The organism is Nocardia brevicatena NBRC 12119, assembly GCF_000308495.1.
GTDB classification, from domain to species: domain Bacteria; phylum Actinomycetota; class Actinomycetes; order Mycobacteriales; family Mycobacteriaceae; genus Nocardia; species Nocardia brevicatena.
Window position 1 is genome coordinate 1 of sequence record NZ_BAFU01000247.1, and the last position, 115,343, is coordinate 115,343.

At 67.3% G+C, this 115,343-nt stretch carries 101 protein-coding genes and 7 pseudogenes; 61 read left to right on the forward strand and 47 right to left on the reverse strand.

What is annotated here, in order from left to right; genetic code table 11:
* Positions 1–68: 68 nt before the first annotated feature.
* The 3 genes from ON20_RS40825 to ON20_RS31410 form a co-directional block, all read right to left on the reverse strand.
* A complete protein-coding gene (locus tag ON20_RS40825; RefSeq protein ID WP_083865563.1) occupies positions 69–824 on the reverse strand; it encodes a polyprenyl synthetase family protein in 756 nt (251 codons plus the stop codon).
* Positions 767–1,093, reverse strand: a complete 327-nt coding sequence (locus ON20_RS33775; protein WP_051163702.1) for a polyprenyl synthetase family protein — start codon at positions 1,091–1,093, stop codon at positions 767–769. The genes ON20_RS40825 and ON20_RS33775 overlap by 58 nt, the downstream gene beginning before the upstream one ends.
* Before the next feature lie 136 nt (positions 1,094–1,229).
* Entirely contained in the window at positions 1,230–1,772 is a 543-nt protein-coding gene (locus ON20_RS31410; protein ID WP_245547598.1) for a nuclear transport factor 2 family protein, read from the reverse strand.
* Positions 1,773–1,876: 104 nt separating this feature from the next.
* Here ON20_RS31410 and ON20_RS31415 point away from each other — a divergent pair, with 104 nt between their 5' ends.
* The 3 genes from ON20_RS31415 (at position 1,877) to ligD (ending at position 4,721) form a co-directional block, all read left to right on the forward strand.
* The gene (locus ON20_RS31415) at positions 1,877–2,317 is read left to right on the forward strand and encodes a MarR family winged helix-turn-helix transcriptional regulator (RefSeq protein WP_040841738.1); all 441 of its coding nucleotides are present in this window, start codon (positions 1,877–1,879) and stop codon (positions 2,315–2,317) included.
* 807 nt (positions 2,318–3,124) lie between these two features.
* A complete protein-coding gene (locus tag ON20_RS39605) occupies positions 3,125–3,364 on the forward strand; it encodes a DNA ligase-like domain-containing protein (protein ID WP_245547599.1) in 240 nt (79 codons plus the stop codon).
* Complete coding sequence (gene ligD, locus ON20_RS39610; RefSeq protein WP_245547600.1) at positions 3,306–4,721, forward strand: DNA ligase D; 1,416 nt, start codon at positions 3,306–3,308, stop codon at positions 4,719–4,721. The genes ON20_RS39605 and ligD overlap by 59 nt, the downstream gene beginning before the upstream one ends.
* A 259-nt stretch (positions 4,722–4,980) precedes the next feature.
* Here the strand turns inward: ligD and ON20_RS31435 are convergent, their stop codons facing one another.
* The 3 genes from ON20_RS31435 to car form a co-directional block, all read right to left on the reverse strand.
* The gene (locus ON20_RS31435) at positions 4,981–5,454 is read right to left on the reverse strand and encodes an RDD family protein (protein ID WP_040841743.1); all 474 of its coding nucleotides are present in this window, start codon (positions 5,452–5,454) and stop codon (positions 4,981–4,983) included.
* Between the two features lie 78 nt (positions 5,455–5,532).
* Entirely contained in the window at positions 5,533–5,781 is a 249-nt protein-coding gene (locus ON20_RS37185; RefSeq protein ID WP_157229164.1) for a hypothetical protein, read from the reverse strand.
* Positions 5,782–6,829: 1,048 nt separating this feature from the next.
* The gene (gene car / locus ON20_RS31445; RefSeq protein WP_040841905.1) at positions 6,830–10,294 is read right to left on the reverse strand and encodes a carboxylic acid reductase; all 3,465 of its coding nucleotides are present in this window, start codon (positions 10,292–10,294) and stop codon (positions 6,830–6,832) included.
* Between the two features lie 760 nt (positions 10,295–11,054).
* On the opposite strand from car, the gene ON20_RS31450 reads away from it, so the two are divergent.
* Positions 11,055–12,626, forward strand: coding sequence for an FAD-dependent oxidoreductase (locus tag ON20_RS31450; RefSeq protein ID WP_040841748.1), 1,572 nt, complete (start codon positions 11,055–11,057; stop codon positions 12,624–12,626).
* Complete coding sequence (locus ON20_RS31455) at positions 12,617–13,681, forward strand: DUF5914 domain-containing protein (RefSeq protein ID WP_051163721.1); 1,065 nt, start codon at positions 12,617–12,619, stop codon at positions 13,679–13,681. Before ON20_RS31450 ends, ON20_RS31455 begins: the two co-directional genes overlap by 10 nt.
* A 377-nt stretch (positions 13,682–14,058) precedes the next feature.
* Here the strand turns inward: ON20_RS31455 and ON20_RS31460 are convergent, their stop codons facing one another.
* The 7 genes and pseudogenes from ON20_RS31460 to ON20_RS39615 form a co-directional block, all read right to left on the reverse strand.
* Complete coding sequence (locus ON20_RS31460; RefSeq protein ID WP_040841751.1) at positions 14,059–14,847, reverse strand: crotonase/enoyl-CoA hydratase family protein; 789 nt, start codon at positions 14,845–14,847, stop codon at positions 14,059–14,061.
* Entirely contained in the window at positions 14,844–15,602 is a 759-nt protein-coding gene (locus ON20_RS31465; protein WP_040841753.1) for an SDR family NAD(P)-dependent oxidoreductase, read from the reverse strand. The genes ON20_RS31460 and ON20_RS31465 overlap by 4 nt, the downstream gene beginning before the upstream one ends.
* 19 nt (positions 15,603–15,621) lie before the next feature.
* A complete protein-coding gene (locus ON20_RS31470) occupies positions 15,622–16,818 on the reverse strand; it encodes a thiolase family protein (RefSeq protein WP_040841755.1) in 1,197 nt (398 codons plus the stop codon).
* A 79-nt stretch (positions 16,819–16,897) separates the two neighbouring features.
* Positions 16,898–17,635 (reverse strand): FadR/GntR family transcriptional regulator, encoded by a 738-nt coding sequence (locus ON20_RS31475; RefSeq protein WP_040841758.1) that lies wholly within the window; start codon positions 17,633–17,635, stop codon positions 16,898–16,900.
* Between the two features lie 188 nt (positions 17,636–17,823).
* A complete protein-coding gene (locus ON20_RS40830; RefSeq protein WP_083865565.1) occupies positions 17,824–17,982 on the reverse strand; it encodes a PEP-utilizing enzyme in 159 nt (52 codons plus the stop codon).
* Between the two features lie 493 nt (positions 17,983–18,475).
* A pseudogene (locus ON20_RS41335) lies at positions 18,476–19,039 on the reverse strand (hypothetical protein); the annotation flags it as partial.
* Between the two features lie 41 nt (positions 19,040–19,080).
* Positions 19,081–20,337 (reverse strand): PEP/pyruvate-binding domain-containing protein, encoded by a 1,257-nt coding sequence (locus ON20_RS39615; RefSeq protein WP_245547601.1) that lies wholly within the window; start codon positions 20,335–20,337, stop codon positions 19,081–19,083.
* Between ON20_RS39615 and ON20_RS31490 the strand changes: the two genes are divergently transcribed.
* Together ON20_RS31490 and ON20_RS31495 are read left to right on the forward strand one after the other, a co-directional pair.
* Positions 20,237–20,617 carry an aldehyde dehydrogenase family protein gene (locus ON20_RS31490; RefSeq protein WP_245547615.1) on the forward strand — a complete coding sequence of 127 codons (381 nt, stop codon included), beginning with the start codon at positions 20,237–20,239 and terminating at the stop codon, positions 20,615–20,617. The genes ON20_RS39615 and ON20_RS31490 overlap by 101 nt on opposite strands.
* Positions 20,618–20,633: 16 nt before the next feature.
* Positions 20,634–21,257, forward strand: a complete 624-nt coding sequence (locus ON20_RS31495; RefSeq protein ID WP_040841767.1) for a histidine phosphatase family protein — start codon at positions 20,634–20,636, stop codon at positions 21,255–21,257.
* Between the two features lie 61 nt (positions 21,258–21,318).
* Here the strand turns inward: ON20_RS31495 and ON20_RS31500 are convergent, their stop codons facing one another.
* Genes ON20_RS31500 through ON20_RS31510 form a run of 3 tightly spaced genes read right to left on the reverse strand, consistent with a single transcriptional unit; the run spans position 21,319 to position 23,836 of the window.
* Positions 21,319–22,413: an AMP-binding protein gene (locus tag ON20_RS31500; RefSeq protein ID WP_306306887.1), complete on the reverse strand. Its 1,095-nt coding sequence runs from the start codon at positions 22,411–22,413 to the stop codon at positions 21,319–21,321.
* Between the two features lie 18 nt (positions 22,414–22,431).
* Entirely contained in the window at positions 22,432–22,629 is a 198-nt protein-coding gene (locus tag ON20_RS31505; protein ID WP_157229167.1) for a hypothetical protein, read from the reverse strand.
* Between the two features lie 16 nt (positions 22,630–22,645).
* Entirely contained in the window at positions 22,646–23,836 is a 1,191-nt protein-coding gene (locus ON20_RS31510) for an acetyl-CoA C-acetyltransferase (RefSeq protein ID WP_245547602.1), read from the reverse strand.
* An 84-nt stretch (positions 23,837–23,920) separates the two neighbouring features.
* Between ON20_RS31510 and ON20_RS31515 the strand changes: the two genes are divergently transcribed.
* From ON20_RS31515 to ON20_RS31550, 8 genes are all read left to right on the forward strand, one after another.
* Positions 23,921–24,697 carry an aspartate/glutamate racemase family protein gene (locus ON20_RS31515; RefSeq protein ID WP_218002727.1) on the forward strand — a complete coding sequence of 259 codons (777 nt, stop codon included), beginning with the start codon at positions 23,921–23,923 and terminating at the stop codon, positions 24,695–24,697.
* Entirely contained in the window at positions 24,694–25,482 is a 789-nt protein-coding gene (locus ON20_RS31520; protein ID WP_051163706.1) for an SDR family NAD(P)-dependent oxidoreductase, read from the forward strand. The genes ON20_RS31515 and ON20_RS31520 overlap by 4 nt, the downstream gene beginning before the upstream one ends.
* Positions 25,479–26,264, forward strand: coding sequence for an SDR family NAD(P)-dependent oxidoreductase (locus ON20_RS31525; protein ID WP_040841773.1), 786 nt, complete (start codon positions 25,479–25,481; stop codon positions 26,262–26,264). The genes ON20_RS31520 and ON20_RS31525 overlap by 4 nt, the downstream gene beginning before the upstream one ends.
* Before the next feature lie 64 nt (positions 26,265–26,328).
* Positions 26,329–27,051 (forward strand): SDR family NAD(P)-dependent oxidoreductase, encoded by a 723-nt coding sequence (locus ON20_RS31530; protein ID WP_051163707.1) that lies wholly within the window; start codon positions 26,329–26,331, stop codon positions 27,049–27,051.
* 40 nt (positions 27,052–27,091) lie between these two features.
* A complete protein-coding gene (locus tag ON20_RS31535) occupies positions 27,092–28,261 on the forward strand; it encodes an acyl-CoA dehydrogenase family protein (RefSeq protein ID WP_218002728.1) in 1,170 nt (389 codons plus the stop codon).
* A gap of 80 nt (positions 28,262–28,341) precedes the next feature.
* Positions 28,342–29,142 (forward strand): enoyl-CoA hydratase-related protein, encoded by an 801-nt coding sequence (locus ON20_RS31540; protein ID WP_040841778.1) that lies wholly within the window; start codon positions 28,342–28,344, stop codon positions 29,140–29,142.
* On the forward strand, positions 29,139–30,302 hold the full coding sequence (locus ON20_RS31545) for an acyl-CoA dehydrogenase family protein (RefSeq protein ID WP_040841780.1): 1,164 nt from the start codon (positions 29,139–29,141) through the stop codon (positions 30,300–30,302). Before ON20_RS31540 ends, ON20_RS31545 begins: the two co-directional genes overlap by 4 nt.
* On the forward strand, positions 30,299–31,408 hold the full coding sequence (locus ON20_RS31550; protein WP_040841782.1) for an acyl-CoA dehydrogenase family protein: 1,110 nt from the start codon (positions 30,299–30,301) through the stop codon (positions 31,406–31,408). Before ON20_RS31545 ends, ON20_RS31550 begins: the two co-directional genes overlap by 4 nt.
* Here the strand turns inward: ON20_RS31550 and ON20_RS31555 are convergent.
* Complete coding sequence (locus ON20_RS31555; RefSeq protein WP_157229168.1) at positions 31,405–31,650, reverse strand: hypothetical protein; 246 nt, start codon at positions 31,648–31,650, stop codon at positions 31,405–31,407. The two genes, ON20_RS31550 and ON20_RS31555, sit on opposite strands and share 4 nt — an antisense overlap.
* 214 nt (positions 31,651–31,864) lie before the next feature.
* Here ON20_RS31555 and ON20_RS31560 point away from each other — a divergent pair.
* The 4 genes and pseudogenes from ON20_RS31560 to ON20_RS31575 form a co-directional block, all read left to right on the forward strand.
* Positions 31,865–32,268, forward strand: a pseudogene (locus ON20_RS31560) (amino acid permease); the annotation flags it as partial.
* Positions 32,269–32,560: 292 nt separating this feature from the next.
* Positions 32,561–34,096, forward strand: coding sequence for a PucR family transcriptional regulator (locus tag ON20_RS31565; RefSeq protein ID WP_040841788.1), 1,536 nt, complete (start codon positions 32,561–32,563; stop codon positions 34,094–34,096).
* Between the two features lie 340 nt (positions 34,097–34,436).
* Positions 34,437–34,928 (forward strand): GreA/GreB family elongation factor, encoded by a 492-nt coding sequence (locus ON20_RS31570; RefSeq protein WP_040841913.1) that lies wholly within the window; start codon positions 34,437–34,439, stop codon positions 34,926–34,928.
* 226 nt (positions 34,929–35,154) lie between these two features.
* On the forward strand, positions 35,155–35,733 hold the full coding sequence (locus ON20_RS31575) for a hypothetical protein (protein ID WP_157229169.1): 579 nt from the start codon (positions 35,155–35,157) through the stop codon (positions 35,731–35,733).
* Between the two features lie 90 nt (positions 35,734–35,823).
* Here the strand turns inward: ON20_RS31575 and ON20_RS31580 are convergent, their stop codons facing one another.
* A complete protein-coding gene (locus tag ON20_RS31580; RefSeq protein WP_040841794.1) occupies positions 35,824–36,648 on the reverse strand; it encodes an alpha/beta fold hydrolase in 825 nt (274 codons plus the stop codon).
* A gap of 1,284 nt (positions 36,649–37,932) precedes the next feature.
* On the opposite strand from ON20_RS31580, the gene ON20_RS31585 reads away from it, so the two are divergent.
* The 8 genes from ON20_RS31585 to ON20_RS31610 all read left to right on the forward strand — a co-directional run bounded on the left by ON20_RS31585 (position 37,933) and on the right by ON20_RS31610 (position 46,912).
* Positions 37,933–39,186, forward strand: a complete 1,254-nt coding sequence (locus ON20_RS31585; RefSeq protein WP_157229170.1) for a PucR family transcriptional regulator — start codon at positions 37,933–37,935, stop codon at positions 39,184–39,186.
* Between the two features lie 107 nt (positions 39,187–39,293).
* Positions 39,294–39,611 carry a globin family protein gene (locus ON20_RS40115; protein ID WP_218002729.1) on the forward strand — a complete coding sequence of 106 codons (318 nt, stop codon included), beginning with the start codon at positions 39,294–39,296 and terminating at the stop codon, positions 39,609–39,611.
* A 186-nt stretch (positions 39,612–39,797) separates the two neighbouring features.
* The gene (locus ON20_RS38355; protein WP_218002730.1) at positions 39,798–40,004 is read left to right on the forward strand and encodes a hypothetical protein; all 207 of its coding nucleotides are present in this window, start codon (positions 39,798–39,800) and stop codon (positions 40,002–40,004) included.
* Positions 40,005–41,048: 1,044 nt separating this feature from the next.
* The gene (locus ON20_RS31595) at positions 41,049–41,564 is read left to right on the forward strand and encodes a transglycosylase SLT domain-containing protein (RefSeq protein ID WP_245547603.1); all 516 of its coding nucleotides are present in this window, start codon (positions 41,049–41,051) and stop codon (positions 41,562–41,564) included.
* Between the two features lie 348 nt (positions 41,565–41,912).
* Positions 41,913–42,368: a helix-turn-helix domain-containing protein gene (locus ON20_RS41210; RefSeq protein ID WP_438803463.1), complete on the forward strand. Its 456-nt coding sequence runs from the start codon at positions 41,913–41,915 to the stop codon at positions 42,366–42,368.
* Positions 42,369–42,509: 141 nt separating this feature from the next.
* Positions 42,510–42,908: an MmyB family transcriptional regulator gene (locus ON20_RS38365; protein ID WP_281032945.1), complete on the forward strand. Its 399-nt coding sequence runs from the start codon at positions 42,510–42,512 to the stop codon at positions 42,906–42,908.
* Between the two features lie 189 nt (positions 42,909–43,097).
* On the forward strand, positions 43,098–44,429 hold the full coding sequence (locus ON20_RS31605; protein ID WP_040841799.1) for an alpha/beta hydrolase: 1,332 nt from the start codon (positions 43,098–43,100) through the stop codon (positions 44,427–44,429).
* Complete coding sequence (locus ON20_RS31610) at positions 44,426–46,912, forward strand: DUF2156 domain-containing protein (protein ID WP_040841800.1); 2,487 nt, start codon at positions 44,426–44,428, stop codon at positions 46,910–46,912. Before ON20_RS31605 ends, ON20_RS31610 begins: the two co-directional genes overlap by 4 nt.
* A gap of 132 nt (positions 46,913–47,044) precedes the next feature.
* Here the strand turns inward: ON20_RS31610 and ON20_RS31615 are convergent, their stop codons facing one another.
* Entirely contained in the window at positions 47,045–47,311 is a 267-nt protein-coding gene (locus ON20_RS31615) for a hypothetical protein (RefSeq protein WP_040841802.1), read from the reverse strand.
* An 84-nt stretch (positions 47,312–47,395) separates the two neighbouring features.
* Here ON20_RS31615 and ON20_RS39635 point away from each other — a divergent pair, with 84 nt between their 5' ends.
* Complete coding sequence (locus ON20_RS39635; RefSeq protein WP_245547617.1) at positions 47,396–47,503, forward strand: Rv1535 domain-containing protein; 108 nt, start codon at positions 47,396–47,398, stop codon at positions 47,501–47,503.
* Here ON20_RS39635 and ON20_RS40355 read toward each other — a convergent pair.
* The 5 genes and pseudogenes from ON20_RS40355 to ON20_RS31635 all read right to left on the reverse strand — a co-directional run.
* Positions 47,500–51,687: pseudogene (locus ON20_RS40355) on the reverse strand (cation-translocating P-type ATPase); the annotation flags it as partial. The gene ON20_RS39635 and the pseudogene ON20_RS40355 sit on opposite strands and share 4 nt — an antisense overlap.
* Before the next feature lie 129 nt (positions 51,688–51,816).
* Positions 51,817–52,251, reverse strand: coding sequence for a hypothetical protein (locus tag ON20_RS31625; RefSeq protein WP_051163722.1), 435 nt, complete (start codon positions 52,249–52,251; stop codon positions 51,817–51,819).
* 365 nt (positions 52,252–52,616) lie between these two features.
* Complete coding sequence (locus ON20_RS38370; RefSeq protein WP_218002733.1) at positions 52,617–53,081, reverse strand: ZIP family metal transporter; 465 nt, start codon at positions 53,079–53,081, stop codon at positions 52,617–52,619.
* On the reverse strand, positions 53,057–53,464 hold the full coding sequence (locus tag ON20_RS38375) for a ZIP family metal transporter (protein ID WP_218002734.1): 408 nt from the start codon (positions 53,462–53,464) through the stop codon (positions 53,057–53,059). Before ON20_RS38375 ends, ON20_RS38370 begins: the two co-directional genes overlap by 25 nt.
* A 96-nt stretch (positions 53,465–53,560) precedes the next feature.
* Positions 53,561–54,952, reverse strand: a complete 1,392-nt coding sequence (locus tag ON20_RS31635) for an FAD-binding oxidoreductase (protein WP_083865568.1) — start codon at positions 54,950–54,952, stop codon at positions 53,561–53,563.
* Positions 54,953–55,023: 71 nt separating this feature from the next.
* On the opposite strand from ON20_RS31635, the gene ON20_RS31640 reads away from it, so the two are divergent.
* Entirely contained in the window at positions 55,024–55,938 is a 915-nt protein-coding gene (locus tag ON20_RS31640) for a LysR family transcriptional regulator (RefSeq protein ID WP_040841808.1), read from the forward strand.
* Between the two features lie 82 nt (positions 55,939–56,020).
* Here ON20_RS31640 and ON20_RS31645 read toward each other — a convergent pair whose 3' ends face one another.
* Positions 56,021–57,091 (reverse strand): DNA glycosylase AlkZ-like family protein, encoded by a 1,071-nt coding sequence (locus ON20_RS31645; RefSeq protein WP_040841812.1) that lies wholly within the window; start codon positions 57,089–57,091, stop codon positions 56,021–56,023.
* Positions 57,092–57,388: 297 nt separating this feature from the next.
* The gene (locus ON20_RS31650) at positions 57,389–58,192 is read right to left on the reverse strand and encodes a hypothetical protein (protein ID WP_040841925.1); all 804 of its coding nucleotides are present in this window, start codon (positions 58,190–58,192) and stop codon (positions 57,389–57,391) included.
* A gap of 531 nt (positions 58,193–58,723) precedes the next feature.
* Between ON20_RS31650 and ON20_RS31655 the strand changes: the two genes are divergently transcribed.
* The 7 genes from ON20_RS31655 (at position 58,724) to ON20_RS31685 (ending at position 65,129) form a co-directional block, all read left to right on the forward strand.
* Positions 58,724–59,815 carry an alpha/beta fold hydrolase gene (locus ON20_RS31655; RefSeq protein WP_051163709.1) on the forward strand — a complete coding sequence of 364 codons (1,092 nt, stop codon included), beginning with the start codon at positions 58,724–58,726 and terminating at the stop codon, positions 59,813–59,815.
* A gap of 308 nt (positions 59,816–60,123) precedes the next feature.
* Complete coding sequence (locus ON20_RS31660) at positions 60,124–61,254, forward strand: 4Fe-4S dicluster domain-containing protein (RefSeq protein WP_040841815.1); 1,131 nt, start codon at positions 60,124–60,126, stop codon at positions 61,252–61,254.
* Positions 61,241–61,759, forward strand: coding sequence for a Crp/Fnr family transcriptional regulator (locus tag ON20_RS31665; protein WP_083865570.1), 519 nt, complete (start codon positions 61,241–61,243; stop codon positions 61,757–61,759). The genes ON20_RS31660 and ON20_RS31665 overlap by 14 nt, the downstream gene beginning before the upstream one ends.
* Positions 61,756–62,613 carry an FAD/NAD(P)-binding protein gene (locus ON20_RS31670; protein ID WP_083865579.1) on the forward strand — a complete coding sequence of 286 codons (858 nt, stop codon included), beginning with the start codon at positions 61,756–61,758 and terminating at the stop codon, positions 62,611–62,613. The genes ON20_RS31665 and ON20_RS31670 overlap by 4 nt, the downstream gene beginning before the upstream one ends.
* On the forward strand, positions 62,613–63,386 hold the full coding sequence (locus ON20_RS31675; protein WP_040841818.1) for an NADH-quinone oxidoreductase subunit B family protein: 774 nt from the start codon (positions 62,613–62,615) through the stop codon (positions 63,384–63,386). Before ON20_RS31670 ends, ON20_RS31675 begins: the two co-directional genes overlap by 1 nt.
* The gene (locus ON20_RS31680) at positions 63,370–64,662 is read left to right on the forward strand and encodes a Ni/Fe hydrogenase subunit alpha (protein WP_040841822.1); all 1,293 of its coding nucleotides are present in this window, start codon (positions 63,370–63,372) and stop codon (positions 64,660–64,662) included. The genes ON20_RS31675 and ON20_RS31680 overlap by 17 nt, the downstream gene beginning before the upstream one ends.
* A complete protein-coding gene (locus ON20_RS31685; RefSeq protein ID WP_040841824.1) occupies positions 64,659–65,129 on the forward strand; it encodes a hydrogenase maturation protease in 471 nt (156 codons plus the stop codon). Before ON20_RS31680 ends, ON20_RS31685 begins: the two co-directional genes overlap by 4 nt.
* 106 nt (positions 65,130–65,235) lie before the next feature.
* On the opposite strand, the gene ON20_RS31690 is transcribed toward ON20_RS31685, so the two are convergent.
* Positions 65,236–66,438, reverse strand: a complete 1,203-nt coding sequence (locus tag ON20_RS31690) for a site-2 protease family protein (RefSeq protein WP_083865571.1) — start codon at positions 66,436–66,438, stop codon at positions 65,236–65,238.
* Positions 66,439–66,911: 473 nt separating this feature from the next.
* Between ON20_RS31690 and ON20_RS31695 the strand changes: the two genes are divergently transcribed.
* Both ON20_RS31695 and ON20_RS31700 read left to right on the forward strand, forming a co-directional pair.
* Positions 66,912–67,847, forward strand: a complete 936-nt coding sequence (locus tag ON20_RS31695; protein ID WP_245547606.1) for a universal stress protein — start codon at positions 66,912–66,914, stop codon at positions 67,845–67,847.
* A gap of 3 nt (positions 67,848–67,850) precedes the next feature.
* On the forward strand, positions 67,851–68,429 hold the full coding sequence (locus ON20_RS31700; RefSeq protein ID WP_040841826.1) for a CBS domain-containing protein: 579 nt from the start codon (positions 67,851–67,853) through the stop codon (positions 68,427–68,429).
* 79 nt (positions 68,430–68,508) lie between these two features.
* Here ON20_RS31700 and ON20_RS31705 read toward each other — a convergent pair.
* Positions 68,509–69,848: pseudogene (locus ON20_RS31705) on the reverse strand (phosphoribosyltransferase family protein).
* 372 nt (positions 69,849–70,220) lie between these two features.
* Between ON20_RS31705 and ON20_RS31710 the strand changes: the two are divergent.
* The 3 genes and pseudogenes from ON20_RS31710 to ON20_RS33785 all read left to right on the forward strand — a co-directional run bounded on the left by ON20_RS31710 (position 70,221) and on the right by ON20_RS33785 (position 73,202).
* Positions 70,221–71,082 (forward strand): annotated as a pseudogene (locus ON20_RS31710) (universal stress protein).
* Between the two features lie 106 nt (positions 71,083–71,188).
* Complete coding sequence (locus ON20_RS31715) at positions 71,189–72,154, forward strand: hypothetical protein (RefSeq protein WP_157229171.1); 966 nt, start codon at positions 71,189–71,191, stop codon at positions 72,152–72,154.
* Positions 72,155–72,227: 73 nt separating this feature from the next.
* Entirely contained in the window at positions 72,228–73,202 is a 975-nt protein-coding gene (locus ON20_RS33785; RefSeq protein ID WP_051163710.1) for a hypothetical protein, read from the forward strand.
* Here the strand turns inward: ON20_RS33785 and ON20_RS31725 are convergent, their stop codons facing one another.
* Complete coding sequence (locus tag ON20_RS31725; RefSeq protein ID WP_040841831.1) at positions 73,203–73,997, reverse strand: ABC transporter permease; 795 nt, start codon at positions 73,995–73,997, stop codon at positions 73,203–73,205.
* Positions 73,998–74,002: 5 nt separating this feature from the next.
* Positions 74,003–74,884, reverse strand: a complete 882-nt coding sequence (locus ON20_RS31730) for an ABC transporter ATP-binding protein (RefSeq protein WP_040841937.1) — start codon at positions 74,882–74,884, stop codon at positions 74,003–74,005.
* Positions 74,885–75,524: 640 nt separating this feature from the next.
* Here ON20_RS31730 and ON20_RS38380 point away from each other — a divergent pair.
* Genes ON20_RS38380 through ON20_RS38390 form a run of 3 tightly spaced genes read left to right on the forward strand, consistent with a single transcriptional unit; the run spans position 75,525 to position 77,200 of the window.
* The gene (locus ON20_RS38380) at positions 75,525–76,445 is read left to right on the forward strand and encodes a P-type ATPase actuator domain-containing protein (protein ID WP_368853950.1); all 921 of its coding nucleotides are present in this window, start codon (positions 75,525–75,527) and stop codon (positions 76,443–76,445) included.
* Positions 76,445–76,606 (forward strand): hypothetical protein, encoded by a 162-nt coding sequence (locus ON20_RS38385; protein WP_218002736.1) that lies wholly within the window; start codon positions 76,445–76,447, stop codon positions 76,604–76,606. The genes ON20_RS38380 and ON20_RS38385 overlap by 1 nt, the downstream gene beginning before the upstream one ends.
* Positions 76,607–76,648: 42 nt before the next feature.
* Positions 76,649–77,200, forward strand: a complete 552-nt coding sequence (locus ON20_RS38390; RefSeq protein WP_051163713.1) for a cation transporting ATPase C-terminal domain-containing protein — start codon at positions 76,649–76,651, stop codon at positions 77,198–77,200.
* An 81-nt stretch (positions 77,201–77,281) separates the two neighbouring features.
* On the opposite strand, the gene ON20_RS31740 is transcribed toward ON20_RS38390, so the two are convergent.
* The 5 genes from ON20_RS31740 to ON20_RS31760 form a co-directional block, all read right to left on the reverse strand.
* Entirely contained in the window at positions 77,282–77,734 is a 453-nt protein-coding gene (locus ON20_RS31740) for a CBS domain-containing protein (RefSeq protein WP_040841833.1), read from the reverse strand.
* Positions 77,735–77,809: 75 nt separating this feature from the next.
* Positions 77,810–78,784, reverse strand: coding sequence for a universal stress protein (locus ON20_RS31745; RefSeq protein ID WP_051163714.1), 975 nt, complete (start codon positions 78,782–78,784; stop codon positions 77,810–77,812).
* On the reverse strand, positions 78,781–79,383 hold the full coding sequence (locus ON20_RS31750) for an Rv1733c family protein (RefSeq protein ID WP_157229172.1): 603 nt from the start codon (positions 79,381–79,383) through the stop codon (positions 78,781–78,783). The genes ON20_RS31745 and ON20_RS31750 overlap by 4 nt, the downstream gene beginning before the upstream one ends.
* An 83-nt stretch (positions 79,384–79,466) precedes the next feature.
* A complete protein-coding gene (locus ON20_RS31755) occupies positions 79,467–79,988 on the reverse strand; it encodes a 2-oxo acid dehydrogenase subunit E2 (RefSeq protein ID WP_040841838.1) in 522 nt (173 codons plus the stop codon).
* Between the two features lie 83 nt (positions 79,989–80,071).
* Positions 80,072–80,344, reverse strand: coding sequence for a DUF1918 domain-containing protein (locus ON20_RS31760; protein ID WP_040841840.1), 273 nt, complete (start codon positions 80,342–80,344; stop codon positions 80,072–80,074).
* A 478-nt stretch (positions 80,345–80,822) separates the two neighbouring features.
* Between ON20_RS31760 and ON20_RS31765 the strand changes: the two genes are divergently transcribed.
* The gene (locus tag ON20_RS31765; protein WP_040841842.1) at positions 80,823–82,214 is read left to right on the forward strand and encodes a wax ester/triacylglycerol synthase domain-containing protein; all 1,392 of its coding nucleotides are present in this window, start codon (positions 80,823–80,825) and stop codon (positions 82,212–82,214) included.
* 12 nt (positions 82,215–82,226) lie between these two features.
* On the opposite strand, the gene otsB is transcribed toward ON20_RS31765, so the two are convergent.
* Entirely contained in the window at positions 82,227–86,195 is a 3,969-nt protein-coding gene (gene otsB, locus ON20_RS31770; RefSeq protein ID WP_281032943.1) for a trehalose-phosphatase, read from the reverse strand.
* Between the two features lie 389 nt (positions 86,196–86,584).
* On the opposite strand from otsB, the gene ON20_RS31775 reads away from it, so the two are divergent.
* A complete protein-coding gene (locus tag ON20_RS31775) occupies positions 86,585–87,286 on the forward strand; it encodes a cupin domain-containing protein (protein WP_040841843.1) in 702 nt (233 codons plus the stop codon).
* Positions 87,287–87,361: 75 nt separating this feature from the next.
* On the opposite strand, the gene ON20_RS31780 is transcribed toward ON20_RS31775, so the two are convergent.
* The 3 genes and pseudogenes from ON20_RS31780 to ON20_RS31790 all read right to left on the reverse strand — a co-directional run bounded on the left by ON20_RS31780 (position 87,362) and on the right by ON20_RS31790 (position 90,828).
* A complete protein-coding gene (locus tag ON20_RS31780; RefSeq protein WP_040841941.1) occupies positions 87,362–88,258 on the reverse strand; it encodes a class I SAM-dependent methyltransferase in 897 nt (298 codons plus the stop codon).
* Positions 88,259–88,706: 448 nt separating this feature from the next.
* A pseudogene (locus ON20_RS31785) lies at positions 88,707–90,157 on the reverse strand (MFS transporter).
* A gap of 167 nt (positions 90,158–90,324) precedes the next feature.
* Complete coding sequence (locus ON20_RS31790; protein ID WP_040841942.1) at positions 90,325–90,828, reverse strand: cupin domain-containing protein; 504 nt, start codon at positions 90,826–90,828, stop codon at positions 90,325–90,327.
* Between the two features lie 71 nt (positions 90,829–90,899).
* On the opposite strand from ON20_RS31790, the gene ON20_RS31795 reads away from it, so the two are divergent.
* Positions 90,900–91,406 (forward strand): MarR family winged helix-turn-helix transcriptional regulator, encoded by a 507-nt coding sequence (locus ON20_RS31795; RefSeq protein WP_174361959.1) that lies wholly within the window; start codon positions 90,900–90,902, stop codon positions 91,404–91,406.
* A gap of 120 nt (positions 91,407–91,526) precedes the next feature.
* Positions 91,527–92,360 (forward strand): hypothetical protein, encoded by an 834-nt coding sequence (locus ON20_RS31800; protein WP_245547610.1) that lies wholly within the window; start codon positions 91,527–91,529, stop codon positions 92,358–92,360.
* A 247-nt stretch (positions 92,361–92,607) separates the two neighbouring features.
* Here the strand turns inward: ON20_RS31800 and ON20_RS31805 are convergent, their stop codons facing one another.
* Positions 92,608–93,561: a DNA polymerase domain-containing protein gene (locus ON20_RS31805; protein ID WP_040841846.1), complete on the reverse strand. Its 954-nt coding sequence runs from the start codon at positions 93,559–93,561 to the stop codon at positions 92,608–92,610.
* A gap of 1,128 nt (positions 93,562–94,689) precedes the next feature.
* On the opposite strand from ON20_RS31805, the gene ON20_RS31815 reads away from it, so the two are divergent.
* From ON20_RS31815 to ON20_RS31830, 4 genes are all read left to right on the forward strand, one after another.
* The gene (locus ON20_RS31815; protein WP_174361961.1) at positions 94,690–95,094 is read left to right on the forward strand and encodes a Fur family transcriptional regulator; all 405 of its coding nucleotides are present in this window, start codon (positions 94,690–94,692) and stop codon (positions 95,092–95,094) included.
* Between the two features lie 35 nt (positions 95,095–95,129).
* Positions 95,130–97,361, forward strand: a complete 2,232-nt coding sequence (gene katG / locus ON20_RS31820; RefSeq protein ID WP_040841944.1) for a catalase/peroxidase HPI — start codon at positions 95,130–95,132, stop codon at positions 97,359–97,361.
* Positions 97,362–97,659: 298 nt separating this feature from the next.
* The gene (locus tag ON20_RS31825) at positions 97,660–98,193 is read left to right on the forward strand and encodes a PadR family transcriptional regulator (RefSeq protein WP_040841852.1); all 534 of its coding nucleotides are present in this window, start codon (positions 97,660–97,662) and stop codon (positions 98,191–98,193) included.
* Positions 98,177–98,833 (forward strand): GyrI-like domain-containing protein, encoded by a 657-nt coding sequence (locus ON20_RS31830; protein ID WP_040841855.1) that lies wholly within the window; start codon positions 98,177–98,179, stop codon positions 98,831–98,833. The genes ON20_RS31825 and ON20_RS31830 overlap by 17 nt, the downstream gene beginning before the upstream one ends.
* A gap of 83 nt (positions 98,834–98,916) precedes the next feature.
* Here the strand turns inward: ON20_RS31830 and ON20_RS31835 are convergent, their stop codons facing one another.
* Positions 98,917–100,359 carry an MFS transporter gene (locus ON20_RS31835; protein ID WP_051163715.1) on the reverse strand — a complete coding sequence of 481 codons (1,443 nt, stop codon included), beginning with the start codon at positions 100,357–100,359 and terminating at the stop codon, positions 98,917–98,919.
* Between the two features lie 99 nt (positions 100,360–100,458).
* Between ON20_RS31835 and ON20_RS31840 the strand changes: the two genes are divergently transcribed.
* Positions 100,459–100,848 carry a MarR family winged helix-turn-helix transcriptional regulator gene (locus ON20_RS31840; RefSeq protein WP_040841858.1) on the forward strand — a complete coding sequence of 130 codons (390 nt, stop codon included), beginning with the start codon at positions 100,459–100,461 and terminating at the stop codon, positions 100,846–100,848.
* Between the two features lie 183 nt (positions 100,849–101,031).
* Here the strand turns inward: ON20_RS31840 and ON20_RS31845 are convergent, their stop codons facing one another.
* Positions 101,032–101,235 (reverse strand): SAM-dependent methyltransferase, encoded by a 204-nt coding sequence (locus tag ON20_RS31845; protein ID WP_157229174.1) that lies wholly within the window; start codon positions 101,233–101,235, stop codon positions 101,032–101,034.
* Between the two features lie 275 nt (positions 101,236–101,510).
* On the opposite strand from ON20_RS31845, the gene ON20_RS31850 reads away from it, so the two are divergent.
* Entirely contained in the window at positions 101,511–102,866 is a 1,356-nt protein-coding gene (locus ON20_RS31850; protein WP_040841863.1) for a family 1 glycosylhydrolase, read from the forward strand.
* Between the two features lie 56 nt (positions 102,867–102,922).
* Here the strand turns inward: ON20_RS31850 and ON20_RS40400 are convergent, their stop codons facing one another.
* A complete protein-coding gene (locus tag ON20_RS40400) occupies positions 102,923–103,117 on the reverse strand; it encodes a hypothetical protein (RefSeq protein ID WP_040841865.1) in 195 nt (64 codons plus the stop codon).
* A 129-nt stretch (positions 103,118–103,246) separates the two neighbouring features.
* On the opposite strand from ON20_RS40400, the gene ON20_RS37195 reads away from it, so the two are divergent.
* Positions 103,247–103,384 (forward strand): hypothetical protein, encoded by a 138-nt coding sequence (locus tag ON20_RS37195; protein WP_174361960.1) that lies wholly within the window; start codon positions 103,247–103,249, stop codon positions 103,382–103,384.
* Positions 103,385–103,394: 10 nt separating this feature from the next.
* Here the strand turns inward: ON20_RS37195 and ON20_RS31860 are convergent, their stop codons facing one another.
* Positions 103,395–104,642 (reverse strand): hypothetical protein, encoded by a 1,248-nt coding sequence (locus ON20_RS31860; RefSeq protein ID WP_040841868.1) that lies wholly within the window; start codon positions 104,640–104,642, stop codon positions 103,395–103,397.
* A 778-nt stretch (positions 104,643–105,420) separates the two neighbouring features.
* On the opposite strand from ON20_RS31860, the gene ON20_RS37200 reads away from it, so the two are divergent.
* Complete coding sequence (locus ON20_RS37200; protein WP_157229175.1) at positions 105,421–105,573, forward strand: hypothetical protein; 153 nt, start codon at positions 105,421–105,423, stop codon at positions 105,571–105,573.
* Positions 105,574–105,749: 176 nt separating this feature from the next.
* Here the strand turns inward: ON20_RS37200 and ON20_RS31865 are convergent, their stop codons facing one another.
* On the reverse strand, positions 105,750–106,451 hold the full coding sequence (locus ON20_RS31865; protein ID WP_040841871.1) for a class I SAM-dependent methyltransferase: 702 nt from the start codon (positions 106,449–106,451) through the stop codon (positions 105,750–105,752).
* A 752-nt stretch (positions 106,452–107,203) separates the two neighbouring features.
* Here ON20_RS31865 and ON20_RS31870 point away from each other — a divergent pair.
* From ON20_RS31870 to ON20_RS31880, 3 genes are read left to right on the forward strand one after another with little or no spacing between them, the layout of a single operon-like run.
* The gene (locus ON20_RS31870) at positions 107,204–109,543 is read left to right on the forward strand and encodes a sensor histidine kinase (RefSeq protein WP_040841874.1); all 2,340 of its coding nucleotides are present in this window, start codon (positions 107,204–107,206) and stop codon (positions 109,541–109,543) included.
* Positions 109,518–109,937, forward strand: a complete 420-nt coding sequence (locus tag ON20_RS31875; RefSeq protein ID WP_438803464.1) for a roadblock/LC7 domain-containing protein — start codon at positions 109,518–109,520, stop codon at positions 109,935–109,937. Before ON20_RS31870 ends, ON20_RS31875 begins: the two co-directional genes overlap by 26 nt.
* Positions 109,934–110,311, forward strand: coding sequence for a DUF742 domain-containing protein (locus tag ON20_RS31880; RefSeq protein ID WP_040841879.1), 378 nt, complete (start codon positions 109,934–109,936; stop codon positions 110,309–110,311). Before ON20_RS31875 ends, ON20_RS31880 begins: the two co-directional genes overlap by 4 nt.
* A gap of 96 nt (positions 110,312–110,407) precedes the next feature.
* Here ON20_RS31880 and ON20_RS31885 read toward each other — a convergent pair whose 3' ends face one another.
* Both ON20_RS31885 and ON20_RS31890 read right to left on the reverse strand, forming a co-directional pair.
* Entirely contained in the window at positions 110,408–111,655 is a 1,248-nt protein-coding gene (locus tag ON20_RS31885) for a PP2C family protein-serine/threonine phosphatase (RefSeq protein WP_040841946.1), read from the reverse strand.
* 5 nt (positions 111,656–111,660) lie between these two features.
* A pseudogene (locus ON20_RS31890) lies at positions 111,661–112,480 on the reverse strand (alpha/beta fold hydrolase).
* Positions 112,481–112,582: 102 nt separating this feature from the next.
* Between ON20_RS31890 and ON20_RS33800 the strand changes: the two are divergent.
* Both ON20_RS33800 and ON20_RS31900 read left to right on the forward strand, forming a co-directional pair.
* Positions 112,583–113,764: a Tle-like phospholipase domain-containing protein gene (locus ON20_RS33800; protein WP_051163716.1), complete on the forward strand. Its 1,182-nt coding sequence runs from the start codon at positions 112,583–112,585 to the stop codon at positions 113,762–113,764.
* A gap of 43 nt (positions 113,765–113,807) precedes the next feature.
* Positions 113,808–114,455 (forward strand): ankyrin repeat domain-containing protein, encoded by a 648-nt coding sequence (locus ON20_RS31900; protein WP_040841881.1) that lies wholly within the window; start codon positions 113,808–113,810, stop codon positions 114,453–114,455.
* Positions 114,456–115,343 lie beyond the last annotated feature (888 nt).

Below are 115,343 nucleotides of genomic sequence, written 5' to 3' on the forward strand. Positions count from 1 at the left end.
AACCGGCACACCTACCCGGTAGCAACCCACCGCCGATGTCTACCTGGGGGTATTCCAAAACGACAGGCTCATTTGCCTTGGGCGGCGACAAGGGTCGGTGATGGTTGCCAGGCGCACACATAAACCAACGGCCGAGGCCTGGCGCAGCATTGCCACCACGCCACGCCTCGGCGCGGTAACCGCTTCCGGGTCCCGCAGCTGCGGATCCTCCAACAGGTCGTCGAACACAGGACAGGATGGCCATGCCCGCGGTGGACCGTTCCCGGGCCACGTCCGCTACCGGGGACAAGGCCTGTGCCGCCTGCAACCGCAATCGGTGGTGGTCGGCCTCGGCCGGAGTGAGGACGAGGCCGGGTGTCGACCGGCCGGCTCCTCGCCCATCGCATGAGCTCCTGCGGGAGCGCGGCGCTGTGGTCCTCGAATGACCGTGTCGCCTGCGAGGGGACCGCGGGACCCGGAGTTCGCCGATCGAGGATGGACCGGACATAGGTAATCATCGCGTGGCGGGCGCTCGGGTCGACGGGCAGAGTGGCAAGCCGACCGGCGGCCTGGTCCAGGAATTCATCGGCCCCCGCCTGCGTTTCGTCCACGGCACCGGAGGCGATGACGAGCTCGCGGGCGTGGACGGCTTGCTCACTTGCCATTGCTCGGCGCAGCAGCCGGGCAAGACCTTGGTCGCGGACAGCCGCGCGGATGACGGGGAGGGTGTAGATGCCCTCGGGCAAATCCGCGTTGACAGGCTTGCCCATTTCTTCAGCGGTCGAGGTCAGATCGAGGATGTCATCATACAGCTGGTAGGCCGGCCCGAAGTATCGGCCGAACAGGGCAACGCCTCTTTTTCATCTTCGGAGCGGCCGGCCTGCATCGCGCCGACCCGGCACGCCACCGAGAGCATCACCGCCGTTTTGCCGTGGATCGCGTCCAGGTAGGACTGCTCGCTGCGGGAGGCCACATACTGGTCGACGGCCTCGATCACCATGCCCGCGCACATCTGCTCACCTGCGATCGTTCCCGCGAGGACTTCGCGCCGGCCGAGTTCGGCCGGTATGCGTATGCCCGAGAATGTCACGCAGTCGCCACCCAGGACGGCCATATGCGATTGCTTCGTTGTTGGTGCAGGTTGGCATTTCGACGCAGCGCGAAGGCGATCGAATGTTCGACGTACGAGACCTCCCATTCGGGCCAACCCTCGAGGTGACAGGGAAGGGTGCTGGTCCGCGCGGGAACGATCAGTCCTTACGGATCCAGGCGGGCATGATTCGTGTCTCGCTGAGTCGCCAGCCTTCCGGCGTACGTACTGCGGTGCAGGCCTGTCGCAGGCCGCCTGTCTGGTGAGGTGGTTGACCGTCGCGGTAGTAGTACACGATCGAGTTCGACGAGACAGCGGCCCGGTCGCCGTCGACTTCTACCAGCAGATCGGTGGTCGTGTGCTGGGTGTGTTCCCCTTCGACCTCGCTTTGTCGCATGAAGTCGACAACCTTGTCGAGGCCGCGGACCTGGATTCGTGGCGAGTGGACCTCCACATCCTCGGTGAAGACAGTGCCGGCATCGTCCCATCGCCTTTCGTCGAGCAGGCGGGCGAAGCGGGTGAACAGGTCAGCGATCTCGATACGGTCGGTGATCGGAGAGGTGGTGGACATGGCATCCTCATTCGCTGACAGGGTGGATGGGCGACTGTTGGGCGAGGCGGTGCTGTCGGCGCCGCAAGCGGTGGCGGTGAGCGTAAGGGCGAGGGCGGCGCAGGTTACGACGGCCCGGAGCGTTCGCTGCATACCTTCCTCGTTACTGTTGACGCCAAATCATTGGCGGCTCCAATATTAGCCGCTCCGACTATACAGATATCTGTTGGCAGCGCCAATAAAGTTGGGTGGCTGTCGTGGACCAGACCCCTGCACGCCTTTCCGCGAAGCCGAGTTGGCTGCTCACCCGGTTGGCAGTGCACGCGCCCAAGGTGGCGTCCAACAGGTTCGGTGAGATCGGTGCACGTGGGTACCACTACCGCATCATGGCCGCGCTGGACGAGTTCGGGGCCGCCGGCCAGACCGAGCTCGGTCGCCGCTGCGACATGGACCGTAGCGACGTGGTGGCAGCGATCAACGAGCCGGCCGAACAGGGTTTCGTCGTGTGGACGCCGGACCCGCAGGACCGACGACGCCACATGACGATCCTCGCAGAAGCCGGCAATCGGCAACTGCGGCGCTTGGACCGAGCGCTCGACCAGGTGCAGGACGAGCTACTCGGCCCCCTTCCCGCCGAGGACAGGCAAACGCTGACCCGTCTGCTCGCCCGATTGCTCACCCACCACCAACAGGGATGACAGGGCCGAGCACAAAGAACAGTGCGGTTTCGGTTCAGTGTGGTCCGAGTAACTGTCAATTCCTGTGGATCTCGTGGGGCTCGGATTGCTCGCAGCCAGTGATCGAGGGCTGTGAAGTCCTCGTCACCGAGCCCTCGGAACGACTCGACGCGCCGCAGGAGTGCAGGGCCGCGATGACGGGTGACGACCCAGGTGTGGTCGGCGTCGGTGATCTCGTCGTCGACCCAGGCGAATGGGCGTCCGTCGGCCCCAGTCCACCAGGGTCCGGGGCTTCCAGCACAGCCCGAACCATCGGTCCTCGCGTTCGTGCTCAGCGCAGGGTTCCGACCGGCAGTCGTGGCAGCCCGAGCCGGGGCGCGATCTCGGTATTGGCCTCGTCTTCCCATGTCGTGGCCCAGACCGGCCGGTATGGCAGCTCCGCCGGCCGGCAATCTCCCTCGAGGCCGAGCCACGAGAAGTGCGAGTCCGACACGATACTGCGCGGCTCGCGCTCGGGTCGCTCGACTTCTGACCGACGACAGCCCCGCGCGGGCTGGTGATCGTCGGTTTCCGGCCCTCCTCGGCGGGTAGGCCCCGGATATGTCCCTGAAGGAGACCCGGACAGGCACGGACACGGCATGGCTGCCGGTCGAGCGTTGCGACGAACGCGCCGACATGTGCGACCCGGTAGGCAGTCGGGCGGAGTCGATGTTGTCCGAGCGCCTTGTGGGCGGGTCGGGGTGATGGTGCGCCTACCCGAGGAGCTGCGGTCGATGCTCCGCGAGGAGGCGGTGCCCCAGTGGCCGGTTCGTGGTCGACGGTGAGATCGTGGCATTTCAGGGACGGCGTACCAGCTTCGCCCGGTTGCAGGGCCGCCTCGGGATCACCGACACCGAGCAGACTCGGGCATCCGACATCGCGGTCTTCTTCTATCTGTTCGACTTGCTGCACCTCGACGGATACGACACCACCGTGCTGCCGCTGCTATGGCGTAAACGGCTGCTGCGCAATGCCCTGTCGTTCGACGGTCCGCTGCCGCTACACCACACACCGCGTCGAGGACGGTGAGGCCGCATATCGGGCGGCGTGCGAACGCGGTGACGAGGGGGTGATCGCCAAACGCGCCGACGCCTCCTATGCGGGGCGCCGTTCGACGGACTGGCCGAAGTCCGAGTGTGTCCGCGACCAGGAGTTCGTGATCGGCGGCTACACTGTCCCGCGCGGCAGCCGGATCGGGTTGGGTGCACTGCTGGTGGGCTATTACCAGGGCCGTGATCTGGTGTATGCGGGCAAGGTCGGCACCGGCTTCGACAACGCCACCCTGCGTGCCCTGCACAGTCGGATGTCGCGGATCGAGCAGGACACGTCTCCGTTCATCCGAGGGGAGGTTCGCGAGGCCGCCACTCGGTGGGTGCACCCGGAGCTGGGGGCTCAGGTGGCGTTCACCGAGTGGACCCGCGACGGCAGGCTACACTGGCCTGCGCACCGACAAGAATGCCCACGAGGTCGTGCGGGAGACACACTGATGGCTCGCATCGATGTCGAGATCACCCACGCCGACCGGATACTGTTCCCGGCCGACGCCATCACCAAAGGCGACCTCGTCGACTACTACGGCCAGGTGGCCGCGGTAATGGTGCCGCATCTGAAGGATCGTCCGCTGATGCTGCAGCGGTACCCGCGCGGTATCGACGAGCCCGGCTTCGTCCAGAAGGATTTCGCCGATTCCCTGCCGGACTGGATGCACCGAGCCCAGGTCGCCAAAGAGGGCGGCACCGTCGTGCACGCCATCGCCGACACCCCTCGGGCGCTGAAGTGGCTGGTCAACCAGGACGGCATCACCCCGCATGCCTGGCTGTCGCGGCAGGACCGACTCGACACTCCGGATCGGATCGTATTCGACCTCGACCCCTCCGTCGGGGACTTCGCCGCGGTGCGAGCGACGGCCCACACCCTCCGTGACGTACTGAACGATCTGGGCCTGGTCCCCTACGTGCAGACCACGGGATCGCGGGGACTGCACGTCGTGGTCCCGGTCGGAGGCGATGCCGACTTCGACACCGCCCGACAGTTCGCTCGCGAGGTCGCCGAGCTGGTCGCCGCCGACGACCCCGCCCATCGCACCGTCGAAGCCCGCAAGGACAAACGCGGCGACCGGATCTATCTCGACATCATGCGCAACACCTACGCACAGACCGCGGTCACCCCGTACGCCGTGCGAGCCCGCCGCGGTGCACCGGTGGCCACCCCCCTCGAGTGGGACGAACTCGACGGCCACGACATGCGACCGGACCGATTCGCCATCCGTGACATACCCAAACGCGTAGCCGGCCAACGCGACCCATGGGCCGACCTGAACCGTCACGGCCGCTCCCTGATCCGCCCCATACAGCGCCTGTCCCGGCTACGGGGCAAATCCTCCTGAACCGAACACCGACGAAGCCGGCCGGCGGACCCGTCCGCGAATACCGACGTCACAGGGTCGCCACGGTCTTCGCCGAAACCGGGCGGGTTGCCGACCCCCGACACGACTCGACGTTCGAACCGGCGCCTCGACCTCGTCTGCGATCCGGAACAGCTCCGGCGACCCCACGCAACCGCGTGTGTGATCGGTCCCGCCCGATATCCCGGCATTGCTGCCGTTGTAGCGATGATCGGAAGGCACCGCTACAGCGGTGTGAAACCTAGGGGGTTTCGACTACCTGGGTGCCGTCGGCGAACCGGTCGTGCCAGCCCTGTTTGGTCGGGCTGGAACCAACTGTGACGGCAATGGCGAGGGCGGCGAAGAACCACAGCACCCCACCGATGCACGGAACCAGGTTGAGCAACATATACGCGTTACGCAGGGCAGAGTCCTTGATGCCGGGCTTGGGAGTACCGCCGGATCCGTTGACGTGCAGGCCGAGAAGCTTCTTACCGGGGGTTGATCCGGTGGCCACTTCGAAACCGAGGAAGTACAGGAAGCCGAATCCGGCGCCGGGCAGGATCGATACCCATCCGGGCGTGTGGGCCGATTTGTTCAGCAACCAGAAGAAGATCCCGCCGACAATGCCCGCAACGATCCAGTCGATGAAGCGGGCGGCAGCGCGTTTGCCCAGCCCGCCCGGGGTCACCCCCGTGACCGGTCCGAAGTGGGGCTCGTATCCACCTGTACTCACTTTGTTCCTCCTCATGAGAAGCGGCCCCACCTGCCGGTTGGTGATCGCGCCGCCTGTCGGGCATAGGGTTCCACGATCTCACATGCCGATGAGACCATCAGCGTGGTCGATCGGTGTGCGGTTGCGGCTCCGGCCGCTTGGCTCACCGGCACGAAGAAGTGAGCCGCGGAGTTCGCCCGGCCATGCCGGGCAGCTCAGGAGTTCGATGAGCGCGGTAGCGGAGATCATCCCGAGCGTGGCGACGGCGATATCGCCCGACCAGATGCGCCCGCCCTCGGCATCCGCGATCCTGCCGGGCTCGGTCCCGGCGGCCCGCTCCGGTCGCATCCCCGGCTCCGGGTTCACGCCGTCGCGGCGAAGACACCGCCCGGCCAAAGCGACGTCACCCGGCCGCCGGCACCCGGCGAACTCCAGAACGGTCGCCTCGAGCCGGGCGACCGGCCCGTGGTCGCCGCCTCCACGCCGATCAGCTCGCACCGACTACCAGCCCGCCATTCCGCCGGTCGGGTGGAGATTCCCGACCGGACTGGCTTTTATTTTTTTCTCGTATATGGTTGAGGTCAGTCGGTTTCGAAACAGGAGCGACAATGGCTGACAAATCACGTGGAAAGACACTGAAGAAACCCTCGTCGACCATCAAGGAGCGCCGGGCCGCAAAGCGCGAACGAGAAGACGATTCGACGACGGTCGTGCGGAAGCGGAAGCGCTGAAACGACTCTCGTACGCGAAGCCCGTCTCGCCATTATCCGGTAACAGTGACATTCCGAGGAAGATTTTCGATTCGGTCCTATCCGACAATAATTTGGAATGATCCGGTGCCGGCTGTCGTCCAGATCGGAATACCTGATCGTTATCGGCGGCGTTTGCTGCAACCGTCCCCAATCGCCATCGATCGCGGAAAATGGCCAGTAGATGATTTTTGGTTTCCGGAGCAGCCCATGACTTCGAAGAGCGTCTCTCGTGTGGGGAGTTCCTTGTAGCAAAAGATCGCGCCCCTGCCGTTCGGCCGGGAAAATAAACGCTGCAGAGTTGGCGTGAGCACTGTTCATCAGGTCGCCGAGAGCTCTATCGCATTTGACGATCAGACCACCCGCAGCATCTCGATATCATAGTCCGGAGACGGGGTGAACTCGTTCCAGGAGTTCACCCCGATCGCGCGATCGCCGGATACTGTCCGCACCATGTCTCGGTGGACTCCACGAAGCATTCTCCGGCGGCGACCTCGGTCGGGGCGGTCATTGCCGGCCCGGGTTGACCGTGGTCATGCTCCGGTGGTTGTCGACACGTCCGGACAGCATCCCGGCCGACGGTTCGAGAGCGGCGCAGCAACCGCCACCAGCGTGTCGCACCCGCACCGGCATCCGGGCTCGGACGTTCAGAGCAGGTTTCGCAATGCCAGGTCGGTGCCGTATTTCTCGATGAGTTCGCGGGAGATATGCGGGATATCGTGGTAGACGCCGATACCCGCGGCCCAGACGGCGGAGCGGAATCTCTCGGCGGGCAGCACGGAGCCTCGGACCGCAGGCGCCGGCTGCCGGTAAGCGTGCAGCAGCGGCAGCACGGAGACCTGGCGCTGTCGTTCGGGCAGCGCGCGCAGTGCGGTTTCGAACCGGGCGAACCACTCGTCGTAGTCGGCGATCCTCTCGATCCGGTGACCGGCGGCGACGAGCCAGTCCACGAACTCGTCGAGTGAGCGGCCGTCGTCGTGCGGGTTGAGTACGTCGTAACTCCGGAAACCTGTGCCGTCCGCTACGCCGAGAGCGGTGATCGCCGCAGCGGTGAAATCGGCGGGCAGGCCGTCGTAGTGGGCGCGGGCGCGGGTGCCGTCGGCAGCGGTGCGGTAGAAGGAGAACGGCGCGATCCCCGTCGCGATCAAGCTCAGCAGCAGCCGGGTGAACATATCCGGCACGTTGAGCTGACCGGCGTAGCGACTGTTGGCCAGGATCATGTCCGAGCGGAACACCGTGACGGGCAGACCGCACAGGTCGTTGGCTTCGCGCAGCAGCACCTCCCCCGCCCATTTGCTGTTGCCGTAGCCGTTGGCGTAACTGTCGTCGACCGTACGGACCGGACTCATCTCACGGATGTCCCCGTCCTCGGCGAAGGCGGTCGGATCGATCTGCGCGGCCACCGCGACGGTCGACAGGTAGGTGAACGGCTTCAGTCGGGTGGTGAGCGCCAAGCGGACCAGTTCGGCGGTGCCAACCACGTTCGGCCCGAACAACTGCCGGTACGGCAGCACATGGTTGACCAGGGCGGCCGCGTGCACGATCAGGTCCACCCGGTCGGCCAGCCGCTGCCGGCTCGCCGAGCCGAGGCCGAGGTCCGGTTCGCCGATATCGCCTGTGATCACTTCGAGGTGCGCGTCGGCCAACTGCCGATAGTGCGCGAGCAAGGCAGGGTCGCCACTGTCGAAGGCGACGTCGAGGCGCTTGCGCGCGGCCGCCTCGTCACCACCACGCACGAGGCAGATCAGCGTGCCACCGGATGCGTGCAACCGCTCCAGCCACTCCAGGCACAGGAAGCGGCCGAGATAGCCGTTCGCACCGGTGAGCAAGACGGTCTGTGCCGGACCGTCCGCGCGCGATAGCGTCGGCGCCTCGGCCAGGGTAGGGGCGTCGAGGAACCTGTCCAAGGTGAGGTCGGCGGCGCGAACCTGCGGCCCCGCACCGTGCACGGTGGCGAAGGTCGCCCGCAGGCCTCCTGTGGTGCGTTCGGCCACAATGTAGTCCGCGATCTCGCGTAGGCCGTTGGTCGGGCTGATCAGCACCGACACCGGCACCTCCACGCCGAGGATTTCGTGCAGCAGGTTCGACAGCGACAACGCCGAGAGCGAATCGCCGCCGAGATCGGTGTAGCGCGCATCGGGGCGCAGATCGGTGTCGGCACATCCGAGCAGGGCTTTCGTTGCCCGGCTCACTGTGTCCAGCACCGACCGCTCGCCCGCCGTGCGGCGCAGGTCGACGAGTTCGTTCGCCTGCCCCTCGGCCAGTTCCGAGTACAGCTGCTCCAGCCGTTGGCCATAGCGCTCTTTCAGCTTGGGCCGCAACAACTTACCGATACCGGACAACAATCCGTTCGCCCTGGTGAACGGCTCGGTCTCGACCAGGAAGTCGCGCGGGATCTCGTAGCTGTGCAGGCCGGCTTCCTTGGCGAGCTGTTGTAGCGACTCGCTGAGCGCTGTTTTCACCCTGTGGGGATCCCCCTGGGTCAACGCGGCGTCGGTGGGCACGATCACGGCAAGCGGATACGCGCGTTCGCTGCTGCCGTACACGAAGATCTGCCGGACCAGCGGACTGGTCGAATACACCGTCTCCAGGTGCGTGACCGCGACGAATTCGCCCTGGGACAGTTTCAACACATTGTTGCGCCGGTCGAGGTAGACCAGCCGATCCGGCGCGGTCTCGGCGACGATGTCGCCGGTTTTGTAGAAACCCTCCTCGTCGAAGACCTGGGCGGTGACCTCCGGTCGCTTGTAATAGCCCGGGATCATGGTGGTGCTCTTCAACAGCAGCTCACCGCGCGGGTACGGCTTGTCGGTCCGGAAGTAGCCCAATTCGGGGACGTCGGCCGGCTTGTAGTCGATTACCGGCGGACGCTGCAGCTGGTTGTCGGCCATGACGTTGCCACCCGTCTCGGTGGACCCGTAGCCGTCGCGCAGCGGCAGATCCAACACCAACTCCATGAATGATTTCATCTCCGCCGACACCGGAGCGCTGCCGCAGGCGGCCGTGATGAGGCGCCCACCGAGAAAGTGTTCGCGCAGTTCGTCTTTCACCTGCGCTTCCAGCGCATCGCGGTCGATGTCGTGGCCGCGCCGCTCGATCTCGCTCTGGAAGCGCTGGAACACCATGTCGCATACACGCGGAACGAAGAAGAACTCGGTCGGCCGGGCCAGCGCGATATCGTCGAAGAGCGTCGACATATCGCTTTTGGCAGCAAAGTATGCGGTACCGCCGCGCGCCAGCGCACCCGCCAGCGACAAATGGCCCGCGATATGGCTCAGCGGCAGGTAGTTGAGGTTGATCGCGGCGACATCCGGCCGGTTCAGCCATCCCGCGGCGACCAGTCGTTCGGTGTACATCGCGCCTTTGGGCGTTCCCGTGCTGCCCGAGGTGTAAAGCAGCAGCGCCAGCGGGTCGTCGTCCGGCCCCGACAGATGCAGCGGCGCCGACGGCAGGTTCCTGCCACGCGCGAGAGCCTCGTCGAGCGATTCGACCACGACCGGACTGCCCGCGTCGGCCAGGCGCACGCGGGCGGCCTCGAATGCCTCCCGCTGGTCGTCGTCGCCCGGGTGGTAATCGAAGACCAGCAGTCGCCGCAGCGCGGGGCCGGTCAGGGCGCATGTCACGGCCGTGTCCAGGAGTTCGGGCGTCGCGGCGAGTACCCGCGGCGCGGTCTCCTCAACGATGGCGGTCAGCCCCGCGACGGACGCGCTGGGTTGCAATGGAACGGCCACCAGGCCCAAGGAGGCGGCCGCCAGGTCGAGAGTGGTGTAGTCGCTGCTGGTGAAACCGATCATGGCCACGAAATCGCCTTTGCGCAGCGGGTTTTCGGTGTCACCGTGCCATGCGGCCGCTACCGCGCGCACCTGCTCCCACAACTCGCCGTAGGTGATCGTGCGGTAGCGCGGCAGCAGTGTCAGCGATGCGCGGCCGGTGGCCTCGTCGGTGCGTATCTCGGTCGCCCGCCGGCCGAGGGCCGGTCGGTCCGCATAGCCCACCATGACCGTCTCGATGATCTGCGTGAGCCCTTTCCCGGGTTCGTGGATCTCCTGGGCGACCTCTGCGCGCGGCACAGCATGACGGACGTCGTCGTACTCGGCGCACAGCTGCGTCATACGTCGCCTGACCAATTCCTCGCGTGTCTCCGCTTTCACAGTCCGGCCCTCCTCGATTCGGTGGCCTTCCCTCATCGAAATTCGTTAGCCTAGCTAAATAACGCTCCGGAATAACGGTCCTATCAGCATTTGTGACGCCTTGAACAACGCCTAGGACGTCCCGAATATGCCGGGAATTCCTTCCGGACCGACGGTCCCGACCATGCGTCGCCACAAATGCCGCCTCTGTCGGGGCCGGCAGGAAGTACCGAAACGACACCTCGCGACCCGATCTCCGGGTCTGTCGCAGGCGCCGCAACTCCGCGTCCGTGAACACCTGCACGGCCACGAACCGGCGGCCGAGTCCGAGCACGAGGAGATGGCCGCTGCCGTGAGCCCACACCGGCGGTCTGCGGTGACATGGGACGGGCTTCGGCGATCTCGTCGGGTCGATCCCGGCATCGCGGCACCGAAGGTTCTCCCATGACCTGGCCGAGGCGGTGCAGGCGCCCTATCCTCACAGACGGGGATCCGCTCATGTTCCATCCCCCGCTTCGACAAGGTGGCACTTGCCGCCACCGGCGAGGCTGCACCCTGATCTCCGGTGCCCCGGCTACAGTGTGCCGCCGAAGTGGTCGAGCCGAACGCCGGGGCGATGGCCGGTCGGTTCCGCAGTTGACGGCGGCATCGGGATTCGCCGCGAAAGACAGGAGATGAGCGTGCACCACACTTTCACCGCCACCGTCGAGCTGCCAGGCCTCGGCACGGGAAGGACGACGTAGTGCGTCCCGGGCTCGGCCGTGATCGACGCATCGTTCACCATCGCGCCCCGCGCGCGGGTGAGCGCAGTCACCTCGACCACCGCCCGCACGTGGTGATCGTCGGCGCCGGCATCGCCGGGCTCACCGCGGCGACGGCACTGGCCGAACGCGGAATCGGCGTGGAAATCGTCGAGCGCCGACACTACTTGGGCGGCCGGGTCGGTGGCTGGACCGACACCCTGCCCGACGGCACTCCGATCGCGGTCAACCGCGGCTTCCACGCCTTTTTCCGCCAGTATTACAACCTGCGTCAACTCCTGCGCCGCACCGATCCGCAGCTGCGCCGGCTCGAAGGTGTCGACGACTATCCACTCGTCGACGCGCATGGACGCCGCGACACCTTCCGGCACCTGCCCCGTCACCCGCCGTGGAACGCGCTGGCGTTCGCCGTCCGAAGCCGCACCTTCCCACTCCGAGACCTACACCGCATCGACGGGCGGGCCGCGGCACCGCTCGCCGATGTATCGGTGCCCGCGATCTATGAGCTCCTCGACCACGTCGATGCCGAAACCTTCCTGCAACGGATCAACTTTCCCGAGACCGCTCGCCATCTTGCTTTCGATGTGTTCTCCCGCAGCTTCTTCTCTTCGCCCACCCAGCTGTCGGCCGCGGAGCTGGCGACCATGTTCCACATCTACTTTCTCGGCTCCAGCGAAGGCCTGCTCTTCGACGTCCCCACCTCGAACTACGACACCGCACTGTGGTCGCCGCTGCAGAATTACCTCCATTCGCGCGGCGCCCGGATTCGTACCGATACGACGGTGACCGCGGTGCACCCCGACGGCACCGGCTTCCGGGTGTGTGAGCACGACGGCGGCGCGGCCACGGCCGACGCCGTGGTACTGGCCACCGATATCACCGGGTTGCGCCGCATAGTCGAACACTCCCCACGGATCGGTGACACCGCGTGGCGCTCATCGATCCAACGGCTGCGCAACGCGCCACCATTTCTGGTGCACCGGTTATGGCTGGACCGGCCGGTGGCACGACACCGGCCCGCATTCCTGGCTACCGGCGGCCTGCCCCCACTCGACAACATCAGCGTGGTCAACCGCTACGAAAACCAGGCCCGCACGTGGGCCGACCGCCGCCACGGCGCCGTAGTGGAACTACACGCCTACGCGATTCCGCGGCAGCGCACACCGGCGCAGGCACGTGACATCCGCGCCCGGCTCCTCGCCCGGCTGAACAGCCTCTACCCCGAGACCGCAGCCGCCCGGATCCTCGGCGAACACCTGCAATGGCACGAAGACTGTCCGTTGTTCGGGGTCGGCGACCACGCCCACCGACCCACGGTCCACACGCCACACAACCACCTCGTGCTGGCCGGTGACGGCATCCGCATCGACCTGCCGGTCGCATTGATGGAACGTGCCGCCACCACTGGATGGGCAGCGGCGAACTCGCTGCTCACCGGATGGGGGCTGCCCGGTCACGATCTGCACACCGTCCCCACCGGCGGCCGCCACGCCCTCCTGCGCCGGCTCGCCGCCCGCTACCGATCAGCAGCAGCGAAAGAGGAATTCCCGTGAAGAATCCCGGGTTTCGGCGATGGCCCGGTCGATGGCCACTGCAGCCTGTCGAACCGAGCCGCTGGGAGTCCCAACAGCCCACCTACCGTGCCGCGGCTCCCGCCGTCATCACCGCCGCACTCGGCCGCGCTCGGCAACGCCGGTCCGGGAACTGGTACGTTTTCGCGGCCGGCTCCGAGGTTGGCGCCGACCGCCCATTCGGATTCACCGTCGCCGGAATCGAGCTCGTGGCATGGCGCGACCAACAGCGCCGGCTCGTCGTGGGCCCCGGAGCGTGTCCGCATTTGGGTGCACCGTTGGCGCAAGCACGCATCGACCGCGGAGCACTCGTGTGCCGATGGCATGGCCTGCGCGTCGACGCCGATGGCGCGCTGGGCTGGGCACCGCTGCCGTGCCACGACGACGGGGTGCTGGCCTGGGTCCGCCTCGACCTTCTCGACGGTGACAGCCCGCTCGACACTCCGGTCATCGGCGCGCGCCCGCCCACGCACCGGGCGATCGCCGCGGTGGCGACGGTCAGCGGGGTGTGCGAGCCGGTCGATATCGTCGCCAACCGACTCGACCCCTGGCACGGCGCCTGGTTTCACCCGTATTCGTTCGCTCACCTGGACGTAATCGAAACCCCTGCGGTGCATCATGTCCCGGCCGATACCGAGGACCGGTTCCTTGTCGCGGTCACCTTCCGACTCGGCCGTCGGCTCGGCGTCCCCGTCCTGGCCGAGTTCACCAGCCCGGAACCGCGGACGGTCACCATGCGCATCGTCGAAGGCGAGGGAGCCGGCAGTGTCGTCGAAACCCACGCCACGCCACTGGGTACCGGACCGGACGGGCGCCCACGCACCGCGGTCATCGAAGCCGTCATCGCCGACTCCGCTCGACCCGGATTCATCCGCGCCCGCCATGCGGCGCGCCTACTGCGGCCGCTGATGACGCGCGCCGCCGTCCGGCTGTGGCGCGACGACCTCGCCTACGCCGAACGCCGCTACCGGCTGCGGACACAATGCCCAGAACCAACCGACCGAACCGGGGGGCGGAAATCCGATACAGATCGGTGACGAAAGGTCATGGCGGTGATCGTGGTCATCGGCACCACGGGTTCGGCGTCCGCGTCCGGGCCGTGCCGGACCGACGGTGGCTTCTTCGCTCGATCGCGCACCCGTGCCGGGGTGGTGGCCGCAGTAGGTTGTCATCGTCAGGCAGGTCTTCGTGCGGGCATCCAAGGCGCAGGGCGGCCGGGACCGGGACGAACGGTTCTCGGCGGGACGCCGGCGCGCGGCGCCGCCTTCGCCGGATCAACACGATGGCCACGCCCTGATCCACGTGTCGTACTCGCCGAACCACGGTGGCGGAGTGCGTTCGACCCGACCCCTCCGCCGCATCGGGCGTCAACCCTGTGGAACGAAAGTGCCACCGGCGCAGCCAGGTCAGGCGATCAGCGGCCTGTCCACCGGGGCGTACGCTTCTCGATGAAGGCAGCAGCTCCCTCTTGGGCATCCGCCGACCTACGCACCGGGTCGACGTAGGCCTCCTGCCTGGCGAACATTTCGTCCAGCGTCCAATCGTCGGACTCGATCAGCACTCGTTTCGAGGCTGCCGGCGCCAAGGGCGCGTTCTCGGCGATCCGCTCGGCGAGCGCGAGCGCCCGCGCCAGCGCCTGTCCCGGTTCGGCGAGTTCGGTCACCAAGCGCACCGCCGCAGCGTCGGTCGCGGGCCACATACGGCCGGTCAACACCAGTTCCATGGCAAGGTGATAGGGAATGCGCCGCGACAGCCGCAGCAGCCCGCCCGCGGCGGCGGTCAGCCCGCGGCGCACTTCGGGAAGACCGAAGGTGGCGTTGTTCGCGGCTACGATGAGGTCGCAGGCGAGCGCGATCTCGAAACCGCCCGCCAGCGCGTAGCCCTCGACCGCGGCGATGAGAGGTTTGCGAGGCGGGCGCTGCACCAGACCCGCGAAGCCTCGACCGTCCACCACAGGTCGTTCACCTCGGGCGAAACCCTTCAGGTCCATGCCCGCGCAGAATGTCCCACCCGTTCCGGTCAGCACCGCGACGCTCAGTTCGTCGGTCCGATCGAAGGCGTCCATGGCGGCGGCGATGTCGTGCGCGAGGCCCGCGCTCATCGCGTTCTTCGCGTCAGGCCGGTTCATGGTGAGAACCAGCACCCGGCCCCGGGTTTCGGTCAGCAGTTCAGGCGCGAACCTCGTCTCGGCGGGCCTCGTCATCGCGCCGCCATCCGGACTGCGCCGTCGAGCCGCACTGTCTCGCCGTTGAACATCGGATTCTCGATGATGTGGGCGGCCAGCGACGCGTACTCGTCGGGGTGACCGAGCCGGCTCGGATGCGGGACAGAGCCGCCGAGCGATTCGCGGACGTTCTCGGGCAGCCGCGCCAGGATCGGGGTGTCGAACAGACCGGGCGCGATCGTGCTGACCCGGATGAGTTTCGATGCCAGGTCACGCGCCGCGACCAGTGTCATACCGACGATGCCCGACTTCGCCGACGCGTACGGCAGCTGACCGATCTGCCCTTCGAAGGCCGCGACCGATGCGGTCAGCACACACACTCCACGTTCACCGTTCACCGGTTCGTTGCGCGCCATCTCGGCAGCGGTGAATCGCAGCGCGTTGAAGGTGCCGAACAGGTTGACCCGCACGACTTCCTCGAACATCTCCAGCGAGCCCGGGCTGCCGTCGCGATTCACCAGCCGGACGGCACCGCCCCGGCCCGCGCAGTGCACCAGCGCCCGCAGCGGGGCCTCGCGGGTGGCGGCCTCGATGGCCGCGGCCACCGCGTCGGAGTCGGTGACGTCGGCGGGGGCGAAGACGCCGCCGATTTCGTCGGCCACCGCCTTGCCGTTCGACTGCGGCAAATCCAGCACGCAGACCTTCGCGCCCGCGGCGGCGAGTCTGCGGGCGGTCGCGGCGCCGAGACCCGACGCCGCGCCGGTCACGAGTGCCGATGATCCCTTGATATCCACAGATTTCTCCTTATCGATGTCACAACGGCTGTCTGTCGGAAAGGCGTTCGAGGATCGTCGCGTTCGCCATCCCGCCCGCCTCGCACATCAGCTGTAGCCCGAAACGCTGGTCGTTGTCCTCGAGTGCGTGCAGCATCGTGGTCATCAGGCGCGCCCCGGACGCCCCGAGCGGGTGGCCGAGCGCGATGGCGCCGCCGCGCGGGTTGACCCGCACGAGGTCGATGTCGAATTCACGCATCCATGCCAGCGGCACCGACGCGAACGCCTCGTTGATCTCGACATGGTCGATATCGGCCATCGACAATCCCGATCGTCGGAGGATGCCATGTGTGGCCGGAATGGGTGCGGTGAGCATCAGCAGCGGGTCGTCGCCGACGGCGAGCATCGTGTGGAGGCGGGCGCGGGGGGTCAGTCCGAGACGCTCGGCCGTCTCCAGGCTCATCAGCAGCAGAGCGCCGGCGCTATCGGCCAGTTGCGACGAATTCCCGGCGGTAGTGCCCCAGCTCATCTCGGAGAACCGGGCCGCCATCTCATCGGAGCGGAAGGCCGAAGGCAGTTGCGCCAAAGCGGTTTCGGTGGTGTCCGGTCGTACGGTCTCGTCGCGCTCGAAGAGACCGGTGGGGGTCGGGACCCCGATGATCTCTCGCCGCATCGCGGCCGAGGCCGCCGCCAGACGGTGTGAACGCACTGCGTAGCCGTCGAGTTCGGCACGGGTGATTCCCCAGCGATGGGCGACGAGGTCGGCGGCTACTCCTTGTGGGACGAGACCGGGCGCGAACCGCTCGGCCACCCCGACCCCGTCCGGATCGGCTCCGGCGCGCGCGGACCCCATCCGGACTCTGCTCATGGACTCGACGCCGCCCGCGATGACCATGTCGTAGACGCCCGCGGCGATGCCCTGGGCGGCGAAGTGGATTGCCTGCTGACCGGAACCGCATTTGCGGTCGACGGTGGTGGCGGGGACGTGCGCCGGCAGGCCGGCCGCCAGCCACGCCATCCGCCCCGGTGTGGCGGACTGTTCACCGACCTGCGAGACGCATCCGATGACGACATCGTCCACGGAGCCCGGATCGATCCCATTGCGGCGGATCAGCGCGCTGAATACCTCGCTCAACAGGTCGACAGGGTGGACTTCGGCCAATGCCCCACCCGGCTTGCCACGCCCCGTACCGGTGCGGACCGCATCGACAATGACTGCATCACGTCGCCAAGACACTACTAATTATTATCATCATTATTAGGTAGGCACAAGGCTGTGACCCGGCCCGGGGCGGACCGGGTTCGAAAAATCCGGATCAGCCGCCGACGCTCCAGACGATCGGCGCGGCGAGGGCATCGGAATACTTCTTCTCGGTATAGGTGGCGTACTGGCCGACGTGATCGGCCATGGCCTGCGCCGCCGCCTCGGGATCGCGACCGGCCAGCGCCTCGTAGACGAGCTTGTGCGCCTTCGCCACCGCCGAGCGCCGCGCCATCGGGTACTCCATACCGATCGGCGAGCCGTCCAGGATGTCGATCATGGAATCGATGAGATAGCCGAAGATGGCATTGCCGGACCCGTACGCGATGAGTTTGTGGAAGCGTTTGTTCTCCGCGATAAAAGCGGCCTCGTCGTTGCGCACCCGCTCCATATTGGCGACACTGTCGCCGACCTCGGCCAGCTGCTCCTCGGTCATCCGCTCGGTGGCCAGGCGCGCCATGACCGGCTCGAGCGCCGAACGCGCCTCGGTCACCGAGCGATACGGCGCCTGCTCGAACTGCAACAGCAGCATCAGGGTCGTCGACAGCGCCGCCGAATCCGGTTGCTGGACGATCGGGCCACCGCCCGGCCCGGGGCGCAACGAGATGACGCCCTGCAGTTCGAGGAACCGCAGCGACTCGCGCAGAGTGCCGCGCCCGACGTTGTACTCGGCCAGCATGTCCTTCTCCGCGGGTAGCCGGTCGCCGACCTTGTTACCTCGGGCGTTGATATCGGCGACGATGCGTTGCGCGACGAGTATCGCCGTCTTCTTGGGTCGTACACTGAGCGTCACGCGAAGCCTCCTGATTGCGACATACCCCTACCGATCATGGTAATAATACGCACAGTTACATCCATCCCGGCTTCGCGAACCGGCTGTGCGGGACGACGGATGCCCTGGCGTGCAGGCCCTTCACACGACGAATCGCCGCCGCGCCCCTCGGCGCGGCGGCGATCGGGCCACTCATTCCGGACGGATTCTCACTCCACCGCTACCAGCTCTTCCTCATGGATGCGCACGATGCCGTTCGTGCCGTCCACGGTGATCGTCGCGCCATCGGGGATGCGGCCGATGGCGTCGCGGATCGTCACCGCGGGTAGGTTGTACTCGCGCGAGAGGCAGGCGCCGTGCGCGAGCATGCCGCCGGTCTCGAGCACCAGACCCTTTGATGACCAGGAAGACGGGGGTCCAGGCGGGATCGGTGCTATTGGTGATGAGAATGTCACCCTTCTGCACCCGGCCGATCTCCTTGAGCTCACGCACGACTCGCGCGGTGCCGGTGATCTCGCCGCGGCTGGTGCCCGCGCCGGCCAGCACCCCACTGGAATTGTCGAGCTGCTCGTCCGGACCGTCGACGTACTCGGCGTTACCCTTCAGGAAGTATGGCGGCACCTGCTCCTTGCGGTTCATCCGGTCGAAGGCCGCCCGCCTGCCCTCGATCTTGGCCCGGATCAGGCGCATCGGGGCGCGGTCCTTCAGCACGTCGTACAGCTCGGCCTGGCTGAGGAAGTAGAAGTCCTCGTGATTGTCGAACCGACCGCGCTCGACCAGTCGCCGCGAGACCTCGTTGAAGGCGCGCTTCTTGGTGTAGGTGATGCGGTCCATGAAGTGCCGCTCGTCGTCGCGGGCCACCAGGAAGCGATGCACATAGCCGAGCAGCGCCTTGAACGCCTCGACCCGCAGGTTGCCGAACGGCAGCTCACGCATGGACGCGATCACATCCTCGGTCGCCCGCAGCCGCTTCTCCACCAGTCGCTCCTCGGCCTCCAGCGGATCGGCGGTGGATTCCGATCTCAGCAGCGAGATGAGCACCTGATGGTCGATGGTCGAGTCGTCGAGCCGGCGCGGGAACCAGAAATCGCGGTCGGCGTGGCCTCGGTGACCGTGCTCGCGACGCATGGTCTCGTACATCTCGGCGGCGGTCGCGCCGTCGGGATGTGCCCGCAGGGCGCTCAGCAGCTTGGTCGGCTCGCAGGCGAGAATGTGCTCGCGCAGACTCTCGCGGCTGCGGATCTCGTTGGCCAGTTCCCACATGGCGTGGTTTTCCTTGACCGTGGTGGTGCGCTGCGGCAGGCCGGTGATCAGGTCGGTGAACACCGCCTCGTTGGTGCCGCGGTACCACTTCCCCACCATGAGCCCGAGCAGGCTCATCGCGTTCGCGGCATGGATGAAGAAACCGCTCCACATCGCGTACATCAGGGAGTCCGCATAGTCGCAGTAACGGTCGATCTCCTTGATCAGCTCGTCGTCGGTGAGCTTGGCCAGTTCCGCGTTGCCGAGCCCCTCGGCGTCGGCGACGTGGTCGGACAGCAGGTCGTCGACCTCGTCGAGCCACTTGACCAGGCCCTGCTTCGGCGCGAGCGCCATGATGCGGGCATGCATCCGCAGATAGGAGCCGAGGGAGAACGGCCACGACTCGGCGGCCTCGCGGTCGGCGGCGGGCAGGTAGCCGACCTGCCCGGCACGGAACTGCTTGGGCACGATCTTGGTGACCAGCGTCTTCTGGTAGTCGACGCTGATGTACGCCTCGGCCTTGTGGTAACGGTGCCTACGCAGCTGCGCCAGGTCGTCGAATCCCCACACTCCTTGGAAATCCGGATATGTCCCTGGGTCTGCTCCCTGGCGCGCACGGAGTAGAACAGCGGGGTGATCGCGCCGGTCCAGAACTCGTCGGCGAAGCCGCGCGACCAGACCACCTCGGGGTCTTCGGGCTGGGTCTGCCAGGCGTCGACGTCCTCGTCCCAGGTCATCTCGACGCCGGTGACGTCGCGTGACTGCAGCAGGTAGAACGCGCCGTCGGTATAGGCCCACTCGATATCCTGCGGCATACCCTCGTAGTAGGCCTCGACACGACGGCCGAGTTCGGCGAGCCGGCCCGCCTCCTCGTCGGACAGGCAGAACCGCGACTGCTGCTCGGCCGTCGTCGACTCGGTGACGGTGCCGATGCCGGTCTGCGGGTCGCGGACGACACGAACCTTCTTCTCGCCCATTACCTTCTCCGCCACGCGCAGCGTGCGCTTGGCGACGGTGAACTGTTCGGGGGTCAGGATGCCGGAGACGATGCCCTCGCCCAAGCCCCAGCCGGCGTTGACGACGATTTCATCGGTGGCGCCGGTGAGCGGGTTGGCGGTGAACATCACGCCGGAGGCCTCGGACTCGACCATGCGCTGCACGACCACGGCCAGGCGGGCCTCGGCGTGATCGTTGCCGGTGCGGTGCCGGTAGGCGACCGCGCGGGTGGACCACAACGATGCCCAGCAGTTGCGGATAGCGCGTAGCACCTCGTCGAGACCGCGCATGTCGAGGTAGGTGTCGTGCTGGCCGGCGAAGGAGGCGTCCTCCAGATCCTCGGCGGGTGCGTCCGTGGTGACCGGCGGCGGTATACCCGCCGGACTGGACCGCGGCTGGTTCGTCGGCCCGACACTGCTCGACGGCGTCGACAACACCTCTCGGGTCGCGCAGGAGGAGATCTTCGGTCCGGTGATCTCACTCATCGCCTATGACGACGAGGCCGAAGCCGTTCGGATGGCCAATGATTCGATCTACGGACTGTCCGGTTCGGTGTGGTCTCCGGACACCGACCGGGCACTGGCGGTGGCGCGACAGGTGCGCACCGGCATGGTCAGCATCAACGGGTTCCCCCAGGCCAAGGGCACACCGTTCGGCGGCTTCAAGCAGTCCGGCATCGGCCGCGAGATGGGACCGGAGGGTCTGCAGGCGTATCTGGAGACCAAGTCCATCGCGATCGGCCCGGTGGCCGACGCGGCCGAATGAGAACGGAGTACCGACCATGCGTTTGCTCCTGATCCGGCACGGTGAGTCGCAGGCCAATGTGGTCGGCGGCATGGACACCTCCGCTCCCGGTCCCGATCTGACCGACAAGGGCCGCGCCCAAGCCGTGTCCCTGGTCGAGCGGCTGGCCGACGAGGCGGTCGAGGCGATCTATACCTCCACCCTGGTGCGCACGCAACAGACGGCGCGGCCGCCGGCCGAGGCGCTCGGCCTGCCGGTGCATGTCCGCGACGGTCTGCGCGAGGTCCGGGTGGGTAAGCTGGAGGCGAAATCGGACCCGGCGGCGGTGGCCACCTATCGGTCGGTCTACCGGGAATGGGTCGAGGGCAACCCCGATCGGGTGCTGCCGGGCGGCGGCGAGTCCGCGCGGCAGGCGGTCGCGCGCTTCGACGTGGTGGTGCGCGAGATCGAGGCCACGCACCCGAACAGCACCGTCGCGGTGTTCACCCACGGCTCCGCGCTGCGGCTGTGGGCGGTCTTCGCCTCCGACAACGTCACTCCCGAGTTCGGCCTCGCCTACATCGACAATGTCTCCGTCGTCGTCGTGGCGGGCACGGCGCAGACAGGTAGGCGCATTATCGGCTGGGACGGCGCCGCCCTACCCACGCCGAGCCGGAGCTGACCCACGGAAAGGCCCGTGGCATCCTGAACCCCCTGATGCCGCGGGCCTTCTCGTCTCCGGCTCAGCGCACCGACGATTCGGCGTCCCACAGCCCCGGGCTCCGCCCGCCGTCGCGCAACTCGTTCTTGACCACCTTCTGGCCGGCGTTCTTCGGCAGTTCCTGCCGGACCTCGACATAGCGCGGCACCATGTACCTCGGCAGCCGCTGCGCGCAGTGCGTGTGCACCCGCGCCGGATCGAGGGTCACGCCGTCGATCGCGGTGACCGCGAGCAGCACCTCGTCCTCGCCCACCTCCGAGGGCACCCCGACCACCGCGGCCTCCGCGACACCGGGACATTGCAGCGCCTCGCGCTCGACCTCGAAGGCCGAGATGTTCTCCCCCCGCCGCCGGATCGTGTCCTTGAGCCTGCCGAGGAACCACAGGTCGCCGTTGCGGTCGCGACGGACCGAGTCGCCGGTGTGGAACCACAGGTTGCGCCAGGCCTCCACGGTGGCGTCGGGACGGTTCAGGTAGCCGCGGAACATGATGTCCGGGATGCGCGGTCGGACGACGAGTTCACCCGGCGTGCCATCGGGAACCGGTTGGTCGTGCTCGTTCACGACCGCGACATCGTGGTAGGGATGGCGCGAACCGATCAGCCCCGGTCGGTGCGTGCCGTCGATGCCGGGGATCACCACCATGCCTTCGGTCATGCCGTAGGTCGCGTACATGACCGGAACGCCGAAACGCTGCTCGAATTCCGGGTGTTCGTGCGGAGCGGGCACCAGATGGCAGACGCGCAGGCAATGGTCGGGCCGGAACTCTGTGGGCGAGCGGCGCATGAGCACATTGCCCATCGATCCCATGCCGGCGAAGTGGGTCGCGCGGCTGTCGGCGATCTGATGCCAGAACCGGCCCGCGCTGAACCGCGACACCACCACCGCCCGCGCGCCGACCATGACCGCGGGGAAGATGGTGACCGCCAAGGCGTTCGCGTGGAACATCGGCAGCGGCGTGAACAGCACGTCGGCGGGACCGTGCCCCATACCGTGCGTGAAGGCCCAGGAGTAGAAGACGAAATAGGTGTGCGAAACCAGCGCGCCCTTCGACGGGCCGGTCGTACCGCTGGTATAGAGGACCGCCGCGTCGTCGTACTCGCCCGGGGTCAGGCCCAGGTCGGTGAAGGCCGCCGACTACCGGCACACTTCGGTGTCGACCTGGCCCAGGGTCAGCCGCGGGCCGTCGTCGAACCGGATGAAATCGCGGGCGGCGTCGGCCGCGACCGCGCGACTCCACAGCGCGGGCAGCGTGCGCTGGTACGCCGGGATGAATTCGAAGTCGCCACGCGCGGGGCCGACTCCGTCGGTCCACCAGTTCGCCGTTTTCGTCATAGTTTCGGTCATCCCGTCACACCCGTTCGATGATCGTGGCGTTGGCCATGCCGCCGCCTTCGCACATGGTCTGCAGTCCGTAGCGATGACCTTCGCGGTGCAGTCGGTGCACCAGGGAAGTCATCAGGCGCGCGCCGGTCGCGCCGAGCGGATGTCCGAGTGCGATCGCTCCGCCGTCGGGATTCGTCCGCGCCGGGTCGGCGGCGGTGTCGTGCAGCCAGGCCATGGCCACCGAGGCGAACGCCTCGTTCACCTCGAAGGTGTCGATGTCGGAGATGGTCAGCCCGGCGCGCTTCAGCGCGGCCGCGGTCGCCGGAATAGGGCCGGTGAGCATGACCACCGGATCGCTGCCGACGACCGCCATGGTGTGGATGCGGGCCAGTGGCCGCAGGCCGTACTGCCGCACCGCCGTCTCGGAGGCGATGACCAGCGCGGCCGCGCCGTCGGAGATCTGACTGGCCAGTGCGGCGGTCAACCGGCCGCCGGGGGCGAGGGTCTTCAGTCCGGCCATCTTCTCGAGCGATACGTCGGCGCGCGGCCCCTCGTCGATGCCGAGACCGTCGACGGCGACGATCTCGACGTCGAAGTGGCCCGCCTCCTGGGCGGCGGCGGCCCGGGCGTGGCTGGTCGCGGCGTAGGACTCCATGGCCTCGCGGCCGAACTCCCACTGCTGCGCGATCAACTCCGCGCCCCGGAACTGGCTGACCTCCTGGTCGCCGTAGCGGGCGCGGAAGCGCTCGCCGCCGAAGGGGTGGCCCAGCTCGTGGTGGAGACCGAGCCGGATGGCCGAATCCATCGGCACCCGGCTCATCACCTCGACACCGCCCGCGACGACCACGTCCTGTGCTCCCGACATCACCGCCTGGGCCGCGAAATGCAGGGCCTGCTGCGACGATCCGCACTGGCGGTCGACGGTCGCGCCGGGCACGCTCTCGGGCAATCCGGCCGAGAGCGCCGCAGTGCGCGCGATATTCGTCGACTGCGCGCCGATCTGGACGACACAACCCCACAGCACGTCATCGATCGACTCGGAAGGGACTCCGGCCCGGTCGACAGCGGCCTCGATGGCCACCGCGGACAGGTCGGCGGGGTGCAGGTGGGACAGTCCGCCGTTGCGCTTGCCGACCGGCGTCCGGACCGCGCTGACGATATACGCGCCATGGGCATCCACCGCGTCGTTCGCATTCACTGCATTGTTCAAAGCCACTCCGATAGTCTAGGCTATTCATTATCACAATTTCAATGAATCGCCTGATCCGATGGGAGTGCCATGCAGGTCGGTGTCGTACACATGACAACCCGGGAGTCCTCGGGTGCATACTCGGCGATGGTGTGCGCCGCGATGGAACGCGCCGCACAGGACGGCACCGAGCTCGTCCACCGGTGGGTTCGACACCTACGCCGGGCCACCGATTCCGCGACCGCCTACCCGATGCTGTTGAACGGCCCCGACATCGTCGACGAGGTCGTCGAACTCGCCGACAGCGGTGTGGACGCCGTACTGATCGCCTGTTCCGGTGATCCGGCCCTGGCCGAGGCGCGCAGCCTGGTCGACATCCCGGTGATCGGCCCCATGGAGACCGCACTCGGATTGGCCACCGGATACGGCTGGAAGTTCGGCCTCGTCACCGTCGACGACCGCACCTGGTCCACGCATCTGGACCAGCTCGTGCACGCCTACCGCTTCGAGCCCCGCTACGTCGGAATGCGCAAACTGCGCACGCCCACCGCGCAGGTCTTCACCGAAGGCTTCCACGATCCCGCCGTGGTCGTCACCGACATCGTCGACCGCAGCCGCGAACTCGCCGACGACGGCGCGGACGTGGTGCTGATCGGCAGCGGCGGCCTGTGCGCGTTCGCCGCCGAGCACGGCGTCACCCGGGTCGACGGCCTCGACGTGCCCATCATCGACATGCTCACCGTCGGTGTGAAGTTCGCCGAGATGCGCGCGGAGCTGACCGCCAAGACCGGGCTGCCCGCGACGAGCCGGTCCGGCTGGTACGGCCGATTCCCCGATACCGATCGGGTCCGGGTGGCCGGCGTGTTCGAGCGGAGGGCCCGCGCATGACCGGAACCATCGCGGCGGAACCGAAAAATGCCTCGGTGATCGTCACCGGCGCGGCCCGCGGGCTCGGTGCGGCGATCGCGACCCGGTTCCTGACCGACGGATACCGGGTGTTCGGCATCGACCTCGACGAGACCGCGCTGCGGGAACTCGCGGATCGGCACCACGGCTTGGACTTCCACCCGGTGACCGGCGACGCGAGCAGCGAGATCCTGCTCACCGAGGTGTGCGCGGCAGCCGCGGACGGCGCGCACCACATGCACGCCTTCGTGGCCAACGCCGGGATCGGGATGGTCGGCGATTCGCTGTCCTACTCGGTGGCCGACTGGAACCGAACGGTCGAGGTGAACGTGACCGCCGCGTTCCTGGGCGCGCGCCTCGCGGTCGCGCGTATGAGCGGGCCGGGCAGCATCGTGATGATGTCCTCGGTCAGCGGACACACCGGCTTCGGCGGACGCGCCGCCTACAGCATGACCAAGGCGGGGATTCACGGACTGGTGCGGTCGCTGGCGGTGGAATGGGCACCGCGCGGTATTCGCGTCAACGCCGTCTCCCCCGGCATCGTCCGCACCGATCTGCTCGACCGGATGATCGCACAGGGCGTGTCCTCCGAGGAGCGCTACCTGCGCCGGATTCCGATGGGGCGCCTGGGCGCGGACACCGAGATCGCCGACGCCGTGCACTTCCTGGCCTCGAAGCGGGCGAGCTACATCACCGGGGTGGTACTGCCCGTCGACGGTGGCTGGGTCGCCGACGGCCTGCCCGCGCCGGGAGGTGACCGATCATGACCGCGCGACTGGCCGGCAGGACCGCGATCGTCACCGGAGCCGGGTCGGGCATCGGCCGGGCCTGCGCGCTGCGCTTCGCCGCCGAAGGCGCGGCGGTGGTCTGCGTCGGGCGGCGCACGCAGCCGCTCGACGAGGTCGTCGCCCTGATCCGGGATACGGGTGAACAGGCGCTGGCGGTCTCGGCCGACCTCACCGACGACACCGATGCGCGGCGGATGGCCGACGCGGCGCACGAGCGTTTCGGGGCCGTCGACGCGGTGCTGTGTTGCGCCGGGATGTCCGGTCCCGGCACGGCGGCCGACACCCCGCTGGAGCAGTTCGACCGCGTCCTGGCAACCAACCTGACGAGCAAATGGCTCGCCTTCAAGTACGTGCTGCCCGGGATGGTCGAACGACGACGCGGCTCGATCATCGTGGTGAACAGCATCGGGGCGTTGATCGGCGTCGCGAACTCGTTCGCCTACGCGGCGTCCAAGGGCGCCTGTGTGGCGATGACCCGGCAGGCGGCAATGGACTACGCGGCGCACAACGTCCGGGTCAACGGCATCGCGCCCGGCACCATCCCCACTCCCCTGGTCCACGACGCCTACCGCGCCGGCACAGGCCTGGGTGGCGGGCTCGACATCGACTCCGCCCTGGAGCAGGTGGCCCACCGCTATCCGCTCGGACGGCTGGGCCATCCGGACGATGTCGCGCACCTCGCGGTGTATCTGGCCTCGGACGAGTCGGCGTGGACCACCGGACAGAACTTCGTCGTCGATGGCGGTATCACCGCATGCTGAAAGGAGAGTCATCAATGCGCAGGTTTGCGGACCGGGTCGCGGTCGTGGTGGGCGGCGGCTCGGAATGGGGCGTGCGACATGCCTGCGCCTGGCCGAGGAGGGCGCGCAAGTCTACGTGGCGGACCTGCAGCAGGACGCCGCCGCGACCGTCGCCGCGGAGATCACCGACAACGGCGGCAAGGCGGTCGCCCACGCCGTCGACGCCACTTCCGTCGCCGAACTCGAGGAACTCTACGCGCGTGTGGAGCGCGAGTCCGGCGCTCTGCACGTCGTGCACGCCCAGGTCGGCCTGCCCGGTCCGCGCGGGCTGGCGATCCCCGAATCGGAGTTCGACCGGATCGTCGAACTCAATGTCAAGACCGCCTATTACACGGCCACGGTGCCGATGCCGTTGCTCGAGCAGGCAGGCGGGCACGGCTCGGTGACTCTGACGTCGTCCACCTCCGGCCTGGTCGGTTCCCCGTTCAGCCCGATGTACTCGCTGACCAAGTCGGCGCTGGTCGGCGTCACCCGCTCGCTCGCCCTGGCCGCCGCCGAACGCGGCGTCCGGGTGAACTGCCTGTGCCCGGGCTCGGTCGACACCCCGTGGCAGGCGACGCTCTACAGCGACCAGCCCCCCGAACAGGTCAAGGCGAACCTGACGAACTTCGCCGCCGAGAACGTTCCCATGGGCCGCGCCGTGCGGCCTGAGGAGATCGCCTCGGTCGTGGCCTTCCTGGCCAGCGACGACGCCAGTTACCTGACCGGCACGATCATCCCGGTCGACGGCGGTGTCACCGCCCGATAGCCCCGACCGAACCCCCGCCCCCAAGACTGAGGAGACCCCGTTGTCCGCGCCAACGACGTCCACATCTGCCTCGTTGTTCGATCTGACCCCCGAATACCGCGACATCCAGCGCCGAGCCAGGGAACTGGCCGAATCGGTGTCCGGCTACGCCGTCGAAGCCGACGAATGCCGCCGGGTGCACGAGAAGACCGCCGCTGCGCTACGCGAGAGCGGTGTGGTCCGCTACGCCGTGCCCGCCCGGTTCGGCGGTGTGAACGATATGCCCGATCCACTGGCGATCGTGCTCATCCGCGAAGCGCTGATGTATGCCGGCGCGCACCTCGATTCCCTGTTCGGCATGCAGGGCGTCGGCAGTTACGCGCTCGCGGTCGGCGGTCGCGAGGCCGTGCAGAACGACTGGCTGCCGAAAGTGGCCGCCTTCGAGGCCATCGCGGCGATCGCGCTGACCGAGCCCGGCATCGGATCGGATCTGCGCGGCGTGACCACCACCATCGAGTCGACCCCGGCGGGCCTGCGTGTGAACGGCCGCAAGTCGTTCATCACCAACGGCGGCGCGGCCGACTTCTACTGCGTCCTCGGCCGGGAGGGCGACGGCTACTCGATGGCCCTGGTACCCGCCGACGCCGAGGGTCTGACCGTCACGCCGGGCGCCGACATCATCGCTCCACACATCCTCGGTGAACTCACCTTCGACAACGTCGTGGTTCCCCAGTCGCATCGCCTCGGTAACACCGGTGAGGCGTTCACCCTTATGTTGCAGACCCTCGCGGTGTTCCGGGTGACCGTGGCGGGTTCGGCGGTCGGCCTGGCGCAGGCCGCCTTCGACGAGGCCGTCCGTCACACCGGCACCAGGGAGCAGTTCGGCAGGCCGCTGATCGGCCTCGGCGCGGTGTCCCAGCAACTGGCCCTCTCGTGGGCGGAGATCGAGTCCGCCCGGGCGATGACCTACCGCGCGGCGGCGCCGGCGAAGAGCGATCCGCTCGCCCACCTGGCTATGACCTCGATCGCGAAGGTCGTAGCCACCGAGGCCGCGGGGCGGGTGGTGGACCGTTCCATGCAGTCCATGGGCCGTTTCGGCATGGTCCGCGGCTCGAAGATCGAACGGCTCTACCGGGCGGCCGGACCGCTGCGGATCTACGAGGGCGCGACCGAGGTTCTACTCGACTCGTTGGGTCGTCAGATCGCCAAACGAGCCAAGGCCTCGGCCTGACCCGGTGCGCTGTCGGTCGAAACCACCACCGGTCACCACTATCAGGAGAAATATGTCCCCCGAGTATTACGGTCGTGCTCATGGCACCCGATGATCCCGCCGGCGCCGCGCCCGACTCGCCGGTGCTCGTCCACATCGGCGAGGGTGTCGCGCAGCTGACCCTGAACAATCCCCGGCGCAAGAACGCCATCGGCCTGGAGATGGCCGCGCTCATCGACGACTTCTGCGACCGTGTCCACGCGGACGGCGCCATCGGCGCGGTCGTGGTGCGCTCGGCCGGGGCGTACTTCTGCAGCGGGGCCGACACCCGCGATCTCGCCGATTCCTCCTCCGACCCCGCATCCCCCGAGTCCGTGGCCCGCACCTCGGCGGTGTACAGCGCGTTCGTGCGGGTGGGCACGCTTCCGGTGCCCACCATCGCCCGCGTGGTTGGCGGCGCGGTCGGTGCGGGCCTGAATCTGGCCCTCGCCGCCGACCTGATGGTCGTGACCCCGGACGCAGTGCTCGACAGCGGTTTCCTTGCTCGGCGCATCCATCCCGGCGGCGGGCATCTGGCCCTGCTCGGCCGTCGGGTCGGATGGTCGGACACCATCGCCCTGGCCGCGTGCGGACAGTCCTTCACCGGGGCCGAAGCGGTCGATCGCGGTCTCGCCTACGCCGCCGCGCCCGAGGACGAACTCGACGGGCTCATCGCCGGGCTCACCGCGCCCGCGGCCGCCGATCCGGAGCTCACCCGACGGATCATGACCAGTGCCCGGCTCGAACTCGGTCCCCCCGCGGTGAGCTGGTCCTCGGCGCTCGAGATCGAGCGCGGCGTGCAGATGTGGTCGATGTCGCGCAAGGGACAGTCCACCTGGTCGTCGCGAGGGCCAGGGCGATGACGGATACGGAATCGGAAACCGATGCGGCAGCGAATGTTACGCGACTGCGGGAACTGCGCGGCCGGGTCCGCGCCTTCCTGCGCGCCGAACTCGACGCCGGGGCGTTCGAACCGGCGGCCGACAGCTGGATGACCGGCTTCGATCCCGGATTCAGCCGCCGCCTCGGGGACAACGGCTGGCTCGGCATGACGATCCCCACCCGCTACGGCGGCCACGGGCACAGCCCTGTCGAACGCTTCGTGGTGACCGAGGAACTGCTGGCCCACGGCGCCCCGGTCGCCGCACACTGGATCGCCGACCGGCAGATGGCCCCCTCCATCCTCGCCAACGGCACCGAGGAGCAGAAACAGCGCTACCTGCCCGGCATCGCCAGGGGCGAACTGGTCTTCGCGATCGGCATGAGTGAACCGGATGCAGGTTCGGACCTGGCCGCGGTGCGTACCAGGGCCGTTGAACAGGCCGACGGCTCGTGGGCCCTCACCGGCACCAAGGTCTGGACCACCGGGGCCCACCTGGCCCACGCGATGATCGTGCTGGCCCGCACCGACGGACAGCCGGGCGACCGACAGTCCGGACTGTCGCAGTTCATCGTCGACCTACCGCACCCCGACGTCGAGATCCGGCCGCTGCGCAGCATCGACGGCGACGCCCACTTCAACGAGGTGATCTTCCACGACGCCCGCCTCGCGGCCACAGCCCTGCTGGGGCAGCGCGGCAACGGCTGGGCGCAGGTGATGGGCGAGCTCGCCTTCGAACGCTCCGGCCCGGAGCGCTACCTGTCGACGATGCCGCTGCTGCGGGCCTGGGCGCAGGTACTGCGCGAGACCGGCGCCACTCCGCAGCAGCGGGTCACGCTGGGCATGCTCACCGCACGCGCCTGGGCGCTGCGACGGATGTCGCTGGCGGTCGCCGCCGAACTCACCCGCGGCGGCAAGCCCGACATCATGGCGGCCATGGTGAAGGACCTCGGCTCGACCTTCGAAGGCGACGTGGTCGAGGCCGTGCGGTCGTCGACGAACGTCGAGCCCCGGATCGGCGGCAGCGACCCGTTCGCCCGACTGCTGGCGGCGAGCATCCTGCACACGCCGGCGTTCACGCTGCGCGGGGGTACCAACGAGATCTTGCGCGGAATAGTCGCTCGCGGAATGGGATTACGATGACACTTTTCGCCTCCGAACCGGCCGCGGTCACCGCGTCGATAATCGACCGGATCGGCATCGACACCGACACCCCGGCGGCGTCCTCGGATACCGCGGTGTGGGCGGCGCTGGCCGAGACCGGGTTCACCGCCATCGGCGTACCCGAGGACAAGGGCGGCAGCGGCGGCACATCCGCCGACGCACTGGCGGTGCTCGCCGCAGCCGCCGAAGCGGGCGCGCTGACGCCGCTGGCCGAGCATATGATCCTGGCCTCGCGACTGGCCGCCGAATGCGGATTCGCCGTCGGCGAGCGCACCGCCACCGTGGCGATCGCCGACCGGCGCTGCCTGCTGCGCGCCGAAGGCGACAACTTCGTGCTGGATGGGCCGGTGTCCGGCGTCGTCCACGGCCGCACGGCCGACCTGCTGATCGTGGTGTGCGAGCCCGACACCGACGACCGGGCGCGACGGCCGGACGAGGCCGCGACCTCCCACGGGGCCGAGGCCGGCGGCCGGGCGATCGCGGTCGTCGCCGGCGACGCTCCCGGCATCTCGGTGACGGAGGGAACCGATCTGGTCGGCGCGCCCGTCGACGATCTCGTCTTCACCGCCACGCCGGTCGAGTTCCGCGGCGAATCCCCGCTCGGCAGTGCGGAACTGTGGCAGCGCGGCGCGCTGGCCTACAGCGTGGCGCTGGCCGGCGCGGCCCGCGCCGTGCGCGACCAGACGCTGCGCCACGCGGCCGAACGCACCCAGTTCGGGCGACCGCTGACGAAGTTCCAGGCGGTTCAGCAACGGCTGGCGACCCTCGGCGCGCTCACTGCCATGATGGAGACCGCGACCGATGCGGCCGTGGCCACGCCCGGCGAATCGACCGCTGTCGCCGCGGCGAAAGCGGTGACCTCCGCGGCGGCCGGAGAGGTCGCGGCCATCGGCCACCAGATCCATGGCGCGATCGGATTCACCTCCGAACACCGGCTCGGCCGGTTCACCACATCGCTGTGGTCCTGGCGCGAGCGATACGGTGACGAGCGCTACTGGGCCGACTCGCTGGCCGAACGGATTCTCGAGGGTGGCGCCGACGTCTGGGACATCGTCGCGGGGGGTGTGGAGTACGGCGATATCTAGTGTCGGTGCCGGCTGCGCCGGTGTGGTGGGTCGAATACCGGCTGCCACAGTGCGGGAATCGAGACGGCATCGCCGATCAAACTTTCGCCTTGCTTGTGCGCCCCGGCCGGCACACCGATACCGAACTCGTCGATATCGCCGAATACCTCTCCCACAGCGGTGAGCTCTTCCCTGAGCCGATAGACCCGCAGCAGGGTCGGAACCCGATTGATTTCCGAACGCCCGGCGGTAACGGAGCCCACCGACCCCATTCGCAAAGACCGCAACGGGCTTGTTCGACGATCTCTCCGAGCGCGATATCCGACAGATGGGCGGCCGTATCCCCGTGCCCGGCCTGTGGCGAACCGCCCTGGGTCGGGCGGAGGCTCTCGAGTCAGAGGATGCCTCGTGTGGCGGCAGAACCGACCGCCCAACCATGGGGAAGGCCCCGCGCGATCGTCGGCGTGCTCGGGGTGGGGTGTTGCCGCGATAATCACGGGACTCGCGACTCTCGTCGGCTTCGACTCCGCAGCGAACATGGCCGAGGAAGCCAAGGACCCCTTTCGCAGTGTTCCACGCGTTATCGTGGGATCGGTTACGGCAGCGGCGGTATCGGGACCGTGTTCCTCATCGCGATCGAAGACTTCGCCCAGGCCGGCACTGGCGACACACCGGTTGCGGCGATCCTGCGCGACCAACTCGGTCCGGTGATTGAGCGCTTCCTCCTGGCCGCAATCGTGTTCGCGTTCTTCGGCGCCGGAATGGTTACCCTGGCCACCTGCTCACGCAGGGTGTTCGCGATGTCGCGCGACGCGCGCTTCCCGGTCCACCAGCTGACGCAGCAGGTCAATCCGCGCACCCGGACGCCGATCCCGGCGACCCGCAGAGAATCCCACACCGCTGGGAATTCGGCACCGCGGTCCCAGCAGTGAGGCGGCACCCGCTGCCATCACGGGCGTAGCCGCGGTGTTCGGATCCCGGGCCTCGGCTCTCGCGAATACGACCACATACAAGCGTCGGTGCGCACCACCCGGGATGCGGTAGACGGTCCTACTGTCGGACGGGTACCCGCCGCACCGGGGTCCGGGCAGGAGGCGTGCGACTCGACTGTGCCCTCTCGACGCACCGGGTCGGCGGCTACGGTGGCTGAACCGGTGTGGACAGGAGTGGCTCATGGTGCGGTTGGACCATCTCGTGAACATATTGGGCGGATACGGAGTGCGGTTGCGCTGCTGCCCGGTATCGCGGGCGATAACGATCCGCAGCGTAGCGATGTTCGACGCGACCGCCCCGGAGAGCACGGCAGGCGATATCTTCCTCGCCGTGGGGGCCCGGTCCGTGAGCGAAGCGGTGACCGGCGCGCGGGCGGCGCGGGCGGTCGCGGTGCTGGTCCGCGGTGGCACCGACGCCGAGCGGGAGGCTGCCGTGATCGGTCCGGGCGGCGGGGTCGCGGTGCTGATGGTCGATCCGGCGGTGTCGTGGAGTCAGGTCGCGGGGGTGGTGTACGGGCTGGTACTGGAAGGGCGCGAAACCGCGTCCGGGCGTGGCCCCACGGATCTTTTCGCTTTGGCGGATAGTCTGGCGACCGCGGTGGGCGCCGCGGTGACCATCGAGGATCGGCTGTCGCGGGTGGTGGCCTACTCCGCTTCACAGTGGGAAGCCGACCGGGCTCGGTCGGAGACGGTACTGGGACGGCAGGTGCCCGATACCCTGCGGGCACTCTTCGAAACCCGAGGTGTCTACGCGCACCTGGCCGACTCCGATGAACCCTTGTTCGTCGAGCCCGCGGAGGCGCACGGCCTCATCGGGCGGATGGCGGTCGCAGTGCGTGTGGGTCGGGAACTACTCGGTTCCGTATGGGTGACCTGTTCGGCTCCATTGACGAACACACGGCGGACCGCGCTGGCCGAGGGCGCACAGACGGTGGCATTGCATCTGCTGAGGTCCCGGGCGAGTGCGGATCTGGAGCGTCAGGTGGAGTCCGAGCTGGTGCTCCGGCTGCTGGAGGGCACTCCCGATGCCACGACCGCGGTCGGTCGGCTCGGGTTGGCACCGGAACCGTTGCGGGTCGTCGCGGTACGCGCGCAGATCGCAGGTGAACGGCATACCGGATTACTGCTCGCCTTCGAACAGGCCACCATCGGCTTCGGCTGGTCACGCCCGGGACGCAGCGCTCTGTCGGACAACACCGTCTACACGATCCTGCCCGGCGAGCAGGTCCGCGCGGCACGGGAGTGGGTGACAGCTCTGCGGGCCGCGCTACCCCCGCGGATGGCGGTATCGGCCGGGATCGGCGGACCGGCTTCGGCCACCGACCTCCCCGCCTCCCGGCAGGAGGCAGACGAGTGCCTGGCTCTGGGCGAGCGACAGTCAGCGGATATCGCATCCCCGGCGTACGACGAATCCTGGGATGAAATATTGCTGCAACGGTTGCGGACAGCGGCGAGTACCGGGCGTGTGCCGGCGCGCGGACCGGTCGCCGAGCTACGCCGATACGACCGCACGCACGCCACGGCGTTTGTCGCGACATTGCGAGCCTGGCTCGACGCGCAGGGTGATCTCGCTGTGGCCGCCGACCGGCTCGGCGTGCACCCGAACACTGTCCGCAACCGGATGCGAAGGATGCGCGAAGTAACCACGCTTGATGTGGACGATGTCCGCAAGCGTCTGGCGATGACGATCGATATGGCGATCCACGAGAGCGATTGAGCATCAGTTGTAGAAGGTGAACAGTCGACGGGGGGAAACTGTGCTGAACGGACAAGCGCGGCGTAATCCCCCGGGCCATCATGGCTGGGACAGCGCATCGTTCGACGGTGGAGGTGACCATGACACGCGCAGCGCGTCGACTCGGCCGCGAACGTGCAGCGGGGTATCCGGCGAAGAGCGCGATACCCGGCTGAATCCGAAACCATTCCCCTGATTCGTGGAGCCGGTGTCGTCGGTCCCGGCTCCACGAAGTTCTGCCGTCAGGGCGGCCTTCCTCTCCTCCCCGACCGCCCTGACGGCAGACATCTCCCTTTCCCGATCGAGCCCCTGGAGGATGGATATGACCAGCAGCACGCCCGTATGGCTGACCCCACAGGCCCGCGAACAACTCCAGGCCGAGCTCACCGAACTGCTCGCTTCCGATACCGCCGACAGCGACGGAGCCACCGATCAGGAATACGAGGTCGCCGCTCGGCATCAGCGCAAAGCGCGTATCCACCAGATCCGGGATCTGCTGAGCAACGCGGTGTTCGGGCAAGATCCCCCCGACGACGGCATTGCCGAACCCGGCATGGTACTCACCGTCCGCTACGACGGCACCGACGACACCGAAACCTTCCTCCTCGGCGCCCGTGACGTCGAATACGGCGGCCTGGAGGTCTACTCCCCGGACTCACCACTCGGAGCCGCCCTGACCGGAGCCCGCTGCGGCGAACAACGCACCTACCAGGTCCCCAACGGCGCCACGATCCGGGTCACACTCCTCGAGGCCGTCCCCTACGGCCGCATTACGGCAACCGCGGCGGACCGGGCCTCGGCTCCGGCCTCATGATGCCGCCATACCGCCTCGTACACCGGCATGACACGAACACCCGGCCGTACACCCGCTCGGGTTCGACGCCATCGGCACCTACCGCCCCGCCGAGACATCGGCGGGGCGGATGGCGGAACGCAACGAATCCGGCGACATCGGTGTTCTCGACGGTGCGCGATCGCGTGCGGGCTGCCTGCCTGTAACCACAACGACCGCCGACAACGGCCCACCCCGAGGATCGCTCATGCCTGATGTCGAAATAACCCTGGTAGATATCGCTACCCCGGCGATCAGGCGTGACAACCGGACGATCGCACTGCCGGTCGCCTCGTGGCTGTCCGCAGGATTTTGGGACCTCTTCGGTCTTCCCGCTGTCGACAGCGTCCTGAGCGCGCTCTCCTTCGGCACCGAGCGCTCACCTCGCACCTATATCGCCGGGGTCCTCGACGATCCCCCCGCATGGACCTCGGCTCCGCTGGCCGTGCATGTACCCGCGACCATCGGCGCCGGTCCGGGGGTGCTGCGGGTTTCCGGTGCGATGACCGATGAGCTACGCCGCGTGGCCGAATGCACCGGACTGGTGATAACTCTCGCCGCACCCGGCCGACGCCGGCTGCACCGAAGCCGGCCGGTGAAGGTGTGGGAACCACACCGGTGGCACACAGCCATCCTGGTCCCCCGCGACGAACCCGAGACACCGTCTCCCCCGCACGAGTCGGAATCCGTACTCCCTCGCCGTATGGGCGAGACGCCGCGGCGCGCTCGCCGCGGCGTCGACGCGCGGCCCACCACGACGAACCGAGGAAGCACGCGGACGCGGTAGGTGCCGTCCACGCCCGGGGCCGCATTCGGAAGAGACCGATCGCCCCGGTTCCCCGATCACCGCTGCGTCGAACCCGCATCCGAGTAGGGGTCACGGCATCGATTCGTGCTGTCGGAGAAAGTCATCGATCAGCGTGTTCACGAAGTCCGGTACCTCGAGGGCGAGTAGATGAGCGGCGTTCTCCACGAATACCAGCTGTGCCTCGGGAATAGCGCGGGCCATGTCTTCGACTTCGGCGGGAGGGAAGGTCGCGTCTTGCCTGCCGCCGATAACCAGTATGGGGTTTCGGATCCGCGCCAAGAGGTCTCGTTGGTCGGGCCGGCGGACGACAACGCTCCGTACCGCGGGCGCCACCGACCTGATGTCGTTGGATCGCACCGTACGCCGCACCTGCTCGACCACGGCCGGGCGGGTTTCGATCGACGTCGGGCCGAGGAAGGCGGAGAGCGCAGCGCGGATGAGAGGCGGACGGAATCCGCCGAGCACGCGGGCGAAAGCGAGAAGGGCGCCGTACTCCAGGCGTTGTCTCGTTCGGACCGGCGAGGCGGTGCCGTTCATCAGGATGCCGGTCCGTACTCGCTCGGGGTAGCAGGCGCAGAAGGTCGCACCGACCATGGCACCCCACGAATTGCCCATGATATGCGCGCGATCGATATCGAACGCGTCGATGACCTGGAGCAGGCATCGTGCGCATTCGTCGAAGGTGAACGGCCGATCGAGCGGAGCGCTCGCCCCATGGCCTGGTGGGTCGACCGCGATCGTGGTGAATCGGGGCGAGAAATGGGCGACCTGGGCATCCCAGAGGGCGTGGTCCATCAGCAGGCTCGGCCACATGAGGATCGCTGGTCCTGTACCGGCGATCCGGACCCTGAGCGTGCCCAGTTCGGTGGAAATATCCCGGTCCATTACATTCATCGCGATTCTCCTGTTCGATCGATGTCTCGGCGCGCGATACAAGCGAACCGGCATTCGTGGACGCATTTTCTCGACTGATTTGTCCGGGACGAAATATCCGAGCGACAGCAGCGAGGAGCGCGGGCGGTCCTCGCCGGGAGGCATTTTTCTACCTCATCACACCTCGAACTCGGATCGGCATTGAAATCCTTGCCGCGGCATCGCGCGAACAAAGGAGGTTCGACCTCTCGCCCGGCCGGGCGGGCAAATGCCATCGTAGGAGGCGCCGAGCGCGTCGACAATGTATCCACGCCATGGAATATCGGATTGTTTTGGTGCTCCGCGCACAAATGGGATCGCGGACATGTCGGAACTACCGCGGGTGGGCCGGCCGGTTCACCGACCAAGGCGCGAGCGGCGCTACTCCCATGGTGAACAGCGCTTCTCTCTCGTCGGGCCCACATATGACCGCGCCAACCGGAACCGTGACGGGAGTACATGAGGCCCCCGTACCGACGGACCCATTTATGGTGTGGCAGCAGCGACGAGCACTTGAATCACATAGCGTTATCGATATAGCCGACCCTCATTGGACCGCGCTCTCGGCGCGAAGAAACGATTCCTTTCGGAATGTCGGTGAAAACTCGTGTCACATAGACCTGGCAACGAAATTGTTCCAGAGATCACCCGGTTCCGAGTAGCCCGTCGAATAACCACGAGAAACGACTCGGATATTACGCGATTTTCGATCATTGAAGCGGTACTCGGTCATGCCCGGGTATCCCCATGGTGTTCGTCAAACGGTGGCGGGCTCCGGCGACCGGTATGGCTGCCTGGTTTCGAGTATGCCGTGAAAGATGCCGCAGGATGGTCGGACCGGTAATACGAGGGCGGCGTCGCGTTTCTCACCTCGGCGCGTTTCGGGCGTGACAGCCACGGTCGGGTGGGTCGTGTAGGGCCGCGAACGCCGAGAGGAACAAGGCCCGTGCGGGTTCGCGGTAACCCGACCGGGACACCGCGTTCGGGCCGGCGCCTCGTCCCCGATACCGGCCCGCCGCAGCGCGTGCGGCAGGACCAACGACAGCGAGGAGGGGTCCCGCCCCGCTATACGGGGCGCCCGGGATGGCATCGTGTCGTGACATACTGTCGCCGAGCCGGCCTATAGGGCCTTCGACCATGACCCGCCGTGCCGACTTGGTGCCTGTACCGCACCCGGCCATCGGCCGGAAGGCCCGAGAGGGACCACCTCGGCCTTCGGCTGCGGGGGTGTTCGTCCTCCGCGGCGACCGGAGACGAGGTGACATCGTGTCGGAGCACGAGGAACCGTTGCGGCGCGTGGTTCAGCGGATCCTGCGCGATCACGAATCGCTGATTCGATCCATCTCGCTGGATATGCGCACCCAGGTGCCGGAACTGGACTCCGACCCGCGGCTGCGGGAACTCATAGAGGCGGGCACCACCGACAACCTGCTGGCGGCGTTGGACTTCTTACAGAGCGAGGCCGGCCCCGAACAGGTGCGGGTGCCCGCGCGGGCGGTGGTGTTCGCCAAAGTGCTGGCCCAGCGTGATATCCCCCTGTCGGCTCTTACCCGTTCCTACCGGATCGGGCATGCCGCGTTTCTCGACTTCGCCATGAACTTTGCGGTCGAACTGGCCGGGGAGGCGAGTTCGACCGTCATCATCCGAATGGTGCACCGGACCGCGCAGTACATCGACCAGGTGTCCGAGCAGATCATCCGCGCTTATGAAGACGAACACGTGCGATGGGTGGATACCCGCAGCGGCACTCTCCGCGAGTGGGTGAGGCGAGTGCTGCACGACCCGGGTACCGATATCGCCGCGGCCCAGCACGCACTGCGATATCCCCTGACCGGGAGGCACCTTGCGGTAACCGTCTGGTCCGATCCCGGCGTATCCACCGAACAGGCGGCCGCAGCGCTCGGCGGCCTCCGCGATATCCTGGCTCCCGTTGTCGAGGCTTCCGGAATGCTGATGGTGCCGACGGACGAGCACGAAGCACGCGTGTGGTTCGCGGTCACCGCCGACAGCGTCCTCGATCCGGCCGCGGTCGAAGCTGCTATGACGAAGCGGGCATCGCCCCTACGTCTGGCCATCGGCGGTTACGGCCACGGACCAACCGGTTTCCGCGAGGCAGCTCACCGAGCCGATCGCGTACGTGGGGTAGCCCTGATTCCCGGCACTCCTGTTCGCCCGGTGACCAGTTATGACCAAGTCGCAGCGCTGATCCTGCTCAGCGCGGACCTCGAGACCCTGCGCAAGTTCGTGGCCGATTGCCTCCGTGGCCTGGCCACGGATGACGAACGCAGCACCCGGCTGCGGCAGACACTGCGCACGTTCCTGGCGACCAACGGCAGCTTCGCCGCAACGGCCCACGAACTCGGCCTACATCGGAATACCGTCCACTACCGCGTGCAGCAAGCGATGGAGCTTCTCGGATCCTCGACCGAAGATCCGCACCGGGACCTGCATCTGCGCCTGGCGCTCCATGCCGCGCACTGGATGGGACCGGCCGTACTGCGGACGGCTCCCTCGGAGTAGGCGATCGGGTCAGTATACCGGGGTGCGGTGCCCGGCCTTCCCGGTGACGCCCGAGAATTTACCGCTGAGTCACCAACGGACCAATCCATACACTGCCCCCGCTGGACGTGGTGCTGTCACAGCTGAGCCACCGGCACGCTTCGCTCGGTGTCACCGCCGACCAGTACCACGCCGTACACGACAACCTGTTCGCCGCAATGGAATCCACACTCGGGCCGGACGTGTTCAGCGAGCAGGTCGCCGCGTATCCCCTCCCTCCGGAGCATGGGCAGCCCACTGCGGAAGGCTCGGCCCGAGGGGGAGTCCTCGGGGCGCGGTCGTCGCGAATGGCTGCTCCGACCGCAGGGCTGGGGCTCGGCCACACCGGCGAACCGGCCGGTAACGGCGTATCGGCCATACCAGGTGGTCGGCATCATCACCCCTGAGATTTCTCACCGGGAATGCCGGTTGCCGACCTCGTTCCGGCTTTGATGGCCGGCGCCTCGGTGGTGGCGAAACACCAGATCAAAGGACAACGACATCTTTGCCGCCACCGGCACGGTCGGCGGCCGTCGGCGGCCGAGCGATCCGACGCCCGGATCAGGAGGCGTTGATGGCGGGCTCGGAGCGGAGTGCGGCCACCACGAGCCGGGCGTAGCGGCGCCGAGCAGGCCACCCTCGCGGTGCACATTGTCAGGCTCGGCATGCTCGATCCGTATGTCGAACTCCGACCCACCCTTGCGCTTTCCCGAGTCCAGATGTCGGAAGAACAGAAGGACATGAGCCGGTCGGTGTCCTTCGGCTGCTGGGCATCGGTGCGGTTTTCCAAGGATGCCTGACTTCGGAACCGTTGGTGGTCAACGTATCTTCCCTTCGAGGAGTCCGACCGCAACCAGCTTTTCTGGCAACGGCCCCCTGTGGTTCCGTCAATCCGACGGCGCAGCCCCCTTGGAATGTGAGGTCTTATGGCGGCCTCGCCGGAGCTCTGTGCCGGATCGGGCGGCGCGACCGGGCCCACTGCACCGCACCCTGGCCGAACTCCCGACCGCCTTCCAGCCCTCGCCACCGCTGCCGATGTTCTGACATCGGCGGCGCCGCCCGATCGGCGGCTCGTCGGGATCTTCACCCTTCACCGCGCACAGCGCCGCTACCTTCTGCCCGGTTCCGTGGCGGCGAGAAGGCCGAGACCGAGATGCCGCCGGAAAGCTGTCTGCGGCAATAATTTCCGCTTTATCGATGAATCCCGAGAGCAGCCGAACCACGCTCGACCAAGACGTTCCGTTCAATATCCCCGAATAAGATCAACTTTTGCTCCGATCGGGCATAAATTGGTCGCCGAAGTCGTCTCGCCCCTCGCGCTCATCCCATAGACGATCCCGGACAAAGCGTTATCCATCCGCTCGCCAGAGCTCTTACCGAGAATTCTTCGTTCGGCCTCCACCCACCCACTCATGCCGATATTTCGGCTATCGACCCGTGATCAAACGGTAACGCCACCGATCCGCCGTAATTTGTGATGCAAATCACGTTTGACATGAATTTGCCTGCTCATGGGCCTTTCAGAAGACCCGAAAAGAGCCGTTCAAGATCTTCTATTTCATTTGTTAAGCGTTTGTTTACCTAAAATTAATCTACCGTGATCAAGCTGCAATCTGGTCCGGAGAAATCCGGGAGAAACCGATAACCAACCGTGACCGGATTCTTTCCGGACACGACAGCGGTACGCGAGGAGCGCCGACCCCGAATCGTTCCCGCATCGCCCGCCAGGAATTCAACCCCTGGCATCACAACGAAATCCGAAAACAGAACATGAGCCGATTCGGGCGGGCTCCAACCGGATGTCCGCTGTTGATCCGCGCTTCCTTCTCGGGCCGGATCGCCGCATGATCAAGGAACAGATTTCGCAAATGCCTGCCTCACACCCCTCTCCTTTCCGCCACCTGTCGCTTCGTAACTGCGCAGCCCTGGCGGCCGCCATCGGCGTAATCGCCATAGGCCCCTCCACTGCGGTAGCGGTCGCCGACGCCACGCCGGTCTCGGCGGCACAGGAATCCCTACCCGCACAGTCCTCGGCCTACGGGAACAACCTCGACGGCTGGATTCGCCACTCCCTCCAAATCATGCGCGCCCATAACATCCCGGGCAGCTTCGACGGCATCTACCGCAATGTGATGCGCGAATCCAGCGGCAACCCACATGCCATCAACTTGTCGGACTCCAATGCCGCCGCGGGCACCCCTTCCAAAGGTCTGCTCCAGGTGATCGACCCGACCTTCAACGCGTACCATGTCGCCGGCACCGCCTTCGACATCTGGGATCCGGTCGCCAATATCACCGCTGCGTGCAACTATGCGGCACATCGCTACGGCTCGATAGACAACGTCTACGGAGCCTACTGAGCTCGGCCGAACCCGGACACCCCCACGGGAACGGGTCAGGTGGACGCTGCGACCGCGTCTTCGCCACCTCACTGCCGCCCGGCCGGCCTTGATGCCCTGTGGTAAAGGACCTTATTGCCCAGGGCGTCACTTTCCGGCGGAATCCGCGCCGGCGCGGATTCCGCCGGAAAGCCGGTTCAGTTGCCACGCCAAGGCCCGCCATGAACACGGACGGGTATCGGTCGCCACGCGCCGCGCCGACGGCACCGCCTTCTCGATCTCGGCAAGGTCGTCCCGGTGAGGTCCAGCTTCATCGCGGGCAGCAGCTCGTTATGGCCCATGGCGTAGAAGTCACCGGTATCGATCAGCGTGACACCGGCCTCCAGCGCGGCGTGCACGGTAGCGGTCCGCGCGGTCGACCGCGCCACAAGCGCCCGACATGCCCATAGCACCCAGGCCCAGCACGGAAACGGCCGGGCCGGTGCTGCCCAGGGTTCGCACCTGCATCGCGTTCTCCTTCTTCGTCGATCCGACTTCCTGTGCCGCCGCGAGGCAATCCGGCCGGTCGAGGTCGGCATCGCCGATGGTCCCCGCCGCTGCACCAGGGGCCTGCGCCGAGAAGAAGCGGCCATGCTCGCCGGCATGTCGGTGGACTATGTCATACGCCTGGAGCAGGGCCGCAGCAGCCAACCCTCGCCCCGGCTGCTCACCGCGCCGACTCGGGCGTTACGCCTCTCCGACGACGAGCGCGACCATCTGTTCCATCTGGCCGGCACCGGTCTCCGCCCGCCGACCGAGTGGCCCACCCGGCCCGCGCCGGCCTGATACGCATGCCCGATCTGCTCGGCGAGACCCTGGCCCTGGGGCTGTCCGACCTGGGCGAGATCCTCGCCCAGGTCGGGCGGCAGTCCTGCTGACAGGCAACCACACCGGCTTCCCCGGCGACCGGCGCTACACCGTATACCGCTGGTTCACCGATCCCGCTGCCGCACCGCCGGTCCGCCCGAGAGGCAGGAATATCACGCCCGTCGGTTCATGGCCGACCTGCAGGCCGCCGCCGGCCGCCGGTCCGGCGACCCGACGGTCACCGGGCTCGTCGACCGGTTGCGGGCTGCGAGCGCCGATTTCCGGCGGCTCCAGGCCGAGCGTGAGGTGGCGGTCCGGCGCGCCGACCGCAAGACCCTGCTGCACCCCCGGGTGGGGCGCATGGTGAGGGACTGCGAGAGCCTGGCCACGCCCGACCACGGTCAGCAGCTGGTGGTGCCCACCCCGGCGGACACGGTGACCCGCGAGCGGCCGGAGCTGCTGCGGGTGCTCGGCACCGAGGAATCCCACACGAGAGCCACGAACACGCGCGCACGGTGAAGCGACCGCCACGGCCCCGGTCCGGCATTCGAAACGATCCGATCACCAGGTGAAGCGAGATGTCCACCGAGGGCCGGCCAGGGCATCCCCGCCCCGTCACACTGCCGACCGGGCCACTGTCCCGCCCGGTGTTCGCGCGGCGGCCGATCACCGCGTCCGCGGGCACGGTGCACCCGCATACTGGACGTTATGTCGTGGACCGGGCTCATCGATGCGGTGCTTGATCTGCGTGTGACGACGACGGGGGCAATCTTCACGTTCGTTGTCGTCACTGCGGTGAGCCTGGCCATGCTGGCTACGTGTCGGCAGCGACGCTGGCTGTTCGCCGGGCCCACCACCATGGTGGCGGCCGCGGCGTTGGTGGTGCTCGCCGCTGTACTCATCGAGAAGGTGTGGCAGCCTTTCCCCGACCACCTGCCCTGGGCCGTCTACGCCTGGTCGAGTGCGGCGATTCTCGCCGTCACACTGATCGTCGGCCGGTGGTTCGTCCGCCGCCGGGACCGGGTGCGGCCGCTTGTCGCTGCCGGGCTCCTCGGAGCGGCAACAGCGGTGGTGCTCTGTGCCGCCGGCGGAATCAACGCGGTGTACGACGCGTATCCGACGGTGCGTGCCGTCCTCGGCCGCAACGACTACCGCACCGTACGCTTCGATACCTTGCCGGCCCCCGAGTCGGCAGCGGGTGAGCGTCCGCCGCTGTCCGAAAATTGGGTGCCTCCTGCCGACCTTCCGGAGACCGGCGCGGTGACAAAAACCACCATTCCGGGTATCGTTTCCCGGTTCTCTGCCCGTGAGGCGCGAATCTACCTGCCGCCGGCGTACTTCGCCTCCTCACACCCCGACCTGCCCGTGCTCGTGCTCCTGGCCGGGCAGCCCGGCAGTACCGACGACTGGCTCGTCGGTGGCAGGCTCACCGACATCATGGACGCATACGCGGCCGAACACCGAGGACTGGCACCGATCGTCGTCCTCGCCGACGGCACCGGCGGTCGGTTCGACAACCCGCTGTGTGTCGACTCGCATCTCGGGAATGCCGCCACGTACCTGACCGTCGACGTACCGGATTGGGTACGCACCCACCTACAGGTCAACCCGGATCCGCGAGCGTGGGCCGTGGGCGGCCTGTCGTACGGCGGCACGTGCGCCCTGCAACTCGCCACTACCCGCCCCAGCGTCTACCCCACGTTCCTCGACATGTCGGGACAAGCCGAACCGTCTCTCGGCGACCGGAACTCCACGATCCGGGAGGTCTTCGGCGGCGACGCCGAGGCCTTCGCCCGCAACAACCCCGCCGACCTGCTGGCACGCAATCGCTACCCCGACTCGGCCGGCGCGTTCGTCGTGGGCCTCGACGACACCGAATACCGCGGTGCGCTGGAGCAACTCACCGCCACGGCGCGGGCCGCGGGAATGGATGTCCACCTCACCGAACTGCCCGGCACGCACAGCTTCGCCTTGTGGTCCGCCGGCCTCGAGAAGGAGCTGCCGTGGCTCGGCCACCGACTCGGCCTCGACGCCTCATGACGACCCGTATCGTCTCCGGGATTTCTCGCGCCCCCGTGGCTCTCGCTGTGCTCGGGGTGATCTGGATCCTCGCCGCGACCACCGGTGCGTTGATGAAGGGACCGTCGCACGAGCAGGCGTCGAACGTCTCCCTCGGGATCCGCACCTTCGGCGAAGGCCATGTGTGGACACTGTGGACCTCGGGGCTGTTCGCCTCCGGATTCGGCGATTACGTGCTGTCGAGCCTGCTCGTCCTCGCTGTCGCGGTGCCGGTCGAGCATCGAATCGGCAGCCGGCGGTTCGCGATCGCGGCGTTCGTCTCCCAAGGAGCCGGCGCCGCACTGGCGCTTGTCGTGGCGCTGCTCGTGTCGGCGGTGCCGAACTCGTGGGGTTTGGAACTGCACGGACACCTGATCGAGGACCCCCTGCCCTGGGTCCTGGGCTCCTTGCTCGCTGCCACCGCTGCGATGCATACCCTGTGGCGCCGACGTATCCGCACACTGCTGCTGGTGTTTCTCGTGACCACTGCCCTGTTCGCCGGGCATCTGCAGGATGTGACGCGGTTGTCCGCCGCACTGGTGGGCCTGCTCGTCGGTCCGGTGTTGTTCGGGCGCGCCGCGCGCCGCCCGGCACTCGGCGGGACGATCCGGGAACGCCGCACCCTCGTCGCCCTCGTAGTCGCGGCCAGTGTCCTCGGCCCGGTCCTCGCGGCGTTCTCTCCACATGCCATCGGGCCGCTGTCGTCGCTGCGTGAGCTGTTCGATCAGGTGCCTTACAGTCCGCGCGAACTGGTCGACGTGTGCGCTGATCCGGCCCTGCACGACGAGTGCCGTAAAGGACAGCAGGCGCTGCGCCTATCCGGCATCGGACCGCTGGTGATGAATCTCATGCCGTCGGTGTCACTGCTCGTCGGAGCCGAGGGGCTACGCCGCGGCCGGCGAGCGGCATGGCTGCTCTCGGTAGGCGGGCACGCCGCGCTCGTCATCGTCGCCACCGTCAGCGCGGTCGTACGGATCACCGAACAGGACGAGGCACGCTCGTTGCTGTACGGCATCCATCGTCACAGCTCGGTGTACATGGAACTCGTTCCGCTGCTCGAGTTGATCGCGGTGCTCGTTCTACTGTCGGCCACCCGGCGGCTGTTCGAGGTGCGCGCCTCACCCGGGACGTATCGCCGGGTATGGTCGGCCACCATCGCGGCAGCCGGTACCGCGCTCGCGGCCTATGTGGTTTCCGGGACACTGCTCGCCGGCGGCTTCGACCGTGCCCCCGGGGCCGGCACGCTGCTGCGTGACGCACCACTGCGGCTTCTTCCGCCGATGTATCTTCAGCTCTTCGAGCCATCCGTATTGCCGCTGACCTCGGCGGCAACAGTGCTGTTCGAGTGGATCGGCGTGATCGTGTGGGCAACGTTCTGCCTGTTGACGCTGCGCAGCTTTCTCGCCCCGCCGTCAGGGCACGACCCTGGTGGCGAGCGCCGGGTACGGGAGCTGTTGCACGCCTCTGGGGGCGGCTCCCTGTCATGGATGAGCACATGGGCGGGAAACAGGTACTGGTTCGCCGCGGACGGGCGGCACGCCGTGGCGTACCGGGTGCACTCCGGTGTCGCCCTGACCACGGCAGATCCGATCGGTGAGCACTCCCGCCTCGCCGAAACGGTTGACGAGTTCGCGGCCTATTGCCTCGGGAACGGGTGGACCCCGTGCTTCTACTCCGTCGGGCAGGACACCGCGGCCCTCGCCCGAGAGCACGGCTGGAGTTGTTTGCAGGTGGCGGAGGAAACGCTCATCGAACTAGCCGACCTGGCCTTCAAAGGAAAGAAGTTCCAGGATGTGCGGACCGCCCTGAACCGCGCGGGCAAGGACGGAATCGAGGCGAAGTGGACGACGTTCGCCGACGCCCCGCTGTCGGTAACCGAGCAAATCGTCGAGATATCCGAGGAGTGGGTCGCCGACAAGGGACTGCCCGAGATGGGTTTCACCCTCGGTGGGCTCGCCGAACTCCACGACCCCGAGGTCCGCCTGTTGCTGGCAGTCGACCAGGACCACCATATCCACGCCGTCACCTCGTGGATGCCGGTTTACCGGGACGGCACACTGATCGGTCTGACACTGGATTTCATGCGGCGCCGTTCCGACGGATTCCGCGCGGCGATGGAGTTCCTCATCGCCTCGGCGGCGTTGTCCGCCCAGGATCAGGGTCTCGAGTTCCTCAGTCTGTCCGGCGCACCGCTCGCACATGCCGACACCGCCGAACCCGACCTCGACCGCGGCGCCCTCGATGCGTTGCTCGACCTGCTGGGTCGCACACTCGAGCCCGTCTACGGTTTCCGGTCGCTGCTCGCCTTCAAAGCGAAGTTTCAGCCCCGGCACCGGCCCATGTACATGGTGTTCCCCGATTCCGCGGCTCTGCCGACCATCGGGATCGCCATCGGCCGGGCGTATCTACCGCACCTGTCGTTGGAAGAGAGCGGGCAGTTGCTGACCCAGCTGCTGCGCCGCTGAACCACACCGGCGATTTCAGGACAGGTCCTCTACGACGGGTATTCACCGCGCTCGCGGCGGATTCCGCACAGCCGGTCCTCGATCACGAGGAAGTCGGTGTCGGTGAGCGAGGTGGAACCGGCCCGCCGAGTACTAGGCCTCTTCGAGGGCTTCGCCGATTTCGTGGGCGACACGATTGTGCTCGTTCCGCACCAGCCAATGACCGGCCGCGAGAACCAGCGCGACGGGCCATTCGATGATCTCCGCTGCGGCCAGCGCACCAAGAGCGCCGTAATACGCCAACTGCTCGGGCCGAGGAAGGCGGGTCCGTCCGACCACCGGTAGGTCCACCGTGAAACCCTGCGCAGCCAGCACCCGATCGACAGCGTTTCTGTGACTTGTTTGTGATTTTTCGGCCATTCGTTGCCTCCCGGTCACGGCGTATTCGCGTATTCGACGCCTGACATCCGCACGGTGTTGGGCGTGGTGAGAACTGGTTTAGGCATGGGCTCGGATCCGTTGACGGGAGCGCTGGCGCAGGTGCTGACCGTGCCGTTACGCGAGTTGTACGCGGTGCTGTGGCGCTGGGGAGTCATCGAGATCGTCGATTGACCACCCTGTTGCCGCCCTCCCGCGGCGAACAGACGCGGTGCAACGGCGGCGAGGGCCGTCGCGACGGCGGCCGTCGACAACGCCTGCCACCAACCGACCGGGCCCAGCGGCGTGCTGCCGAGCATATGGCTCACTCCCGGCGTGCTGATCAGCGCGCCGAGTACCAATAGCGAGCCGACCGCGGTCCCGATCACCAGCGGGCTGCGCGACTCGATGAGCGTCTGTCCCAACTGTGTCGCGACCAACGCCGCCAACGCCACCGTCGACGCGCGCCGCCGCCGGCCCGTCAGCCGCGCCAACGCCCACGCGGCCGTCGCAGCGGTAGCGGTCGTCGCACCGCGCACCGCCACCGTCCGCCACAACGCGGCCAGGTCGGGTCCCCGGCCGGTATAACCCAACTCGGCATTCGGCGGGCTGACTGCAAGGGCTGCGGCCGGCAGCGCATCGGTGAGGATGTTCACCAGCAGCAATTGACGGGTGTTCAGTGGCGCCCGGCCGGTGAGTGCGGTGCCGGCGATCACAAAAACCACTTCGCCCGCGTTGCCACCGAGCAATACGGCCACGGCTGCCTGCACCCGCCGCCAGAGCTGTCGGCCTTCGTCGAGGGCGGCCGGCAGCGAACGGATCCGTCCGTCGAGCAGCACGACCTCCGCCGCAGTGTAGGCCGGGTCACTGCTGCCCGCGGACACGCCGATGCCGACGGTTGCGGCGCGGATGGCCGCCGCGTCGTTGGAACCGTCGCCGACCATGGCGCATACGTGGCCCAGCCGCTGGATCGTCTCGACGATCTGTACCTTGTGCTCGGGTGACATCCGGGCGAATACCCGCCGGCTCTGCACCATCTGCTCCTGTTCACGCCGGGACAGCGCCTCCCATTCGGGCCCGCTGATCACCTGGTCGTCGTCGACGGACATACCCACTTCGGCGGCGATCGCGGTGGCGGTCACGGGGTGGTCACCGGTGATCAGCCGCACCCCTATGCCTCGGTCGGTCAGCTCGGCCACAACCTCGGCCGCATCCGCGCGCGGGGTATCCGACAGACCCAGCAAACCGACCAATTGCATTCCGGTACTGCATAATTCGACGAAGGCATCGGCATCGCCACGTACCGATCGGGCCTGCGGCGGCGACAGTTGCCGTGCGGCCACGGCAATCACCCGCAGTCCCTCGGTCGCCATCTTGCGCACCTGCCGCTGCGCTTCCTCGTCGACATCCGCGCAGGCCGCGAGCACCATCTCCGGAGCTCCCTTGATCGACAACTGCTCGCCGCACACGGTTGCCGAGAACGAGCGACCCGATCGGAACGGCAAATGCGCCGCCGACTCGCCGCGATCCAGGCCTCGCCCGGCCTCGACGACCGCGCGGTCGGTCGCATGTTCATGAGGCCCGCCATTGGCGAGCGGCGTGGCCCGGACGGCGTGAACGAGCACATCGTTATCGGACCAGCCGGTCGCGGCATACACCGTGGTCACCCGCAGCCGATTCTCGGTGAGAGTCCCGGTCTTGTCGAAGCACACCATATCGACCCGGCCGAGTGCCTCGACCGAACGCGGACTGCGCACCAACGCGCCCGCGAGGGTCAGTCGCCGCGCCGACGCCTGCTGAGCCAGTGTCGCAACCAGTGGCAGTCCCTCCGGAACGGCGGCAACGCCGACGGCCACACCGCTGCTGACCGCCTGCCGCAGACCGGTGGATCGCAGCAGCCCGAGCGCTGTGACCAATCCCCCGCCGATAAGGCTGAACGGCCACGCCTTGTCCGTCAGATCTTTGAGCCGGCTCTGCAGACCGGTGGCCGAGCCGTCCGCGTGCGGGGCCGCGACGGCACGGCGCGCCTGCGTCTGCTCACCGATATCGGTGACGATCGCCACCGCGGTACCCGCCACCACTGTCGTCGTGGCATACAGCATGCAGGCCCGCTCGGCGACGGGCGCGGCCGGTGTGGCATCGACCTGCTTGAGCACCGGCAGCGACTCCCCGCTCAAGGACGACTCGTCGACTTCCACGGCGAGCGCGTGGGTGAGCCGCGCGTCGGCGGGCACCACTTCCCCGGGCCGTACCTCTATGACGTCACCTGGACGCAGGTCTGCGGCATCGACCGTCGCATAGCGACCTACATCGACCAGCTTGCGAGCCGGAGGGCCCTGTGCAGCCGGCAGTCGCCGCAGCAGCCGTTCGGACCGGATCCGTTGGGACGCCGCCAGGGCGGCGTTCCCGACAAGCACCGATCCGATCAGGATCGCGTCGACAGGCGAGCCCAACACCGCGCCGGCCGCCGATCCCACAGCCAATATCGGGACCAAGGGATCGGATAGCTCGTCGCGCAGCGCACCGGCGAAATCCCGTACCGCACGGCGCACCGGAGCAATGACCGAGCGCGCGGGGCGGGCGGCGGATACCGGCGGCGAGTACTCGCGCACGTGGACGGGTTGCGGCGGCTGCAGCACACGACGCACCTGTTCGACGGACATGGCGTGCCATTCGTGCACACTCGCGCCGGGTGGCGGTGGCATCCCGAGCGCTCCGTCGGCGAGCCGGTATCCCATCCATGCGCCGGCGGCGGCGCCGGCGGTAACCGGGGCCATGCCGCGTCCCCGCACCCCGGGTATCATCAGCAAACCACCCAAAAGTGATGCGCCGGTGGCGATTTCGACGCCACGCTCACTGGCACGACGGGCCGCCGGCAAGGCGTGCGCGATCCGCCACACGACCTCCAGGTCGTCGACGAGCACGTCGGCGTGCCACGGTGGTGGTCCACCCGCGGCAATACCGATCGCGACATCGGCATCGGCCAGCGCCTGGACCGCGGAACCCGATACCACCGCCACGATGCGGCCCGCTCGCTGCAACCGGTGCACCGTACGGGCGAGTGCATCGTCGAGGGACCCGTTCACCGGATCGAGGTCGTCGAAGGCGGAACGCAGGTCGTCGAGTGTCTCCACGTCGACCGACACCACATCGGCGCCGCTGCGACGCATTTCGCCGAGCACCGCCGACGCCAGTGGATGATGCGCGAATCGCACCAACACCGCGCTGCTCCTGCCATTACCGGATACCGTCCGTGCCACCTGCTGCCACCCGGGCAGCAATGCGCCGCGGCCCAATTGGTCCTGCGCCCACTGCCATACCGTCGCCCGCTCACGCTCGGGTACGTCGCGGATGCGCGCAACCCGCAGTTCGTCGCAGCACAGTGCCCGTGGGTCGAACACCACGGCGTCGACCCGGTCGAGGCGCCGGAACACCTGGGGCCGCAAGGTCAGCACACCGTGCCGGTCGGCCAGACCGCGGGCGAGCGTCGCGGCGAATACCTCACGGCTGGTGTGGGCCGCTTTGGGCGCCGCGACCACGACGGCGGCAGCGGCGGCGTCGAGGTCGGAGGCGAGGATGCCGATCGTCGGCGCCGCAACCGCCTGCACCACTCCGCTGCGCTCCCCATGACGCTCTATCGGTCCCGGCGGCAGCGGCCTCGGTCGGTCACCGGGTCGGACACCGTCGATACACATGGCGTGCGCCGCAAGCTCGGGCTCGCGGTGTTGCCAGAGAGTGGCCGCGGCGCGGGTCTCGGCGACTTTTGCGAGGTGGATGAACAAGTCGACGCCAAGTGACGCCGGTAATTGGGTGGCGGTGTACGCGGCAGCTGTGGCCAGGGCGATCACAGTATCGGCGGTACCGGTACCGACACGCTGTTCGACGGCGCGACGCAGCCGCGGCTGACCGGCAACGAGCGCGACAACGGCATTGAGACCTGCCGGCAGCCGCCGCGAACCGAGAACCCGGCCGGCCAACGCGATACCCAGGCCGACGGCGTTCATCGCCGCCGAGACCATGCTGCCGGCCAGTACGATGCCGTCGGCAGGCAGGTCCACCGGCGGTCGTCCGGGGTCCGGGTGCCCATTTTCGGCAGCGGTCATCACGTCGCACAGCTCGTCGACGGTTACCGTTTCGTCTACCTCGACGATGACACGCGACAGGGGGTAATTGAGAGTCGCCGAGATCACGCCACGGTGCGCGTGGAGGGCGTCGAGTACCGCGGGGCCCACATCGTGGTCCGGCTCATGTTCGAAGAGACCGCGCACTTCGATCCAGCAGCGGCTCTCGCCGCGCCAACGGCGCCGGACCGGCTTACCGCCGAGCAGTTCCGACGCGGCCTCGGCGATCGACTCGAGCACCCAACCGGCGGGCATCATACGCACCGCTACGCTCGTCGCGAGATCCGCGCCGGGGACGACCGCGGCCGGTCGCACCGCCGTGTCGAGGACGCGTAAGGGCAGCGATACGGAGGCCCGTATCAATCGGCTCAGATCCACCGGCGTCCGCTATCGCTCACTCGGCGTGGGCCGCGATCGAGCCGCGCTCTTGTTACGCGCGGGCGCCTTACCGTCTTCGTCTGCTTGGTCGGGTGTTCGGTCGTCTTCCGGGTTCGACTCGAGGGGCACGAAACGATCGTCGACGTCGGGCGTCGGCGCCTGGCCCGACCGCTGACCGAGCTGCCGGACCACCAGGGCAGCGCCGCCGACACCGAGCAGCACAGGCCAGTCCACCAAACCCGCGGCACCCACCGCCGCCATTGTCAACACAGCCGCCGGTGTCGAGTGGCTGCCTTTGACCAGCCCGCTTTTCACGCCGGACGCGGCGCCCTGTATGCCGCCGATGACGCCGTTTACGGCGGCGCCGCTCACAGCCCCGGCCGCAGCCGTCGTAGCGTCGGCCGTCCGGGTAATCATGTCCACCACGCCTTCGGAAATGTTCATGGCCACTCCGTCGCGTTGACCGTATGGGAACCGCCCAGCAAATCGTAGTATACCTCCGAGTAGGAGCAGGTCGCGCGAAGCGTCGAAGGAGTGGCCGCCGACTCGTCGGACTCTTTTTCCACCCCGTTGAGCAGGAAATATCTTGCGAATCCCGGATGTATCACCATAACACCGCGGTCCGAGCCGTCGCCGGAAGAAGTAGTTTACACTCCTCGCCGCCCACGAGGACGATCCTTTTGGAAAACTCCCGGCAATCCCCTTCCTCGAGGGCGAGGGCGATGTGATCCATATGCCGGGGAACACGAAGAACGGCGACCCGGCCAGGCGACTTCATCCCGACCGGTCCGCGTCCACCTCGTGGGCTTTCACGCGACGCGCCCGGCCCTGGACAGCGGCATCGGCAGCCGGTGGGTACATGCGAAGGCACCGGCCGCCTTCCGGGGGTGCGGACCGGCGAGTTGCGACAGGCCGAACGCGGTGAGGAAACCGGAGACGGTGATCGGACCGATCCACAGATGGGCGTGTTCGAAAGCTTCCGGAATCATGGTGTCGGCGATCATGGCCAGGATCACGCCCGCGGCCAAGGCGGTGATCGCGGCCAATACCGTGGCCGAAACCCCGTCGAGCAACCCGTAACCGGCCATCGCCGCCACACCGCTGATCACCGCGATCCCGGCCCAGAGCGTGAACACATACCCCCGACTACGACCGGCCCGGCGCATGCCCGAGGCGCTGGACAGCCCCTCGTCGGGAACATTGCTGATGAACACCGCGACCACCGTGACCGCGCTGACGGCTCCCCCACTCAGCAGACCGGTGCCGATGACCATCGACTCGGAACCCCGTCCAACAACGCGCCCAACGCGATCGCGGTCCCGGAACCGGACTGTTCGGACTCCGACGGTTGCTGGTCGCCGGACCGTTTGCGGTGACGGGCACCGCGCTGGGCCAGAGCAACATTGGCCAGGGTGTAGATCACCGCCCCCGCGATCGCACCCACCGCTGTGGGGGTCATACCGCCTTGCGCATGCGCTTCGGCGATCAACTCGAACGACACCGCCGATAACAGCACCCCGCTGCCGAAGGCCATCACACTCGCCACGATCGCCACCGGCATCCGAACCAGGTACCCCGCCAAAGCACCCAACAGCAACGAGGAACCGGCCGGCAGTCCCCACCCGCCCGCGGCCAATACATCCCACACTTCGCGCATCGTCTCCTTACAGCCGTGCCGATGAGGCACGGTTCCCGGTTCTCGGTGGAGCTACCCGGGCCGGGCGAACCGGAAACCGTCGGCGGCAGTCGCGGTTCAGGCCGCCGGGCGAATATTGCGGTTGAACCGGAACATGTTCTTCGGGTCGTGGACCGATTTCAGCGCAGCGAGCCGGGCGTAGGTCTCGGCACGGTATCCGGCCCTGGTCTGCGCTTCGTCGGCCGCGTGCCCGGCGCCGTACAGGAAACCGAGATTGTGACCGACGGTCCAGGGCGCCAGCGCCGCTCGGACAGCGGCGGCGGGTTCTCCCGGTTCCGGGTCCGGCCCCGGCATGGTGATGGCCCGCACCACGAAACCGGCCGCACGGTGATCGAGCGCGAGACCGTCATGACAGGGTTCGCGCAGTACCCCGCCCAGGTGTCGGATATCGATCACCGTGCCCGGCCCGGCGTCGGGGCCGGCCACCGTGAGCAGAGCCTCGACCGCTTCGGGCGTGAGGTCGTCGAGCAGCGCGTTGGTCGCGGCGTAGGCATGCGGGTGATCCGGGTCGGAATGGATGGTGTGCGATTCGGTGTAGGGCATGACGCGCAGGTCGTCCTTCAGCGGTGTGCCGATCGCGCGCAGCGGGGCAACGAGACGTTCGCATTCCTCGGTGTCACCTTCGGCGGCGATCCGGACGGAGGCGGCGAAACGGCCCCGCAGCGGCGCCGGGACCTGCGGGATATCCGGGAAGGCCGACATGGTGAACGTCGAGGTGACCGCGTCGGGCAGGGTCGCGGTCCATTCCCGCCACATCTCGAGCGCTCGCGGCACCAAGGGGGCGTCGAAGACGAGCTGACCCCCGTACACGCTGGTTACCGGCACCAGATCCAGTTCCAGTGCGGTCACCACCCCGAAATTGCCGCCGCTGCCCAGGACGGCGCCGAACAGTTCGTCACCCGGCCGCAGCGTGCGCACCCGGCCGTCGGCGGTGACGAGTTCGGCGGCCCGTACGTGATCCGCCGCGTAGCCGTACTTCCGGGCCAGCAACCCGACGCCGCCACCGAGTACGTATCCGACAACACCCACCGAGGGCGACGAGCCGTTCAACGGTGCGAGTCCATGCCGCGCCGCCGCCTCGATCAGTGCACCCGCCCGGACTCCGGCGCCGATCCGCGCGCTCGCGGCCACCGGATCGATCTCTATTCCGGTCATGCCGCGGGTGCTGATCAGCACGCCACCGTCCGCGGCGACCGACAGACCGTGTCCGGTGGCCTGCACCGCCACCGGCAATTCGTATCGGGCTGCGAATTCGACTGCCGCCCGGACGTCCTCGGTGTGCCGTGCCTCGACGACAACGGCCGGACGGTGCCGGTAGGCGGTCTGGAAGCCGGTGGTCTCCCGCTCGTATCCGTCCGTTCCCGGACGCGATACCGACGCCGGGAAGGCGGCCAACTCGGCATCGGCCGCGGCGGTGAGTTCGGTGTTCTCGGCTGCGATATGTCCCATGCATGCGACGATGCCGTATCCGCTTCGATAAAGGAAACAGTTTGTCCTTATCTTTGCGATAATCGACAGTTATGGAACTCCGGCAGCTGCGCTACTTCGTCGCCGTGGTCGACGAAGGCGGTTTCACCCGCGCCGCGCACCGCCTGCATCTGACCCAGCCCGGGCTCAGCGCTCAGATCCGACAGCTGGAACGCGAACTCGGACAACCCCTGCTGGATCGGACCGCGCGCCGGGTGAAGCCGACGGAGATCGGCGCCGCGGTACTGGCCGACGCTCGCGCCGCGCTCGCCGCCGCGGAACGGATCACACAGACGGTGGACGAATTCACCGGACTGCTGCGGGGACAGGTCCGGGTCGGCCTCATCTCCGGCGCCGCGGTGGAAGAGTTCGATGTCGCCCCCGTACTCGCCGCTTTCCACAAGGACCACCCCCAGGTAGGTATCAGCCTCACCGAGGACACGTCGGAACGAATGCTGGCCGCGCTGATGCGCGGTGACCTCGATATAGCGTTGATCGGGCTGACCGACGCGGAACTCGATCCGGGGATCGGCATCGACGTCGTGCTCGACACCCCCTTGGTCGCGGCCATCGCCGCCCACGACAACGACCACGGGCAGGTTATGCCGCTCACCGGTCTGCGCGACCGGCCACTGGTCTGCCTCTCGTCCGGAACCGGATTGCACGGTGTCCTCCGGCGTGCCTGCACGGCCGCCGGTTTCACCCCGGAGATCGCTTTCGAAGCGGCGGCACCACACCTGCTGCTGCGGCTCGCCGCGCACGGGCTGGGCATCGCGGTCGTCCCGGAGCTCACCGCCAAGGATGCGGAGGCATTCGGCGTCCGGACCCTGCCCATCGTGCAACCCGAGTTGCGCGGGCGATTGGCCCTGGTCTGGCGCACGGACCGGCCGGTCGCGCCGGCGGCGAAAGTCCTCCTCGGCCAGATGCGCATCGCTTTCGGATCGGGTTGTCGGCGTGGGTATCGGTGAACCACCGATACCCACGCCGACAACCCGGGGAACGGAGGCGCGACCCGGCAATGCGCGGTCGGCGCTCCCTCGAGGCGGCCTCTCAGCGCGACTCGAGGAAGCCCTTCAGACGGTGTTTCTCGGCATCGAGAGCGGTGGCGAATGCCTTTCCCTTCGGCACGCGGTCCGCGAATCCCACCTCCACTTCGCTGTCCCGGCCGGCGCATGTGGCCCAGCCGATCACCCGGTCGCGCCACAGCATCGGCATGGCATAGTAACCACGGACCCGCTTCGCCGCCGGAGTGTAGGCCTCGAAACGGTAGTCCCAGCCCCAGATCCGACCGAACCGCTGCCGATCCCAGACCAGCGGGTCGAACGGGGTCAGGAACCGCACCCGCGCCGGGGGCTCTCGGTCGGTCGGGACCAGATCGGCAGGCCACAGATACCGGACACCGTCGACGGTGATAGCGGACAGCTCGCCGGCAGCGAGAAGTTCACCGATTGTGACCGACCCGGTCGCACCGCCGATGGAGCGCACCGCGCGGTTCACCGTCGCCGCGAGTGTCGATTCCGTTGCGGGCGCCAGTGTGCGGGCGATACGCAACACCAGTTCGCGTCTGCGCCTTCCCGGGTCGAGCAGGGGCTTCGGCGCCGGTGCCACCTCGTAACGCCGTATCCCGGACACCCGGTCGACCACCCGCAACAGGCCGTATCGGTGCAATTCCTCGAGCGCCACCGTTGTCGCCGAGGACGTTGTGCCCCACGCATTGACCACACCGCGGCGCCCGAAACGCGCATGCAGGTCCCGCGGATGCACCACGCCGCGTTCCCGGACGAACTCCAGTACCTCGGACGAGCGGGTGTCGTGCGGAAACTCCCCGTCTGTCCCGCGCGGATGTCGCCGAGGGTGCAGCAACGGCCGCAGGCGGGTAACGGTGTAGCCGTAGGCGTAGACGAAATCCTCGTCGATACCGAGCGCATGGTAGTTCCGGTCGAGGTCGCCGACGCGGTAGCCCCGCACGCGGTGCCGCAGGATCAGGTCCTGCGCCCGGGCCGGGAAGCGAATGGGGTCGGCCTGCACGAATTCCATATCGGCGAGGGCCTCGGCGAGTGAACTCGGGCTCCGGGGCAGTGACCAGGCCACCGCGTTGGAACGCAACCATGCCAACGACATAGGGCGAGCGTAATGGCGCCCTACGACATTCGACACCCGAAGCCGAGTCCGACGCATCGGCTCCCGCCGGAAGCAACATCCCTTCCCTTCCGGGCTCGGGCGGACAGGCACCCTCGGCGTGGGGCAACTCGCTCCGCAGGGCCGCGACGGCGTTTCCCGAGCGAGATGGCCATGAGCCCCCACTGTTGCCGTCGATTCCGACCGAATTGGCGGTGGGACAGACCGTTGCGTACGCGACGATCCCGGTGTTCCAGGTGGACACCGGGATCGGGAGGGCACGGCGTGCGAGAGTGGTGCTCATGCGCCGACGGGAAATGAGATCACCACCTCGCTCTCGTCGTGGGGCAAGTAGTGCACCCGCAGCACCCGGCCGATCTGTACGTGCCCGACCGCGGTGGGCGGGACGAACTTCTCGGTGCGCGTGGTGAAGGTGGTGCCGTCGGGACGGGTGACCACCAGACCGAGCACGACCTTGGAGTGATCGTCGCGGATTTCGCCGGGCACCGTCAGCGTCTGCACCACCGCCTGGGCGGTGATGCCGTGCTCGGCGATATCGAGCTTGGCGCGGGTGGTGAAGCCCTTGCGGATCATGGAGGCGTTCATCGCTTCCTGCGCCGACCGGTGGTCACCGGAGAGGTCGATCTCGACCTTGTCGATGCGGTGCGGCAGGTAGCGCACCGGCAGCACCACACCGGGCCGCAGCAGCGACATCTCGGTGAGGGGTACCACCATTGTGGCGGTCGAGTCGAAGGTCTTGCCGTCGGCGCCCTCCACGGTCAGCTCGATGCGCAGTTGCGGTTGGTCGTTGAGAGTGACGCCGGTGTGCCGGACCGAGCGCACGGTGCCCAGGCCGATCTGCCCGCCACGGAACGGGACGGTATTCATCCCGGTCAGGCCGGTAAAGATGCCGTCGGCGGTGAAGGCGAACGCCATCGGTGTGATGGTCAGTGCGATGATCGGCAGTGCCATCTGCGGGCCGACCCAGGCCATCACGTCCTGGCCGTATTCGGTGGGGCCGTCGTAGGCGAGACCGTGCCAGAGGTAGAAGCCGAAGGCGAAGACGAAGAAGGCGAGGGCGAGGCTGCGGATGATGGTCTTCATAGTGGGTTCTCCGTAGAAGGGGTTCGGGAATGCCGCCCGGCGGGAACGTCGGGCGGGACCGGGGGCGGATCGGTCGAAGTCGGCGGTCTCGCCGTTGTCGCTACATCCGGTGACCGGCAGGGCCAGGGCGCCGGAGGCGAGGCGGATCTCGGAGGTGCTCATGATGCTCGATTCCTTCTCGTTCCTCGGCTCCGGGTGATGCCGTCGAGAGAGAAGTTAGGAGCAGGCGGCGCCCTACCGATCCCAAGTTCTCGCCGAAGAACCCGGAAAACCGGGGCTCGGAGCCGACTACCGGTCACGCCGTCGCTCGCCGTATCCGCAGCGACGCCGCGGTCATCATCGATGCCCAACCCGTCGCCGAACTGCCCGCTGCCGGACTATCGGCGAGCCGGTCGGGGCGGCGTTCCGGCGCCGACCAGCGCTGTCGTTACCGAGCGAAGTTCGACATGCCATCGGTAGAAGTAACGGTTAGGCTTCCTCGGTACGAAATGGCAGGCCACGGCGGCCGCCCGGCGTTTCACGAGGTGATCCATGCGCGAACTGTCCCGTCGTACCGTGATCGGCGGACACCGGACCACCACTGCCACCCGACGAGCGGCCGTCTTGACGACGGCCCTGCTGGTGGCGTTCCTCGCGGGAAGCGCAACGGCCGCAGCGGAATACCGCAAACCCGGGACATGCCGGGAAGTAGCCGTTCCCGTGGCCTTGGCCGAAGACGCGCCGGCGGACCAAACCGTCGCGGCCACCTTCTGCACACCCCTGCGCTGGGCGGACGGAGCGCACCAGGCGGACATCCTGGTCGCGGGTGCCACCTATACGCGCGAGTACTGGGACTTCTCGTTCGATCCGGAAACGTATTCCTATGTCGACGACACACTGGCCGCCGGCCGCGCGACCTTCAACTTCGACCGATTGGGCACCGGCGCGAGCTCCCGACCGGACAGTTGGCGCCTGACGGTATCGAGCGACGCGTTCATCCTGCACCAGTTGATCACCTGGTTGCACCGGGAGGGCTACGCACACGTGAACGCCGTGGGGCATTCCCTCGGCTCGGTGACCCTGACCAACGAGGCCGCCCGTTGGCACGATCTGGACCGCGTGATCCTCACCGGCATCATCCATCTGCCGGGCGTAGGACTGAATTCCATCAATATGTTCAGCAGCACTTATCCCGCCGACCTCGATCCGATAACGACCGGACGGGGCACCGACGCCGGGTATCTGACGACACTGCCCGGCAGGCGCGGTTCCATCTTCTACGATCCGGCGACCGCCGATCCGGCGGTCATCGATCACGACGAGCGCACCAAGGACGTCGTCGCCATCGGCGAGACCACCGAATCCATGACCACATTGCTGAGTCCACCGCAGATGAACGCAAGCCGATCGATCACCGCCCGCGTGCTGGTGGTCATGGGAGCCAAGGACGATATCTTCTGCAACTTCCTGGTCAGTTGCCGTGAGGCCGCCTCCATCGCCGCCAACGAGGCACCTTATTACAGCGGGGCCGTCGACTTCGATGCCCTGGTCGTCCCGGATGTCGCCCACAATCTCGCCCTGCACCCGAGCGCTCCGCAAACCTTCCGGGCCATCGACCACTGGATGACCACCGGGGATGCCTGACCGCCCGGCAGCATATTCGCTCACCCGCAGGCATCGCTTCGACCAGCGCCTGCTCCCGCATCCGCACCTTCCGGTGACGGTCATGTCGAAGCACCACCTCGCCGACGAGTAGTCACCTGGACAGCCGAACGCGCGCTGACCGACAACGGCCCGGTATACACCGCACACGCCGGACGGTGACCGGCTATCCGCTGATGACAGCGGCTCCCGGCCTCCGGGGAGAGGACTTTCGCCCCTGCCCGCGTACCCGGCCGACCGACCAGACTGGAAACCGACCGACTCCTTCCGCACACGAACCGAGGTCCGCCATGACTCCTGGCGACAGCGAGGTCATCGACCGCGCGGGCTTGAATCGGCTGGTGGAGGTGCTCACAGAGCAGGGATATCGGGTTATCGGGCCTCGGCTGCGCGACGGGGCCATTGTGCTGGACGAGCTCGCTTCGGGTGCGCAACTGCCCGACGGATGGGGCGTGGAGGCGGAACCGGGCCGATATCGGGTGCGTCGGCGCGACGACGACGCGGTGTTCGCGCATTCGGCCGGACCGGGATCGTGGAAACAGTTCCTGCACCCGCCGCGCCGCAAGGTCTGGGACATCACCCCGGATATGAACGTCGAGCCCGCCGACGACACGCTGCCACGCTATGCGTTCTTGGGGGTGCGAGGCTGTGATCTCGCCGCGATCTCGGTCCTCGGTCGGGTACTCGACGGTGCCACTCCTGCGGACACCCCCTACGCCCGCCACCGCGGTCTGTTCGTCGTCGCGGTGAACTGCACCGAGCCCAGTGGTGTGTGCTTCTGTGCCTCCATGGGCACCGGACCGGCGGTGTCGCCGGGATACGACCTCGCCCTGACCGAGCACCTGGACGACGACGGGCATCGGTTCGTCGTCGACGTGGGCAGCGAGGCCGGCGCCCGCGTTCTCGCCGACATCACACCGTGCACGGCAACCGACACACAGGTCACCGCGGCACGCGCGGCGGTATCGGCGGCCGCGGACCGGATGGGGCGGGCGATGCCCGAAGTCGACCTGCGGGCGCTGCTGCGCGATTCGCGGGAGTCACCGCACTGGCAGGACGTGGCGAGCCGCTGCTTCACCTGCGGCAACTGCACCATGGTGTGTCCCACCTGCTTCTGCACGACGTTCGAGGACGTCACCGACCTCGAGGGCGAGCACGCGCAACGGTGGGAGCGGTGGGCGTCGTGCTTCGAACTGGACTTCTCCTATCTGCACGGCGGCAGTGTGCGGCAGTCGGGCGAGAGCCGGTACCGGCAGTGGCTCAGCCATAAGCTGAGCACCTGGTACGACCAGTTCGGCACGTCCGGTTGCGTGGGATGTGGGCGGTGCATCGCGTGGTGCCCGGCCGGCATCGACCTGACCGAGGAAGTGGCCGGTCTCGCGGAACTCGCCGGGGAAAGCACCGACGATGCCCACCGTTGACGAGTTGGCCGCGTTCCCCCGGCTGACCTCGTTGAGCCGGACGGACCTGGCGGTGCTGGCCGGGATCGGACGTGAGGTGTCCTTCCCGGCCGGGCAACGGGTGCTGGTCGAGGGGCAACCGGCCGACCGGTGCTGGCTGATCCGGGGCGGCCGGGTACTGCTGGATGCCCGGGTGCCCGGCCGGGGCGACGTGGTGATCCAGACACTCGGTAGCGGCGACCTGCTGGGCTGGTCCTGGTTGGTGCCGCCGCACCGATGGCATTTCGGCGCCCAGGCGGCCGAACCCGTCGACGCCGTCGAATTCGACTCCACACGCCTGATCGAGGCCGCCGAGACCGACCCCAAGTTCGGCCACGCGCTGACCTCGATGCTGTTCGAGGCATTGCTGGAACGATTACAGGCCACTCGGGCCCGGCTCCTCGACCTCTACCGCAACCCTCGCGACAGCAACGCGGACCCGCATCGGTGCACCGGCCGAACCGGCTCGGACCGGAGCCGGCCATGAGCGTCGACACCGTGACCCACGCGTCCCGGAGTTGCGGCGACACCATGCTCCCGTACCGGGTCACGAACCGCGTGCCGCAGACACAGGACACCACCACACTGGTGTTGGATCCGATCGAGCGCGCGGCGCCACGGTTCCGGGCCGGCCAGTTCATGATGCTCTACCGCTACGGAGTGGGTGAGATCGCGATATCGGTCAGCGGGGACCCCACCGGCCATGAGATGGTCCTGGAGCACACCATTCGTGCGGTCGGTGCGGTGAGCACCGCGTTGCGTGACACACCGGTCGGCGGTGTGGTCGGGGTGCGCGGTCCGTTCGGCGCCGGGTGGGACCCGGAATCGGCGACCGGCCACGACCTCGTGATAGTCGGCGGCGGGGTCGGTCTGGCACCGCTGCGTCCGGTGGTGCTCGGCGCGCTCGCCGACCGTGACGCGTACCGCCGTGTCATCCTCGTCACCGGTGCCCGAACCCCGGCCGACATACTCTTCCGCCGCGATCAGGACGACTGGGAAGCCACCGATCGGATCGAACTGCATCGGACGGTCGATCACCCCGCACCCGGCTGGACCGGGTCGATCGGCTTCGTCACCGAGCCGCTGGCACAGCTGAATCCGGACCCCGGTCACACCACGGCGTTCCTGTGTGGACCGGAGCCGATGATGCGCTTCTGCGCCCAGACGCTGCTGGGCAAGGGAGTCGCCGCGACCGACATCCGAGTGTCACTGGAACGGAACATGCAGTGCGGCATCGGCCGGTGTGGTCACTGCCAGCTCGGTCCCCTGTTGCTCTGCCGAGACGGCCCGGTCGTCGACTACGCCGTGGCCGGACCACTGTTGGCCGTACGGGAGTTGTGATGGACGCCCCGACACTGGCGGTGTGGAAGTTCACCTCCTGCGACGGCTGCCAGCTCACTCTCCTCGACTGCGAGGACGAACTCCTGACGCTGGCCGGCCGGATACGTATCGTTCACTTCTTGGAGGCATCCAGTGCGGTGGAGCCCGGGCCGTACGATGTGTCCCTGGTGGAGGGTTCGATCACCACCCCCGAAGAGCGGCGTCGAATCGTCGAGATTCGCGAGCAGTCCCGGATCCTGGTGGCAATCGGGGCATGCGCCACTCACGGTGGGATTCAAGCGCTGCGAAACTTCGCCGACGTCGCCGAATTCACCTCCGTGGTCTACGCCGACCCGCAATACATCTCTACCCTCGCCACTTCCACATCGATCTCGGAACACGTACCGGTGGATTTCGAGCTGCGCGGCTGTCCGATCGATCGCCGTCAGCTGCTCGAAACGCTCACCGCCTTCCTGGCCGGCCGCACCCCCGATCTCCCGAACACCAGCGTGTGCACCGAGTGCAAACGACGCGGCACCACCTGCGTGATGGTCGCCGACGGTATCCCCTGCCTCGGGCCGGTCACCCAGGCCGGGTGCGGTGCCCTGTGTCCGGCATATCACCGCGGCTGCTTCGGCTGCTTCGGGCCGATGGCGAAACCGAATGTCGGTGCCCTGCTTCCCATTCTGCGCATCAACGGCATGCCCGCGGACGAGATCGACCGGGTATTCACCACATTCGCGGCCGCCGAACCGGACTTCGCGGAAAGGAACCCCGGTGAGCCACCGCGGTAGGAAGCTGAAGGTCGACTCGCTGGCACGAGTGGAAGGCGAAGGCGCACTGCGGATCACCGTAACCGACGGGACGGTCGAACGCGCCGAGCTGAACATCTACGAGCCGCCGCGGTTCTTCGAAGCGTTCCTGCGTGGCCGCGCCTATACCGAGCCACCGGACATCACCTCGCGCATCTGCGGTATCTGTCCGGTGGCCTATCAGGTCAGCGCATGCAACGCCATCGAACAGGCCTGCGGAATCGAGCTGGACCGGCCACTGGCCGACCTGCGCCGACTGCTGTATTGCGGGGAATGGATATCCAGCCACTCCCTGCACATCCACCTGTTGCATATCCCCGACTTCTTCGGCTACCCCGACGCGATCACCTTGGCCGCCGACCACCGCGACCTCGTCGAGCAGGGTCTGGCAGTGAAAAAGGCGGGCAATACCCTGCTCGAACTCATCGGCGGCAGAGCGATCCATCCCATCAATGTGCGGGTCGGCGGGTTCTACTCCGTTCCCGAACGCACCGATCTGGTTCCGCTGTCCGAGCAGCTGCGCCGGGCACTCGACTACGCCATCGACACCGCACGCCGGGCCGCCGGCTTCGACTTCCCCGAATTGGAACTCGACCACGAACTGCTCGCCGCCGCCGAACCGGACCGATACGCCATAGAATCCGGACAGGTGCGTACCAGCACCGGACTGTCCTTCCCGGCAACCGAATTCCCCACTCACGTGGCGGAGCAGCAGGTGCCGCATTCCACCGCGCTCCACGCACGGCTCGACGGCGTACGCTACCTGACCGGACCGTCGGCCCGTTACACGTTGAACTCCCGGCAGCTTTCACCGCTCGCCCGCCAGGTCGCCGCCGAGGTCGGGCTCGGTGACGAGTGCCGCAACCCATTTCGCAGTATCCTGGTACGCGCCGTCGAAGTCGTATATGCCCTCGACGAGGCGCTGCGGCTCATCACCGCCTATGAGCGTCCACCCCGCCCCGCGGCACCCGCACCACCGCGCGCCGGCGTCGGTCACGGTATCAGCGAGGCACCGCGCGGATTGCTCTACCACCGCTACGGCCTCGACGCCGACGGCCTCGTCCGCTCCGCCACCATCGTCCCTCCCACCTCGCAGAACCAGGACGCGATCGAAGACGCGCTGCGCCGGGTCGTCGCGGCCGATCCCGACCTCGACGATGCCGCGCTCACCGCCCTGTGCGAACGCATGATCCGCAACTACGATCCGTGCATCTCCTGCTCGGCGCATTTCCTCGACCTCGAAATGGTGCGCCGATGACCGGTGCACGCGCCGCCGTCATCGGCGTGGGCAACGAATACCGCGGCGACGACGGCATAGGCCGCATCGTGGCCCGCGAGGTGGCGAAACTCGGCCTTCCGGGTGTCGTGGTGACATGGTGCGACGGTGAACCCGCCGCGCTGTTGGACGCCTGGAGTGGAGCCGACCTCGCCGTCGTCGTGGACGCGGTGCTGTGTGATCCCGCTACACCGGGTCGGATCCGGCGGACCATCATCGACACGGTGCCCCGCGGCATACATGCCACGAGTTCGCATGCACTCGGCATCCCGGATGCGCTGCTGCTGGGTCGCGCCCTCGGCCAAGTTCCCCGCGAACTCGTCGTCGTAGCCGTCGAAGCAGCCTGCTTCGACCTCGGCATCGGCCTGTCCGACCCCGTCGCCGCCGCTGTCCCACAGGTGATCCGAAGGGTGCTCACCGCGTTGCACCGACTCGACTCACCGACATGACGGCCGGCGCCGAAGCGGGCACGCTCACCGCCCACCCCTGCCCTTCTCCCGCACCCACCGATCCCGGCTCGCGGTGGAGGATTCACCGTGGGCGCTGTGCCGTGTATCAGCGGTGATCCTCGGATTCCTCCCGGCCGGGTGTCTCCACGCGGATCTGCCGCGGCTTGCCGGATAAACGACCCTGTACCGGCAGACCGAGAACATTGCGCTGGCAGGCCACCGTGAGGTCGGTGGCGGTCACCACGCCTGTGAGCCGTCCGGCGGCATCGACTACGGCAACCAGATCGAGATCCGGACGCAGTACCGCGTGCGAAACGACATCACGAAGCAGGGCATTCTCACGAGTCCGCGCGCCGACCGAAAGGGGGCGAGCGATCGACCGCACGGTTGCCGCCTGCCGGGCCGACCTGGGCAACCGCGTCAGATCCGACCAGGCCAACACCCCGGTCGGCCGACCATCCGCGTCGATGGCCGGAAACACCTGATGCCCGGTCTCGGCCGCGGGTGAAGCCAGAAAATCGGCGATCGACCAGGCCTCCGGAACCGTAACCGGGTGAGTGGTCATCACATCGCCGACGCGGATATCACCCAGCCGATGCCGAATCCCGACCGCGGCGAGTTCGGCATTGGCCGAGGACGAGAGGAACCAACCGAGCAGTACCAACCACAGGCCGCCCGCGTTGCCGATCACGATCAGTTCGGCTGCGCCGACAACGATGAGGGCGAGCCCGAGCATGCGGCCGCTGCGGGCGGCGACGGTCGCCGCACGCAGCCGGTCCCCGCTCATCCGCCAGATCACCGCACGCAGGACCCGTCCACCGTCCAACGGCGCCGCCGGAAGCAGATTGAATACAGCGAGCACGAGATTCATCGCGGCCAGCCACCCTATAGCGGCATGAATCGGCTCTCCGGCCGAGGTGCCGACAGCAGCGGCGATGCCGAAAAACCAGGCCGCCAGCACCATGCTGGTGAGTGGTCCCGCCACGGCGATGCGGAGGTCCGAGCGAGCGTCGGATGGCTCGTCGCCGAGTTCGGACACACCACCGAGGAGCCACAATACGATGCGCTCGACCCGAACGCCGCTGCGGTGCGCGACAACGGAATGGGCGAGCTCATGCGCGAGTAGCGAACCGAACAGACCGACCGCGCCAACCGCGGCGGCGAGCCAGACCTCGACGGAACTGCCGTAGGCATCGGCGAGACCGCTCCCGAGCAACCAGGTGAACAATCCGATGGTGACCAGAGCCGACCAGTGTGCGCCGATCCGGATTCCGGCGATCCGCCCCAGCGGAATGGTTGCCCTCGGCATGTCAACTCACCTCCGAGCTTCCACCGACAACACCTGCGCCGTCGGATGCGGGCGACACCGCGGAAGCAGGGACATCGTCGTGGCGCGACATGGAACCTCCGGCGTGGTCGGTGCTGAATCGGTGTCCATCCGCGAGTCTTCGCCCCCGCCGCCTGCCGCTCTAGGGAAGAAAGTTGCCGTTGAGTGGGCCGATCGTCCCTGCCGATCCCACTTCGACATCCGGTCGGACACCCGAGGAGCCGGAAAGAAGGCCACTCGGCACCTCGCCGATGACCTTCGTCTCTGTCCGGTGGTCGGTGGTCCCGCGCATGCTCGGAAGCATCGCGTCGCACCGGGTTCGTGCCGGTGTGACGGCACTGTCGGAAGAATTCGGGCCACCGCTGGGGTACCGGTTGTCCGCCGGACCTACGCCCGGGGTGTCGAGTGGGCCGGGAGTGACAACGGTTCGGACACCCGAGGGGAAAGGAATTCCGATGATGTCACAACCGAACGCACCCGCCGGCGCCGCTGGGCCGAGTTCGGCGGCGCCCCGGCTCAATCCGCCGATCATTGCCGCCGTGGACGGTTCGGCGGCCTCGCACCACGCGGTGGCATGGGCTGCGGTGGACGCGGGGCTGCGTCGCTGCCCGCTGCAGATCGTCACCTCGATCGCGGTACCGGGCACATTCGGTCCCGGGCCGGTACTGTCCGACGCGGCCGGGCAGCGGCTGCGCGTCGAAGGAGAACAGGTACTCACCGAGGCCGCTCGGACGGCCCGGTCGGCAGTGGCCGGGGAGACCGTTGCCATCGGCACCGAGGTGGTCGACAGGCCGATCGTGCCCGAGCTGATCGACCGCTCACCGCACGTCCGCATGCTCGTGGTCGGCAACCGTGGGCTCGGTGCCTACCGACGTGAGCTGCTCGGCTCGGTGAGCTCGGCGGTCATCCGGCGCGCGCACTGCCCGGTCGCGGTCGTCTCCTCGGCGGCGGCGACAAACGCGGGCTCGGCGCACAAGCCGGTGCTGGTCGGGGTGGACGGAACCGCCAACAGCATGCCCGCGATCCAGTTGGCCTTCGAGGAGGCGTCGTGGCGCAAAGTCGGCGTGGTCGCCCTGCACGCCTGGAACGACACCGGCGGGACCGTCCTGCCATCGGAGGGTGGGGCTGTTACGCGACAGCAGGAGGACGAACTGCTCGCCGAACGCCTCGCGGGATTCGGCGAGCGCTATCCGGACGTTTCGGTCCGGCGGGCTCTGGTACGGGATCGCCCGGTGCGGTCCTTGCTCGCCGAAGCCGAGTACGCGCAGCTCATCGTCACGGGAAGCCACGGCCGCGGCGGCTTCACCGGCATGCTGCTCGGCTCCACCAGTGCCGCGCTGCTGCCTTCGGTGGAGTGCCCGATGATCGTCGTGCGCGATGGCCGGGTGTAACCGATGCATGCACGTGACATCCTCAGCCGGCCCGTGGTGACGGTACGACCGGAAACACCGTTGCGGGATGCGGTCACCCTACTGACCGGACACGGATTCGCCGCGCTCCCGGTCGTCGACGAACAGGGCAGGGTGATCGGGATGCTCTCCGAATCCGACGCGATGGCAGCGGCCGCCGGACCGGAAACCACCACCGTCGAAGCCGCGATGACCATTCCGGTGGAGGTGGTCACTCCCGCCACCGACACCGCCACGATCGCGGATCGTATGCTCACCGCCCGATTGCGGTCGATACCGGTCGTGGAGGCCGGGCTGCTCGTCGGAATCGTGTCCCGCCGTGACCTGTTGCGCGCTCTGCTCAACGACGACGGCACCATCGAGGCGAAGATCCGAGCACTGCTCGACGATTACGCCGGAAGCCGGCGGCAATGGACGATCGAGGTGTCCGACGGGGACGTGACGATCCGCGGTATCTACGCCGACTCGAGTGAAGAGCACCTTGTCGCCGCTCTCGCCCGCACTGTCGACGGGGTGCGCCATGTCGAGGTGATCGACGACGCCACGGCTCTTCCCGACCGTTGAACGGCCGCCCCTGGTTACGTACGGTCGGCCGCCGCTACCGGTAACGGATCGGCGTCGTCCGACAGAACACGAATCGAGGTCATCGCCATCTACTCGTCCCGCTATCGACCGCCGATGCGGGCGCCAGCCGGGTGACCAGCCAATCGCACGCGAGTTCGGCGACCTTCTCCAACGCGCCCGGCTCGGCGAACAGGTGTGTGGCGCCGGGCACCACGACCAACACGGTCTCGCCCGGCATCTCCCGTGTCGCATGGCGGTTGAGCTGCAGCCCCACATGGTCGTGCCCGCCCACGATCAGCAGCGTCGGCGCGCGCACCGCCGCGAGTGCCGATCCCGCGAGATCCGGACGACCACCACGCGATACCACCGCGGCGATCCTCATACCGGGACCTGCCGCGGCCCGAAGCGCCGCGGCGGCGCCTGTGCCGGCGCCGAAGTACCCGATCCGCAGCCCGGCGACATCATCTCGATCGATCAACCGGACGGTGACAGCGAGCAATCGCCGCGCCAGCAACCCGATATCGAAAACCTGTGGCCGGGCGAATTCCTCGTACGGGGTGAGCAGATCGACAAGCAAGGTGCCCAACCCGGCCCGGTTCAGCACCTCGGCCACGAAACGGTTGCGTGGGCTGTGGCGGCTGCTGCCGCTGCCGTGCGCGAACACCACCATCCCGAGCGGATGCTCCGGGATGGTGAGATGCCCGACCAGCCGCCCTTCCCGGACCGAGACCTGCAGGTCCCCGTCGCACGACGGCGGATCGCGCACGGACCGCCGGGACAGGTCGCGGCGGTTTCCCGCGGCACGGAGCAAAAGCTTGACCTCGGCGTCGGTTACCTGGCCGAAACGGCGGTACCAACATCCCACAGCGCCGAACCACGGAGGCGCCTCCAAGCAGACCATTTCGTCGGCCACATCCCGCAGCGACATCACCGTGTCACGGGGCGCCACCGGAACGGCCAACACGACACGTCGCGCGTCGCGCGCCCGGGCCACCCGGCAGGCGGCGCGAGCTGTCGCGCCGGTGGCGATACCGTCATCGATAACGATCGCGGTTCTGCCCGACAGGGGTACGCACGGGTGTGCGCGCCGCAGCCGCTCGGTCCGCCGCGAAAGCTCCCTGCGTTCGCGGCGCTCCACCTTCGCCATCTCTTCGCGCGCGAGTTTCGTCTCGGCGACGACCCGGTCGTTGATCACCCGGACTCCGTCCTCGCCGAGCGCCCCGAAAGCGAGTTCCGGCTGATATGGAACGCCGAGTTTGCGCACCACGATCACATCCAGCGGGGCACCCAGCCTCCGTGCCACCTCGTAGGCCACCGGAACACCACCCTGCGGCAGGGCCACCACGACGACATCATCGTCCCGGAGGCCTTTCGCTCCGCCATACGACGGCCGGCGTCACGACGATCGTCGAAGAACATCGCGGACCTCCTCTCGACCCCAGCGTGGCCTTGGACGCGCTGCGGCGGCAGGTCCGATCGTCGCCGAGGAGAGAGCCATTGGTCCTGCCGATTCCGATCCTGTGCGGTGGATCGACGGTTCGTGTCCGACGCAGACCTCCCGTCGTCGATGCCGACGGCAGGCCACCGGCCCGACCGCCGTGCGTCTCGGCCGGCCGCTTCGCACCGGCCTGCCGCTCCACCCGCCGGCAGACCTCGTCCCGACCACTGAAGGAGCCTGCGGTGCGGACGAAGTAGGGACTCGTACGCGGCACATAGGGCCGCGCAGTGCCGTGCCTCACCACCGACCGGTCCGGCATCGGGTCCCGTGGGAATCGGAAAGAGGCGAAACAGATGTGCGCTACCGGCCATCCCCCGATCCTCGCCGGTATCGATGGCTCTCCCCGCACGCTCGCGGCCTTACGTTGGGCCGCAGCCGACGCCGTCCGCCACCGCGCGCCGCTACGCCTCGTCTGCGCGATCGGAGCGCTGGGTGACTCCGGACCTGGCATCGACCCCCGACAGTGCGACGTCGATGATTGCCGGCAGAGCGGACTGGAGGCGCTGGAAATCGCGCGCACGGCCGCTGTCGCCGAATCCGCGCCGCTCACCGGACTCGACATCAGCGCCGAACTGGTGAACGCGCCCCCGATTCCGGTACTGCGCGATCGTTCCGCGACCGCGCGGCTATTCGTCCTCGGCGCACCCAGGTTCGGCATCTTCGGCCGCAGACCGCCGGGCCCGGTGAGCACCGCACTGGCCCGGCATGCCGCTTGTCCGGTCGCCCTTGTCCCGGAATCCATCGGTCCCATGGACGGCCTGGTTGTGGTCGGTGTCGACGGCTCACCGAGCAGTGTGCACGCTGTCGACATCGCCTTCGACGAGGCCGCGTTCCGCGGTGTCGAACTGGTCGCGGTGCACACCTGGTCGGATTTCCTGCGCTACAGCTCACTCGCCGAGATGCAGGAAGAGGGCGAGGATGCTCTCCCGAAGCCTGGCCGGATACGGCGAAACGTATCCCGAGGTTCCGGTGCGACGGATCGTGGTCGAGGACCGCCCCGACCGGCGACTGCTCGAGGCGGGCGACCACGCTCAACTCATCGTCGTCGGCAGCCACAGGAGCGGCGGTTTCGCGGGGCGGACGCTCGGTTCGGTCGGGCAGGCCATCCTGCACAGGGCCGAGGTGCCGGTGATCATTGCCGGGTCGACGAGTTGACTCCGGGCTTCCCACCGGACCCGGAGCGAGGACTTTCGCCTCTGCAGCCGGCACTGTCGACCGACCATGCTCAACGCATGCCCCGTGCCCTTGGTGGGAGGTCGTGATGTTCGGCGGGTATATCGGAAGGTCGCTGCGTGCCCCGAGGGCGGGGGTGAACGCGCTGCAGACCGTATTGTCCGACGCCGTGGGCCATGCGCGTGCTGTGTGGTCCGCCGGCGACCACCTGCATGTCGGTGTTGCCGGTTCGGCGCCGGACCGCTTGGAGACATTCGTCGCGGACCTCACCGCGCGGGTCGGCCGCCTGCCGGGAGTGGCCTGGACGGGCCTCGACCTCGGCTGCGGACGTCTTGTGGTCGCCGGAAGGTCGCAGGGCGAATTGGACAAGGCCGCCGTTATCGCCGCGGTGCGAGAGGCCGAGGTCGCCGCCGATGCGGCGGGTCCTTTCACCGCGGCCGACACGGAACACCCCACTGACCGGACCATGCCGGCGCGCTACCTTGTCGCCGCGTTCATCGATGTGGCCGCGGCGGCCACGGCCACGATCGGCTCCCTGCTGCGTCTACCCGGGCGACCGGCGCAGGTCGAGCTCACGCTACTCATCGCGTTCATACAGAACCAGGAGCTGCTGCGCGGTCCGCTCGAGCGGCGCTTCGGTGCCGCCGAAGCCGACCTGGCACTGGGTATCGCGGCTGCCGCGGCAGGAGCCCTGGAGCGGTCCCCGCTCGGCCCGGTCGTCGACCTCACCCATCGGATACTGCTCCTGCGGCAGGAGCGGTACCGCGCGGAAACCTTCACGCGGACGGAACCGACGCTGTATGCGAGTACGCCGTCGGCACGTCCGCTGCCACGGCGCCCCGCACCGCGGACCGTTCCCCTGCCGGCCGGGCCGATCGAACATTACGACGAGCAGGACCTGATCGCGGCAATGGCCGCCGATGCGAAGGGGACCACCGCCTTTCGCACCGGCAGCCGACCCGACCAGGTGCTGCACTGCACCGATCCCGGACTCGACTCGCATACCGCCACCCGTCCCGGCATCGTCGGGGTATCCGGCTGTCGATCATGCTGAACCGGTCCCCCTTCCGCGTGGCGCCGACCAAGCCGTCGGACTGTGAGCAGTGGGCAGGGTGGGGACGGCCACGATGACGCACAGCAGCCGAGTCTCCGGCGCCGCCCGGCGACGGCTGACCGAGCTGGCCCTGCTTTTACGAGGCTGTCGCGACGCCTCCGCCCGCGTCGGTGCGGACCACCACCGAATCGCCGCACCGGGCTCGGTCTGCGCCTCCGACCTCGCTGCATTCCGCGCTGTCGCCGCCGTCAGCAATGAACGACTCGTGCTCGAGGCCGTCCTCGGCTATCTGGAACTCGCAGCCGCCCAGTGCGCCGGGCTCGCCGCACTGCTCGACACCGGCGAGGTGGTTGCCGCGCCGTGGCCTCTGACGCGAGCGATCCTCGAGGACTGTGCGCGCGCCAGATGGATCATCGGGAGCCAACCGACGGCCGAACCCGCACTGAACCGGCTCGCGCGGGCCTACATCGACAATGACATGAGCGCCGAATACGAGAAAAAGATCAGCGGGTACCTACGGGGGAACCGATCCCCGGCCTGTCTGGCGGCGACGGCACGTTTCATCCGGCTGCGAGCGGAGATCGCCGCCGTCTTCCCCGGAACGAGCGGACACGATTTCGGCAAACGAACGATTCACGGCCAAGTGTGTCTCGGTCCCACCGACACAGTGCGGTGGTTCTTCGACCTGCTCGCGAGGTCGGCCGCTCTTGCCGTCGATACGAAGGCACCGACAGCGATCTACGACCTCCTGTCGACCCATACTCACCCGACACTTCACTCGGTCCACGCGCAGTTCCTGTTCACCGCCGACACCATGGGGTCGGTGACGCCGCCCACGATCGATATCGCCGGAGCCGAGTGGCTGGCCTGCCTCGCCGCGCTGGGTGTCTACGACGCCGTTTCCGTGACCCACCGCTACTGCGGTTGGGAATTCGATCCCGACGGCAGGCTCGAAAGCCTGATCGATCGCGTACTGCCCGGACTACCGCGACCTGCCGACCCGAATGCCCGTGTCGTTCCCCGGAGAAGCCGCCGCGGCGCCTCGTGATCACACTCCGGCGATATCGCGACGGTCGAAGATCGGCAGCCCGACCAGCAGTGCGAGAGCCCCGGCCAGGAGCAGCCATCCATACGCGGCCGGGAGTCCGGCACCGAGCGGACCACCCTCGATGGCCTGGTGGAACGGTGACAACGGTCCCCAGGGGCGCACAGCGTCGACCAGTTTGCTCGCCACATACAGCACATAGGCACCCACCGCGAACACCGAGGCGACGGCCATCGAGAGGATTCGCCTGCCGGTCGCCGCGCCGACCGCCAGAGCGAACCAGCCGAATTCGACACCGATGAGCACCATGGCCAATGCACCGGTCAGCGCGGAACCGACCGGGATATCGAGGCCGAACACCGCCGAGAACGCGACAATTGCGCCGAAGAGCACCGCACCGAGTACGAGCACCGCGGTGACGAGCACCGCCGCCTGCTCGAGCAGGAGCCGCACCGGTGACACCCTGGTGATCAGCAACACCTCCAGTGTGCCGTTTTCCTCTTCGCCGGCGATCGCCCTGGCACCGCGGCCGATCGCGAACACGAGGAACAGGATCGGCAGCAGCATGCTGAACAGCTCGGCGTTGAGGAAACCCGCACCGGTGCCGAATTCGTCCAGATCGAACAGCTCGCGCAGTGGTTCGGGATAGTTCTTCAGAAACTCCCGTATTCCCGCCATACCGGAAATCGACGGCCACAACGCGCTTTCCAGCATTACGAGCGCGGCGATTCCCACGCTCCAACCAACGAGCCCGCGTCGTTGATCGCGCAGACACTTCGAGTACACGGTACGTAGCACGGCGGTCAGTCCTGTCCGTAGTAGCCGAGGAATACCTCCTCGAGATCCGGTTCACGGCTCACGATGTCGACGACGTCGTACGGGGCGATCGCTTTCAGCAGTTCCGCGGTCGAACCTTCCACTTCGATCTGCACCCGGTGTGAGTTCTGGTGAATCTGTCGGATACCGGGAAGGTGCCGCAACCCGCTCAGATCCGGCGGCGCCGCGGCGAACAGCAGGTCGATGCGACGTAGTGTCCGGCGTGTGAGTTCGGCGACGGAGCGGACCTCGATAAGCCGTCCCTTCCGCAGCATGCCGACGGTATCGGCCACCGCTTCCACCTCCGACAGCACATGCGAGGACAGGAAGACCGTGCGCCCGGCAGCGCAGACCTCACGCATCATGGCGAGGAACTCCCGCTGCACCAGCGGATCGAGGCCGGTGGTCGGCTCGTCGAGCACCAACACGTCCGGCTCGGACATGAAGGCCTGCACGATGCCGACCTTCTGCCGGTTACCGTGCGACATCGCGCCGATGCGGATTGTGGGGTCCAGGTCGAGCCGGTCGACCATACCTCGGCACACGGTCGGATCGACGCCGCCGCGAAGATGGGCGAGATAGTCCAGATACTGCTCGGCGGTCAGGTCGGGGTAGGCGACGAACTGCCCCGGCAGATACCCGATATGACATTGCGCCGTTTCCCGTTCTCGCACCGTATCCGCGCCGCAGACGCGGGCGCGACCGCGCGTCGGCCGCATAAGGCCGACCAGGATGCGGATGGTGGTGGTTTTGCCTGCCCCGTTCGGCCCAACGTAGCCGAAGACCACCCCGCCGGGGATCCGCAATGTCACATCGTCCAGCGCGAGAAAGCCGCGATAGGCCTTGGCGAGCCCCATGAGCTCGATCATCACGGCGTCCTCCGCATCGTGTCCGGATCGTCGTGGCGCCGGCCGCCGCGGCGAATCGGTTACTCGCGGACCGGCGAAGGACGAGTAAGCGCCGAACATTCCTCAGCGGCCGACACCACCAACTATTCTCCGCACCCCCGGACGCGCACAGGGCCCACCGGGCCATGCTCGGGGGACGTAGGTCCTCGAACGGATTCCGCACGTGGCGGCGATCGGCACAGCCGGGTTGCGGCGATATCGCACGGGCCGGTGTTTCCGGTGAATCCCGGCCCCATGCGGTGGCATGGTCTTTGGGCCCATCGGTTCGGAGCCAACGCCACCAGCGGATACCCGCCCGGCCTTCCTACCGTACGGAGTCAGGGACGAGGGCGGAGGGTACACGGATATGGACAGTACGTATGTGGTGCGGCATGAGCTGACCGGCGCGGCAGTTGTGGGCACCGATGGGTCACCCACCCCACGGCCCCCTGTTACCGGGCCGGCGGCGGCGCTACATCCGGAGCCTCGGGGCACCTCGGCTCCCCACCGGCCGCCCGGCCCGGTACGCCGACCGTCCGCTCGCGGTCACGCACCGGGGCCGGTGACGATGCCCGGCGCAGGCACCGATGACGACCGCATCTCCCGGTCGCTACCGGAGCCGATGACAACCCAGGCGCCACGGAGTCCGCACGCTATCGATCCACGCGAACCGGTGTCGGCGTTGACGCGCGATCTTCGGACGAGCCCGGACGGCCTCGCTTCCCGGGAGGCGGCACGCAGACTGGACCTGTACGGATCCAACGAGCTTCCGCTGCCCCGCGGACGGCCGTGGTGGTCCGCGATCGGCCGCCAGTTCGGTCATACCCTCGCGCTCCTGCTGTGGGTCGCGGCGGCCCTGGCGGCGGGCACCGGGGCGACTTCCCTGGGCATCGCGATCCTCGTCGTGATCGTGCTCAACGCGGTTCTCGCATTCTGGCAGGAGAACCAGGCCGAACACGCGGTCGCGGCCTTGGGTCGTTTCCTGCCCGATCAGGTCTGGGTGATGCGGGATCATCGGCGGTCTCGGATCCATGCCGTGCTGTTGGTCCGCGGAGATGTCCTCCTGGTCGAGGAGGGCGAACGTATCCCGGCCGACGCCCGGTTGATCGATGGGACGGTCGAGGTCGACATGTCGGCGCTCACGGGAGAGTCCGACATCCTCACCCGCAGCGCCGCCGAACCCGACCACGCCGACCGGTCCCTGGACTCCCCCGTCCTGACCTTCAGTGGCACGGCGTGCGTGAGTGGAGCGGGCCGCGCGCTGGTGTACGGAACGGGTGTGCACACCGAACTCGGTCGGATCGCGGCCCTGTCTCAGCATGTACGACCGGAGGAGAGCCCCCTCGAGCACCAGGTGCGCCGGGTGGCCTGGCTCATCGCCGCCGTTGCCGTCGGCGCCGGAGCGGCGTTCCTGCCGCTGGGCCTGCCGGCGGGCTTGTCGCTGGGGCCGCGTTCCTGTTCGCCATCGGCCTCTTGGTTGCCAACGTGCCGGAAGGACTGCTGCCGACGATCACCCTCGCACTCGCCGCGGGTGTACGGGTGATGGCTCGGCGCGGGGCCGTGGTCAAACGCCTGTCGGCGGTCGAGACGCTGGGCGCGACCACGGTCGTCTGCACCGACAAGACCGGAACCCTGACCCTCAACGCGATGCACGTCGCCGAGATCAGCGGAAACCCTCGGGACACCGCCGAGATAGTCGCGTGATGCTCCACGGCCGAACTCGGCGTCCGCGACGGCGGCGATCCCATGGAGATCGCGCTACTGCGGTACGCGGCCGAGAACGATACGGCGCTTTCGCCGGCACAGCGGGACCTGTATCGGCGCGCGATCAATCCGTTCGACCCGCATCGAAAGATGATGTCCACGGTGGACGAGGTGGATGGCGTGACGAAGGTCCATGTCAAAGGCGCTCCCGAGGCCGCTCTGCCCCGCTGCGTCGGGTGGGCGGAGAGTACGGCGCCGGACCGGGTACGGGCACGGCTCGACGAGTTGACCGCGCGTGGTCTGCGTGTGCTCGCGGTAGCATGGCGGGACTGGGATGCCGACGGCCGGCCCGATCCGGGGAATATCGGTCTCACCAGCAACCGGCTGTTGTTGGCGGGCTGCGTTTTCGAGATCGTATTCGCCGCGGCACTCGTCTACCTGCCACCACCGCAGGACGTATTCGGCACCGCTGCCCTTGTCCCTTGGATGATCGCGCTGGTATTGCCCTTTCCGATTCTGGTCTGGGGTGCCGACGAGATACTGCGGTGGAGATTACGCCGGTGTCGCCCGCCGGTACCGTCGGGACAGTGGTGAGCCGAGCCATGGGCCGCCGTTCCGATCGAGGTGGCCGTCCCCGCTCACACCAACCGGTACCTACTCGATCACCGGCATCCATCAACCAACGGGCTCCTCGGCCCGTAGCGGCAACTTCTGCTCGCACACCCTCTCGACGAATTCGCCGGTCGTCTCCGCGGACATGCTCCGCGCGATATCCGCCTCGGTGATGATCCCGACGAGACGCCCCCGGGCGGTCACCGGTAACCGCCGAACCTGATACCGCTCCATCACCGTGAGCGCATCGGCCACATCGGCGTCGGCATCCACCGTGCGCAACTCGTCTCCCTGCGCGAATTCCCCCGCGGTGGAGGTGGTCGGGTTGTGTCCGAGGGCGAGGCAGTTCACCACGATATCGCGATCGGTGACGATCCCCACCGGACGGCCCTCGCCGTCGCAGATCGGCAGTGCGCCGATATCGCGCTGCCGCATCCGTTCGGCGGCGGTGTCCATGGTGTCCCGCACACTGATGCTCACCACATCGGGATGCATGACCTCACGCGCTGTGCTCATATTTCCTCCTCGTCTCGACGGGCTCTGCGGGATCGATCATCAGGCCTCGGGAGGACACGTGGTCAGGGCACAAAGTCACAACCCGCGCCCAGCGGATTCTGGCCGGTTCGCGGGTTTCGCTCGGCCGTCCCGCACCACGATCATGGGGCACTCCACCGAATGCAGTAGCGCCGTGCTGGTCGAGCCCAGCAGCATGCCGGTGAACCCACCACGGCCATGGCTGCCCGTCACGAGCAGCTGGGCATTGTCCGATTCGTCGAGTAACGCGCGCACGGGACGGTCGCGCATGAGGATCCGCCCAACCGACACCTCCGGGTAGCGCTCACCGAAGCCGGCGAGACTCTCACCCAGCACCGCACCCTCCCGTTGCCGCAGCGGCTCCCATTCCGCCAGCGGCAGATCGATTCCGCTCGTGTCGCTCCATACATGCATGGCGGTCAACCCCACCTTGCGCCACGACGCTTCCGCGAAGGCGAGCTCGACCGCGGGCACACTGTTGGCGGTGCCGTCGACTCCGACCAGAACAGGCTTACCGGCCGATACCGGGTCGGTGGCCGAACTCGAGTGGACGACCGCGACCGGGCAGTGCGCATGTCGAGTGATCGCCGAGCTCACCGAGCCGAGCAGACCGCGCCGAATCGCGCCGAGTCCACGGCTGCCGACGACCAGCATGACCGCTCGCAGCGAACGGTCGATCAGGTCGGGGACGATCGGCCCATCGGTTATCTCGGTATCGATGGCAAGTGTCTCTCCGCCCGACACCCTGGCTACCCGGGCCGCTTCGGTGAGCACCCGGTCTCCCTCGGCACGCAGCAACCCGAGATCCTCTTCACTCAGGACCAAGGCCGGGCCGAATCTCCGCGGAACCCCCACGGAGATCACGATGCGCAGCGGGCGGTGACGTAGTCCCGCCTCGGTCGCCGCCCATGCCGTCGCGTGATAAGAACTACCCGAACCGTCGACGGCGACGACGACCGATGGGCCGGGCCGCGTTTCCGGTGAGACAGTCCCCCCGGTCGCGCCCACGGGCTCGCTGGTGTGCGATCTCATCGAAATTCCTTTCCCATCGGTCCGGTGATAAGCCGCCATTCCCGATCCCATCGCATGTGGCGGCGCACGTTCAGCAGTGCGCCGGTGATCCACGCGAGGGCCACCGCACCGACCCAGACCTCGGCGAACAGAGCCAAGGCGACGACAATTCCAGAGGTGGCGGCCGCAGCGGATGGCTGCGGCGGGGTCGTCGGACCGTCATCGCCGCCGATCCACATCGGCAGCCGATCACCGGGTTTCGTCGCGAGGGGAATCTCGATGGTGGCCGTTCGCTCCTGCCCCTCGCGAACCCAGCGAACGGGCGCTTCGAAACGATCGGTCATCGCTTGCTCGGACTCCGCGCCGGCGATGCGTTTCGGTTCCTCGAGCACCGTTGCCGTCACCGCCGCCTTGGTCGCGTTCTCCACTCGGATTCGTTCCGCGGCGGATGTGTACTCCGCGGTTCCCGCTGCTCCGGCGATCGGTATCACGGCCATCATCACCACGACAACGACCATCCACACCACACTCTCGAGCCGATCCGACCCGCGCATCAACGGATTGGTGCTCCACGGCCGCCGCCGCCACAGCCGAACCGGCAGTGATGGGTAGCGCAACATCTGGATCAACCTCTTTCGACGGTGCGGTCGTCCCGATACGAACCGGATGCACATCGCTGCTTCGAGCATCGCGCGGGTACCGATCACCGACCAGAGACAAAGGTCCTCGCGTCGGGGTGACCAACGGCGCGGCAGGTGACGCCGTGGCCGTGCTCGCCGGCCAACCGGTGCCGGTGAGGAAGTCGACGCCGGAGCGGATCGTCGCGAGCCCGGGGTATTCGCGCCTCCCTCGTTCCGGCGAAAGGTGGCCTACAGACGCTCTTGGAGCAGTCCGGAGACGGTGGTCGGGAATCGGGCGCCGAATCCGACAATCGCGACCTGCGGCGCGGGATCACATCGAAGACCGAACGCCCCATGTCACCGAGGTCGGTCACGGAAATACCGGCCGGGATGACGTCGGAGGACCTCAGGCGGGCGGTACGAGACCGGGTGACCACATCACGCCCCGTGCCCATCATCGCCGCGGCCGACAGCGTGTCGGCGTCGGGAATGGTGGGCAGGATCATGCCGCCACCGTGCAGGGACACCATGAGGCCGAGGTGAACGGCAGACGCCGGGTGGAACTCGTCGTCGACCCAGTGGCCGTTCGGCTGCGGAACCGCCACTTCGTGAGGGCACCGGCTCGCCGGCGCGGTGAAACGGCTCTCGCGCCCTGACGCGCGGTGCGGTCGGCGGCGGGGCCCGTCTTTCACGTGCGGCCCGTGAAGCGCGGAAGCGCCCGATCGCGGTCCGAGGAGAAATGCGCCGCGGTGATCTCCTCCCTGGCACGAAGCTCCTCGCCGGTGAGCACATGCGCATCCGGACCGGGAAAGGTGAGCGCCCGGTGCCCGGTATCGGTCCAGTGGACCAGATACGGCGGCGAGCCGTTGCTCCCATGTACCTCTTCGATCAGCCCGTGCCGGACGGTCCCGCCGACACTGCGTCCCTCGACCACCAGCCAGTCCCCCACCTTCGCGTGCATGGATCGACCTCCTGCCCGTCCGTCCCGACCGTCAGGCCACTCGCCGCGACGGGCCCGGGTAACGAGCCGCGACCCTCGACACGACCGGTGCCGCATGCCCGAGCAAGGCGATCGGTCCGACTACTTCCATGGCGGAAACCTCTCTCGTGAATTCGAGCTGTCCTTCACGATCTCGCGTCCACCACGCCGGTCGGCAGTGCAACGTGTCACCATCTCGAGGGACGTTCGACCCACGAGCCGACCGCGGATTTCGACCGGTACGCCGCGAAGCCGCATGATGCGCCGGTCTCATATCGGAACGCCTGTGTCATGCCCGCTCCCAGGGGTCGTCATCCCGCCCCGTCTCGGCTCGATGGGGCGGGACGGCTTTTTCGCCCGTGGATAGGTGACCTTCGTCTCTGCCGAGAGCCCGGCCGAGGAGGCACTCTGAAGGTGTCGGTGGTTCGCCGATCCTCATCACATCCGAAAGCAGCCGACCATGGGCTCGCCCGACCCCCATATGACCCAATCGGACCTGTTCGCCTGGAGCATGGAACAGGACCCCACGCTGCGCTCGACCATCGCCACGGTACTGGTTCTCGATACGGAACCGGACTGGGAAGGCCTGGTCCACGTGTTGGCCCGGGGGACCCGTGTCGTACCGAGGCTGCGACACGTACTGTCCACCGCGCCGATGGACCTCGCGCCGCCGCGGTGGACACCGGACCCGAATTTCGATCTGTCCTGGCATCTGCGCCGGGCCGCCCTGCCGCCTCCGGCCGATCTGGCCACGGTACTCGAATTCGCGCGGACCGAGATCATGACCGCATTCGATCCGGCCCGGCCACTGTGGACGTTCACCGTGCTGACCGGCCTGCCGGGTGGCGGAAGCGCTGCCGTTCTCAAGGTGCACCACAGCCTGACCGATGGGATCGGCGGTATCCAGATCGCCGGAGAGATACTCGATCTCACGCGGGAGGGAACGAAACGCGAACCGGCCCGCAAACCCGTGGAACCCGCGCGAGGAACGCTCGGCGATATCGTGACCTGGAACTGGTCCACCGGGTACGGACTGCTTCGCAGTGGGCTGACGGCGGCGGCTTCCACCGCGCGGCAGACGCTGACCGACCCCATCCGGGCCGTTCGCAGCGGTACGGCGTTGGCCCTGTCCCTGGCGCGGCTCGCCCGGCCGGTCACCACGACACTCTCGCCCGTGATGACCGCACGTGGCCTGGGAAGGCGGTTGACGGTGCTCGAGGTCCCGCTCGACCGGCTGTCCGACTCCGCACGTCGGGCGGGGTGCACCGTGAACGATGCCTATCTCACCGCGTTGCTGCTGGGTTTGCGGGCATATCACGTCCGACACGACGCACCGCTCGCGCAGGTCCGCCTCACCATGCCGATCAGTGTCCGGACAGCCGGCGACCCCATCGGCGGTAACCGGATCACCCTGGCGAGGTTCGGACTCCCCGCCGATATCGACGATGTCACGGACATGATGCGAACCGTGCACTCCCACGTCGAACAGTGGCGGCACGAACCCGCGATACCGTGGTCCAACGCGGTGGCGGCGGTGTTCAACCGACTGCCGAGCGGAGCATTCGCGGAGATGCTGAAGCACGTCGATTTCGTCGCCTCCGATGTGCCGGGCTCGCCGGTTCCGTTGTATCTCGCCGGCGCCGAGGTCGAACGTATCCACGCTTTCGGCCCGACCCTGGGAACGGCTTTCAACGCCACCCTCGTCTCCCATATCGGAACCTGCTGTATCGGGATAAATATCGACACGGCAGCGGTACCCGACCTGCCGGTGTTCGCCAAGTGCCTCGACACCGGCTTCGACAGGGTGCTGAATTCGGGCGCGGAATCATCCGTATCATCCGTATCGCGGTAGCAGCGCTTCCGCTCACGAATGCGGACGACCCGCCATCCGAACGGTCTCCCCGGTCGACAGCCGCGCCACCTGGTCGCGGCAAACCACCTCGATGGGGGGCGCGCCCCCGGGCTCCGAACACACCTCGACGTGGTCGCCGCTGACGCGCACCGTCAGCCTGTGGCCCCGATACACCATCGGAAACGACAGAGCGCCCAGCGATTTCGGCCAGTACGGGCAGAAGATCAACTGGTCACGTCGGATCTCCAACCCGGTGAAGCAGCGCTGGAGCAGATCGACACTGCCGGCCATCGCGGCGAGATGGATCCCCTCGGCGGTGGTCCCGCCCTGGATATCGGCCACGTCCGAATCGAGTATCAGATCGAAGAATTCCATGGCCCGGTCTCGGTTGGCACGAGCGAGCACCCAGGAATGCACCAGGATGCTCAGCGTTGACCCATGCGAAGTCCTGGACAGGTAGTAGTCGATCGTCCGGGGAATCATCTCGGCGGGCAGCTCGTAGCCGAGGCGCCCGAGCAGTTCGCGGAGTTCGTCGGCCGAGAACAGATAGAACAGCATGAGCACATCCGCCTGCTTGGCCGCGCGATAGCGGTTGACGTCATCGCCCTCGGCCTCCAGTATCCGATCCAACCGCTGGATGTTGCCGTAACGGCGGCGGTAGTGGTCCCAATCCAGTTCACGCAGTCGGTCGTAGCCCTCGAACTGGCTGATCACTCCCTCGTGGAACGGTACGTACATCCGATGTGCCACCTCGTGCCAGCGCGGTGGTTCCGAAGGGTGCACGCGGAGTTTCTCCAGGAGTTCGGACCGTGTGCGGGGAGGCAGGGCCGCGAGCGCGTCCAGCGCCCGCAGGATGGTCCAGGCGGCCATGATGTTGGTGTACGCGTTGTTGTCGACACCGGAGCCCGGCGCCTGCGGGGAGCCCGAGTGGAATTCGTCGGGACCGATCACACCACAGATCACATAGCGGTCGCGCCGGGTGTCGTGGTCGGCCAGGCCGGACCAGAAACGCGCGATCTCCACCAGCAGTTCGGCGCCGTACTCGGCGAGGAACTCGAGATCGCCGGTGGCCTGGTAGTAGTGCCACACGGCGTAGGCGACGGCGGATCCGATGTGGTGTGCGCGGCTGCTCGGGTCCGGGTTCCAGCGACCCGACAGCGGGTTCAGGTGTAGCCGCTGGCTCTCCTCACGTCCGTCGCTGCCGGACTGCCAGGGGAACATCGCCCCCTCGAGGCCGGCTTCCGCGGCTGCCCGCCGCGCCTCCGGCAGGCGGCGGTGGCGATACCGCAGCAAGGACCGGGTCAGGACCGAAAAGCGCGGACTCAACACGGGGAAGACGAACAGTTCGTCCCAGAAGATATGCCCGCGGTAGGCCTCACCGTGCAGACCGCGAGCGGGCACACCCACATCGAGATCCACGGTGTTCGGCGACACCGTCTGGACCAGGTGCAGCAGGTGCAGGCGCAGGACGCGCACCGCGTTCTCGTTGTGGTCGAGGTCGATGTGCAACCGCGCCCAGAGGTGATCCCATGCCCCCACATGCCCCTCGAACAACGCCGCGTAGTCCTCGGTTGCCGCCGCCCACCGCGCGGCCTCGTCCTCGGGCCCCGACGAGGCGGGATCGCGTCCGGTGAACACCCCCACCATCTTTTCCAGAACGACGGAGTCGCCGGCGCGTACCTCGACATCGAATTCGTGTCCTATGAACCCGTCACCGCGAACCGTTTCCCTTGCCGTCTCGATCGGCTTTCCGTTACGGCGCAGTATGTTGCGCGTAGCCACCGCCACCGGTATCCGCGATCCGCTGGTCTGCGCGGCGACCAACACCGAATCATAGGACGGTGCTGCGGTCCGCACCTCGGTCAGATGTGTACCGGACAGGTCGCGGTAGCGTTCCACCAGACCGTTGCGGACCGTTCCGTCGAGCGTCGAGCGGATCCGCAACCGACCCGACCAGTTCTCGGCGGTGATCGTCGTCTCCAGCGCGCCCAGATGCGGGCGGTGCATGGCCGCGAACCGACGTTGGGTCACCCAGGTGATGCGCCCCGACTCGTCGCGAACCCGGAATCGGCGGAGCAGCTCCGCCCGGCGTATGTCCAATCGCTGCCGATATTCCAGCAGTTCGGCGGTGTCGAGATCGAACCGGTCACCGTCGTCGATCCGAAATGTCACCGGCAGCCAGTTCGGCAGGTTCACCAGGCTCTCGTTGTCGATGGTCTGTCCCGCTACGCGGTCCTGGAGCCGGTTGTACACACCGGCGACATAGGTGCCCGGGTAGTGATACTGCCCGGCGCGGCATTCCGGTGCCGCGCCACGGGTCGCGAAATAGCCGTTGCCGACCGTGCACAGCGCTTCGCGGAGCTTCTCCTGTCCCGGTTCGTAGCCCTCGAAAGTGAGCGCCCACGTATCCGCGCCGGAATCGCGCAGCAGCCGCATCATCCTTTCGAGAAGATCACGGACCCGACGTACCCCTGCGACGGAGAACCGGGCCGCGGTGAATCTGTCGGTGTTCTCGTCGTCACGCACGACAATGCCGAGACCGTCCCTCTCGACAACGTCGAAGGCGTCCTCATCGGTCATATCGTCGCCGAGATAGATCGGTAGCGCCGGAACGGCCAGACGTTCCAGAATCCAGCGCAGCGCGGCGCCCTTGTCCCAGTCGACATCCGGGCGCAATTCGACGATCTTCCGGCCGGAGGTAACCCGCAACCCTCGTTCACGCCCGACGTCGTAGACCGCGGCCGATACTCGGCCCACGGCCTCGTCCGATACAGTCCGGTAGTGAACGGCGACCGCGAACCGTTTGTGCTCGACCAGGGCGCCCGGGATGTCCCGCAGTCGATCGCGTAGCTCGTCCGCGGCTTCGGCCAACTCGTGCTCCACGCCGGGAACGGCATCGTGCACATGGCGCGTACCATCCGGTGCCATCAACTCGAATCCGTGGCTGCCGGCAAGCCAGACTCCGGAGACAGGCAGACGTTCACACAGGTCATCGAGATCGCGCCCGCTGATGACCGCGACAGGGCATTCGGCCGCCAACTCGGCCAGCGTCGCGTCCACGCCCTCGACCGGCCGGGCGGCCGCCGGGTCGGTGACGATCTCGGCCAGCGTGCCGTCGAAATCCAGGAGGACCGCAGCCTTCTCGGCGTCCAGTAGATCGGAGAACGCCGGCCAACGCTCGAAGACATCCGGAACCTCGGCTACCCGCCGAAGCCCGCCGAGAAGCCTTATGCGCGCCGCGTCGTCGACGGCGATATCGGCCCCGGCTGCCAGCAGCCGATCGGCGTGTGCCCCCCGGTCAATGCCTATGACCAGCGCGAAGCCCCCGTTTCTGCCCGCCGCGACCCCGGCTTCGGCATCCTCCACGACGACGACGCGCTCAGGTACGGCGTGCAGTCGTCGTGCCGCCTCGAGCAGCATCGCCGGATCCGGTTTCCCGGCAAGGCCCAGCTCCGCGGCGTCCACGCCGTCGACCCGGACGGAGAACAGACCGGCGAGACCGGCGGCCGCCAGCACCTGGGCACAGTGGCGGCTGGCGGAGAACACCGCTGTGCGGATCCCCTCGGAGCGAAGGCGCCGGATCAGCGCGACGGTCGAGGCGAACACCGATACGCCGTCGCGGGCGATTCGCTCCCGGAACAGGCGGTCCTTGCGGTTGCCGAGACCGCACACGGTCTCGGCCGTCTCCGGGTCGGTGGGATCACCCCAGGGCAGTTCGATGCCCCGGGCGGCGAGGAAATCGGCGACACCCTGGTATCGGGGCTTCCCGTCCACATACCTCAGATAGTCCGCCTCGGTGAACGGTGACAGATCACGGCCGGCTGCGGCCGGTCCGCCGGCCAGGTAGGCGTTGAACAACTCCGTCCATGCCGCGGCGTGAACCGTGGCGGTGTCGGTCACCACCCCGTCCATGTCGAAGATCACCGCGTCATGACGGCGCACATCGATTCGCGGCGATTCCGCCGCCACACTCTCCGTCACATCTTCAGTGTGAACCGGCCGGATGGCTTTCGACAGGAATCCGGGGCTGCATATCGGACCATGGGGTTCATTCGCCGACCTACCTGGACAAGGGCCCGCAAAACTCCACGGCCACGGCGGCTCGGGCACGCGGCTTCGTCGACATACCACCATGCCGGTCGGCGGCGAGGGGCCGACGAGCGGCAGAGCCTCATCTCGATCCCGTCGAGTACGCGCGAATACGCGCTCGCCCACGGCTTCACCGGCCCTGACGTGGGATGCCGACCTCGAATCGTTGGCCGATCGAAACAGAATTCTCACCGGGACGGGGCGGGCGGATCATAAAGTGTCAGGCAGTTCCGTCGGCTCAGGTGACAGGCGCTCAACGGTACGGCCGAGGATGGAGGCGAATGTCGAGCGATTCGGTATCCGGAAACGACAACGAGGGCGTCAGCCGCCGTGCCGCGCTCGGGTCCAGTGCCGCGGCATTGAGCGGAGCCGCGCTGGGCGCGGGGCTGTTCACCGCCACCGGCTGCGCGGACACGACGGCGACTCGGCTGCCGAACAGCGGTGAACTCGCCGAGAACCTGCAGAACTCTTCGCATCTGTTTCACCTCGGGTCCGCCGATCCGATGCGCTTCGATGGCGGTGCACTGCGGGGCGCCCACGAGGGCAACTTCCCGGCGCTGACCGGACAGCACGGCTCGGCATACCTCGCCCGGCTGGAGCCGGGCGGGATCCGTGAGCCGCACTGGCATCCCAGTGCGTGGGAGCTGAACTACCATATCTCCGGAACCGCGAAATGGACCATCCTCGGCACTCACTCCGACGGCAGCTACCGTACCGAGAATTTCGAAGCCCATCCGGGGGATCTGGTTTTCGCTCCACAAGGCTTCCTGCACTATTTCGAAAACGCGCGGACCGACACACCCCTCGAGGTCTTCATCGTTTTCAACACCAGCGCTGCCGAACCCGATGACGATATCGGTATCCGTGCCGCGATCAACGCCCTCCCCCGCTCGGTACTCGCCACCGTGCTGAACATCCCCGAGTCGGCTCTGGCCGAAATACCCACGGATGTCGAACCGGTCGTGATCACCAAGCGCCACTGACAGCGGGCGATCTCCTATCGCCACCGACCGCCGAACCCCGCGGCCGGCCGGTGAGAGATCTGCCGGTGTCCCTCCTCAGCGCGAACCGCGAACCGCGGACAGATACCGCGGCCGTTGCCACTCCTGTTCGATTTCATCGGGTAGGTCGGGAACCGTCCGACCGTACGCGGTCGCCAGCTCGGCCAAACCGACAGCGCGCACCGACCAACCGTTGCCGAGCAGCCATTGCTCCGGATCGGTTCTTTCGTCGCGGTAGAAAAGGTCGGTCGGGTCGATATCGCCGAACGGGTTCTTATCGAAGTATTTGGACTCGAGGTTCGCGAAATGGATGGTCGCCGCGCCCGTCGGGGCGCTTTCCACACCGAGGCGACTGCCTGGTACGGAGAGATTATCGATGCGTTCGAACAATGCGTCCTGCGCCGCGCCGGGCAGATACGGCAGCAGACCCTCGGCCGACCACACCGTGGCCTCGTCGGCATTCAGTCCCGCCGCCGAGAGCGCCGCGGGCCAGTCGTCGCGCAGGTCGACGGCCACGGTTCGGCGTTCGGCCTTCGGTATGGCCGCGTGTTCGGCGAGAACCCGATCTTTGAACTCGAGCACCTTGGGTTGATCGATCTCGAAGACGGTGGTTTCGGTGGGCCAGTCGAGCCGATAGGCTCTCGCATCCAGCCCCGCGGCCAGTATCACCGCCTGCCGGATACCGTCCGCGGCGGCCGTCAGGAAGAAGTCGTCGAAGAATTTGGTCCGAAATCCCATGAATCCGGGAACCAACGGCGTATCACCGATCTTCGGCGGGTCGGCCAGTAGTTCCAGGAAATGTGGTTCGCCCGCGGCATGGACGAACAGCGGCGCGTATTCGTCGCGGATCAATGGATCGGGATGGTCCGATTCCACTGCCCGGAACGTCGCGACCCCCAGCGCGGTGAGTCCCACACTGGTGACGATGTCCCATGCGTCTCCGTCGGTTCGAATGGCCGAAACACCTCCCCGATCGGGTCTTCGGATATGGATATGACAATTGTTCGGGCAAAAGAGCGGGCCTCGGGTAGCGGTACGGACCCGCCGGCCCGCGGCAAACCGCAAGTCACGACAACCGCAGACAATTCTATGACCGGCCCGCAGGATCGAGGGGCCCGGCACCGTTGCGGCAACGCGGCATTTGCGATCCGATCCGTACTCGCGATAACGATCTCGCATCCGCCGGCGCCGTGTCCACGACTGCGAACCCGCACCGATGCCGGGCCCCTCGCCCTCCACGACCGGTCGCTGCGAGATCCGGGTCGATTGGCCACACCGGAATCGGCCCGGTCCGACCGCACCGGCGGTAACACGACCGGGCTCGGCCGGCGGTCGACGTGTACGTGGTGATCGCGCCCGACGGCCGGTGTCGACGTCACCGACCGCATATTCCCGTCCGCTATCAGCCCGGGGTTCGCACGGGCGCGACCGCGGGACCGTCGATCCCGCACTGCGGCAGGCAATCGACGTTGCCCAGGTAGGGTTCACGCCGCTGCGGCGGTAACAGCACCGCGGCCAACAGTGCGCCGGTGAGCAGCAAACCAGCACAGATCCGCATCGCGGTGGCGAAACCGGAGTCGAAGGCCGCCGGATCGTCCAGCGCCCCCGAGATACCGGCCGGCCCAGGCAACGCCGCCACCGCGAGCAGTTGCGCCGTCCGGGCGACGGCATTGTTCACCCCGGAGGCGATACCCGCCTCGCTCGCCGCCACCGCACCGAGCACCGCCCCGGCGAGCGGGGCGATCAGCACCGACAGCCCGAGACCGAAGACGAGCACCCCGGGCAGCACATCGACCGGATAGGACGCGCCGGGCCCGATCCGCAGCAGCAGCACCAGCCCGCCCGCGGCGAGGATCGGCCCGAGCGTCATAGGCAGCCGGGGGCCGTGCCGCTGTGCCCACCGGCCCGCGGGTGCCGGGAGCACCAGCATCAGCAGAGTCACCGGAACAGTGGCGACTCCCGACAACAACGGCGAATAACCCGCCACCAACTGCAGCTCCAGAACCAGCAGGAAGAACACCCCACCGAGTGCGGCGTATACCGCGAAGGTAACCAGGTTGGCCGCGGTGAATGTCCGCGAGGCGAACAGCGACGGCGGGACCAGCGGGTGGTCGCTGCGCACCTCGATCACCACGAACACCGCGAGCAGCAGCCCGCCGGCGGCCACGAGCAGCGGTATCGCGTCGATCAGTCCGAGGGTCAGCGCCCCGAGCGCCGCCGCGACCACCAGCGCGCCGGGGACATCGAGCCGGGCGGCGGCGTTCGGGTCACGGCTCTCCGGCACATGCCGCAGCGGTACCAGCACGACCACCAGCACCAGCGGCACATTGATGAAAAAGATCGACCGCCACCCCGTCACCTCGATCAGCCGGCCACCGAGAAACGGTCCGAACGCGCCGGCCACCCCGCCGAACCCCGACCACAGACCGATCGCCGCACCCCGGCCATGGTTGTCGATGGATGCGGAGATCAGCGCGAGGCTGCCCGGTGTCAGCATGGCACCGGCCAGGCCCTGCAACACCCGCGCGACCACCAGCATCTCGATACTCACCGCCGCGCCACACGGCAACGACGCCGCGGCGAACGCCATGGCACCGGCGACGAATACCTTGCGCCTGCCGAACCGGTCGCCGAACGAGCCACCGAGCGGGATGAACGAGGCGAGTGCCAGGGTGTAGCCGTTGAGTGTCCACTGTAATCCGGCGACATCGGTGTGCAGTGCGGCGCCGATACGGGGCAGGCGATATTGATGACGGTCGCGTCCAGTGACGCCACCGACGATCCGAGGACTGTGGCCAGCACGATCCAGCGGCCGGTGGACGACCCGAGCCGGGGCAGCTCGGTAGTGCTCACGTCACCGAAGATACGGATACCGGCGGGTCGAAACCCCTCGACATCCCACGCCTACCGCGAAACGAACCGGTACGGGTACAGCATCCGGTCTGCGATATCTGTAACCGTCACCGTGCCGACCCTGGACAGGCTCCTCGAAGCCATACGAGCAAGGGGTCGGGTGGGCCTCAGTGCCGATGCGCGTTGCGCTCCGCCCACCAGGCGGGGGCGTCGACGAAGTGGTTGTCGAACTCGTCTTGGGCCGCGGCGAGTTCGGCCATCGTGGATTCGCCCGCGGCGATCCGCTCCAGCAATCGGAAGTACTCGAAACGCTGCACGCCGGGCGCGAGCACGATCAGGACCCGCGCCGTGCTGTCCGGGGCGGCACCGAAGGCGTGCGGCATGAACTTCGGCACCACGATCGAACCTCCCGCGCCGACGGTGGCGATCCGGTCGCCGGCCAGTAGTTGCAGTTCGCCCTCAGCGACGTAGAACAGTTCGTCGGAACGGGTGTGGTAGTGCGGCGCCGCGCCGTCCGCACCGCGCTTCAGGCCGACCTCGAGTGTGCTCAGTCCACCACCCGCTTCTTCGGCATCGATCAGCAGTCGCATGGTGACCGATTGCGTGCTCAAGATCTCCGCGTCCTGCGGCTGCCGGATCGCGACGTCTTTGCGCGGGGCGGGAATGTTCATCTCGGACTCCATGTGATTTGGTAGTTGATAATTCAGTGTCGAACTATATCCCACCGAATAGAATTGTGTCCATGACCGAACGGAAGACCGATCCCGTAGACGCGATCGTGGCGCAGTGGCGGCGCGAACGACCGGACCTCGACCTCGAGGCGATGGCCATCGCCGGCCGCCTGAGCAGGCTGTTGCTGGTCGCGGAGCGCGAGATCGAGACCGTGTTCGGCAGACACGGTTTGCGACGGGGCGAGTTCGACGTGCTCGCGGCACTGCGCCGTGCGGGCGAGCCGTTCGAGCTCAACCCGTCGAAGCTCGCCGATACCCTGATGCTTTCCCGAGCGGGCATGACCGGGCGACTGGACCGGCTGGAATCGGTGGGGCTGGTGCGTCGCGTCGCGGACACGCACGACCGCCGGGCGGTGCGCGTGGCCCTCACCCGGGCGGGGCAAGAACTGGTGGACACCGTGGTCACCGAACACGTGGCGAACGAGACCAGGATTCTTTCCGCGCTGACCGCCGGTGAACGGCGGGAATTGGACCGCCTCACGCGAATCCTGCTGAACAGTTTGGAAACAGACGCGTAGTCGCGGTGGCTCATGCCGCCGCGCACCGTCGAACCGCGCTCTACATGGGCGAACTCGCGCCGCGATGAGGTAGCTCGATACTCGTGTCCCGGGGGCGGCATAGGCCTACCGTGGATTTCCGTGCCGAAGGTTTCGGCACGGTATTCCAAGGAGGACATGATGATCGACGTCATCACTTTCCGTGGCAACGGCGAGCCACGCAACTCCGACGGAACGCCCGCGGGCATGCTGCACGACGTCACAAAACTACTCGACCCCGCCAGGTTCACCTGCTTCGAACCGGATTGGCCCGCTTCGGTGGGTCCCGCGCCGGAGGTCTGGGGCCCTTCGCTGGACACGTCGGTGCGGCTCGGCATCGCCGCCGGGGTGAAGGCGATCCAGGACTCGCCGAATGTCTGCGGGCTGTTGGGCTATTCGCTCGGCGGCATCTGCACCACCCGCATCCTGGAAGGCGTCCAGGCGGGCACGCACAAGAACCTCGACGGTACGCCCCTGGAGATCGCGTTCGTGGTGAATATCGCCAACCCCTTGCGCCGCGCCGGACAATCGGTCGGGAACCTCTGCCCCGCGTCGACATTCGGCCTGCACGGGCAGCGGGGCGCGTGGCCTGCCACGGTCGCGGTACGCGAATACGCCAATCCCGGCGATATCATCACCGCCTCCCCGGCGGATTCGCCGTTGCGCATCATCGACGTGGGCATCTCACCGTTCTCTTTCGTCGAAGGCGCGCGCATCGGCAATGTCGCGCCGCTGATCTTCGCCGAACTACTCGAAGTTCTGCTGCGCGATCCGATCGCGAACCTCGCGCGCTACACGGCCGCCGTGCGCGGTGTCATCGGCTATCTGACACCGTGGCCCGAGGGCCAACACGTGCTCTATTCGGCACATGACATGCCGGGGACGAATATCCTCTGGACCACGCACGCCGCCGAGTACATCAACACGACCTACTAGCACTCGGGCGGTCGACACGGCGCGACGCTTCGATGCCGAGATCCTCACCGAGCGTCGCCGCTGTGCGCCGCGGTGGTCGCATCGCCCCAATACACCGCCCGCAGTTCGGTTTTCAGCACCTTTCGCCGGCGTTGCACGGCAGCTCCGCAACCACCGCGATCTCCTTCGGACACTTGTAGCGGCGGCGTGGCGGCGCTCCTGGCCGGAGGGACAGTGCTCGTAGGACGCTCACCGCCGGCGATGGGTCTCAGGTCGCGCGGCGGGCGCGAGCACGTCGTTTGCCTTCGTGCATCGCCTGGACCCGGGGCACCGGGATGGTGTGGCCTTCGGCAACGAGGTCCGCCGGAAGCCGTTGCGGGTCGGGCATGGCAACGGACCACGGATCCGTATCCCTCAGTAGGACCGGCGCCGTGCGTACGGTGAAATCCGCCGGCACCACATCATCGAGGTCCGTCCACGCGAGCGGGAACGATACGGGGGTGCCAGGGCGAATGCGCGGACTGTACGCCGCGACGACAGTCGCTCCACCGGCCCGGGTCGCGTCCAAGAACACCCTGCCCTCGCGGTCGTCCTTGATGAACGCCGTGGTGGCGAAACCGGGATCGATGCGCTCGGCCCGGGAGGCGATCGCGCGAGTGGCCGCGGCCGCGTCCTCGACCGGCGTGTCGGGATCGATCGGAACGAACACGTGCACGCCCTTGGCACCGCTGGTCTTCACCGCGCCCGCCAACCCCGCGTTCGCCAGTGCCACGCGAATCAGTTTCGCCGCGTCCACGGCGTGTCGGAAGGTCTGCCCCGGGGAGGGGTCGAGGTCGAGTACCAGATGCGTCGGCCCGAGAGCATGGTCGGCCGAAACGAGCGCCGGGTGGTACTCCACGGCCCGCTGGTTGCCGAACCACAACAGCGTCCGCATGTCGTCGCACAACGCATAGGAGATCTCCCGCCGCGAACTCTCCGCCCACACCGTCACCCGCCGAACCCACTCGGGGGTGTATTTCGGCAGGTTCTTCTGCATGAACGGCTCCTGCCCCGGCCGAACACGCACCACCGAAAGCGGCCGCTCCCGCAACACCCGCACCAGGTGCTCCCCGAGCATCTCGAGATAGTCCAGCAGGTCGCGCTTGGTCGCCTCGGCCCCATCGAACAGCGGCTGATCGAGATTGGTCAAAGCCACCCCGTGACGGACCTCTTCGCTGCCCATGGGCCCACCATGCCCGCCCGCAGTGCTCAGGTCAATCGGGCAAACCATTCGGGAAACCGCATACCGCCGCCGCGTTGCGGCCCCCGGCGACACGATCCGCCACCCGTCCGCGTCTCCTCCCCCGATCACGACCACCGACCCCCGCTCCAGGTTCCTCGGACCGCCCGCCGGCAGTATATTCCGGCGTATGACAACGCCTTTCCCGCAGTGGCAGTGGGGTTCGCCGAACAGTCCCCTGTCCCGCGTGGCAGTCAGGTTTGCCGCGACCAGGCCCGGGTCCTGGATGATCCGTACCATCACACCGCTGGATCGGCGGCTTCTGGAGCGCACCGACGCCAAGTACACGCTCCTGGGCCCGGTCGGCGCGCCGGTGAGAGCATTCCGGAAAGCGAACCGGTGCGTGGTATCGCCGAGGCTCGCACCGGCTCTGCCCAACGCCACCTCGAGTCGGCGCAGCTCTTGCCCCAGTGCGGCAGCGGCAGCCGAATCTGGCGTCTTCACCGGCCGAATGGTTCCATGTCCCCAGCTCCGGCACGATCGACACCGACGCCGATGGAATGTGTTACGCCGAATACGGCCGACGTGCGACCACGTCGCGGCGGAACCGATGGACCAGACCACGATCGCGCCCGGGCACGCCTACACCGGAATGGGGATCCCTGGAAACGGCCACCGTCCTGCCACTACGGCTCGACGTCACCGGCGCAGCCGGACAACGCCGTTATCGATGAGCGAATCGCTTTCGACCACGAAGTACCCGAGGTTTTCCGCACCGATGACACCGGCGAGGGCGAGGACCTGATGCGAGCCCGCCGGGTAACGGCGATCACTCTCGCACCTGCGGCGGCATCCTGTTCGACGATGCCGCACGCCCGGCCGTAATGCACGCGGTCGAGCGGGTCCTCGCCCCGGGAATCCGAACCTCGGGCACGGCTACTGGACGGTACGGACGATCGCCGGCGTCGGGCCGGTCCTCATGCGGGTCGGCGTTGGGGTCGCCGCAGGCGGGGCCGGGCAGCGGCCCCCGATGTGCGGGGTCCGAGCGGGGCAGGCGCCGACAAATGCTTGACTCATTCCAGAAAACGGACAAGACTTTCAGGCGTGCATACAGCCACGGAATTCCAGCAGATGCTGCGGGGAGTTTCGCTGCGCGTGACCGCTCCGCGTGTCGCGGTGCTGAGCGCGGTGCACGATCACCCGCACGCCGACACGGACTCGATCATCCGCGCCGTGAGGTCCCGCCTGTCATCGGTCTCCCACCAGACGGTGTACGACTCGTTGCGCGCGCTCACCACCGCGGGCCTGGTCCGGTGCATCCAGCCGTCCGGCTCGGTGGCGCGTTACGAGGCGCGGGTCGGCGACAATCACCACCACGTCGTATGCCGAGCGTGCGGGTCGATCGCCGATGTCGACTGTGCGGTCGGGAAGGCCCCCTGTCTGACCGCATCCGACGACCAGGGCTTCTCGGTCGAGGAGGCCGAAGTCATCTACTGGGGTCTATGTCCCGATTGTGCGGCAGCACAACCTCTTTGATCGCCTACCGCACCACTCACCCAGGAAGGAATATCGTGACATCCGATAGCCGTCCACCCGCTCCCGACACCGGAACTCGAAGCGCAAGCGAGAGTGAGAACCCGGCAATCCCGTCCCCCACTCCCAAGACCGACCATCGCCCCCGCACCAACAAGGACTGGTGGCCGGAGCAGATCGATGTCTCGGTGCTGCACGCCCACTCGTCCAAGTCCAACCCGCTGGGCGAGGATTTCAACTATGCCGAAGAGTTCGCGAAACTCGACGTCGAGGCCCTCAAGGCCGATGTCGCGGCAGTCCTGACCGATTCACAGGACTGGTGGCCGGCCGACTACGGAAACTACGGTGGCCTGTTCATCCGGATGAGCTGGCACGCCGCGGGTACCTACCGGATCGCCGACGGACGCGGCGGCGGGGGTCAGGGCGCCCAGCGTTTCGCGCCGCTCAACAGCTGGCCGGACAACGCCAGCCTGGACAAGGCTCGCCGACTGCTGTGGCCGGTCAAGCAGAAGTACGGCAATAAGATCTCGTGGGCCGATCTGCTGGTATTCGCCGGCAATGTGGCCCTCGAGTCGATGGGGTTCGAAACCTTCGGCTTCGGGTTCGGCCGCCCCGATATCTGGGAGCCGGAAGAGATCTTCTGGGGCCCGGAGGACACCTGGCTCGGCGATGAGCGCTACAGCGGTGACCGTGAACTGACGAACCCGCTCGCCAACGTCCAGATGGGCCTGATCTATGTAAACCCCGAGGGGCCCAACGGTCGGCCGGATCCGGTGGCCGCCGCCCGGGACATCCGCGAGACGTTCGGCCGTATGGCGATGAACGACGAGGAGACCGCCGCACTCATCGTCGGCGGCCACAGCTTCGGCAAGACCCACGGTGCCGGCGACCCGGGGCTGGTCGGCGCCGAACCGGAAGCCGCCCCTATCGAACAGCAGGGCCTGGGCTGGAAGAGTGCCTACGGCACGGGTAAAGGCAAGGACGCCATCACCAGCGGCCTGGAGGTTGTCTGGACATCCACCCCGACCAAGTGGGACAACGGCTTCCTGCAGAACCTGTACGGCTACGAATGGGAGCTGACCAAGAGCCCTGCCGGGGCATGGCAGTGGAAGGCGAAGGACGGCGCCGGCGAGGGCACCATCCCGGATCCGTTCGATGGCCCCGCACGTAACCCGACCATGCTGACCACCGACCTGGCGCTGCGGGAAGATCCGATCTACCGGGAGATCACCCGCCGTTGGCTGGATCACCCCGAGGAGCTGGCCGACGCGTTCGCCAAGGCGTGGTACAAACTGCTGCACCGCGATATGGGGCCGATCAGCCGCTATCTCGGTCCGTGGGTTCCCGAGCCGCAGCTGTGGCAGGACCCCGTTCCCGCCGTCGATCACGAGCTGGTGGGTGAGCAGGATATCGCGGCCCTGAAGAGCAAGGTTCTCGAGTCCGGCCTGTCGGTCGCGCAGTTGGTCAAAACCGCTTGGGCGTCGGCGGCCAGCTACCGCAGCACCGACAAGCGCGGTGGCGCCAACGGCGCTCGGATTCGACTGGAACCGCAGAAGAGCTGGGAGGTCAACGAGCCGGAGGAACTGGCCAAGGTACTGCCGGTGCTGGAGCAGATCCAGCAGGACTTCAACAGCTCGGCCACCGGTGGTAAGAAGGTCTCACTGGCCGACCTGATCATCCTGGCCGGGTCCGCGGCGGTCGAGAAGGCGGCCAAGGACGCGGGACACGACATCACGGTGCCGTTCGCACCCGGGCGGACGGATGCGACCCAGGAGAACACCGATGTGGAATCCTTCGCGGTGCTCGAACTGCGAGCCGACGGATTCCGCAACTATGTGCGGGTCGGCGAGAAGGCTCCGTTGGAGCGTCTCCTGGTCGACCGGGCGTACATGCTGGACCTGACTGCTCCGGAGATGGCGGTGCTCATAGGCGGCCTGCGCGCCTTGGGCGCCAATCACGGCGGCACCGAACACGGCGTGTTCACCGAACGGCCGGGCGTGCTGACGAACGACTTCTTCGTCAACCTCCTCGACCAGAACACGGAGTGGAAGGCGTCCGAGACGGCGGAGAACGTCTACGAAAGTTTCGATCGGCGCTCCGGCCGGACCAAATGGACGGCCACCGCCAACGATCTCGTCTTCGGATCGCACTCGGTGCTGCGTGCAATGGCCGAGGTGTACGCGCAGCAGGATTCCGCGGACAGGTTCGTGAACGACTTCGTTGCCGCGTGGGTCAAGGTGGTCAACAACGACCGGTTCGACCTCGTCTGATCCGTATCGACCGAACCAGGCCGACCCTACGGGGTCGGCCTGGTTCGTTTCACCTCCGGTATCGGATCGGCTTCGCACAGGGCTTCACCGCGACGGTACGCCGAGGGGTTGGGCGGTGAATCCGTCGATTGCCGCGATCGCCCCACCGAGGGCCGCGCCGGCGATCACGGCGGCCATCGCCAAGGCATACGAGCACTCCCCGCCGGAACCGTGGAGGGATGCGGGTTCGGCGAACCGTGGGAACGGCACTTCGATCGGCAGTGCTTGCGAAGCTCTATTCTAGTACTAGAATAAGAACGTGGAACTCACCCCGTCCGAACTGACCGTCCTCGGGCTGATCGTCGAATGCCCTCGGCACGGCTACGACCTGGAGCAGGTCATCGAACACCGCGGCATCCGCCAGTGGACCGAAATCGGGTTCTCATCCCTCTACTATCTGCTCGCCAAGCTCGAGAAACGCGGGCTCGTCCACGTTCCCGACGAACCCGCGACCGCGAAGTCCCGACGCGTCTTCCACGCCACGGCCGCGGGGCGGGAGGTCGCCGCCCGCAACGCACTCGCGATCATCGCGGAGTTGCGCCCCGTCCCGCACCCCCTCCTGGTGGGCGTCTCGAACCTGTCCCTGCTCTCGGAACGGGACTATGCGCGGGCGCTGCGCGAACGACTCGCCCACATCGACGCTCGTATCGCCGCCGTCGAGGCGGCCGAGGCGACACAAGCCCCCCTCGCATTACCGGCACGCGAGGTGTTCTCCTACTCACTGAGCCTCTTGGAGGCAGAAAGGTCGTGGCTCGCGGCGCGAGTCCAGGTGCCCGATGACGGACAAGATTGACTTCACAAGGGAAATAGCGGCCTACCGCGCAAGACAAGGCCGGCTCCACATGGTGGACGTACCCGATCTGCAGTACCTCATGATCGACGGCCACGGCGATCCCAACACCGATCCGGCCTTCACCGACGCGGCCGAGGCGCTCTACCCACTGGCCTACAAGCTCAAATTCGCCTGCAAGCGAACCCTGGGCCGCGACTACGTCGTCATGCCCCTGGAAGCCCTGTGGTGGGCCGATGACATGGACGCGTTCACGGCCGCACGCGACAAGTCCCGGTGGGATTGGACGCTGATGATCATGACCCCCGACTGGATCGACCAGGACATGTTCGCCGACGCCGTCGAACAGATCGCGGCCAAGGACCACCCGCGGCGCCTCCGCGAGGTTCGCCTGGACTCGCTGTCCGAGGGCCGCTGCGTGCAGACGCTACATGTCGGCCCCTACGACAGCGAGGCAGAAGTACTGGCACGGATGCACCACGAGTTCATCCCGGACAACGGGCTCCGGATGGTCGGCAAACACCATGAGATCTACCTCAACGACTTCCGCAAGGTCGCACCCGAGAAGCTCCGCACCATCCTCAGACAGCCGGTCGGTGCGGCAGCCTCCCGAACCGGCATTCGACAGTACGAACGCGCGTAGCGGGTGCCGGTGATCGGCCTGCCCCTCGGTGGGGTCGCCGATCCGGCGACCCCACCGAGGGGGTGTTCGGTTGTCGAAATCGTCTACGCCACTTCGTAGCCGGCCTTCTTGCGGGCCCACACCGCCGAGGCCGAGGCCACCAGGCCGACCACCGCGACCGAGGTGACCAGGTACAGCCCGGGCCGATAGCCCGCGATACCGTCGGCGGCCGCACCACTGATCAGCCCTGTGGCGATGGCGAGGACCACCGCGCCGCCGATCTGGAACGAGGTCTGCACCAGCCCGGAGGCCAATCCCTGCTCGTGGTCGGCGATACCTTCGGTGGCCTGCACCATCACCGTGGAGAACCCGAGCGCGAAACCGAGGCCGAGGAGCAGGAACGCGGGCAGGTAGTCGACGGCATAGTCGGGGTCGGCGCTACCGCCGCGCGCCAGGAACCACATATAGCCGGCCACGAAGGAGGTCAGCGCGGCGAGGATCATCGGCGTGGTACCGAACCGGTCGATGAACGTACCCGCGATCGGCGAGAGGATCGCCACGATGATGCCCGTCGGTGCCATTGCGAGCGCCATCTGCAATGGTTCCCACTGCAGCGTGTTCTGCAAGTACAGCGACACGATCGTCTGGAAACCGAGATAGGAGCCGAAGATGGCCAATGCGGCCAGGTTTGCCCGTACGATCGTTTCGACCTTGAAAATGCTCAGCCGGACCAGCGGGTGGCTCACCTGGTTCTCCACCACGAAGAACATGCCGAGCAGGCCGACCGCCAGGATGGTGGTCGCGACGACGCCGGCGGTGAAGCCGGTCTCCGGCACGGTGACGATCGTGTAGACCGCCGAGAGCATTCCGCCGGTCAACAGCGCGGCACCGGCGAAATCGATACGCCCCTCCTCCTTTTCGATGTGGCGCGGCACCACGAAGTAGGCCGTGATCACCACGGCGGTGACGACGACCACCGGCAGGTAGAAGGTCAGCCGCCAGTCGATGCCGGTGAGCAGGCCGGACATGATCAAACCGGAGGCATATCCGGTCGCGCCGAAGATGGTGAAGATCGACAGCGCCCGGTTGCGATCCGGACCCTCTTTGAATGTGGTGGTGATAATCGAGAGAGCTGCCGGTGCGGTGAACGCGGCGGCCACACCCTTGATGATGCGGGTGGCGATCAGCAGCCCACCGGCGTCGACGAGCCCGCCGACGAGTGAGGCGATACCGAAGACCACCAGGGCGGCCAGGAAGACCTGCCGTCGGCCGAGCAGGTCGGCGGCGCGTCCCCCGAGCAGCAACAAACCGCCGTAGCCGAGGATGTAGCCGTTGACGATCCATTGCAGCGCGGATGTGTCCATGCCCAGGTCGTGGCCGATGGACGGGAGCGCCACACCGACCATGGACACATCGAGGGCATCGAGGAACATCGCCAGGCCGGCGACGAACAGAACGGCCCAGAGTGTGGGTCCCCAACGGCCTGCGGGGGGTTCGAGCGAGGCGGAAGCGGTCGAGTTCTCGAGCGCGGTTGCTGTTGCGGTCACAAGGGCAATTTAAATGCACATGCATTGAATGTCAATGCATGTGATGCTCAAGCATGTAATGCGCGTGCATTAAATGACTTGACATGATAATCTCTGGTCATGTACCACGACTCCGACAACGATGTCTGCGCGAAGTGGTCCGAAACCCTCCGCCGCTATCACGGCACCTCCTGTGAGCTGGAGAGTGCGCTACAGGCACAGCATCAACTCGGACTCAGCGAGTTCGAACTCTTGCAGGTACTCGGAGGCCGCTGCGGCGGGGAACCGGCAGAGAAAGTCAAGATGAAGGACATCGAGGCCGAGATGTACCTGAGCCAGAGCGCCCTGTCGCGTACCGTGACCCGGCTCGAGAAGGCCGGCCTGGTGGAGCGGGCGGCCTGCGACTTCGACCGACGCGCCAACTTCCTGAAGCTCACACCGGAAGGCCGGAAACGGCTGCACGACGCCCGCCCGACTCATCTGGAAGTCCTGCGCAAACACTTGCTCTGAACGCGTCGGCCCTTCGGCCCGACCCCACGGCGGTCTCCGCTCGACGCTGCCTTTCGCGCGCCGGGCAGCCGGCATTCGATGCGCCGGCGCCGAAACCCGAAGCCGGCCCGACAGGCCATCTCTTGCTCCCCATCGCCGCCTACCCGGTGGCGGGAGGTTTGGGCGTATCGGGGTGCAGCGATGTCACGCCGGGTGTCGGTCGCGGCTCCACCTCGCCGGGGTACCAGTCTCGATCGCAACGATACCGGGCCCCATCAGCTCCATCCCCCGGAAGGAACGGGGGATCCCCTCGTACGCGCGGGCTTCCATCTCGATACCGCTCTGCCGATATGCCCGCACGCTGCCTTCCACCATGGCCGGGTCGAAATCGGTGGCCAAGTGTGTCATCACATCCCCGCCAGGAGTCGACCACTCCGATCCGCACGGGCACACCACAGCCGAAACAGGGTTCTCCTCTCGATCGGCCCCGGCCCATATCCGGTGGTCACGGAGCGGTGGTACGGGAACCGACACCGGACAGCCGGCCTCCTGCCGAGTTGCCGGGCCGAATCCGACCGGAAGCCGGTGCGGCACAGGCGTATCCGTCGTCGACACTGGGGCGCCGGACGCAGGATCACTCGGATTTACCATGCTTCAGCGGCTCATCACGTTACTCTGAGCCGATGCGATCTCGGCTTCATCGGTACCTCCTGGTCTCGCTCGCTTCCGCCGTGTCGACCCTGCTGATCTACTCGAACTCCCCCGCCACCCCGCCGCTACAACCGACCGCCGCCTTGCCGGCGCTGGACTCGGGATTCCTCTGGGGCGTCGCAACATCGGGATTCCAGTCCGAAGGGCATGCGCCCGACAGCAACTGGACCCGGTATATCGCCGCGGACCCCGGGTACGACCGACTGCAGGACTCGGTCGACTTCTACAACCGCTACGCATCGGACATCCGGCTGGCGGGCGCGTTGGGGGTTCGTGTCTTCCGGATCGGAATCGAATGGGCCCGGCTACAGCCGGCGCCGGGAGTCTGGGACGACGCCGCGTTCCGCTTCTACGATGCCGTCGTCTCGAACATCGTGCAGGCCGGAATGCGGCCGATGATCACCCTGGACCACTGGGTGTACCCGGGTTGGGCCGTCGACCGCGGCGGCTGGCGCGGCCCCGACATGGTCGCCGACTGGCTGGCGAACATGCGCAAGGTCGTCGACCGTTACGCAGCTGTCGATCCGCTGTGGGTCACCGTGAACGAGCCGGTCGCCTACATCGCGCACGAGACCCGCAGGGGCGCCGCCGACGCGCCCCAAATGCTGGACCGTATCGCGCAGGCGCACAACGCCATCTACGACCACATCCACCAGGTTCGGCCAGGCGCCCAGGTGACCAGCAACATCGGCTACGTCGCCGGCTCGGAAGCCCAGGTCAACGGGGCCCTCGTCGACCGTATCGCCGGCCGGCTCGATTACGTGGGTATCGATTACTACTTCGCCTATGATCCGGTGCGGTCGCTGCTCGAGTCCGTCATGAGTGCCAGTGGGTCCGCGATCCCGAACCTGCCGGGACCGCAGATATGGGAGTTACCGTTGCGCACGGAGGGCATCTACTTCGCGCTGCAGTACTATTCGCGCCGTTTTCCGGGCAAACCGCTCTATATCGTGGAGAACGGCATGCCCACCGACAACGGCCGTCCTCGCTCCGACGGCTACACCCGCAGCGACCATCTCCGCGATACCGTCTACTGGATTCAGCGCGCCAAAGCCGATGGCATCAACGTGATCGGCTACAACTACTGGAGCCTTACCGACAATTACGAATGGGGAAGCTACAACCCCCGTTTCGGCCTCTACACCGTGGATGTGCGCAACGACCCGGGCCTCACCCGCCGGCCCACCGACGCCGTAGGCACCTACACGCAGATCGTTGCCGCGGGCGGTGTTCCCGCCGGTTACCGCCCGACCCGCGGCCCATCCGTCTGCTTCCTCGTCGATCCCCCGGCCAGCTGCCTGACCCCGATCGCAGACCCGGTGCGATAACGCGGATATCGGGCCGCTTCGCGCACCACCGGGCCGGCGTTGCGACGGGCCGGGTTTCATGCCGTCACGGATGACACGAACTGTCGTCCGGGCTCGCCTCGTCGGGGTGACGGTGTGATACGGGCGACCGCTCCGGTTTCGAGTGCTGTCCACAGTGCGCCGTCGGGTCCGACGGTGATGCCGTAGGGACCCGCCCCGGTGTCGGACAACGGGAAAATCCGAATGCCGCGGTCATCGCCCTGCTGCACCATCGATATCCTCTCCGTTCCTTCCTCATGGGGACCGGACCGACGTCCCGGTCGCCCGGCACGCCGGTTCCACCGTAGTCACGACGGGATCTTCGCCCCGACACAGGGCGACACTGTGCCCGCTACCCCATCATGGCAGCGGCCGAGGACGCGAGTTTCCGCGCCGTCCGGCTCATTTCGTCCGACGCGCCGACCCGCCGCTACTTCGCCGACCGCACCGACGGTTTGCGACCTGCGGAATCGGAGCAAATCCCGGTGGCCGCCCGCTGACACCCGCCGGCTACACGGGCAGCCTGGGGCGCGGGGTGAGATGGAGCGCGAACAGCAGGTCGGTGTTACGCACATACTGCGGTTGTTCGATACGGCGGAGGAGCCCTGATTGGCGTATCCAACTGTGGTGCCAATGGTGCAGTTCCGGAATGGTCACCCCACACCGCGTGGCGGTGGCCTGCAGTCGGTGGCCGGCCCCGCCGACGGCGCCGGCGAGAAGTTTCGGATTGGGCTGGGCGCGGGTCTCCTGGTACTCGCGGGCGGCGTGCAGCAGGGGACGTGCCGGCGTGGGTATCACCCACACGTACACGTCGGCCGCCCTGGCGCAGCCGATCGGGCCGGTGAAGATGAGCGCTTCCGGAGTGAGCGACACGCAGGGAATGGCATTGAGTTCCATGACGGTGGCACCGGTGAAGAGCACCGTGGTGAGGGCAGCGGCATCGACCGGATTGCCGGTTCGTGTCCGGACACGCTCGACCGTTCCCTCGTCGAGCCGTGTCGTGGTGAACCCGGGTCCCACCGAATATGTCAGGTCCGGTGGAAGGTCCAACCGCATACCGTGCAGCAGGAAGGCCGCCTGCGCACCGCGGAGCCGGGCAATGGTGTGCGCGCGGCCGGGGCTGTCGGAGACGAGTTCGCCGAGGAATCGGTAGAGGCCGAGCGTATCGTGCCATTCGTCGATCTGGCCCGCGTAAGGTCTGTCCGGAAGGCGTCGCCGAACCGCGCGCCGGGGACGCAGCACAGTGCGCATGTGTTCGGCCAGGGTCGCGTCATCCGGCCCGAGCCAGTTCGGGTCGGGCTTCTGGCCCGGGTCGTGCCGACAGGGACGACCGCCATGCGCGGTGAGCCATCGACAGGTCGAATCGATACCTTCGGTGTACACCGCGTCGACCCTGGCGAACTCCTCCGGTGACAGGCCACGGTAGGCGTCGGCGCGGAATGTGTCCACATCGCTGTCGGGGAGCCGGGGCAGCACCTCGTCTCCGGCAGCCATCGATACCATGGCAGTTCCCGCCTGCCCGGCGATGGCTTGCCGGTACCCGATTCTGCGTGTGGCGGCCTCCGGAATCTCCTTCCGTACCACGGGAGCGTTCCGCATATTGCGGGCCGCCAACCACTGCCATATTGCCCGTTCGGTCACCCCTAGCTTCCGCGAGGCGGAGCGCACATGGTCGGCGGACAGTCGTCCATCCTCGTCGAGCCGGATCAACCGATCCAGCACGGACAGACGCAGTGTGGGAATGCTGGCCTCGGTCACAGCAAAACCTCCTGGGCCCCAGGCCCATAACGAATTCCATTGGTCGTGCAATGCGGCGCATCGCACCGCAGACTTGACCGTGAAGGAAATAATCAACCAGACGTGCCAGGGGTTGACAAGAAAGAGGGCTCGACAAATATTTGCGCGAGGTTTCCGGGATTACACACAAAGGCTCCGGCCGAGATGTCGTGGCACGAGTCGTGCTGGCCTCGCCTCCGCCTCGCCCGACAGCTCCATGATGCGCGTCGGTTGCCGATCGTTCTGAAAATCCTACGCTTTGGATCGAGGTGTTCTCGACAACACCACCCGGCGTTGCCTCGGCGGCCGGACCCGAACAGACCCGATATAACCGACCCATCATCCGACCATCGACCAATCGTCGACGGAGTCCAACGATTGCGGTAGACAGGTTTCTCGACGCCGAGCGCCCAACCGGAATACGCGCCGAATACGAACTCGGACGGGATCGGAAGGTCGAAACGCAAGGAAGTTGGGACATACCCCGTGGGGCCGGCCAACTCGGCGGGCCGCCCCACCCGAAAGAAGCGGCGCACCATCGGGAAACGCTCCCCGGGGACAATCGTCGCGGCACCGGCAGTCCGGACGGCGAGTACCCGCGACCTGCCGCAAACATGAGGCATCGGCGAGTGGGATCTCTCACATTCCCGCGGTGACCCGATCGAGATTGGACGGCCGATGGTGGGTATGCCCGGCGTGACGGTGACGCAATGCGGCGCACCGGTGTGACAGTTCCCTATCGCGTACTTCGGGAGGGCTTGTGGCTTCAATGCTTTCGTTTCTCATGCTCATGCTCATGCTGCCGGGAATGGCGGCCCTCGCCGCGTATGTGACGGTGGTGGTCAGCGTGTGGCTCGAAGAGCGGCGCGAGGCCGACGATCCCGGGGCGCGTGTCGAGGCCCACCGTCCGTAGCGGACCTACCACACCCTGCCGGATCGTGGCCGATCCGCGGGTGGCCGCCGGTCACCGGACCCGCCGACCGGGTGCAGGCAGCGAGCGCCGACTTCCGGCGGCTCCGGACCGAACACACGGATACATCCACACGGCGAAGTGGCCGCTCACGGACCGACCCCCGGCGACCGAGCGGCTCAGCCCAGGTGGGCCGACAGCAGCCAGGCCGGCACCGACTTACGGCCGTGGGGCTCGTCGCGTATGCCCTCGAACCGGATGTTCGGGATGTCGGCGGAGGCCTCGAAACCGGCCGGCAGGTTCGCATGGATTCGCGCCTGCCTGATCTCGTCGACCACCCAGTACTCCGACACCGCATCGCGGAGCTCGTCCGAGGTGACCGGCGAGGGACCCGGTCCGGATACGTCGGGCAGGGCGGCCCGGTCGAAAACGAGCGCGAAGTACGACGCGTCCGGCGCGGCTGCGCGTGCGATCGACCGCAGATAGCCTTCCCGCGACTCGACCGGGATCGAATGGAACAGCGTGCTGTCGACAATGGTGCCGAAGCGGCCGTCGTAGCCGGTGAACGAGGTGATATCGGCGACCTCGAAGGAGGCGTTGACCAGGCCGCGCCGTGCGGCTTCGGCGCGGGCCAACTCGATCGCGGTCGGCGCGATGTCCAGCCCCACGGTGGTGTATCCCCGCTCGGCCAGATACAGCGAGACCGCCGCCTCCCCACACCCGACATCGAGAACATCACCATGGAATCTGCCCTGCTCGATCAGCGCGGTGAGCTCGGGCTGGGGTTCGCCGATACTCCACGGTGCTTTGCCGCCCGGCCCGAATGGACCGCCCGTTCCACGGTAGACCTCTTCGAATTCGAAATCGCCCGGTGTAGTCATAACCCACGACTATCAGTCGGCACGGCACATGTACATGTGACTCACCCACACTCTGGGCGCCACCCGCGTATCGACGGGGTCGGCTCGCGGGCATCGCCTCGGTGTCGGTGCCCCTGTTCCACCGACCCCTACGCGGTCCGCACCCGGCCCGCGATCGACGTGGGCGGCCCGCCAGGGAACGGTCGGACGGTATATCGGTGGTGTCGTCCATACCGCGTCCGGGCCGTACGCCCGATCCGTCCTGAACGGCACTACCGTTGAGCGCAACGGAGCCGGTCAGAACCTTACAGGAGGTAGCGGACGAAGCGCGGGCACCGGGAGCCGAGAACTCTTGCCAAGGCAGCCTTCCCACCGAGCTACCGGCCAGCGGCACAGGTCGCCGTAGCCATCGCCGACCGGGTACGGTGACCGGGTGCTGTGTTTCCGTGGGGCAGGAGCGAACGGATGGGTGTATCGCGCGACAGCGCCAGAGCCGGCCGGTGACCGGTTCGGCGATTACGTCGACACTCGAAATAGCGCAGCCGAGAACGTTTTCCGAGACTCAACGCGCTGTTTTCGTTAGTGTCTGGAACGAACGCTGATGCATTGCCGGGCAACCGCAGTGCCGAAGAAGTTGGGTGGTGGGCCGGTCACGATGCTGTCGCACGCGCGCATCCCCAGGAACGAGTTGATCTACTGTGGCTATTCGGTGGCATCTCCCCGAATTACTTGTTCGCGCATTCCATTCCGGAAGGGAGGAGACCCGCGGCCGGGTGGGTGTCCGGACCCGGCTGCTCTCCATCGTGCTGATCACCAGCGTCACCTTGCCGGCGGTCGGTGTCGGCACCGCGGCGTATCTGGTGAAAACCAGCCTGTCGGCAACGATCTGGGCCAACCTGATCAGCAGCACCACCACCCCAGTGATCTCGATGGTGCAGGCGTTCGAGGAGGAACGTCGGCTGTCGCTGCTGTACCTGGCGGGTGATCCGACTGCGGCGGACAGCCTCGTGGACGCGCGAAAGCGCTCGGATACCGCATTGGCCGCGGTGATCGCCAAGGGCGAGGCGGCCCAACGACTCGACCCCGATGGCTCAGCGGCCGACCTCGAGGCCTACCGCCCGTTGTACAACCGAGTTCCCGGAGTGCGCACCGTGATCGACGCACGGGCGATGTCCCGGCAGGAGTCGTTCGGGTTCTTCAGCGCGGTGATCGAGACCGTTTTCGGGGCGTCGCTGGTGGCGGCCCGGGTGGCGCCCAATGCCGGTATAGCCGTCGCGCTCGGTTACGGTATCGAACCGCTACGCGCCGCCGAGGCACTGTCGAAGGCCGATACCCTCGGCGCCGTAGCGCTTGTGCGCGACGAGTTGACGCCGGCTCAGCTGCTCGAATTCACGCGTCATGCGGGCCAGTTCCGGGAACAGGTCACGTATTCCGCTACGGTATTGCAAGATTCGCGCCTGGACCAACTGCAGGCCATCACCGACTCTCCGGCCTGGCAGCAGGTGACCGCCATGCAGGACGCCATCATCCTGCGCGGTCCGCTGCCGATCGACGCCTCCGCCGAGGACCGGACCGGCACCGGCTACGACACCGAGCAGTCCGGGGAATCCGAGACCCCCACCCTGCCGATGACCGTTCCCCAGTGGCAGGAAGCATCCGACCGGGTAAACTCGGCCCTGCTGAAGCTATGGGAGGACCAGAGCAGGGACGCCCACGCCATCGCACGCGCGGAGGGGACCGACACAGCGACGAAATCCCTGATCGGCGGGATCGTGGTGCTGATCCTCACCACAGTGGCCTTCATTGCCGCACTGGTCATGGCCGACCGATTCATCGCACGTATGCGCCGGCTGCGCAACGACACCCTGGAACTCGCGGACGAGCGGTTGCCCGACCTCATGCGGCGTCTCGACAACGGGGCGAACATCGATACGGCCACCGAAGTGGCGCGGCTGGATTTCGGCACCGACGAACTCGGTGAAGTGGCCGACGCGTTCAACCGAGCGCATGTGGCCGCCGTATCGGCGGCGGTGGCGGAAGCCAGGACACGCGCCGGTTTCCGAACGGTCTTTCTCAATATCGCCCGTCGCAACCAGCTGGCCGTGCACCGCCAACTGGCGCTGCTGGACCGGGCCGAACGCCGCGAGGAGAACGCCGATCAGCTCGAACTCCTTTTCCAGCTCGACCATCTGGCCACCCGGGCCCGGCGCCACGCCGAGAACCTCATCGTCCTCGGCGGTGAGCAGCCGGGCCGGCAGTGGCGCAAACCGGTTCCGCTGTGGGATCTGGTACGCGGCGCGGCGGCGGAGAGCCTGGACTACCCCCGGATCCATACCGAGCGCATACCCAAGGTGCATATCACCGGCCAGACCACGGCCGACCTGATCCATCTGCTCGCGGAATTGATGGACAACGCCACGGCGTTCTCGCCACCGCAATCCCGGGTCGAGGTGTCGGCGGCCGTCGTCGGCCGTGGTGTGGCGGTCGAGATCGCCGATAACGGTCTGGGAATGTCGGTGGAGGAGATCTCCGCGTGTAATCGGCTCCTGGCCGAACCCCCGGACTTCGGAGTGGCGGCGCTGACAGGTGGCACTCGTTTGGGACTGTTCGTTGTGGCCACTCTGGCCGCCCGGCACGGTGTCTCGGTGCGATTGTCGGGATCTGCCTCCGGCGGGATCATGGCGGTCGTGGTGGTTCCGAATATGCTCATCGCAGCCGAGGACTCCCCCGACGGCCCGACCGGTGAGCCCGCGCATACCGCGCCGGCCGGCACCACATCCCACGAAGCCCTCGCCACCGCACCATCCACGAGAGTCCCCGCGCCGTCGCGGCCTACCTCTGAGGCAGCGCAGCCGGTCACCGTCGTATCGACACCACGGCCCGACGCGGGCCCCCATCCCCCATTGCCGCGTCGGCGCCGACAGTCCGCCGACGCGGACACCGAGAAGATTCCGGTTATCGAGGAACCCCGTACACGCACACCCGAGCAGGCACGCAACCTGATGGCTGCTATCGAAGGCGGTACCCGGTCGGGACGCCGACCATATCCCGACTCGACCGCGACCGATCGAACTCGACAGGAAGGCGATGATGACCACTCCCCCGCGCACTGATCTGAGCTGGCTGCTGGAAGAACTGGTCAGCGGGTTGCCGGATGCCGAATCCGCGGTACTGCTATCCACCGACGGGCTGCTGATGGGCCATTCGTCCGGGGTGGACCGAACCGACGCCGAACGGTTCGCCGCGATGGCATCGGCCTTCCATAGCCTGGCGCGCAACGCCGGCAGCCACTTCAAGGCCGGCGGCGTCTGCCAAACCGTGGTGGAGCTCGATCGCGCGGTACTGTTCATCACCGCGGCCGGCGGTAACGCCTGCCTGGCCCTGTTGGCCTCCGATGCCGCGAATATGGGCATGGTGGCCTACGAGGTGAATCGCACGGTACAGCGGGTCGGCAGCCATCTCGCCGTCGATGCCCGCCCCACCCCGAACGGCGCGCCCCGGCCGTGAACGATGCGCACACCGACCCCTGGGGCGAGGAGGACGCCGGCCCCGTCGTACGTCTCTACGCGCTGACCCGCGGCCGTGGTCGTACCGGACGTTCGGACCTCAGCCTGGACACCATGGTGGTCGACGCCAGGGCCGGGTTCGCGCTGCGGCGAACCGAACCCGAGTACGTCGAGATCGTCCGGCTGTGCCGTTCTCCGCAGTCGGTGGCCGAGGTCTCGGCGCAACTGCGTCTTCCGCTCACACTGACCAAAGTCCTCATCGGGGATCTGATCGATGACGGTAGGCTGGTCGTCCGCGCTCCGGTCGAAGCCACGAACGACATCGCCGATATCGGTCTGCTGCAGATGATCGCGAACAATCTGCGGGGAGGCTGACGCCGGACCTCGCGATCGGGTCGGCCGGGGCGGTGGCCGGCGGTCGACCTGGTCGGGCGGACCCATGATCGCCTCACCCGCTCCGATTGCGTGGCTTCACCGCGGCAGGAGGTGTAAGGCCAAGAGCGCGGTGTCATCGGTGACGCCGGCACCGAAGGAATCGAGCAGTTCCGTGACCGCGGCGATTGTGTCGGTGGCCGAAGCCGGAGCCAGAGCGCGGCCGAAGTCGAGGAGGGCGGATTCTCCATAGAATCCATCGGCGGTGCGGGCTTCGGTGAGCCCGTCGGTGTAGAGCAGCAGCGTATCGCCGGGGTTCAGGCCGGACGTGATGGTCGTGATGTCCGCGTCGGAGAGCACGCCGATCAATTGTCCACCGGGAGTCGGTAGAAAGTCGGCGGTGCCGTTGTCGCGAAGCAGCATCGCCGGGGGATGCCCGCCGGCGGCCAGGGTGACGGTGGCGTGGGGTTCCGCGAGAGGATCGTGGTCGAGGGTGAGTTGACCGTAGAGCACGGTGCAGAAGCGAGGGATTCCGGGTTGGCGGGCGTGCACCATAACGGTGTTGAGGTGGGTCAGGACCGCGGCCGGGTCGGGGTTGTAGACGGCGGCGGCGCGTAGCGTGTACCGAGCCTGGGATGTGATCGTGGCGGCGATGGCGCCCTTGCCGCATACGTCCCCGAGGAAGAACCCCCACGTGCCCGGGGAAATGGGAAACAGGTCGTAGAAATCACCGCCGACCTCGTCGGCGGAGGCAACATGGTAGTGCGCGGCGACGTCCATACCCTCGACCGGCTCGAGCGCCGAGGGCAGCAGGGTGCGCTGCAGGGTCGCGTTCAATCGCTGCAGGCGTTCGCGGTCACGTTCGACCTCCCGGCGTGCGCGCAGCAGTTCGGCTTCATAGGCGCGGCGCTCGCGGGCATCGAACACCGTGGTGCGGATCATCAGCGGTTGCCCGTCCACCGTGGTCTTTATTGTGGAGGTAACCAGCACGGGCAACCGGGAACCGTCGGCGGCCTTCAATTCCAGAGCGATGCCTCTGATATGGCCCTGCATCCGCAGCAGGGGCGCGAAATGGGTTTCGTGATACAGGCGCCCCCCGACGGTGAGGAGGTCATTGAAGTGACGTCGGCCCACCAGCTCCTCACGCCGGTAACCGAGCCAGCCCAGCAGAGTGGCGTTGACCTTCGCGATGCGCCCGTCCAACAGAGTCGACAGATACCCGCAGGGGGCGTTTTCGTACAGGTCCTCGACGTCGTCCTCCAACAGCGCTGTGAATTCCGCGCAACGATCCGAATCGTCGGGCTCGAACCCGAAGCGACCGGAATCCGGCCCGTCCGATCGGCACATCATCCTCACAGGCTACGCACGAACTCGGTGATCGCGGCGGCGGTCTCCTCGGGGGGCGGCCAACTGCGGGCAATGCCCGGTTGCGGTCAGCGTCACCAATCGGCTGCCGGCAATACGGGAATGAACGAATTCCCCCACCTCCGGCGGGGCGATCGCGTCGTTCGAGCACTGGGCCACCAGCGTGGGTACCTGCACCGCCGAAAGATCCTCCCGGTTGTCGGACAGAAAGGTCACGCGCGCGAACACACGCGCGATCTGGGGATCGGTGCGGCAAAAACTGTTTTCCAGCTCCTGCGCCAGCTCCGGGCGTTCCGGGTTGCCCATGATCGCCGGTGCCATCGCCCCCGACCACCCCAGATAGTTGGCATCCAGCGACTCGAGCAGCTCCTCGATATCGGCGGCGTTGAATCCGCCCCGATACCCGGTGGCGGGATCGTCGAGGAAGCACGGGCTCGGCGCCAGCAACACCAGCCCCTGGAAGAGCTCCGGCTCCGCCGCGACGGCCAGAACACCCATCATCGCCGCCACCGAATGCCCGACCAGTGCCACCGGTCCCAACCCAACCGCTCGACATACCTCCCGAACGTCCTCGGCGTAGCCCTCCATCGTCGAATACCGCCCCCGCTCCCAAGCCGACAGATCCGAACCCCCCGATCCCACGTGATCGAACAGCACCACGGTGAACCGCTCTTCCAGCAACGGCACCACCAGTCGCCACAGGCCTTGATCGCAGCCGAACCCATGGGCGAGTACCACCACCGGCGCACCGGTCCGCCCCGACACCGCCACACGGTTCCTGCTCATCACGTCGCTCACATACCCCATCCTGACAGAAGCCGCCGTTGACGAATCAGGGCTGCGCTTCGAGGGCACCCGGGATCATTCCGCTACGGTTCGAACGGCCACGACAGGTTGGGAAAGACAAGGATGATTCCTCCAGCGAAACTGTTCGCCGAGATAGCGGAAGAAATCGCTGGTGCGTTCAAGAAGTTGCGGTTCGCCCTGGCGGGGCGTATGAACGCGACGGCACGGCAGATTCGGAAATCGCAGAAGGAGTTGGAGAACGCCGATCGGTCGCTCGGAGATATGGTCAGCGACAGTACGACCGCGCGGACCGACCATTTCGGCGACGGCGTCGAGCATCCACGGTCTCCGAGGACTTCCTTCTCGGCGGAAATGCGTTCGACCGAGGCGCGCGAGATCGATGCGACATTGGCGAAGCTGGCCGACGATGTGTACATACCGGGTCACGTGGATCGCATAGACGGGTTCGCCCGTCTCACCGACTCCGAGCTGGAGCAAGTGGGTATACCGGCAGAAGCGATGAACGATCCGATCAGCGGCCTGACCACCGCCCTGTACCGCGACGAACAGGGACGCCACGTGCTCGCTTTCGCGGGCACCGACCATCGGAGCTTGAAGAGCTGGAAGGCCAATCTGTATCAGGGGGCGGGACTTCGTGCGCACCAGTATGTGCTGGCCGGCCGGCTCGGCAAACTGGCCCGCGTCGCGTTCGGCAACAACCTGGTGCTGACCGGCCATTCCCTCGGCGGTGGCCTGGCCGTCACCGCCGCGCTCAAATCGGGTGCTCCCGCGGTGACGTTCAACTCGGCCGGGTTGTCGGATCGGACGATCCGCGGTCTGAAGTTGGAGCCCGACGCCGCCCGCCGGTATGCGGCCGCCGGCAATGTGCGCAGCTATGTGGTGGCGGGTGATCCGCTGACGGAATTGCAGGAGTCCCACCGTGCCCGCCGCGCGACTATCGGCGGTTTCGCCGGCGGCCTTGTCGGTTCCGCGTTGGGTGGCGCGCTCGGGGCGGTTGTCGGCAGCCCGATCGACCGGGCCGCGGGAAGTGTGGCGGGGCGTAGACTCGGCAGCGTCCTCGGCGCGGCGATGGGCGGCTCGGCCGCCGCCACAGTCACGGCCGGTGGGCTGGCTCGCGTGCAGCCCGCGCTCGGCGCGAGAATCAATCTCCCCGACCCGTTGTCACCGGACGAGTACGGCGGCAGGCGGCTGACCCGGGCGTTGGAGCTGCACAAGATGACCGCTGTGCAACGGGCTCTCGCCGATGTGCGACCTTGGTCGAAACCATCACCATCCGACGGTTGAGGACGCACGGTATGACGTCGGATCGAAGGGAAGGACCCGCGCAATGGCCACACCGTTCGACGGAACCACCGCCCAGGATTGCGCCATGGCGATCGCGGCGCGCGACGACGGCCGCCTCGACCGGGCCCTCGCCACGGGAACCGATCCGAACGCCATCGGCAGCGAGGGGATCACGCTGCTGCACTGGGCAGTGTTGAACCGGGCCGAACACGCCTGCGCCGTTCTGCTCGATGCCGGCGCCGACCCGAATCGACCCGACGACGACGGTGACACACCGGTGCACTACGCGGCGGCGCTCGACGATCCCGCATACCTGACCGCCCTCCTCACCCGGCACGCCGACCCGAATGTGCCCAATTCGCGCACCGGCCGCACCCCGCTGATGGAAACCATAGTGCGGCAACAGCATTCGAATACACGCATCCTCCTCGGCGCCGCCGCGAACCCGAACGTCGCCGATCGCGCCGGAGAACTACCGCTACACACCGCCGCGCAACTCGACCAGCACGCCATCGTGCTGGCCCTACTGGAAGCGGGCGCAGATCCCGAGGCACGGAACGCACAGGGAGTCACATTCCAGCACTACCTGTTCATGACCCCGGCCATGTTGTACGCGGCATCCACGCGTGTGGAGATCGAGCGGATCACCGCCTGGCTGGAGGAACACGGCATCCCTGTCGAAGCGGAGTGAACGGCCACCCTGGGTGTTCCTCGGCCACGGCGGCGTCCCTTCCATACCGGCACCGGTCGGTGACGCACGGGGCGGGAACGCCGGCCTCGGCCCCGATAGGCGATGAGTGTCGATCGGCTCGACCGTGCGTCCGTGCGGATTTCTCTCCCGAGCTTCGCCGAACCATTGCCGCCGCGTATGGACAGACCGATCGACGCCGCGCTCGGAATTGTTGTCGGAAATTCATTGTGAGGCCGACCACAAATCGACATGACTCACAATTATGTAATTTTAAATCTGGGATAATTTTCCCGTTCATATCCGATGGTTCAACTCGTGTTCATCTGTTGATTATATAACGTTAAGGCAACTTGCCAATCACGTTCAGATTACGCAATTACTAAAGTTGACGGCGGCGTAAAGGCGTCGTACGCAAACGGATACCTACAGGAGTGAAACCATGGGATCAGTGGATCTGCTCGGCCTCGCAGACATTCTGAGTGCACTGGGCGACATTCTCGGCGGCTTCGGTGTGCTGTCGAGCCTTTCCGCCGCATAGCATGTAGATCAGCACAGAGAACGCTACGACGACAGTCCGCCGGAGGGTCCTCCGGCGGACTGTCGTCTTTTCGTGCCGCTCCCATCCTCGCCTTCGTTGTTGTTCCGGTCGCCGATAGCCTTCTCATGTAATTCACAAGCATTACTCAGGGATGGCCCACGGATTTACCGCCCGTGTATCGCTGTAGTCCGTTCCGGCACACCAATATTTCCCCTGGAAGGATACTGTTAACCGTTGATTCGTTGGCGCCGTCGACGATTGGACGGATCCCCGTGTATTTGATCATGAATATTCACAGAACCACTTCGAGTCGATACCACCGACTCCGTCCGCACACGTAATGACGTAAC

Coding starts and splice junctions, on each gene's coding strand:
- ON20_RS33775 (WP_051163702.1), bottom strand. CDS start 1,093: ATGGCCGTCCTGGGTGGCGACTGCGTGACATTCTCGGGCATACGCATA.
- ON20_RS31410 (WP_245547598.1), bottom strand. CDS start 1,772: ATGCAGCGAACGCTCCGGGCCGTCGTAACCTGCGCCGCCCTCGCCCTT.
- ligD (WP_245547600.1), top strand. CDS start 3,306: ATGCCCTGTCGTTCGACGGTCCGCTGCCGCTACACCACACACCGCGTC.
- ON20_RS37185 (WP_157229164.1), bottom strand. CDS start 5,781: ATGCGACCGGAGCGGGCCGCCGGGACCGAGCCCGGCAGGATCGCGGAT.
- car (WP_040841905.1), bottom strand. CDS start 10,294: ATGACGCAGCTGTGCGCCGAGTACGACGACGTCCGTCATGCTGTGCCG.
- ON20_RS31460 (WP_040841751.1), bottom strand. CDS start 14,847: ATGACGAGGCCCGCCGAGACGAGGTTCGCGCCTGAACTGCTGACCGAA.
- ON20_RS40830 (WP_083865565.1), bottom strand. CDS start 17,982: ATGCTCGCGCACGGCGCCTGCCTCTCGCGCGAGTACAACCTACCCGCG.
- ON20_RS39615 (WP_245547601.1), bottom strand. CDS start 20,337: ATGAGTGAGATCACCGGACCGAAGATCTCCTCCTGCGCGACCCGAGAG.
- ON20_RS31495 (WP_040841767.1), top strand. CDS start 20,634: ATGCGTTTGCTCCTGATCCGGCACGGTGAGTCGCAGGCCAATGTGGTC.
- ON20_RS31505 (WP_157229167.1), bottom strand. CDS start 22,629: ATGACGAAAACGGCGAACTGGTGGACCGACGGAGTCGGCCCCGCGCGT.
- ON20_RS31515 (WP_218002727.1), top strand. CDS start 23,921: ATGACAACCCGGGAGTCCTCGGGTGCATACTCGGCGATGGTGTGCGCC.
- ON20_RS31520 (WP_051163706.1), top strand. CDS start 24,694: ATGACCGGAACCATCGCGGCGGAACCGAAAAATGCCTCGGTGATCGTC.
- ON20_RS31525 (WP_040841773.1), top strand. CDS start 25,479: ATGACCGCGCGACTGGCCGGCAGGACCGCGATCGTCACCGGAGCCGGG.
- ON20_RS31530 (WP_051163707.1), top strand. CDS start 26,329: ATGGGGCGTGCGACATGCCTGCGCCTGGCCGAGGAGGGCGCGCAAGTC.
- ON20_RS31540 (WP_040841778.1), top strand. CDS start 28,342: ATGGCACCCGATGATCCCGCCGGCGCCGCGCCCGACTCGCCGGTGCTC.
- ON20_RS31545 (WP_040841780.1), top strand. CDS start 29,139: ATGACGGATACGGAATCGGAAACCGATGCGGCAGCGAATGTTACGCGA.
- ON20_RS31550 (WP_040841782.1), top strand. CDS start 30,299: ATGACACTTTTCGCCTCCGAACCGGCCGCGGTCACCGCGTCGATAATC.
- ON20_RS31565 (WP_040841788.1), top strand. CDS start 32,561: ATGGTGCGGTTGGACCATCTCGTGAACATATTGGGCGGATACGGAGTG.
- ON20_RS31570 (WP_040841913.1), top strand. CDS start 34,437: ATGACCAGCAGCACGCCCGTATGGCTGACCCCACAGGCCCGCGAACAA.
- ON20_RS31575 (WP_157229169.1), top strand. CDS start 35,155: ATGCCTGATGTCGAAATAACCCTGGTAGATATCGCTACCCCGGCGATC.
- ON20_RS31580 (WP_040841794.1), bottom strand. CDS start 36,648: ATGAATGTAATGGACCGGGATATTTCCACCGAACTGGGCACGCTCAGG.
- ON20_RS31595 (WP_245547603.1), top strand. CDS start 41,049: ATGATCAAGGAACAGATTTCGCAAATGCCTGCCTCACACCCCTCTCCT.
- ON20_RS31605 (WP_040841799.1), top strand. CDS start 43,098: ATGTCGTGGACCGGGCTCATCGATGCGGTGCTTGATCTGCGTGTGACG.
- ON20_RS31610 (WP_040841800.1), top strand. CDS start 44,426: ATGACGACCCGTATCGTCTCCGGGATTTCTCGCGCCCCCGTGGCTCTC.
- ON20_RS31615 (WP_040841802.1), bottom strand. CDS start 47,311: ATGGCCGAAAAATCACAAACAAGTCACAGAAACGCTGTCGATCGGGTG.
- ON20_RS39635 (WP_245547617.1), top strand. CDS start 47,396: ATGGGCTCGGATCCGTTGACGGGAGCGCTGGCGCAGGTGCTGACCGTG.
- ON20_RS31625 (WP_051163722.1), bottom strand. CDS start 52,251: ATGAACATTTCCGAAGGCGTGGTGGACATGATTACCCGGACGGCCGAC.
- ON20_RS38370 (WP_218002733.1), bottom strand. CDS start 53,081: ATGGTCATCGGCACCGGTCTGCTGAGTGGGGGAGCCGTCAGCGCGGTC.
- ON20_RS38375 (WP_218002734.1), bottom strand. CDS start 53,464: ATGCGCGAAGTGTGGGATGTATTGGCCGCGGGCGGGTGGGGACTGCCG.
- ON20_RS31635 (WP_083865568.1), bottom strand. CDS start 54,952: ATGGGACATATCGCAGCCGAGAACACCGAACTCACCGCCGCGGCCGAT.
- ON20_RS31640 (WP_040841808.1), top strand. CDS start 55,024: ATGGAACTCCGGCAGCTGCGCTACTTCGTCGCCGTGGTCGACGAAGGC.
- ON20_RS31645 (WP_040841812.1), bottom strand. CDS start 57,091: ATGTCGTTGGCATGGTTGCGTTCCAACGCGGTGGCCTGGTCACTGCCC.
- ON20_RS31650 (WP_040841925.1), bottom strand. CDS start 58,192: ATGAAGACCATCATCCGCAGCCTCGCCCTCGCCTTCTTCGTCTTCGCC.
- ON20_RS31655 (WP_051163709.1), top strand. CDS start 58,724: ATGCGCGAACTGTCCCGTCGTACCGTGATCGGCGGACACCGGACCACC.
- ON20_RS31660 (WP_040841815.1), top strand. CDS start 60,124: ATGACTCCTGGCGACAGCGAGGTCATCGACCGCGCGGGCTTGAATCGG.
- ON20_RS31665 (WP_083865570.1), top strand. CDS start 61,241: ATGCCCACCGTTGACGAGTTGGCCGCGTTCCCCCGGCTGACCTCGTTG.
- ON20_RS31670 (WP_083865579.1), top strand. CDS start 61,756: ATGAGCGTCGACACCGTGACCCACGCGTCCCGGAGTTGCGGCGACACC.
- ON20_RS31675 (WP_040841818.1), top strand. CDS start 62,613: ATGGACGCCCCGACACTGGCGGTGTGGAAGTTCACCTCCTGCGACGGC.
- ON20_RS31685 (WP_040841824.1), top strand. CDS start 64,659: ATGACCGGTGCACGCGCCGCCGTCATCGGCGTGGGCAACGAATACCGC.
- ON20_RS31690 (WP_083865571.1), bottom strand. CDS start 66,438: ATGCCGAGGGCAACCATTCCGCTGGGGCGGATCGCCGGAATCCGGATC.
- ON20_RS31695 (WP_245547606.1), top strand. CDS start 66,912: ATGATGTCACAACCGAACGCACCCGCCGGCGCCGCTGGGCCGAGTTCG.
- ON20_RS31700 (WP_040841826.1), top strand. CDS start 67,851: ATGCATGCACGTGACATCCTCAGCCGGCCCGTGGTGACGGTACGACCG.
- ON20_RS31715 (WP_157229171.1), top strand. CDS start 71,189: ATGTTCGGCGGGTATATCGGAAGGTCGCTGCGTGCCCCGAGGGCGGGG.
- ON20_RS33785 (WP_051163710.1), top strand. CDS start 72,228: ATGACGCACAGCAGCCGAGTCTCCGGCGCCGCCCGGCGACGGCTGACC.
- ON20_RS31730 (WP_040841937.1), bottom strand. CDS start 74,884: ATGATCGAGCTCATGGGGCTCGCCAAGGCCTATCGCGGCTTTCTCGCG.
- ON20_RS38380 (WP_368853950.1), top strand. CDS start 75,525: ATGACAACCCAGGCGCCACGGAGTCCGCACGCTATCGATCCACGCGAA.
- ON20_RS38385 (WP_218002736.1), top strand. CDS start 76,445: ATGGCTCGGCGCGGGGCCGTGGTCAAACGCCTGTCGGCGGTCGAGACG.
- ON20_RS38390 (WP_051163713.1), top strand. CDS start 76,649: ATGGAGATCGCGCTACTGCGGTACGCGGCCGAGAACGATACGGCGCTT.
- ON20_RS31740 (WP_040841833.1), bottom strand. CDS start 77,734: ATGAGCACAGCGCGTGAGGTCATGCATCCCGATGTGGTGAGCATCAGT.
- ON20_RS31745 (WP_051163714.1), bottom strand. CDS start 78,784: ATGAGATCGCACACCAGCGAGCCCGTGGGCGCGACCGGGGGGACTGTC.
- ON20_RS31750 (WP_157229172.1), bottom strand. CDS start 79,383: ATGTTGCGCTACCCATCACTGCCGGTTCGGCTGTGGCGGCGGCGGCCG.
- ON20_RS31760 (WP_040841840.1), bottom strand. CDS start 80,344: ATGCACGCGAAGGTGGGGGACTGGCTGGTGGTCGAGGGACGCAGTGTC.
- ON20_RS31765 (WP_040841842.1), top strand. CDS start 80,823: ATGGGCTCGCCCGACCCCCATATGACCCAATCGGACCTGTTCGCCTGG.
- ON20_RS31775 (WP_040841843.1), top strand. CDS start 86,585: ATGTCGAGCGATTCGGTATCCGGAAACGACAACGAGGGCGTCAGCCGC.
- ON20_RS31790 (WP_040841942.1), bottom strand. CDS start 90,828: ATGAACATTCCCGCCCCGCGCAAAGACGTCGCGATCCGGCAGCCGCAG.
- ON20_RS31795 (WP_174361959.1), top strand. CDS start 90,900: ATGACCGAACGGAAGACCGATCCCGTAGACGCGATCGTGGCGCAGTGG.
- ON20_RS31805 (WP_040841846.1), bottom strand. CDS start 93,561: ATGGGCAGCGAAGAGGTCCGTCACGGGGTGGCTTTGACCAATCTCGAT.
- ON20_RS31815 (WP_174361961.1), top strand. CDS start 94,690: ATGCTGCGGGGAGTTTCGCTGCGCGTGACCGCTCCGCGTGTCGCGGTG.
- ON20_RS31830 (WP_040841855.1), top strand. CDS start 98,177: ATGACGGACAAGATTGACTTCACAAGGGAAATAGCGGCCTACCGCGCA.
- ON20_RS31840 (WP_040841858.1), top strand. CDS start 100,459: ATGTACCACGACTCCGACAACGATGTCTGCGCGAAGTGGTCCGAAACC.
- ON20_RS31845 (WP_157229174.1), bottom strand. CDS start 101,235: ATGACACACTTGGCCACCGATTTCGACCCGGCCATGGTGGAAGGCAGC.
- ON20_RS31850 (WP_040841863.1), top strand. CDS start 101,511: ATGCGATCTCGGCTTCATCGGTACCTCCTGGTCTCGCTCGCTTCCGCC.
- ON20_RS40400 (WP_040841865.1), bottom strand. CDS start 103,117: ATGGTGCAGCAGGGCGATGACCGCGGCATTCGGATTTTCCCGTTGTCC.
- ON20_RS37195 (WP_174361960.1), top strand. CDS start 103,247: ATGGCAGCGGCCGAGGACGCGAGTTTCCGCGCCGTCCGGCTCATTTCG.
- ON20_RS31865 (WP_040841871.1), bottom strand. CDS start 106,451: ATGACTACACCGGGCGATTTCGAATTCGAAGAGGTCTACCGTGGAACG.
- ON20_RS31875 (WP_438803464.1), top strand. CDS start 109,518: ATGATGACCACTCCCCCGCGCACTGATCTGAGCTGGCTGCTGGAAGAA.
- ON20_RS31885 (WP_040841946.1), bottom strand. CDS start 111,655: ATGTGCCGATCGGACGGGCCGGATTCCGGTCGCTTCGGGTTCGAGCCC.
- ON20_RS33800 (WP_051163716.1), top strand. CDS start 112,583: ATGATTCCTCCAGCGAAACTGTTCGCCGAGATAGCGGAAGAAATCGCT.
- ON20_RS31900 (WP_040841881.1), top strand. CDS start 113,808: ATGGCCACACCGTTCGACGGAACCACCGCCCAGGATTGCGCCATGGCG.